General features: G+C 72.4%; 100 protein-coding genes, 4 pseudogenes and 1 riboswitch (1 of these 105 cut by a window edge). Of the genes and pseudogenes, 46 read left to right on the top strand and 58 right to left on the bottom strand.

From position 1 onward, the window contains the following. Positions 1-90 precede the first annotated feature (90 nt). From ACZ7KF_RS16375 to ACZ7KF_RS16365, 3 genes are all read left to right on the top strand, one after another. Complete coding sequence (locus tag ACZ7KF_RS16375; protein ID WP_471074339.1) at positions 91-459, top strand: hypothetical protein; 369 nt, start codon at positions 91-93, stop codon at positions 457-459. 268 nt (positions 460-727) lie between these two features. Further along, positions 728-2,449 (top strand): aa3-type cytochrome oxidase subunit I, encoded by a 1,722-nt coding sequence (gene ctaD / locus ACZ7KF_RS16370; RefSeq protein ID WP_471074336.1) that lies wholly within the window; start codon positions 728-730, stop codon positions 2,447-2,449. Beyond that, positions 2,446-2,796 carry a cytochrome C oxidase subunit I gene (locus ACZ7KF_RS16365; RefSeq protein WP_471074333.1) on the top strand — a complete coding sequence of 117 codons (351 nt, stop codon included), beginning with the start codon at positions 2,446-2,448 and terminating at the stop codon, positions 2,794-2,796. The genes ctaD and ACZ7KF_RS16365 overlap by 4 nt, the downstream gene beginning before the upstream one ends. A gap of 10 nt (positions 2,797-2,806) precedes the next feature. Here the strand turns inward: ACZ7KF_RS16365 and ACZ7KF_RS16360 are convergent, their stop codons facing one another. The 3 genes from ACZ7KF_RS16360 to ACZ7KF_RS16350 form a co-directional block, all read right to left on the bottom strand. Next, a complete protein-coding gene (locus ACZ7KF_RS16360) occupies positions 2,807-4,129 on the bottom strand; it encodes a M64 family metallopeptidase (protein ID WP_471074330.1) in 1,323 nt (440 codons plus the stop codon). Between the two features lie 80 nt (positions 4,130-4,209). Further along, on the bottom strand, positions 4,210-5,322 hold the full coding sequence (locus ACZ7KF_RS16355) for a hypothetical protein (protein WP_471074327.1): 1,113 nt from the start codon (positions 5,320-5,322) through the stop codon (positions 4,210-4,212). Positions 5,323-5,370: 48 nt separating this feature from the next. After that, positions 5,371-6,441: a L,D-transpeptidase gene (locus ACZ7KF_RS16350; protein ID WP_471074323.1), complete on the bottom strand. Its 1,071-nt coding sequence runs from the start codon at positions 6,439-6,441 to the stop codon at positions 5,371-5,373. A gap of 166 nt (positions 6,442-6,607) precedes the next feature. Between ACZ7KF_RS16350 and ACZ7KF_RS16345 the strand changes: the two genes are divergently transcribed. Together ACZ7KF_RS16345 and ACZ7KF_RS16340 are read left to right on the top strand one after the other, a co-directional pair. Beyond that, on the top strand, positions 6,608-7,126 hold the full coding sequence (locus ACZ7KF_RS16345; protein ID WP_471074320.1) for a SigE family RNA polymerase sigma factor: 519 nt from the start codon (positions 6,608-6,610) through the stop codon (positions 7,124-7,126). Then, positions 7,116-7,796, top strand: a complete 681-nt coding sequence (locus ACZ7KF_RS16340; RefSeq protein ID WP_471074317.1) for a L,D-transpeptidase — start codon at positions 7,116-7,118, stop codon at positions 7,794-7,796. Before ACZ7KF_RS16345 ends, ACZ7KF_RS16340 begins: the two co-directional genes overlap by 11 nt. A gap of 28 nt (positions 7,797-7,824) precedes the next feature. On the opposite strand, the gene ACZ7KF_RS16335 is transcribed toward ACZ7KF_RS16340, so the two are convergent. The 8 genes from ACZ7KF_RS16335 to ACZ7KF_RS16300 form a co-directional block, all read right to left on the bottom strand. Then, entirely contained in the window at positions 7,825-9,819 is a 1,995-nt protein-coding gene (locus ACZ7KF_RS16335; RefSeq protein ID WP_471074314.1) for an Ig-like domain repeat protein, read from the bottom strand. Positions 9,820-9,953: 134 nt separating this feature from the next. Next, positions 9,954-10,637 (bottom strand): hypothetical protein, encoded by a 684-nt coding sequence (locus ACZ7KF_RS16330; RefSeq protein WP_471074310.1) that lies wholly within the window; start codon positions 10,635-10,637, stop codon positions 9,954-9,956. Then, positions 10,634-10,960, bottom strand: a complete 327-nt coding sequence (locus ACZ7KF_RS16325; RefSeq protein ID WP_471074307.1) for a hypothetical protein — start codon at positions 10,958-10,960, stop codon at positions 10,634-10,636. Before ACZ7KF_RS16325 ends, ACZ7KF_RS16330 begins: the two co-directional genes overlap by 4 nt. Before the next feature lies 1 nt (position 10,961). Beyond that, on the bottom strand, positions 10,962-16,145 hold the full coding sequence (locus ACZ7KF_RS16320) for a wHTH domain-containing protein (RefSeq protein ID WP_471074304.1): 5,184 nt from the start codon (positions 16,143-16,145) through the stop codon (positions 10,962-10,964). A gap of 254 nt (positions 16,146-16,399) precedes the next feature. Continuing rightward, positions 16,400-17,347 carry an MIP/aquaporin family protein gene (locus ACZ7KF_RS16315; RefSeq protein ID WP_471074301.1) on the bottom strand — a complete coding sequence of 316 codons (948 nt, stop codon included), beginning with the start codon at positions 17,345-17,347 and terminating at the stop codon, positions 16,400-16,402. 139 nt (positions 17,348-17,486) lie between these two features. Next, positions 17,487-18,152 carry an SDR family NAD(P)-dependent oxidoreductase gene (locus ACZ7KF_RS16310; RefSeq protein WP_471074299.1) on the bottom strand — a complete coding sequence of 222 codons (666 nt, stop codon included), beginning with the start codon at positions 18,150-18,152 and terminating at the stop codon, positions 17,487-17,489. A gap of 46 nt (positions 18,153-18,198) precedes the next feature. Continuing rightward, positions 18,199-18,888: a DUF4328 domain-containing protein gene (locus ACZ7KF_RS16305; protein WP_471074297.1), complete on the bottom strand. Its 690-nt coding sequence runs from the start codon at positions 18,886-18,888 to the stop codon at positions 18,199-18,201. 85 nt (positions 18,889-18,973) lie between these two features. Then, positions 18,974-19,660: a DUF6445 family protein gene (locus ACZ7KF_RS16300; protein WP_471074295.1), complete on the bottom strand. Its 687-nt coding sequence runs from the start codon at positions 19,658-19,660 to the stop codon at positions 18,974-18,976. Positions 19,661-20,000: 340 nt separating this feature from the next. On the opposite strand from ACZ7KF_RS16300, the gene ACZ7KF_RS16295 reads away from it, so the two are divergent. After that, complete coding sequence (locus ACZ7KF_RS16295) at positions 20,001-20,732, top strand: DUF4142 domain-containing protein (RefSeq protein ID WP_471074292.1); 732 nt, start codon at positions 20,001-20,003, stop codon at positions 20,730-20,732. Positions 20,733-20,879: 147 nt separating this feature from the next. Here ACZ7KF_RS16295 and ACZ7KF_RS16290 read toward each other — a convergent pair whose 3' ends face one another. After that, entirely contained in the window at positions 20,880-22,526 is a 1,647-nt protein-coding gene (locus tag ACZ7KF_RS16290; RefSeq protein ID WP_471074289.1) for a glycoside hydrolase family 13 protein, read from the bottom strand. Positions 22,527-22,592: 66 nt separating this feature from the next. Further along, complete coding sequence (locus ACZ7KF_RS16285; RefSeq protein ID WP_471074286.1) at positions 22,593-22,943, bottom strand: ArsR/SmtB family transcription factor; 351 nt, start codon at positions 22,941-22,943, stop codon at positions 22,593-22,595. A gap of 80 nt (positions 22,944-23,023) precedes the next feature. Next, positions 23,024-23,206: riboswitch (cobalamin riboswitch) on the top strand. A gap of 27 nt (positions 23,207-23,233) precedes the next feature. Here ACZ7KF_RS16285 and nicT point away from each other — a divergent pair. Next, on the top strand, positions 23,234-24,343 hold the full coding sequence (nicT, locus tag ACZ7KF_RS16280) for a Nickel transporter NicT (protein WP_471074284.1): 1,110 nt from the start codon (positions 23,234-23,236) through the stop codon (positions 24,341-24,343). A gap of 58 nt (positions 24,344-24,401) precedes the next feature. On the opposite strand, the gene ACZ7KF_RS16275 is transcribed toward nicT, so the two are convergent. Continuing rightward, complete coding sequence (locus ACZ7KF_RS16275; RefSeq protein WP_471074281.1) at positions 24,402-25,367, bottom strand: nucleoside hydrolase; 966 nt, start codon at positions 25,365-25,367, stop codon at positions 24,402-24,404. An 85-nt stretch (positions 25,368-25,452) separates the two neighbouring features. After that, positions 25,453-26,673 (bottom strand): threonine--tRNA ligase, encoded by a 1,221-nt coding sequence (gene thrS / locus ACZ7KF_RS16270; protein WP_471074278.1) that lies wholly within the window; start codon positions 26,671-26,673, stop codon positions 25,453-25,455. A 369-nt stretch (positions 26,674-27,042) separates the two neighbouring features. On the opposite strand from thrS, the gene ACZ7KF_RS16265 reads away from it, so the two are divergent. After that, positions 27,043-27,843, top strand: a complete 801-nt coding sequence (locus ACZ7KF_RS16265; RefSeq protein ID WP_471074275.1) for a hypothetical protein — start codon at positions 27,043-27,045, stop codon at positions 27,841-27,843. Between the two features lie 3 nt (positions 27,844-27,846). Here the strand turns inward: ACZ7KF_RS16265 and ACZ7KF_RS16260 are convergent, their stop codons facing one another. The 3 genes from ACZ7KF_RS16260 to ACZ7KF_RS16250 all read right to left on the bottom strand — a co-directional run bounded on the left by ACZ7KF_RS16260 (position 27,847) and on the right by ACZ7KF_RS16250 (position 30,581). Continuing rightward, complete coding sequence (locus ACZ7KF_RS16260) at positions 27,847-29,190, bottom strand: helix-turn-helix domain-containing protein (protein WP_471074528.1); 1,344 nt, start codon at positions 29,188-29,190, stop codon at positions 27,847-27,849. Between the two features lie 319 nt (positions 29,191-29,509). After that, complete coding sequence (locus tag ACZ7KF_RS16255; protein ID WP_471074272.1) at positions 29,510-29,773, bottom strand: DUF397 domain-containing protein; 264 nt, start codon at positions 29,771-29,773, stop codon at positions 29,510-29,512. Further along, positions 29,733-30,581 carry a helix-turn-helix domain-containing protein gene (locus tag ACZ7KF_RS16250; RefSeq protein ID WP_471074270.1) on the bottom strand — a complete coding sequence of 283 codons (849 nt, stop codon included), beginning with the start codon at positions 30,579-30,581 and terminating at the stop codon, positions 29,733-29,735. The genes ACZ7KF_RS16255 and ACZ7KF_RS16250 overlap by 41 nt, the downstream gene beginning before the upstream one ends. A gap of 165 nt (positions 30,582-30,746) precedes the next feature. On the opposite strand from ACZ7KF_RS16250, the pseudogene ACZ7KF_RS16245 reads away from it, so the two are divergent. Further along, positions 30,747-30,890, top strand: a pseudogene (locus tag ACZ7KF_RS16245) (amidohydrolase); the annotation flags it as partial. 121 nt (positions 30,891-31,011) lie between these two features. Further along, on the top strand, positions 31,012-32,973 hold the full coding sequence (locus tag ACZ7KF_RS16240) for an Ig-like domain repeat protein (protein ID WP_471074267.1): 1,962 nt from the start codon (positions 31,012-31,014) through the stop codon (positions 32,971-32,973). A gap of 3 nt (positions 32,974-32,976) precedes the next feature. Here the strand turns inward: ACZ7KF_RS16240 and ACZ7KF_RS16235 are convergent, their stop codons facing one another. After that, positions 32,977-34,266, bottom strand: coding sequence for a hypothetical protein (locus tag ACZ7KF_RS16235; protein ID WP_471074264.1), 1,290 nt, complete (start codon positions 34,264-34,266; stop codon positions 32,977-32,979). Positions 34,267-34,374: 108 nt separating this feature from the next. Then, the gene (locus ACZ7KF_RS16230; protein WP_471074525.1) at positions 34,375-35,538 is read right to left on the bottom strand and encodes a PP2C family protein-serine/threonine phosphatase; all 1,164 of its coding nucleotides are present in this window, start codon (positions 35,536-35,538) and stop codon (positions 34,375-34,377) included. A gap of 246 nt (positions 35,539-35,784) precedes the next feature. Between ACZ7KF_RS16230 and ACZ7KF_RS16225 the strand changes: the two genes are divergently transcribed. Both ACZ7KF_RS16225 and ACZ7KF_RS16220 read left to right on the top strand, forming a co-directional pair. Continuing rightward, complete coding sequence (locus tag ACZ7KF_RS16225; protein ID WP_471074262.1) at positions 35,785-36,306, top strand: hypothetical protein; 522 nt, start codon at positions 35,785-35,787, stop codon at positions 36,304-36,306. Positions 36,307-36,524: 218 nt separating this feature from the next. After that, complete coding sequence (locus ACZ7KF_RS16220; protein ID WP_471074259.1) at positions 36,525-37,448, top strand: hypothetical protein; 924 nt, start codon at positions 36,525-36,527, stop codon at positions 37,446-37,448. Here ACZ7KF_RS16220 and ACZ7KF_RS16215 read toward each other — a convergent pair. Beyond that, a complete protein-coding gene (locus ACZ7KF_RS16215; RefSeq protein WP_471074256.1) occupies positions 37,348-38,694 on the bottom strand; it encodes an aminotransferase-like domain-containing protein in 1,347 nt (448 codons plus the stop codon). The two genes, ACZ7KF_RS16220 and ACZ7KF_RS16215, sit on opposite strands and share 101 nt — an antisense overlap. A gap of 86 nt (positions 38,695-38,780) precedes the next feature. Here ACZ7KF_RS16215 and ACZ7KF_RS16210 point away from each other — a divergent pair, with 86 nt between their 5' ends. The 5 genes from ACZ7KF_RS16210 (at position 38,781) to metG (ending at position 46,654) form a co-directional block, all read left to right on the top strand. Next, positions 38,781-39,569: an alpha/beta fold hydrolase gene (locus ACZ7KF_RS16210; protein WP_471074253.1), complete on the top strand. Its 789-nt coding sequence runs from the start codon at positions 38,781-38,783 to the stop codon at positions 39,567-39,569. A gap of 10 nt (positions 39,570-39,579) precedes the next feature. Further along, the gene (locus ACZ7KF_RS16205; protein WP_471074250.1) at positions 39,580-40,536 is read left to right on the top strand and encodes an endonuclease/exonuclease/phosphatase family protein; all 957 of its coding nucleotides are present in this window, start codon (positions 39,580-39,582) and stop codon (positions 40,534-40,536) included. A gap of 90 nt (positions 40,537-40,626) precedes the next feature. Continuing rightward, positions 40,627-42,570, top strand: coding sequence for an FUSC family protein (locus ACZ7KF_RS16200; RefSeq protein WP_471074247.1), 1,944 nt, complete (start codon positions 40,627-40,629; stop codon positions 42,568-42,570). A gap of 86 nt (positions 42,571-42,656) precedes the next feature. Further along, the gene (locus ACZ7KF_RS16195) at positions 42,657-44,798 is read left to right on the top strand and encodes a VWA domain-containing protein (protein WP_471074244.1); all 2,142 of its coding nucleotides are present in this window, start codon (positions 42,657-42,659) and stop codon (positions 44,796-44,798) included. 140 nt (positions 44,799-44,938) lie between these two features. Continuing rightward, on the top strand, positions 44,939-46,654 hold the full coding sequence (gene metG, locus ACZ7KF_RS16190; protein WP_471074241.1) for a methionine--tRNA ligase: 1,716 nt from the start codon (positions 44,939-44,941) through the stop codon (positions 46,652-46,654). Between the two features lie 84 nt (positions 46,655-46,738). On the opposite strand, the gene ACZ7KF_RS16185 is transcribed toward metG, so the two are convergent. Together ACZ7KF_RS16185 and ACZ7KF_RS16180 are read right to left on the bottom strand one after the other, a co-directional pair. Continuing rightward, on the bottom strand, positions 46,739-48,082 hold the full coding sequence (locus ACZ7KF_RS16185) for a pectate lyase family protein (RefSeq protein WP_471074239.1): 1,344 nt from the start codon (positions 48,080-48,082) through the stop codon (positions 46,739-46,741). 103 nt (positions 48,083-48,185) lie between these two features. Next, positions 48,186-48,533 (bottom strand): DoxX family protein, encoded by a 348-nt coding sequence (locus tag ACZ7KF_RS16180; RefSeq protein ID WP_471074236.1) that lies wholly within the window; start codon positions 48,531-48,533, stop codon positions 48,186-48,188. A gap of 101 nt (positions 48,534-48,634) precedes the next feature. Between ACZ7KF_RS16180 and ACZ7KF_RS16175 the strand changes: the two genes are divergently transcribed. Further along, positions 48,635-49,351, top strand: coding sequence for a hypothetical protein (locus tag ACZ7KF_RS16175; RefSeq protein WP_471074522.1), 717 nt, complete (start codon positions 48,635-48,637; stop codon positions 49,349-49,351). A gap of 15 nt (positions 49,352-49,366) precedes the next feature. On the opposite strand, the pseudogene ACZ7KF_RS16170 reads toward ACZ7KF_RS16175, so the two are convergent. Both ACZ7KF_RS16170 and aspS read right to left on the bottom strand, forming a co-directional pair. Next, positions 49,367-49,639 (bottom strand): annotated as a pseudogene (locus ACZ7KF_RS16170) (peptidase associated/transthyretin-like domain-containing protein); the annotation flags it as partial. 185 nt (positions 49,640-49,824) lie between these two features. Next, positions 49,825-51,588, bottom strand: a complete 1,764-nt coding sequence (gene aspS / locus ACZ7KF_RS16165; RefSeq protein ID WP_471074234.1) for an aspartate--tRNA ligase — start codon at positions 51,586-51,588, stop codon at positions 49,825-49,827. 233 nt (positions 51,589-51,821) lie between these two features. Here aspS and ACZ7KF_RS16160 point away from each other — a divergent pair, with 233 nt between their 5' ends. After that, complete coding sequence (locus tag ACZ7KF_RS16160; protein ID WP_471074231.1) at positions 51,822-53,987, top strand: SpoIIE family protein phosphatase; 2,166 nt, start codon at positions 51,822-51,824, stop codon at positions 53,985-53,987. Here ACZ7KF_RS16160 and ACZ7KF_RS16155 read toward each other — a convergent pair. The 4 genes from ACZ7KF_RS16155 to ACZ7KF_RS16140 form a co-directional block, all read right to left on the bottom strand. Further along, positions 53,939-55,003: an AI-2E family transporter gene (locus ACZ7KF_RS16155; RefSeq protein ID WP_471074229.1), complete on the bottom strand. Its 1,065-nt coding sequence runs from the start codon at positions 55,001-55,003 to the stop codon at positions 53,939-53,941. The two genes, ACZ7KF_RS16160 and ACZ7KF_RS16155, sit on opposite strands and share 49 nt — an antisense overlap. 125 nt (positions 55,004-55,128) lie before the next feature. Further along, complete coding sequence (locus ACZ7KF_RS16150) at positions 55,129-55,506, bottom strand: hypothetical protein (RefSeq protein ID WP_471074227.1); 378 nt, start codon at positions 55,504-55,506, stop codon at positions 55,129-55,131. Next, positions 55,503-56,177: an Asp23/Gls24 family envelope stress response protein gene (locus ACZ7KF_RS16145; RefSeq protein WP_471074224.1), complete on the bottom strand. Its 675-nt coding sequence runs from the start codon at positions 56,175-56,177 to the stop codon at positions 55,503-55,505. Before ACZ7KF_RS16145 ends, ACZ7KF_RS16150 begins: the two co-directional genes overlap by 4 nt. Beyond that, positions 56,168-56,758 carry an RNA polymerase sigma factor gene (locus ACZ7KF_RS16140; protein WP_471074221.1) on the bottom strand — a complete coding sequence of 197 codons (591 nt, stop codon included), beginning with the start codon at positions 56,756-56,758 and terminating at the stop codon, positions 56,168-56,170. Before ACZ7KF_RS16140 ends, ACZ7KF_RS16145 begins: the two co-directional genes overlap by 10 nt. Before the next feature lie 155 nt (positions 56,759-56,913). On the opposite strand from ACZ7KF_RS16140, the gene ACZ7KF_RS16135 reads away from it, so the two are divergent. The 7 genes from ACZ7KF_RS16135 to ACZ7KF_RS16105 all read left to right on the top strand — a co-directional run bounded on the left by ACZ7KF_RS16135 (position 56,914) and on the right by ACZ7KF_RS16105 (position 61,120). Continuing rightward, on the top strand, positions 56,914-57,399 hold the full coding sequence (locus ACZ7KF_RS16135; protein ID WP_471074218.1) for an Asp23/Gls24 family envelope stress response protein: 486 nt from the start codon (positions 56,914-56,916) through the stop codon (positions 57,397-57,399). Positions 57,400-57,474: 75 nt separating this feature from the next. Next, positions 57,475-57,642, top strand: a complete 168-nt coding sequence (locus ACZ7KF_RS16130; RefSeq protein ID WP_471074215.1) for a hypothetical protein — start codon at positions 57,475-57,477, stop codon at positions 57,640-57,642. After that, positions 57,639-58,046, top strand: coding sequence for an Asp23/Gls24 family envelope stress response protein (locus ACZ7KF_RS16125; protein ID WP_471074211.1), 408 nt, complete (start codon positions 57,639-57,641; stop codon positions 58,044-58,046). The genes ACZ7KF_RS16130 and ACZ7KF_RS16125 overlap by 4 nt, the downstream gene beginning before the upstream one ends. A 52-nt stretch (positions 58,047-58,098) precedes the next feature. After that, the gene (locus ACZ7KF_RS16120; RefSeq protein WP_471074208.1) at positions 58,099-58,761 is read left to right on the top strand and encodes a DUF6286 domain-containing protein; all 663 of its coding nucleotides are present in this window, start codon (positions 58,099-58,101) and stop codon (positions 58,759-58,761) included. A gap of 30 nt (positions 58,762-58,791) precedes the next feature. After that, positions 58,792-59,400, top strand: coding sequence for an alkaline shock response membrane anchor protein AmaP (locus tag ACZ7KF_RS16115; protein ID WP_471074205.1), 609 nt, complete (start codon positions 58,792-58,794; stop codon positions 59,398-59,400). Positions 59,401-59,485: 85 nt separating this feature from the next. Then, positions 59,486-59,641 (top strand): DUF6131 family protein, encoded by a 156-nt coding sequence (locus tag ACZ7KF_RS16110; protein ID WP_471074202.1) that lies wholly within the window; start codon positions 59,486-59,488, stop codon positions 59,639-59,641. A 210-nt stretch (positions 59,642-59,851) separates the two neighbouring features. Beyond that, positions 59,852-61,120 (top strand): ATP-binding protein, encoded by a 1,269-nt coding sequence (locus ACZ7KF_RS16105; protein ID WP_471074199.1) that lies wholly within the window; start codon positions 59,852-59,854, stop codon positions 61,118-61,120. Positions 61,121-61,159: 39 nt separating this feature from the next. Here ACZ7KF_RS16105 and ACZ7KF_RS16100 read toward each other — a convergent pair whose 3' ends face one another. The 6 genes from ACZ7KF_RS16100 to ACZ7KF_RS16075 all read right to left on the bottom strand — a co-directional run bounded on the left by ACZ7KF_RS16100 (position 61,160) and on the right by ACZ7KF_RS16075 (position 65,918). After that, entirely contained in the window at positions 61,160-61,645 is a 486-nt protein-coding gene (locus ACZ7KF_RS16100; RefSeq protein WP_471074196.1) for a DUF5994 family protein, read from the bottom strand. 212 nt (positions 61,646-61,857) lie between these two features. Continuing rightward, positions 61,858-62,130 (bottom strand): hypothetical protein, encoded by a 273-nt coding sequence (locus ACZ7KF_RS16095; protein WP_471074520.1) that lies wholly within the window; start codon positions 62,128-62,130, stop codon positions 61,858-61,860. A gap of 262 nt (positions 62,131-62,392) precedes the next feature. Further along, positions 62,393-62,926, bottom strand: coding sequence for a DUF5994 family protein (locus ACZ7KF_RS16090; RefSeq protein WP_471074192.1), 534 nt, complete (start codon positions 62,924-62,926; stop codon positions 62,393-62,395). A 192-nt stretch (positions 62,927-63,118) separates the two neighbouring features. After that, on the bottom strand, positions 63,119-64,096 hold the full coding sequence (locus ACZ7KF_RS16085) for a magnesium transporter CorA family protein (RefSeq protein ID WP_471074189.1): 978 nt from the start codon (positions 64,094-64,096) through the stop codon (positions 63,119-63,121). 244 nt (positions 64,097-64,340) lie between these two features. After that, positions 64,341-65,312, bottom strand: a complete 972-nt coding sequence (locus tag ACZ7KF_RS16080) for a pirin family protein (protein WP_471074186.1) — start codon at positions 65,310-65,312, stop codon at positions 64,341-64,343. Between the two features lie 123 nt (positions 65,313-65,435). Next, a complete protein-coding gene (locus ACZ7KF_RS16075; protein ID WP_225824335.1) occupies positions 65,436-65,918 on the bottom strand; it encodes an SseB family protein in 483 nt (160 codons plus the stop codon). Positions 65,919-66,185: 267 nt separating this feature from the next. On the opposite strand from ACZ7KF_RS16075, the gene ACZ7KF_RS16070 reads away from it, so the two are divergent. The 3 genes from ACZ7KF_RS16070 (at position 66,186) to ACZ7KF_RS16060 (ending at position 69,732) form a co-directional block, all read left to right on the top strand. Next, a complete protein-coding gene (locus ACZ7KF_RS16070) occupies positions 66,186-68,012 on the top strand; it encodes an acyl-CoA dehydrogenase (protein ID WP_471074517.1) in 1,827 nt (608 codons plus the stop codon). A gap of 100 nt (positions 68,013-68,112) precedes the next feature. After that, a complete protein-coding gene (locus tag ACZ7KF_RS16065; RefSeq protein WP_471074182.1) occupies positions 68,113-69,411 on the top strand; it encodes a M18 family aminopeptidase in 1,299 nt (432 codons plus the stop codon). A gap of 66 nt (positions 69,412-69,477) precedes the next feature. Further along, a complete protein-coding gene (locus tag ACZ7KF_RS16060) occupies positions 69,478-69,732 on the top strand; it encodes a DUF6458 family protein (protein WP_471074179.1) in 255 nt (84 codons plus the stop codon). Here the strand turns inward: ACZ7KF_RS16060 and ACZ7KF_RS16055 are convergent. The 3 genes from ACZ7KF_RS16055 to ACZ7KF_RS16045 all read right to left on the bottom strand — a co-directional run bounded on the left by ACZ7KF_RS16055 (position 69,720) and on the right by ACZ7KF_RS16045 (position 73,034). Continuing rightward, a complete protein-coding gene (locus ACZ7KF_RS16055) occupies positions 69,720-71,585 on the bottom strand; it encodes an NHL domain-containing thioredoxin family protein (RefSeq protein ID WP_471074176.1) in 1,866 nt (621 codons plus the stop codon). The genes ACZ7KF_RS16060 and ACZ7KF_RS16055 overlap by 13 nt on opposite strands. A gap of 59 nt (positions 71,586-71,644) precedes the next feature. After that, complete coding sequence (locus tag ACZ7KF_RS16050; protein ID WP_471074173.1) at positions 71,645-72,499, bottom strand: calcium-binding protein; 855 nt, start codon at positions 72,497-72,499, stop codon at positions 71,645-71,647. A gap of 148 nt (positions 72,500-72,647) precedes the next feature. Next, positions 72,648-73,034, bottom strand: a complete 387-nt coding sequence (locus tag ACZ7KF_RS16045) for a cupin domain-containing protein (RefSeq protein ID WP_471074170.1) — start codon at positions 73,032-73,034, stop codon at positions 72,648-72,650. Positions 73,035-73,085: 51 nt separating this feature from the next. Here ACZ7KF_RS16045 and ACZ7KF_RS16040 point away from each other — a divergent pair, with 51 nt between their 5' ends. Beyond that, positions 73,086-74,108 (top strand): GlxA family transcriptional regulator, encoded by a 1,023-nt coding sequence (locus ACZ7KF_RS16040; protein WP_471074167.1) that lies wholly within the window; start codon positions 73,086-73,088, stop codon positions 74,106-74,108. Between the two features lie 32 nt (positions 74,109-74,140). Further along, on the top strand, positions 74,141-74,635 hold the full coding sequence (locus ACZ7KF_RS16035; protein ID WP_471074164.1) for an LURP-one-related/scramblase family protein: 495 nt from the start codon (positions 74,141-74,143) through the stop codon (positions 74,633-74,635). A 118-nt stretch (positions 74,636-74,753) separates the two neighbouring features. On the opposite strand, the gene ACZ7KF_RS16030 is transcribed toward ACZ7KF_RS16035, so the two are convergent. Then, positions 74,754-75,578 (bottom strand): carbon-nitrogen family hydrolase, encoded by an 825-nt coding sequence (locus ACZ7KF_RS16030; protein WP_471074162.1) that lies wholly within the window; start codon positions 75,576-75,578, stop codon positions 74,754-74,756. Positions 75,579-75,761: 183 nt separating this feature from the next. Between ACZ7KF_RS16030 and ACZ7KF_RS16025 the strand changes: the two genes are divergently transcribed. The 3 genes and pseudogenes from ACZ7KF_RS16025 to ACZ7KF_RS16015 all read left to right on the top strand — a co-directional run bounded on the left by ACZ7KF_RS16025 (position 75,762) and on the right by ACZ7KF_RS16015 (position 78,488). Continuing rightward, positions 75,762-76,586 (top strand): maleylpyruvate isomerase family mycothiol-dependent enzyme, encoded by an 825-nt coding sequence (locus ACZ7KF_RS16025; protein ID WP_471074159.1) that lies wholly within the window; start codon positions 75,762-75,764, stop codon positions 76,584-76,586. A 169-nt stretch (positions 76,587-76,755) separates the two neighbouring features. Beyond that, positions 76,756-77,463 (top strand): alpha/beta fold hydrolase, encoded by a 708-nt coding sequence (locus ACZ7KF_RS16020; protein ID WP_471074156.1) that lies wholly within the window; start codon positions 76,756-76,758, stop codon positions 77,461-77,463. A gap of 49 nt (positions 77,464-77,512) precedes the next feature. After that, positions 77,513-78,488 (top strand): annotated as a pseudogene (locus tag ACZ7KF_RS16015) (transposase). A gap of 281 nt (positions 78,489-78,769) precedes the next feature. Here ACZ7KF_RS16015 and ACZ7KF_RS16010 read toward each other — a convergent pair. Both ACZ7KF_RS16010 and ACZ7KF_RS16005 read right to left on the bottom strand, forming a co-directional pair. After that, positions 78,770-80,080, bottom strand: coding sequence for an MFS transporter (locus ACZ7KF_RS16010; RefSeq protein ID WP_471074153.1), 1,311 nt, complete (start codon positions 80,078-80,080; stop codon positions 78,770-78,772). Next, a complete protein-coding gene (locus tag ACZ7KF_RS16005; protein WP_471074150.1) occupies positions 80,077-80,751 on the bottom strand; it encodes a GntR family transcriptional regulator in 675 nt (224 codons plus the stop codon). The genes ACZ7KF_RS16010 and ACZ7KF_RS16005 overlap by 4 nt, the downstream gene beginning before the upstream one ends. Positions 80,752-80,941: 190 nt before the next feature. Between ACZ7KF_RS16005 and ACZ7KF_RS16000 the strand changes: the two genes are divergently transcribed. The 3 genes from ACZ7KF_RS16000 (at position 80,942) to ACZ7KF_RS15990 (ending at position 83,394) form a co-directional block, all read left to right on the top strand. Next, complete coding sequence (locus ACZ7KF_RS16000; protein ID WP_471074147.1) at positions 80,942-81,844, top strand: D-alanyl-D-alanine carboxypeptidase family protein; 903 nt, start codon at positions 80,942-80,944, stop codon at positions 81,842-81,844. Between the two features lie 102 nt (positions 81,845-81,946). Further along, complete coding sequence (locus ACZ7KF_RS15995; RefSeq protein ID WP_471074144.1) at positions 81,947-82,294, top strand: GntR family transcriptional regulator; 348 nt, start codon at positions 81,947-81,949, stop codon at positions 82,292-82,294. Positions 82,295-82,479: 185 nt separating this feature from the next. Further along, the gene (locus tag ACZ7KF_RS15990) at positions 82,480-83,394 is read left to right on the top strand and encodes a DUF1648 domain-containing protein (protein ID WP_471074514.1); all 915 of its coding nucleotides are present in this window, start codon (positions 82,480-82,482) and stop codon (positions 83,392-83,394) included. A 114-nt stretch (positions 83,395-83,508) separates the two neighbouring features. Here ACZ7KF_RS15990 and ACZ7KF_RS15985 read toward each other — a convergent pair whose 3' ends face one another. Then, entirely contained in the window at positions 83,509-83,931 is a 423-nt protein-coding gene (locus tag ACZ7KF_RS15985; RefSeq protein WP_471074140.1) for a winged helix-turn-helix transcriptional regulator, read from the bottom strand. A 90-nt stretch (positions 83,932-84,021) separates the two neighbouring features. Between ACZ7KF_RS15985 and ACZ7KF_RS15980 the strand changes: the two genes are divergently transcribed. Beyond that, the gene (locus ACZ7KF_RS15980; RefSeq protein ID WP_471074136.1) at positions 84,022-84,849 is read left to right on the top strand and encodes a Rossmann-fold NAD(P)-binding domain-containing protein; all 828 of its coding nucleotides are present in this window, start codon (positions 84,022-84,024) and stop codon (positions 84,847-84,849) included. 103 nt (positions 84,850-84,952) lie between these two features. Then, a pseudogene (locus tag ACZ7KF_RS15975) lies at positions 84,953-85,663 on the top strand (BRO-N domain-containing protein); the annotation flags it as partial. Positions 85,664-85,783: 120 nt separating this feature from the next. Here the strand turns inward: ACZ7KF_RS15975 and ACZ7KF_RS15970 are convergent. From ACZ7KF_RS15970 to pdhA (ACZ7KF_RS15960), 3 genes are read right to left on the bottom strand one after another with little or no spacing between them, the layout of a single operon-like run. Then, complete coding sequence (locus ACZ7KF_RS15970; RefSeq protein WP_471074133.1) at positions 85,784-87,220, bottom strand: dihydrolipoamide acetyltransferase family protein; 1,437 nt, start codon at positions 87,218-87,220, stop codon at positions 85,784-85,786. A gap of 10 nt (positions 87,221-87,230) precedes the next feature. Continuing rightward, positions 87,231-88,208, bottom strand: a complete 978-nt coding sequence (locus tag ACZ7KF_RS15965) for an alpha-ketoacid dehydrogenase subunit beta (protein WP_471074130.1) — start codon at positions 88,206-88,208, stop codon at positions 87,231-87,233. A gap of 1 nt (position 88,209) precedes the next feature. Continuing rightward, positions 88,210-89,448, bottom strand: a complete 1,239-nt coding sequence (gene pdhA, locus ACZ7KF_RS15960) for a pyruvate dehydrogenase (acetyl-transferring) E1 component subunit alpha (protein ID WP_471074127.1) — start codon at positions 89,446-89,448, stop codon at positions 88,210-88,212. A 321-nt stretch (positions 89,449-89,769) separates the two neighbouring features. Here pdhA (ACZ7KF_RS15960) and ACZ7KF_RS15955 point away from each other — a divergent pair, with 321 nt between their 5' ends. Together ACZ7KF_RS15955 and ACZ7KF_RS15950 are read left to right on the top strand one after the other, a co-directional pair. Next, positions 89,770-90,435, top strand: coding sequence for a response regulator (locus ACZ7KF_RS15955; protein ID WP_471074124.1), 666 nt, complete (start codon positions 89,770-89,772; stop codon positions 90,433-90,435). Positions 90,436-90,537: 102 nt separating this feature from the next. After that, a complete protein-coding gene (locus ACZ7KF_RS15950; RefSeq protein WP_471074121.1) occupies positions 90,538-91,578 on the top strand; it encodes a phosphotransferase in 1,041 nt (346 codons plus the stop codon). Between the two features lie 27 nt (positions 91,579-91,605). Here ACZ7KF_RS15950 and ACZ7KF_RS15945 read toward each other — a convergent pair whose 3' ends face one another. Beyond that, a complete protein-coding gene (locus ACZ7KF_RS15945; protein ID WP_471074118.1) occupies positions 91,606-93,243 on the bottom strand; it encodes a protein kinase domain-containing protein in 1,638 nt (545 codons plus the stop codon). Positions 93,244-93,586: 343 nt separating this feature from the next. On the opposite strand from ACZ7KF_RS15945, the gene ACZ7KF_RS15940 reads away from it, so the two are divergent. After that, entirely contained in the window at positions 93,587-95,242 is a 1,656-nt protein-coding gene (locus tag ACZ7KF_RS15940) for a protein kinase domain-containing protein (protein WP_471074115.1), read from the top strand. Positions 95,243-95,373: 131 nt separating this feature from the next. On the opposite strand, the gene ACZ7KF_RS15935 is transcribed toward ACZ7KF_RS15940, so the two are convergent. Next, complete coding sequence (locus tag ACZ7KF_RS15935) at positions 95,374-95,916, bottom strand: bacterial proteasome activator family protein (protein WP_471074112.1); 543 nt, start codon at positions 95,914-95,916, stop codon at positions 95,374-95,376. A 174-nt stretch (positions 95,917-96,090) separates the two neighbouring features. On the opposite strand from ACZ7KF_RS15935, the gene ACZ7KF_RS15930 reads away from it, so the two are divergent. Next, the gene (locus ACZ7KF_RS15930; protein ID WP_471074110.1) at positions 96,091-96,798 is read left to right on the top strand and encodes a hypothetical protein; all 708 of its coding nucleotides are present in this window, start codon (positions 96,091-96,093) and stop codon (positions 96,796-96,798) included. A gap of 51 nt (positions 96,799-96,849) precedes the next feature. Here ACZ7KF_RS15930 and ACZ7KF_RS15925 read toward each other — a convergent pair whose 3' ends face one another. The 7 genes from ACZ7KF_RS15925 to pdhA (ACZ7KF_RS15895) all read right to left on the bottom strand — a co-directional run bounded on the left by ACZ7KF_RS15925 (position 96,850) and on the right by pdhA (ACZ7KF_RS15895) (position 104,905). Next, positions 96,850-97,830, bottom strand: coding sequence for an NAD(P)H-quinone oxidoreductase (locus ACZ7KF_RS15925; RefSeq protein WP_471074107.1), 981 nt, complete (start codon positions 97,828-97,830; stop codon positions 96,850-96,852). A gap of 29 nt (positions 97,831-97,859) precedes the next feature. After that, positions 97,860-98,957: a potassium channel family protein gene (locus ACZ7KF_RS15920; protein ID WP_471074104.1), complete on the bottom strand. Its 1,098-nt coding sequence runs from the start codon at positions 98,955-98,957 to the stop codon at positions 97,860-97,862. Then, entirely contained in the window at positions 98,954-100,375 is a 1,422-nt protein-coding gene (locus ACZ7KF_RS15915) for a molybdopterin molybdotransferase MoeA (protein ID WP_471074101.1), read from the bottom strand. The genes ACZ7KF_RS15920 and ACZ7KF_RS15915 overlap by 4 nt, the downstream gene beginning before the upstream one ends. Further along, a complete protein-coding gene (locus ACZ7KF_RS15910; protein ID WP_471074098.1) occupies positions 100,372-101,271 on the bottom strand; it encodes an NTP transferase domain-containing protein in 900 nt (299 codons plus the stop codon). The genes ACZ7KF_RS15915 and ACZ7KF_RS15910 overlap by 4 nt, the downstream gene beginning before the upstream one ends. A gap of 96 nt (positions 101,272-101,367) precedes the next feature. Beyond that, positions 101,368-102,729, bottom strand: a complete 1,362-nt coding sequence (locus ACZ7KF_RS15905; RefSeq protein WP_471074094.1) for a dihydrolipoamide acetyltransferase family protein — start codon at positions 102,727-102,729, stop codon at positions 101,368-101,370. Beyond that, a complete protein-coding gene (locus tag ACZ7KF_RS15900; protein WP_471074092.1) occupies positions 102,729-103,733 on the bottom strand; it encodes an alpha-ketoacid dehydrogenase subunit beta in 1,005 nt (334 codons plus the stop codon). Before ACZ7KF_RS15900 ends, ACZ7KF_RS15905 begins: the two co-directional genes overlap by 1 nt. Further along, positions 103,730-104,905 (bottom strand): pyruvate dehydrogenase (acetyl-transferring) E1 component subunit alpha, encoded by a 1,176-nt coding sequence (pdhA, locus tag ACZ7KF_RS15895; protein ID WP_471074089.1) that lies wholly within the window; start codon positions 104,903-104,905, stop codon positions 103,730-103,732. The genes ACZ7KF_RS15900 and pdhA (ACZ7KF_RS15895) overlap by 4 nt, the downstream gene beginning before the upstream one ends. A gap of 175 nt (positions 104,906-105,080) precedes the next feature. Between pdhA (ACZ7KF_RS15895) and ACZ7KF_RS15890 the strand changes: the two genes are divergently transcribed. After that, a complete protein-coding gene (locus tag ACZ7KF_RS15890; RefSeq protein ID WP_471074087.1) occupies positions 105,081-105,578 on the top strand; it encodes an Lrp/AsnC family transcriptional regulator in 498 nt (165 codons plus the stop codon). A gap of 2 nt (positions 105,579-105,580) precedes the next feature. On the opposite strand, the gene ACZ7KF_RS15885 is transcribed toward ACZ7KF_RS15890, so the two are convergent. Both ACZ7KF_RS15885 and ACZ7KF_RS15880 read right to left on the bottom strand, forming a co-directional pair. After that, on the bottom strand, positions 105,581-106,165 hold the full coding sequence (locus ACZ7KF_RS15885) for a TetR/AcrR family transcriptional regulator (protein ID WP_471074084.1): 585 nt from the start codon (positions 106,163-106,165) through the stop codon (positions 105,581-105,583). Next, the gene (locus tag ACZ7KF_RS15880) at positions 106,162-107,676 is read right to left on the bottom strand and encodes a 3-hydroxyacyl-CoA dehydrogenase (protein ID WP_471074081.1); all 1,515 of its coding nucleotides are present in this window, start codon (positions 107,674-107,676) and stop codon (positions 106,162-106,164) included. The genes ACZ7KF_RS15885 and ACZ7KF_RS15880 overlap by 4 nt, the downstream gene beginning before the upstream one ends. Before the next feature lie 159 nt (positions 107,677-107,835). Between ACZ7KF_RS15880 and paaN the strand changes: the two genes are divergently transcribed. Continuing rightward, on the top strand, positions 107,836-109,527 hold the full coding sequence (gene paaN / locus ACZ7KF_RS15875; protein WP_471074078.1) for a phenylacetic acid degradation protein PaaN: 1,692 nt from the start codon (positions 107,836-107,838) through the stop codon (positions 109,525-109,527). Positions 109,528-109,671: 144 nt separating this feature from the next. Beyond that, positions 109,672-111,255 carry a hypothetical protein gene (locus ACZ7KF_RS15870; RefSeq protein ID WP_471074075.1) on the top strand — a complete coding sequence of 528 codons (1,584 nt, stop codon included), beginning with the start codon at positions 109,672-109,674 and terminating at the stop codon, positions 111,253-111,255. A 96-nt stretch (positions 111,256-111,351) separates the two neighbouring features. On the opposite strand, the gene ACZ7KF_RS15865 is transcribed toward ACZ7KF_RS15870, so the two are convergent. After that, on the bottom strand, positions 111,352-112,107 hold the full coding sequence (locus tag ACZ7KF_RS15865) for a TrmH family RNA methyltransferase (RefSeq protein WP_471074072.1): 756 nt from the start codon (positions 112,105-112,107) through the stop codon (positions 111,352-111,354). After that, positions 112,104-112,448, bottom strand: the 3' portion of a protein-coding gene (locus ACZ7KF_RS15860; protein WP_471074069.1) for an HTTM domain-containing protein. Its footprint extends 867 nt past the window's final position; the window shows 345 of its 1,212 coding nt (coding positions 868-1,212); its start codon lies beyond the right edge, outside the window — the gene reads right to left on this strand; the stop codon is at positions 112,104-112,106. Before ACZ7KF_RS15860 ends, ACZ7KF_RS15865 begins: the two co-directional genes overlap by 4 nt.

Genomic DNA, 112,448 nt, shown 5'->3' with positions numbered 1-112,448 from the left:
GTGTGAACATCGCTCCTGAACGACCTGGTGACTCTCCCCGTCACCATGACCTGGTGACTCTCCTCGTCACCACGGCGGACAGGAGGACCGATGACGAACCTCGCGCTGAAGCGCCTGGCGGGTGTCACCGCGGCGGTGGCCGCGGGTGCGGCGGCCCTGATAGGCCCGGGTGCCGGCACCGCCGGGGCCGCCCAGGGGGCGCACTGCGACCGTGCCGAACGGGACATGTGGAGCGAGAGGCCCGGCACCGACGTGATCGGTCATGGGTGCAGCATCCCGGACGACGACCACCGCTGGTACCGGGTCAGGGTCGACACCCTGGTGAAGACCTACTACAAGACCGAGTATCTGGACGGAGGGGTGGCGCGGACCAGGACGGTGCACGACCGGACCGTCAAGTGCCTGGGCCACATCTCCGAGAAGAAGACGGTGCACTGGTTCGGCTGCGTGCCCTCCTGACCGTTCCGGCCACCGGCCTCCCCGCGGTCCCCCTCGTCCGCGGCACCGCCGGAGGACGGCCGCCGCCCTCGCTCTCCGGCAGCGGAGCGAGGGCGGCGGCGTACACGGGCCCGCCGCCCCCGTCCGTTGCTCCGTCCAGGTGTATCCGTCATCCGGACGGCCGCGCGTCGGCCGCTCAGGGGCCCGCTGCCGCCCCCGCCCGGCGAGGATGGCGGGTGACGGGCGTCATGCCGAGGGCGGACGGCGAGCATCGGGAGACGGACGACTTGTGAGCATCCTCAACGAACCCCAGGGCGGCGCCGAGGCGGCCGAGGACTCGTACGAGAACGAGTTGCCGGTCCGGCGCAAGCAGCCCGGCAACGTGGTGGTGAAGTGGCTGACGACCACCGACCACAAGACGATCGGCACGCTGTACCTGTCGACGTCGTTCGCGTTCTTCCTGTTCGGCGGTCTGATGGCGCTGGTCATGCGCGCCGAGCTGGCCCGCCCGGGCATCCAGATGATCTCGAACGAGCAGTACAACCAGCTGTTCACGATGCACGGCACCGTGATGCTGCTGATGTTCGCCACCCCGCTGTTCGCCGGGTTCACGAACTGGATCATGCCGCTGCAGATCGGCGCGCCCGACGTGGCGTTCCCGCGGCTGAACATGTTCGCCTACTGGCTGTACCTGTTCGGCTCGCTCATCGCGGTCGGCGGCTTCCTCACCCCGGACGGCGCGGCCGACTTCGGCTGGTTCGCCTACGCCCCGCTGTCGGACGTGATCCGCTCGCCGGGTATCGGCTCCGACATGTGGATCATGGGTCTGGCCTTCTCCGGCTTCGGCACCATCCTCGGCGCGGTCAACTTCATCACCACGATCATCTGCATGCGCGCCCCCGGCATGACCATGTTCCGCATGCCGATCTTCACCTGGAACGTGCTGCTGACCGGTGTCCTGGTCCTGCTGGCCTTCCCCTGTCTGGCCGCGGCGCTGTTCGCCCTGGAGGTGGACCGTCAGTTCGGCGCCCACGTGTACGACGCGGCCAACGGCGGACCCCTGCTGTGGCAGCACCTCTTCTGGTTCTTCGGCCATCCCGAGGTGTACATCATCGCGCTGCCGTTCTTCGGCATCGTCACGGAGATCATCCCGGTCTTCGCGCGCAAGCCGATCTTCGGGTACATGGGCCTGGTCGCCGCGACCATCGCGATCGCCGGTCTGTCGGTGACCGTGTGGGCGCACCACATGTACGTCACCGGCGGTGTGCTGCTGCCGTTCTTCTCCTTCATGACGTTCCTGATCGCCGTGCCGACCGGGGTGAAGTTCTTCAACTGGATCGGCACGATGTGGAAGGGAAGTCTCTCCTTCGAGACACCGATGCTGTGGGCGGCCGGCTTCCTCGTGACGTTCCTCTTCGGCGGTCTGACCGGTGTCATCCTGGCCTCGCCCCCGATGGACTTCCACGTCTCCGACTCGTACTTCGTGGTGGCCCACTTCCACTACGTGGTCTTCGGCACGGTCGTCTTCGCGATGTTCGCCGGGTTCCACTTCTGGTGGCCCAAGTTCACCGGCAAGCTGCTGGACGAACGGCTCGGGAAGATCACTTTCTGGACGCTGTTCGTCGGCTTCCACACCACCTTCCTGGTGCAGCACTGGCTGGGCGCCGAGGGCATGCCCCGCCGGTACGCCGACTATCTGGCGACCGACGGCTTCACGGCCCTGAACACGATCTCGACCATCGGTTCCTTCCTGCTCGGCCTGTCGATGCTGCCGTTCCTGTACAACGTGTGGAAGACGGCCCGGTACGGCAAGCCGGTCGGCGTGGACGACCCGTGGGGCTACGGCCGCTCCCTGGAGTGGGCGACCTCCTGCCCGCCGCCGCGGCACAACTTCGTCACCCTGCCCCGGATCCGCAGTGAGGGCCCGGCCTTCGACCTGCACCACCCGGACATCGCACTGCGCGAGCACGAGGGCGGGCTCACGGCGCCGATCGGCCGGGGCCAGGAGTGAACGCTCTGCCCCAGCGGGGGGCCGGAGCCTCCGGCGACCTCGGCAACGAGGTGGAGGGCTACCTGCTGTGGCAGGCCAGGGTCGCCGAGGCGGAGCGGCGCGCCCGGGAGTTCACCGGCTGCCTGGACTGGCTGACGACGGCGCAGCGCGAGGAGATCGAGCGCCGGTACGTCGCCGACAGCCTGTGCCGGGCCCGCGCGGACCTCGAACGGGTCGCGGCCCGCTGTGTGTCGTTGCGGGCCGAGTACGAGAACCGCTACGAGCTGTTGCGGCGGCGCCTGGTGGGCATGGTGCTCGCGGTGTGCGCCGGCTTCGCCACGCTGACCACGCTGCTGCTGGTCCTGTGAACCCGGTGGTTCACCGCACCTGCCAGGTGAGCGAGTTGCCGGTCCGGGCGCGCGCCGCCGGGTCCCGCAGGGCGGCCGTGCGGTCGGTCACGGTCGCGGTGATCCGGTGGCCGTGGCCGTGGACGCCCAGCGCGTGCGGGGTCACCGAACGGGCACCGGCCGCCCACGGGACCTCCCGGCCGTCGACGGACCAGGTGAGGCGGAGGTCGGCGAGGCCGGTCAGCGGGGCGAGGCGCACGGTGATCGGCCGGCCCGCGCGGACCGGGGCGGTGGTGGGCACGGGGGAGGTCAGCGCGTCCGCGTCGGCGTAGAAACCGGCGATCATCGCCTCGCGTCCGACGACGTTGAACTCGGTCGAGGCCAGGGTGCGCATGAGGGACGTGTCGGTGGGGCGGTGGACGCCGGTCTCGTAGTAGCCGCCGCCTTCGTAGGTGCCGACGGCCGATCCGGTCGGGTCCGGGAATCCGGCCCAGCGGTGCCACTTGGCCGCGGCCGGGTCGCGGTGGAGGGTGAGGTTGGCCGCGGCGGGCTCCTCGGCGAAGGGGTAGGCGCCGTAGCCGGGGTACTGGTACTCGTCGGCCAGCCCGCCTATGGAGTGGCCCAGTTCATGGGCCCCTATGAGGTACGACCGGTCATTGTCGGAGGACATCGTCGCCACGCCGTGGAAGGGCGTGCCCGGTGGCAGGTCGGCGGCCGAGTAGCCGGCGCCGCCGTACTTGGCGGAGTGGGCGACGACGAAGACGATGTCCGCGTCCGGGGCCCGGCCGGCGTACCGGGTGACGGCGCCGGTGTCGACGCACAGCAAGCGTTCGAGTCCGTCGCAGAAGAAGGAGGAGCCCAGCGCGGTGTCCTTCCTGTCGTCGGCGGTCGGGTCGCCGGAGACACCCGACTCGGGGGAGACGGTGCCGACCAGCCAGATGTTGAACAGACCCCGGTAGCTCCGGTACGGCTCGACGCCGAAGATCGCGTCCAGTTTCTCCTCGGCGTCCGCGGTGAACTCGTCCTGCTCACCGGCGGTGTAGCCGTCGCCCATCACCACCAGGTCGAGCCGCCCGGACACCGGTCCGGTGCGCTGGAGCGGCCGGACCGCGGGACCGGGACCGGACGCGGCGGGGGCGCGGACGGCGGGGCGGGGCGCCGGGGTGTCCGCGGGGAGGGTCACCCGGCGGGGCTCGGCCGCGGGGCCGGGGAAGTACTCGACGCGCTGGGTGCGCTCCGGCGGGACGGCCGCCGCGGCCTGCCCCGGCGCCCCGCCGGCCGTCGCCGCCACGGTGACGAGGACGGCCGCGGCAGCGGTGATCCAGCGGGTACGCGGTCTTGCGCGGTGCGGCACGGCAACCTCGCTCAAGTCTCTGGTTAAGTGGACTTAACAGAGCGCTTAACTTAGGAGCGGTGCCGCCAAACGGCAAGGGGTCAACGGAAGTTGGCCGCCGTCAGGCGCAGCCAGAGGTCCAGCTCGGGCGCCTCCGCCTTGTAGGTGCGCCGCCCGGGACGCGCCTCTTCGTACCGCGCGATCAGTTCGCCCGCCGCCCGCATCGTCCAGCCGGGCAGCTCGTGCTCGATCACCCTGTCCCAGGGGTACGACGACCTGGCGTCGTGCAGCGTCCGCAGCGGAAGCCCGCGGCACGCCTGCCAGCAGATCAGCTCCGGCGCGTACTCGATCAGATGACCGTGCGCCTGACGGGACTTCTTCGGCACCGCCGCCAGGGCCCGGCGCGCGGCGGTCCACGCCTCGACGGCGCGCATCACCCCGACCGGCGTCATCCGGCCGTGGAAGAGGCTCCGGTAGACCGGGGAGGTCACGTCCCCCCACAGCACCTCACGCCCGGCCGGGGTGGCGGCGAGATGGGCCGCGACCGGCCGCGGGTCGGCCGACAGGCAGGCCAGCGCGGCGGTCACCTCGGCCATCGGGGAACGCAGGGCGTGCGGCCCCGCCGTCATGCCCCGGCGGGGATCGAAGCCGCCCTTCTCCCAGTCCGCCCGCATCAGGCGGGTGATGTTCGGGCAGCGGATCAGCCGGTCCTGGGCCGTGGACAGGTTGAGACAGCGGTCCGCGACGTCGTACAGGCGGCGAGCGCGGTCCCGTTCGGCGCCGCAGTAGATCTCCAGCCGGATGACGGAACGCCGCAGATGCTCCTCCGGCAGCCGGTCCCGCATCTCGGCGATGATCCGCAGCCGCTGCAGTCCGTCGATGCACTCGGGTCCGATGACATGCAGCTCCTCGGCGAACAGCCGTCCCTCGGGGCGCACTTCGACCGCCTCCGCGCCCAGCACGAGGTGTCCCGCGGCACCGAAGTCCTCGGGCCGCTCCGCGAGCATCCGGGCCAGGACCCTGTTCGCCTCGGTCGGCCCGAGGTGGCCCCGGCCGGCCCAGAGCCGGCGCGCGGCGTCGGCGGGGGCGGCGAGCCGGGCGAGGTCCGCCGCCGTCACCTCCACCGCCCAGCCACGGGTGAGCTGGGCGAAGCGGAGCGGGCAGAGGCTGAGAACGGAGTCCGGCGAGAGCGTTCCCTCGGCGGACGAAGACATCAGTTTCACGCCTCTTCAACGTGTGGGACCAAGCGGCGTGACGGCCCGTCACGAACTCGCGGGCGGCTCGCTCGTCCCGTGCCGGGCCGCACTGCCCGCCAGCCACCGGGACCAGCTGAGGTTCCAGTCGCCGTAGCCGTTGCCCGCCTCGACGGTGTCCTTGGAACCCGTGACGCTGATGACGTCCCCGGGGATGACCCGCTGGTAGAAGCGTTCGGCGGTGCCGTCGGTGGCCAGGCCGACACAGCCGTGGGTGACGTTGGACCGGCCGGCGTAGGTGTTCGCGTTCGGGTTCTGGTGGACGTAGGTGCCGGACACGGTGATGTGCACGGCCCAGGCGTAGTAGCCGTGGTAGGCGTCGCCGAGACCGACGGTCCGGGAGTCCATGTAGACCTTGGGCTGCTTGTCCATCACCACCATGGTCCCGTTCCAGGTGTCCAGCCCGGGTCGGCCCGCGGTGACCGGGATGCGGGTGGTGGGCTTGCCGTCCTCGGTGACGGTCATCGTGTGGCCGCGCACGTCGACGGTCGCGGTCAGCGAACGGCCGATCGAGAAGTGCCGTACCGCGTGACTTCCCAGGCGCAGCGTGACGCGGGTGCCGGGCTTCCAGTACGTCGGGGGGCGGTAGTCGACGCGCTGCCCGTCGTTCAGGTTGCGGTCCTTCACCCAGCTCCAGGCGCCCGTGACGGCCGGCTCGGTGCCGACGCCGAGCCAGTGCTCGACCGCCGCCCGCTGCTCCTCGGGGACCGGGCGCGGGAAGGTGACGGATATCGGCATGCCGACGCCGACGGTGGCGCCCTCGCCGACATTGACCCTGGCCCCGGCGAGGGCGGCCGGCTCCGGGACGGCGGGCGCGGTCCGGCTGGGCGCGGGGCCGGGCCGGTGCGGGCCCGGGGCGGCCGGGCCGGTGGGCTTCGTCGCGGCCGACGAGGTGGTGGCCGCGCAGCCGGTGGCCGAGAGGACGAGCGCGCAGGCCGCCGCGAGGGCGCCGAGGCCGCCGAGGACACCGCTCCGGCGTGCGGGACGAGCGGGGCGAGGGGCCGGGCCGGTGGTCGTGCGACGGATCGCGCGGCGGGCCGGGCCGCCGGGCGCGCGCTCGGTGAAGTCGTGCGTGAACACGGAAGTTTCCCCCTGACATGTGGACGGACATCGTCTGTACGCACCGCGTCGGGGGCCGGTTGCATCCGGTTCCGGGGAATTCCGCTGCCCCGCGGCAGGAGGGCGGGGCAGTCCGCGGCGGGCCGTAGGATCGCTTCTCCGGGACGGGGACACGGGCGGGGGGCCGATGACCGAGGAGGAGTTCGACGCCTTCTACGCGACCGCCTTCCCCCGGCTGGTGGGGCAGCTGTACGCCTTCACGGGCGACCACGCCGAGGCCCAGGACGTGGTGCAGGAGGCGTTCGTGCGGGCCTGGGACCGGCGGGCGTCGTTCGACGCGGCCGAGGCGCCGGAGGCGTGGCTCCGCACGGTCGCCACCCGGCTCGCGGTCAGCCGTTTCCGGCGGGCCAGACGCTGGCTGGAACTCGTCCGCAAGGACACTCCGCCGGACCGGACCCCCGGCCCCGGACCCGAACACGTCGCCCTGGTCGCCGCCCTGCGCGAACTGCCCGCGGCCCAGCGGCTGGCCGTGGTCCTCCATCACGTCTGCGATCTGAGCGTGGACCAGATCGCCGCGGAGACGGGCGCGCCCGCCGGGACGGTCAAGGCACGACTGGCCCGGGGCCGCGCCGCGCTCGCCCGCCATCTGTCGCCCGAGGAGGCTGAGACCATGACCGGGACGAAGGAGGCCACGCATGCCTCATGACCCGTCGGGCCCGGCCGCGCCCGAGGAGCGGTCCGACCGGCTGACCGCGGCGTTGCGCCAGGTGGCCGCCGAGGGCCGGCGCTCCGCCCCGGTGCCGGGCGCCGCCGTACGGCGCCGGGCCGTGCTGCGCCGCCGTACCCGACGGGCCGGCCTGGCCGGCGCGGGGCTGGTGGTCGCGGCCACGGCCGTGCTCGCCGGTACGACCCTGCTGGCCCCCGACGGCCGGCCGGCGCGCCCGCCCGCGGCGACCGCCTCCACCACCGTGCCGGCACCGCCCCCGTCCCCCGACGACGGCGCCGTCGTGCACGACATCCGCGTCGACCTGACCGCACTGGAACTCCGCGCCGGCGGACGGACGTTCCCCGTCTCGGCGCCCGGCATGAACCAGCCGTTCCGCGGTGACGCGGTCGGCCGTGTCACCGAGCGCATGCGCCGCGTGCGGTTCAGTTCCTCGCCGACGGGTGTGGTGGAGCGGCACGACTGGGTGCTGGCCTTCGTCGGCCGGCGCGGCGAGCGGCACTTCGTCTACGGCGCCGGCAGCACGGCCGACGCGCCCGGCCGCCGCCCGTCCACCCTGGGCCTGATCGGCCTGCGCACCGCCGACGCCCGCTGGCTGTACGAGCACACCGTCGTCGGCGCCAAGATCGTGCTCACCGGCGACGGGACCTGACGCCGGTGAGCGAGGGCCGACCCGGAGGTCAGCTGGTGAAGAGGAAGTACTTCCAGCTGCCGTACGTCGTCGAGTTCACGTTGTCGCCCGACTTGGTGTCGATGTAGGCGGAGCGGATCCGGAAGCGGACGCCGGTCGGCGGGGTGCCGGTGAGTTCCAGGGTGTCCTTGCCGCCGGAGCCGAGGGCGAGGAACTCGGAGTCGGTGGCACGCCAGGCGCCCTGCGCGTAACGCTGCACCTCCACCCGGTACCTGCGGCCCTTGTACGCCGTCATCGTGGTGTCGTAGACCGGGTCCTTGGACTTGCGGAAGTAGCGGTACGTCTGGTTCCACGCCTTCTTGGACGTGTAGTAGCCGCTGAGCGCGGACGACACCTTCACGCGTGCGCCGACCGTGCTGGTGGCCGTGGCGGGCGCGTAGCGGGTGTCCCCGGCGAACTTCGCCGTGAGCTTGGTGTCGCGGGTCAGGGTGAGGGTGACGGACAGGTTGCCGGCGGAGTCGACCGTGCCGGATTTGACCAGTTTCTCCGGCTTGTCGCCGCCGTAGGGGTCGGCGTACAGGTCGACCTCGCGGTTCTTGTACGTCGTGCCCAGGTGCGCCGTGAACTTCACCGCGCTGTCGTACGCGTACACCTTGCCGCCGTTGTCCAGCGACAGCGCGGCCGTGCCGGGGGAGACCTTCACCGTGCTCGTGGCGGTGGCACCGGCGTGGTACGCGTCGCCCGCGTAGCCGACCGTGTACGTGACCTCGCCGCGTGCCTGCGGGGTGTCGGTGAAGGTGTACGAGCCGTCGGCGCCGACCGTGGCCGTGCCGAGCTTCCTGCCGGCCGGGGACTCGGCGTCGGTGCGGGTGACGGAGACCGTGGTGCCGGCCGGGAGCGCGGCGGACGACGTCAGCTTGCCGGTGACCGAGAGGGGCTTGGCGCGGGGCGCGGTGGCCGGGGCGGTCGCCGTGAGGGTGGTGTCCGCCTTGGCGGGGTCGGTGAGGACCCGCAGGGAGTACACGTCGGAGTCGTTGTACGACACCGCGAACAGCCTGCCGGCGTCCGGTGCCCAGGCCAGGCCCGAGGCCGCGAGGGTGTCGGAGCCGCTGCTGGTGCCGGTGTTCGGGAAGTCGTACTCCCGGACCGGGGTGGAGCCGCCGGGCGCGAAGACGTGGACGTCGGGGTCGTACCAGGAGAAGGTGCCCGCGGCGACCGTGCCGTCCGGGGCGATGTCGACCGCGTTGGGGTACGGGTTGGTGGGGTAGCTGCCGTCCTCGGACAGGTCCGCGAGCTTGAAGACCTCGTGCCGGTAGGGCGCGCCGCTGGCCGTGACGACGTCCTTGCCGTCCGGGGTGACGGCGAGGTCGGTCAGGTTGCTGCTGTCGCCCGGGTCGAAGACGTAGGCGGTGCGGTTCGCCGTGCCCGACGACACGTCGTAGACGGCGAGTTCGGCCGGGCTCTGTCCTGGCGCGCCCGCGACGAGCGTGCCCGGGGCACCGGCCGAGGAGCCGAGCACCGGGGCGCTGTACCAGGTGCGGGTGGTGTCCTGCCGGAGGGTCACCACCGGGTCGGTGCCGCTCAGGTCGAGCGAGCCGATGTTGCCGTCGCCGGAGGCGCCGTAACCGAACCAGAGCTTGCCGCCGGCGAGGGCCGGGTACTCGGGACCGGTGCCGTCGCCCGTCGGGTACCGGTGGGCCTCGGTGGCCGTCCCGGTGTCGATGGCGACGATCGCGTCGGCCTTCTCCACGGCCGCGTACAGCGTGCCGGAGTCGGCGGACAGTTCCAGGCCCCGGACGCCGGGGAGTGAGCCGACGGTGCCGACGACGGTGCCGCTGTAGTCGGTCACGACGACCTTGCCGCCGGCCGGATCGCTGATGAACACCCGTTGGTGGACGCCGTCCACGACGACGTCACCGGTGGACGTGATCGGAAGCACGGCGCTGGTGTCGGCCAGCGCGGGCGCGGCCGAGGTGACCGCGAGCGCGGCCGAGCTGAAGAGGACCGCGAGCGCCGTCGCGGCCGGAAGAGTGCGTATACGCACGGTGGTTTCGAACCCCCGCATACGGAAGGAGCCCCTACTGGATCAGGGGATGGCGGGAGCGTAGGCGAGGGGGGTGACGGTGGGGGCACAGGGCGGTCAACGGTGATCAAAAACTGGACCGGTTCCCGGGCCGGTCAGCACGTGTCGACGGGGGCCACGCTCACCGCGTCGCGCTGCCAGCCGAGATGCCGGACCGCCGCGCCCCCCTTCTCGCCCTTGTCACCCTTCTCGCCCTTGTCACCCTTCTCGCCCTTCTCGCCCGAGGGCTCGATCCTGAGTGTGACGCCGGTGCCGTCGGCCGCCAGGAGCTCCCCGCACAGCGTCTCCCGGGGGGTGTGCACCCGGACCGTCCGCGCCGGCTCGTCCGGCCCCGGCGCCACCCAGGTCAGCAGGATGCCCGCGGCGGTGGCCAGCACGCCGAGCACGGTCGCCCACCGGGTACCGCGGATCCGCGACGCGATCCGGTCCCGCTCGTCCTCCTCCCAGTCGAGCAGCTTCGCGGCGGTGGCGTTCTTCAGCACGTCACCGGGCTTGCCGTGGGCCGCCGACACCGCGAGGTAGGCGGCCAGGAGCAGCAGGACCAGGCCGGCCGCCATCAGCGCGAAGACCCACACCCGGTAGCGGTCGGGGAGTTCGGCGACGTTCTCGCGCCCCTTGAGGACCAGTACCGCGGCGAGCAGTCCGGTGGCGACGGTGAGGAAGTTCCGCCAGCCCTCCGCCTGCGCCCGGCCGATCTGGAGCTGCTCCTGCGCCATCAGGTCCAGCCGCTGCTGGGCGCGTTCGAGTTCCTCGGGCTCGTACCGTCCCGACGCGGTCACGAGCCGCCGCCCGCCGGACGCACGGCCGTCCACCTGGCACCGCAGCCGCCGGTCTCCTGGGCGTCCCCGGAGTGGGGTTGGCGGCACTTGCACCGCATGTAGACCTCGCCCGGCACCTCGTCGTCCCCGGTGCGCCTGCCCGGCCCCTTGACCACCGCGCCCGGCATGACGTTCGGCGGCGCGTGCCGGGTCTCGCCCTCGCACTCCGGGCAGGTGCCGGTGACGACGAGCCGGCCGCTGGAGAAGTCCCAGACGAACCCGGTCTGATCGGGCAGGTACTTGGGCTCGTAGGCCTTGGCTCTGTGCGGGGTGTGGGGCGGCATGTCAGGTCCTCTCGTGGGGCGGCAGCCGGAAGGCGAACAGGGGCGCGTAGTCCGCGAGCCGGGCCCGGACGTCGTCGACGGTCAGCTCCGTCTCCTCGGCGGCCAGCCGGAGATGGTCCGCGGAGACGTCTCCGGCCAGCACGGGCTCCCGCCCCGTGAGCCGGGCGGTGAGCAGGACGACGTCACGCCAGTCCGGGACGCGGTCGCAGACGGGCTCGGCGAACGGGATCTCCAGTCCGATCAGGGTGAACGGCCCCAGCCTCCGGTACGTCTCCCCCAGCCCGGCTCCGAGCCGCCCGGCCGCGACGACCAGGGCGAGCGGGGTGAGCGTCCAGGACTCCTCCAGGGATTCCTGGAGCAGCGCGTGCTCGGCGGCCAGGTCCCGCTCCTGGGGGGCCGCGGGCGGGACGAAGTCCGGGGGGACGGGGACGGTGGGGGCGCCGAGGGAGCGGTAGGCGTTCAGCTGGGCGGCGGCGGTGGGGAGGCTGACCTCGTTGTCATCGGCGAAGCCGACGAGCTCGTGCAGGGTTATCCGTTCCCGCCACCATCCGGCGGTGTACAGGACGCTCCGCAGCGAACGGTCCGGCGTCAGCCCGGCGACCTCGTCGGGGAGGTCCGGCATGTCGACACCGTAGGCGGCCATCTGGCTCCGCAACGTCTCCGCGGTGGTGGCGAGGCTCTGGCCCAGGTCCGCCGCGATCGCCACCAGCGAGGCGAGCTCCACCCGGTCGTCCTCCCCGACGTTCGCCGGCTCGGTGTACCCCTCGCGCAGCCCCGGCACCGGGAAGCCGTGCCGCCATATGCCCCAGGACCGGGAGGAGCGGGGCACGGCCAGCAGGACCCGGGCCGCACCGACCGCCCGCCTCTCGACCAGGCCCGCGTCCGCCAGCGCTTCGACGGCAGCGACGTGCCGGTGTGGCGAAGTGGGGTCCTTCACACCCTCGATCGTCGCCAGCACGTCCCAGGTGGAGAGCGGCTCCGGGTCGTGGACGTCCCCTTCCCCGATCGTGCCCGTGAGCGACATCTCCAACGGCAGCTCCTCACACCAGGCGGGCGGCCGGAACGAGGCGAGCGGGGCCGGGTCCGCGACCTCGACGCCCAGCGGGCCTCCCCATGCGGCGAGCCATGCCGCCGTGGCCCCGACGGCCTCCCCGCGCCGGGCCGCCAGCCGGACCAGGTGCGGCAGACCGATGGGTTCCGGGGTGAAGAAGGGCGGCTGCGCGTCCAGGTCACGGCTGAGGGCCGTGAGCTGCGTGTCGTCCAGGAGGTACGGCAGATCCGGTCCGGCGAGCCGGTAGCCGAGGGGTTCGAAGCGGCGTACGACCGCCTCGATCTCCGCGGGCGGGATCCCCGTCTGCTGCGCCCGGTAGGCGACGTCCACGGGCCGCACCAGCCCGGTGAACGGCGCGGAGGTGTGATGCAGGGAACGCTTCCCGTTCGGCTGGTCGTTCAGCAGGATGCGTCGTTCTCGCGCGTCCACGCGATGGGAGGCGAAGGCCCCGAGGTCCGGCGGCCGGGGAATCACCGGATCGAGCCCCGACAGTCGTTCGAGCAGCTCCGCCAGGCTGCCCAGGCTCACCTTCTCGGCGGCCGACAGATGCACCAGCATCCGCCGCACGGCGCTCTGCGCGGCATCGCCCGGCATCCTCGCCTTCAGGTTGAACCTGCTGTACAGCGCTTCGTACAGCGCCGTCGTCAGACGGCTCGGTACGACGTCGTCCAGGGCGCGGACGTCCGCCACCTCCGGGATCGACACACCCGTGACCGCGTACCGGCGCAGGCGGCGGGTCACCTCCCGCAGCGGACGCCCGGTGTCCGCGGCGGCGCGCATCAATGCCATGAGGGACTCGTCCGGCGCATCGCGGAACAGAACCGCGTCCAGGGGTTCCGGCTCGGGGAAGCCCGGGTGCGAGCCGATCGCCTCCCGGTGACGCTTCACGCCCAGGGCGCCGGCGCGCCAGGCCGCGAAGAAGCGCATGCCGATGGCGGTCCCCACGAGGTTCTCCTTGAGGACGGCGTCGTCGACGGGCAGGCAGCCGAGTGTGCGCAGCGACAGCTTCTCCCGTTCCCGTGCCCACTCGTCGGGCCGCAGCTCGACCGGGACCTTCACGGGCACGTCGTGCTCCATCATCTGGCCGAGGACCTCCAGCGCGAGCCTGGGCCAGGACTCGGTGAGACTCCACAGCCAGTCCAGCGGGAAGGGCCGCCACGCCTTGCGGACCAGAGCGGGCACGGCCTCCTTGAGGTCCTGCTCGACACCGCGCTGGTCGTACCCGAGGAAGCGGTTGCGGTCGACGCTCAGCTCCGGCCGGTGCCGGCGCCGCAGATTCACCACGTACCCGTCCGGCGGCTTGGCGTCCGAGACCAGCAGCCCGTCCGCCAGCAGCATGCCCGGACCCTGCACCCACCAGACGCCCTCGGTGGCCTCGATGCGCTCGCTGCGCAGCGAGGAGTCGCCGTACAGAGCGCCCGGTTGCCAGTAGGCCGGATCTCCGCCCAGTTCGGTCGCGGTCACCTCCACCGGGGTGCACCACAGGAACTCGCGCAACGCCTGGATCAGAGAGGGGCGCTGTTCGTCCGCCTTGTCGGGGTCGTCGTGCAGGTACAACCGGACCCTGGTGCCACCGCCCGCCAGCTCCAGCGGCTCCCTGCCCAGATGCATCAGCCCGGATCCGGCGGTGACACTGGCCCGGTGGCCGTCCAGGGGGCGTTGGCCGTGCACATCGACCGGCCGGGTGGTCACCTCGATCTCCTCGGCCAGCATGAAGTAGCTGAAGACGCCGATGCCGAACCGGCTGTTGAGTTCCGTGGTGACCCCGCGACGGCGCCATCGGCGCATCTCCCGCATCCGGGCCGAGGACTGTTCGGAGCGGCGGCCGGCCTGGGCGAACAGGTCCCGCAGTTCCTCGGCGCTCATCCCGACGCCGTTGTCCTCGCACTGGATGTACATCCGGCCGGTGGTCGGCTCGATGTCCTGGGTGAAGACGATGCTGCACCCGGCGAGCTGTTCCCGCTCGGTCCGGCCGTCGGGTCCGCCCGCGTGGTCCGCGTACCGGCGGCGGGCCTGGCGCACCCGGCAGGCGTCGAGGGCGTTCTGGTACAGCTCGCGCACCGCCAGCATCCGGTCCCCGTACAGCTGGGTGCCCATGATGAGCGGTTTCACCTCGTCCTCGGCGAGCCGGAACCGGGGCGGTGGCTTGTCGAAGCCGTGGTTGATGGGGATCAGGCCCTCGGTCTTGACCATCTGCGGCAGCCCGAAGAGCAGGTCACCGGAGCGCAGGGTGCTCTGGACACGCCGTATCGCCCCCGATTCCGCGGCGATACCGGAGGCGAGCCGGTCCAGTGCCGTGAACAGGGCCGCGCTGCCGCATTTGAACACCAGCCGCCAGTGGGTGCCCGAGGCAGGGCCGGGTCCGCCCGCCTCCGCCGGCCAGTGCGAGGTGATGGGGAGGAAGCCGTCGTTCCGGGCGATCTCGGCCTTGATCTGTTCCGGGCGGACCTGCATCGGCTCGCGCGGACCCAGATGGTCGATGATCACGCCGTCGAGCATGCGCGGGTCGATCGCGAGGCGCCCGGCGAGATGCAGCAGCGTGGCCATCTCACGGGGGCGCCAGCTCCACCGGTCCGCCTCCCCGCACAAGTAGGCGCACAGTCCCGCCTCGGTGTCCCAGAGCGTCCCGTCGGGTGCGACGGTGTCGGCCGGGGTACCCGTGCCCAGCTGGGAGACGACCTTGACGACGGCATGCCGCAGCACGTCTCGCTCGTGGGTGCCCAGCGTGAGGCCGGCGGCGCTCTCCGCCGCCCGGACCAGCAGGTCGACGGCAGCGCGCAGGCTGTCCAGCTCGGCGTCCCCGCGCTGCTCCCACAGCAGGTCCCAGTCGGCCAGGAAGCGGTGCCGCAGCCAGTACTCCGCGCTGCGGGCATCGTCCTTCTCCCGGCGGCGCGACAGCGTCCGGCGGGTGGCCTCGATCTGCCGGTGGGCGCGCCGTACGTCGCCCATGTCCCGGACGAGATGGGCGGCGAAACTGTCCTCGGGAAGCTCCCGGTCGTCCGTGGCATCGGCCGAACCGTCACCGTCGACGGTGCGCAGCGCCGCGAGACCGCAGGACAGCGCGGCCTCGCGCAGGAACGGCGCGCCCAGCAGCACCACGGTCTCGACCAGGCTCAGCCGCGCGCCGGCCGCCTCGACGAGGTGGCCGAGCCGCTCGATCAACCGGGGCGGGACCCGGTCGTCGTCCCACGGGTCGGACTCGGGGTCCCGCTGCCTGCGGATGGCGACGGTCTTCTTCACGACCTCCGCCAGGTGCTCCTTGGCCTTGCCGCGCTGGGCGGGCGTGCCCTCGGTGTACTCCCACAGGCTCGACCGGATGACGGCGTCGGTCCAGGGGCCGGAGGACGCCGTCGCGTCGCACAGCGGCACGTCGGCGTGGCTGCCGCCCGTTCCGTCGATGCTCAGCCACCGGGGGAGGGCCCTGGGCGGTCTGCTGTACGTGTAGCTCGCCGCGATCTCCTCCGCGCGCAGCTCCACGCGCTGGATCACCTGGCCGAAGGTACGGGCCGAGGACTCGGGCGCCAGAGTCTCGTTCAGGGCCATGGCCAGCACGCTGCCGGCGTCGGCGTGCCCCAGAGCCTCCTCTCCGGGGGCGCAGGCGCTCACCAGGACGACGTTGTCCCAGGGGCGGCTGACCTTCATCGCCTCGAAGGTGGCCGGCGGGGTGTCCCCGCTGCTCCGGCAGGCGTCGAAGCAGAGCATCACCGTGGCGCTGGACCGCAGGGGCGCGAGCAGTTCGTCGGGCACGATCTCGATGAGCCCTTTCGGGCCCAGGGTGCGTTCCCCGTCGGCGCCCCACCGCGCGCGGACGTCGCTGGGCAGGAGGTAGTCGGTCTCGCCGAACCGGACTCCGTGGCCGGAGAAGTAGACGAGCCCTACGTCGCCGTCCTCGCAGGAGTTCAGGAACCGGCCCAGCTCGTCACGGATGTTGTGCTCACCGGTCGCGTCCTCGTCGTCGAGCACCCTCACGTGCTCCGCCGCATAGCCGCTGCGCAGCAGGGTGGTGCGCAGCGTCGCGACATCGTTCGCGGTGAAGGCCAGCCCCGGGAAGTCCCCGCTCAGCTCCGGTACCTGTTCCAGCTGCGGATACGCGGGCACCCCGATCAGCAGGGCCCGCCGTCGACCGGCGCTCATCGTCCCCGAACCCCCCTCGTGGTGCGCGAGTTGACACTCCGTCACGGCATGGAGGGCGATTATTTCAGAAGACCGTGCGGAACGCGGGCGGACCGGGCGCCCGGGAAGGACCTCCGGGCGTCCGGGCCGTCGTACGGGTGGGGGCCGTCGTACGGGTGGGGGCCGCGGTACGGGTGGGGGCCGCGTACGGGTGGGGGGGACGGGTGGGGGGCGGTACGGGTGGGGGGGCGCCGGTCCCGCGTTCCGCTCCGGGGCTACTCCTCGTCGGTGGTGCGTACCCGTGTCGCCCGGCCCGGTCCGGGGAGTTCGGCCAGCTCGCTGCGGACGAGCAGGACGTCGCCGATGACGAGGTCGTAGATCAGGATGCCGAGCGTGCCGCCGACCAGGGGGCCGACGATCGGGATCCACCAGTACGCGCTGAAGGAACCGGCGACGCTGCCCGGGAAGGCCAGGCTGTCCCAGCCCGCCGCGTAGGTGAACAGGCGTGGCCCGAAGTCGCGGGCGGGGTTGATGGCGTAGCCCGCGTTGGCGCCGTAGGACATGCCGATGGCGGCGACGACGAAGCCCACGATCAGTGGTCCGAGGTTGGCCTTCACGGCCTGGTTGCGCAGGTCGAGGACGGCGGCGATGAGCATGAGCAGGAAGGCCGTGCCGACGATCTGGTCGATCAGCGGGCCCCAGACGCCGCCGTGGAAGTACTGGGCGGGGAAGGTCGCGAAGATGGAGAAGGTGGCGTTGGTGTGTCCGTTCACCTTCGGCCCCGGCACCGTCCGGTCGTAGGCGTTGATCGCGTCGTGGTAGACGAGGTAGACCAGCGCCGCCCCGGTGAGCGCGCCGACGAACTGCGAGAACCAGTACGGCAGGACCTTGGCCCAGGAGAACCCGCGGCGCACGGCCATCGCCAGGGTCACCGCCGGGTTGAGGTGGGCACCGCTGACGCCGCCCGCGACGTAGACGCCGAGCATGACGGCCAGGCCCCAGCCCCAGGTGATGAGCAGCCAGTCTCCGGCCGCCAGGAAGATCGTCGTGGTGGTGGCCGCCCGGCCCGAGCCGGGCAGTGCGGCGACCGCCATCGCGACCACACCGCAGCCGAACGCGATGAGGACGAGGGTTCCGAGGAACTCCGCCAGGCACTCACCCAGCAGTCCGCCCCGGCTTCTGAGACGGGACGGCTTGATGAGCGGAGCGATGTCTACAGCCATGGAGGCCCCCTTTGAAGAGAGCAATGCGGCCAACATCACCATATTGGCCCACAAAGCCACTCCCCGCAGGGTGACCGTTCGCCGCCCCGCGCGGCCCCGCGGGGGGGGGCGGCCCGGGACGGGGGCCCGCGCCCGGCGGTCAGCTGTCCAGGTCGTCGGCGTAGTGCCGGAACCCATGGCGGTCCCGGTGCAGGGACCACAGGGTCTCCGCGAGCACGCCCGGGTCCTTGCGCGCGTGCCCGGCCGTGATGGCCCCCGGGATCACCAGCTGCGCGACGTGGATGCCCTCCGGCGCCAGACGGTCGTGCAGCAGATGGCCGTAGGCGCTCTCCGCGGCGAAGGCGATGGACGTCCCGGCCCGCTCGGGGTGCGGTACGGCGGCGGACCCGCCGTTGACGAACAGGATCGTGCCGCGCCCGAGCCGCCGCATGCCGGGCAGCACCTGCTGGACGGCGGCCACCGGACCGTAGACGGAGAACTCGATGGGTCCCACCAGGTCCCGGTGTCCGGTGTCCAGCACGGGCCGCATGAAGTCCCGGTGCGGCACCGGGCTGTACTGGAGCACCTCCACGGTCCCGAGGGTGTCGGCGATCTCGCGCAGCGCCACGGCCAGCTCCTCCGGCCGGCGCACATCGGCGGTGCAGGCGCGTGCGGTGATCCCCTCGTCCGCGAGGGTGTCGACGATGGCGTCCAGCCGGCCCCGGTCCCGGGCCACGAGCCCGACGCCGAACCCCTCGCGCCCGAACCGCCGCGCGACGGCGGTCCCGAGTCCCGGCCCGGCTCCCACGATGGCGACACTGCTCATGTCCACCATCCGTACCGCACCGGCCGGTGCCTCACACCGGCCGGGACTACTCCTCCGCCGGCGCCTGCCGTCCCTTCCGTATGCGCTCCACCTGCGCACCGGTGACGGCCCGTACCGCGTACGCCCCCGCGACGGCGGCCCCGACGACGGCCGCGTCACTGGCGAGCAGCGGCCACACCTCGGTGTAGGCGCGGGCGATGATCTCGTCGGTGGAGTCGCGGTACACGATCCCCACCCCGCTGAGCAGGCCGATCAGCCACAGCACCCACCACACCTCGACGGAGACGGGCACCTTCCGTTCCGGCGCCGTGCGCCGGAACGCGTCCACGACGATCCCGCGCGGGAACCAGAGGTTGACGACCGGGATGATCCAGCCGAGGTACACCCAGATCCCCGCGTACCGGGGCGGCTGCCCCGACAGCGCCTGCGCGTTGTCCCGCACCCGCCACAGCCAGGAGAGGAAGAGCAGCGCGCAGAGCACGCCGGCGCCGCCGCCCAGGGAGGTGACGAGGTGGTACGAGTCCTCCAGCGCGTTGAGCGGCCGGTGCACCCCCTCCCCCTGGTCCGGCGGCCCCGACGCCGGCTCTCCCGCCAGCGCCAGCCGCACTTCCCACGCCCCCCGGACGGCCCAGGCGAGCCCCGCGAGCAGCAGTCCCCCGGCGGCCAGTCGCCCCGCCACCTGCACGGGCCGGTACGCGAGCGCGTGCTCCCCGGCCTCGTCTCTCTTTTCGATCACCGGCACATCCTGACTCACCCGAACGGCCCACACCTCCTTCCGTGCGGCGTGTCGCCGCCGCGGGGGCCCCGGCCGGTCGTGCGGGTCAGGCCATCCAGAAGAAGACGGCCGTCATGCGCTTCTCCTCCAGCGTGCGCCCGGCGTAACCGGTCGCGCTGTGCACCAGGTTGGCGTGGTAGAGGAGCAGGCGGTTGTACTTGTGCGGGACGCGGACGTCCTCCTCGAAGTGGTCAGCCGGGACGTACCGCGTGCCGAGGGCCTCGACGAGGTTGTGGTGCGGGGCCTGGACGATGTTGCCGCCGAGCCGGCCGCCGGGCAGGGACTGGCGGTAGAAGGCGGTGCCGCAGTCCTTGGGGGCGGCGGGGTTGAGGTAGAGCACGGCCGCGTACCGGCACAGGGCGCGGGAGTCGGTGTGCGGGCGGGGCTCGCTCTCGCCCTCGCCGACGACCTGGACGCAGTTGTGGTTGAGGGTGCCGCCGCCGGGCGCCCGCTGCACCCAGAGGTCCTTCGCCCCGGTCGCCTTCTTCACCAGCCTCTCGACACGGGCGAGTTCGGCTGGTTCGAGGCCGGGCATGGTGCGCAGTCCGGGCCAGGTCTCGGAGGTGTGGGGGTATCCCCGGACCCAGTCGTCCTTGGCCAGGCACCGCTTCCGTACGGCGTCCACGTCGGGCAGGACGTCGTCCAGTACCCAGTAGTCGCGGCCCCTGGTGGGCTTGCGGTAGGGCAGGACGGGGAGCGCGGCCGGTGTGCGGGGCGGGGGCTGTGGGGCCATGCGGCGAATCTAGGACTCCGCGGGTCCGCCTTCTCCCGGCCGATGGTCAACGTTTCGGCAACCGTGTGTCATGTACACCAACACATGGCAATCACCGTCCGGTGGGCCGCCGTGCAGGGTGATCACCGCGTCCGGCGGGCCGCCGTGCAGGGCGATCACCGCGTCCGGCGGGCCGCCATGCACAGTTTTTACCTGCGGGACAGAGACGAATCGCGCTCCCGTCCGTACTGCTGTGCGTCCGATCCGCCCGCGCCGTCACCGCGGGCGGTCCCCCGACCGGGCAGGAGGCACGGTGCGCTTTTCGCGGAACGCGACGGGAACCCTTTTCGTGGGCGGTGCGATGGCCCTGACCCTCGGGGCCCTCGCCTACCCGGGCATGCTCGGACTGGACAAGGTCTCCACAGCCCAGGACCGCGTCATCGCCGACACCCAGTGGGGGCCCCTCACCGAGCAGGACCGGGACTTCGTGGTGAAGGTGCGGGCGGCCGGGCTGTGGGAGTACCCGGTGGGGCAGATCGGGGTGCAGAAGGGCCAGTCGAAGGCGGTGATCACGGCCGGCCAGCACCTGATCGACGGGCACGCGGCGCTGGACACCACCTGCCGCAAGATCGCCCCGATGCTGAACATCACGCTGCCCAACCTGGCCAGTCCCCAGCAGCAGGGCTTCGTCAACCAGCTCAAGGGTGAGAGCGGCAAGCAGTTCGACACCGACTTCGCCAACATCCTGCGGATGACGCACGGCTCGATCTTCAACACGGTCGCCAAGATCCGCTCCACCACGAAGAACTCGCTGGTGCGCGCCCTCGCCGACCAGGCCAACGACACCGTGCTGGACCACATCACCGTGATGGAGAAGACGGGCCTGGTCGACTTCGACCAGACCCTGTTCCAGCAGACCACCCCGCCGAAGCTGCCCAACTCCGACCTCACCCCGCCGCCGCCGGCCGCCGGCCAGCCGGAGGTGGTGCTCACCCCGCCCCCGACCGCCACGTCCACCCCCGTGGACATCAACGGCATCGCGGGCGGCGGCAACGCCGGGGCGGGCGCGAGCCCGGGCCCGACGGGCGGCTAGGGCCTCTCGTTTGGATCATGCCGGGCTCGCGGGCCCCGGCACCGCGCGTCGCCGCGTTGTCGTCGGTTGCCATGGCGCCCTCCTCCGCCTTGCGACGCACGGCACCAGACCCCGCTCCCTGATCCGGTCTGATCCAAACGAAAGACCCTAGGCCAGCCACACCGTGGTGTCCGGGGGCAGTACCCGGCCGTCCGGCAGCGGGGTGCTGGCCAGCAGCACCTCGCCGGGCGGGAGCGGCACCGGTTCGGTGCCCAGGTTGGTGACGTTCCGCCAGGTCTCGGTGCGGCTGAAGTCCAGCACACCGTCCGGGGTGCCCGGCGTCCAGGCCAGCGCCTCGCCGTCCAGCAGCTTGCGGCGCAGTCGCAGGGCCGTGCGGTACAGCTCCAGTGTGGAGCCCTCGGTCCCGGCCTGCGCCTCGACGGCGTACGACGCGAAGACCGGCGGCTGCGGCAGCCAGCCGGCTCCGGGCCCGAAGCCGTACGACGGTCCGGTGCGCGTCCACGGAAGCGGCACCCGGCAGCCGTCGCGGCCCTTGCGGACGTGCCCGCTCTGTTCCCAGATCGGGTCCTGGAGCACCTCGGTGGGCAGGTCGGCGACCTCGGGCAGGCCCAGTTCCTCGCCCTGGTAGAGGTAGGCCGAGCCGGGCAGCGCCAGCATCAGCAGGGTGGCCGCACGGGCCCGGCGCAGCCCGGCCGCCGGGTCGATCGCGGGCGCGGTGCCGCCCGACAGCAGCCAGGCGGCGGGGTCGGTGCCGGGCGGCAGCAGGAGCCGGGAGGCGTGCCGGACGACGTCGTGGTTGGACAGCACCCAGGTCGCGGAGGCCCCGGCGGACCGGGCCGTGTCCAGGGAACCGGTGATGACCTCACGCAGCTCCGTCGCGTCCCACCCCGCCTCCAGGTACTCGAAGTTGAAGGCCTGGCCGAGTTCGTCGGGGCGGGCGTACAGGGCGCGGCGGGCGCCCGGGACCCAGGCTTCGGCGACGGCGGTGCGCGGCGGGCTGTAGGCGTCGAAGATCTTGCGCCAGTCGCGGTAGATCTCGTGGACCTCGTCGCGGTCCCAGTACGGGTGGCTGCCCGGTGGGACCAGCGGCAGGGCGTCCTCGCCGGTCGCGCCGATGCCGCCGACGTCCCGCAGCGGCTCGGTGAGGTCCTTGGCCAGGCCGTGGGCGACGTCGACCCGGAAGCCGTCGACGCCCCGGTCGGCCCAGAACCGCAGGGTGGTGCGGAAGTCGGCCCGCACCTCCTCGTTGCCCCAGTTCAGGTCGGGCTGCTCGGGGGCGAAGAGGTGGAGGTACCACTCGCCGTCCGGGGTCCGCCGCCAGGCGCTGCCGCCGAACACCGACTGCCAGTCGGTGGGCGGGAGTTCGCCCCGCTCGCCGCGGCCCGGCCGGAAGACGTAGCGCTCCCGGGCGGCGGATCCGGGGCCGGCGCGCAGTGCCTCCTGGAACCAGGGGTGCAGATGGGAGGTGTGGTTGGGGACGATGTCCACGACGACCTTCAGGCCGAGCCGGTGCGCCTCGGCGACCAGGGCGTCGAAGTCGTCCAGGGTGCCGAGGCGCTCGTCGACTCCGCGGGGGTCGGCGACGTCGTAGCCGCCGTCGGCGAGTTCGGAGGGGTAGAAGGGGCTCAGCCACAGGGCGTCCACACCGAGCGCGGCGAGGTGGTTCAGCCGCTCGGTGACGCCCCTGAGGTCGCCGAGGCCGTCGCCGTCGGCGTCGGCGAAGCTGCGTGGATAGACCTGGTAGATGACGGCCTGGCGCCACCAGTCGGGATTCCTGGACGAAAGGTCTGCCATGGACAGACTCTGTCCACATCGCCGGGAATCGGAAACGTCCGGCCGGGCGACGCACGGCCGTGCGGGTCAGTCTCCGCAGTGCTCCAGCAGTCCCCGCATCTCCGCGTCCACCACGCGGTACCGCACCACGCGCCCCTCCTTCTCGCCCGCCACGACCCCCGCGGCCCGCAGCAGCCGCAGGGCCTGGGAGACGGCGGGGTCGTTCATTCCGGTGGCGATCGCCAGGTCGGAGACGGCGAGCGGGCCGGTGCGGTGCAGGGCGAGCAGCAGCGCGAGCCGGTTGGCGTCGGCCAGCAGGGAGAAGCGCTCGGCCCAGGTGCGCAGGCGGTCCGCGTCGCCGATGGCGGCGATCGCCTCGCACACCCGGTGACCGTCGATGGTCCGACGGTCGGCTCGGTCGGCAGGCACGAGATGCATGCCGCCATCCTCGCAGGCCCCGTTTTGTGATCTTGAATACCTGCGCAGGTGCGCAGCTATGCAGGAAACCGTGTGTCCCTCTACCGTGGGCGGGCCGTGGTGTTCGGGAAGTCGATGCAAGGTCGACGCGGCCCTCGCCACTGTGATCGGGGAGTTCCCGTCCCGTCCGGCACCGCCGGGCCACTGGTCGTACGACCGGGAAGGCAGGGACGGCGGACGCACGACCCGTAAGCCAGGAGACCGGCCACGGCAGCGCACGAAAAGATCCACGAGGTGCTGGAGCTGACCGCATGAACCTGCCCGGGACGTCCCTGCCCGAGTCCGAGCCCGCTTCCTTCCGCTGGCGACGAGAGGACACCGTCAAGACGGCGGGGCTGATGGTGGTGATCGTCGCTCTGCACGTCGTCGCCTTCGGGATCCTCTTCCTGCTGGTCGCGCCGGGGCACTACAAGGTCGGCGGTGACGTCTTCGGTGTGGGGCTCGGCATCACCGCCTACACCCTCGGCATGCGGCACGCGTTCGACGCCGATCACATCGCCGCGATCGACAACACCACCCGGAAGCTGATGGCCGACGGCAAGCGGCCGGTGTCGGTGGGGTTCTGGTTCGCGCTCGGGCACTCCAGCGTGGTGGTGCTGCTGGCGCTGCTGATCGCGGGCGGCACCTCCCTCGCCGGGAAGGTGATGAACGAGGGCTCCACCACCCACCAGGTGCTCGGCTTCGTCGGTACGACGATCTCCGGCACGTTCCTCTATCTCATCGCGGCCCTGAACCTCGTCGCCCTGGTGGGCATCCTGAAGGTGTTCCGCGCGATGCGCGCGGGGGCGTACGACGAGCGGGAACTCGAGGCGCACCTGGACTCGCGCGGGTTCATGAACCGCGTCCTCGGCCGGCTCACCAGGTCCGTGTCCCGGCCGGGCCAGATGTACCCGCTGGGCTTCCTCTTCGGCCTCGGCTTCGACACGGCCACCGAGGTGTCGCTGATGGTGATGGCCGGTTCGGGCGCGGCGGCCGGTCTGCCCTGGTACGCGATCCTCTGCCTGCCGCTCCTGTTCGCCGCCGGGATGAGCCTGTTCGACACCCTGGACGGCACGTTCATGAACTTCGCCTACCAGTGGGCGTTCGCGAACCCCGTGCGCAAGGTCTTCTACAACCTCGCCATCACCGGCCTGTCCATCGCGGTCGCCTTCTTCATCGGCACGATCGAGCTGGTCGGCGTCCTGCACGAGAAGCTGGACCTGCACGACGACGTCACCGGCTGGATCGCCGGCCTGGACCTGGACAACGTCGGCTATCTCATCGTCGGCCTGTTCGTGGCGGTGTGGGCGGTGGCGCTGTCGTACTGGCGCTTCGCCCGGGTGGAGGAGCGCTGGACGGCCTCCGCCTCCGCCGCGGACTAGGGTCTTTCGGTTGGATCAGACCCCGCGAGCCCGGCATGATCCAAACGAGAGGCCCTGGCTAGCGCGCCACCGTCTCCAGGTACAGCTTCACGTACCGGTCCACGTCCACCTGCAACGCGACGTCCACCAGCGTCCGTTCGCGGCCGCCCTCGTGGATCTCGGACTCGCCGGGGCGGGGGCGGCGGTCGACGACGGTCTGGCCGCGGGACGGGCCGGGGGCGAGGGAGACCTCGACCGGGAGGAGACGGGTGGTGAGGCCGGCCGGGTCGGCGACCGCGCACACCGCGCCCGCGTCGCCGAGGCCGCCCGCCTCCTCGGCCTCCGGTTCCTCGCCCTGGGTGGTCGGCCGGTGGGCGAGGAGTTCGCCGGCCAGGCGGGTGCCGGGCTCGCTGCTGGTGCGCAGCCGGTGCACCTCGGGGCTGGGGACGACGACCTGCATGAAGACGTCCAGGCCGTACATCGTGATCGGTACTCCGGCGGTGAGCAGGATCGCCGCCGCCTCCGGGTCGTGCCACACGTTGAACTCCGCGACCGGCGTCGCGTTGCCGGTGGCCACGGCCCCGCCCATGAACACGATCCGCTCGATGTTCCGGGTCACCTCGGGGTGGGTGCGCAGCAGCAGGGCGATGTTGGTCAGGGGGGCGGTGGGGATCAGGGTGACCGGGCGGGGGGAGGCGAGGATCTCGCGCCGCAGGAGGGTGACGGCGTCGACGGCGGCGGGGGCCCGGGTGGGGGCGGGCAGGCCGAGGTCGCCCATGCCGTCGGCGCCGTGCACGTGCCGGGCCGGGCGGGCCGGCTCCAGCAGCGGGCGCTCGGCCCCCCGGCCCACCGGGATGTCGGGGGCGCCCGCCCGCTCCAGCACGGCGAGGGTGTTGCGGACCACCCCGTCGACATCGGTGTTGCCGGCCACGCAGGTCACCGCCCGCAGGTCGAGTCCCGGGTGGCGTACGGCGAACAGCAGGGCCAGGGCGTCGTCGACGCCGGTGTCGCAGTCGATGATCACGGGGATGGGCTGACCGGTCACGGCGGACTCCTTCCGTCGTGCCGACCTTAGATCAGTTCCGGTGCCGTGCGGCCGGTTCCGTGCGGCCGGTTCCGGTGCCGTGCGGTCAGTCCCAGAGAGCCGGGCCGCGTGCCGCCACCCGGGCGGCGATCCGGCGCAGCAGTTCGGGCGCCGGGAGCGCGTCGGGGCGCCGCCCGTCCCGCAGGCGTACGGCGGCCAGTCCGGCGCCGGCCTCCCGCGCGCCGATCACCGCCTGGTACGGCACCAGGCGTGCCGCGCGGATCCGCGCGCCGAGGGTGCCCTCGCCGGGTCCGGCGAGTTCGGCGCGCAGGCCGAGCGCCACCGCGTCCCGGACCAGCTCCGCCGCCTGCTCCACCTGTTCCTCGGCGACCGGCAGCACGGCCAGCTGGACGGGGGCCAACCAGGCCGGGAAGGCGCCGCCGTGGGTCTCGATCAGGTGGGCGACGGCCCGTTCGACGCTGCCGATGATGCTCCGGTGCACCATCACCGGCCGGTGCTTCGCGCCGTCGGCGCCGATGTAGTGCAGGTCGAAGCGGGCGGGCTGGTGGAAGTCGATCTGGACGGTGGACAGGGTGGACTCGCGGCCGGCGGCGTCCGCGATCTGTACGTCGATCTTGGGGCCGTAGAACGCGGCCTCACCCTCGGCCTCCTCGTACGCCACCGGGGACTCGGCGAGGACCTCCCGCAGCAGTCCGGTCGCCCGCCGCCACAGCGCGGGGTCGGCGACGTACTTGCCGCCGGCGCCGGGCAGGGAGAGGCGGTGGCGTACGGCCTCGATGCCGAGGTCGGCGTAGGCGCGGGCGATCAGCTCCAGGGCGGCGCGGGCCTCGGCCACCGCCTGGTCCGGGGTGCAGAAGATGTGGGCGTCGTTGAGCTGGATGGCGCGGACCCGGGTGAGGCCGCCCAGCACGCCGGACCGTTCGGCCCGGTACATGGTGCCCAATTCGGCGATGCGCAGGGGCAGTTCGCGGTGGCTGTGGGAGCGGGAGCGGTAGATCAGGGCGTGGTGGGGGCAGAGGCTGGGGCGCAGTACGACCTCCTCGGCGCCGAGTCTCATGGGCGGGTACATGTCGTCGCTGTAGTGGTCCCCGTGCCCGGAGGTCTCGTACAGCTCGCGTTTGCCGAGGGCGGGCGAGTACACGTGCCGGTAGCCGGCCCGGCGTTCGGCGTCCCGGACGTACTCCTCCAGGGTGTGCCGGACGACGGCCCCGTCGGGCAGCCAGTACGGCAGTCCGGCGCCCATCAGGGGGTCGGTGTCGAAGAGGCCGAGTTCCCGGCCGAGGCGGCGGTGGTCGTGAGCGGACATGGGGGCTCTCCTCGCTGAAGGAGGCGGACGCCCCACGGCACGCGAAAGCCCCGGGGCGTTCGCCCCGGGGCTTCGATGCTGGTCAGGTGTCAGCGCGCCGGGACGGTCTCCGGCGTCGTCGTGCTCGACGGGCACTGCTGGGCGCGCTGCATGACCGGGACGGTACCGGGCCCGCACGGCCCGCGCCACGCGTTTTCGCCGCCCGCCCGTCCCCTCCCCCGGCCGTCCTCGGAGCCGTCCTCCGGCCACCGCCTCCCCGTTCCGTGGCCGCCCCTCACCCGTACGGCCCGGAGCGCTGGTGGGCGGGTCGGGCCGGTGGTGCCGTGAGATCAGGCACCCCGTCGGCCGCACGCAGCCCAGGAGGAACCGATGCTTCCCGAGATACGCGCCCGCATATCCCGCCTGCCCCGTGCCGTCCTCCTCCCCCTCCTCGCCACCGGTCTCCTCTCCGGCGGTGCCGTCGCGGCCCTCGGACTGCGGCACCCGGAGAGCGCGCCGCAGCCCCTGCCCACGATCGACCGGTCGGCGGTCACCTCCAAGAAGCCCTCGGGGCCCGGCGGTGCCTCGCTCAGTGACGAGCAGGCGGAGGCCGCGCTGATCACGCAGACCGACCTCGGCGCCCCCTGGACCGCCACGCGCGGCGCGGCGACCTGGCGGGACGGGCTGCTGAAGGCGCAGACCTCGGCCGGCGAGTGCCAGCGGCTGCTGGACGCCCTCTACAGCGACGAACTCCTCGGTGCGCCGGGCCGCGTGTCCATCGGCCTGGACGACGCCGACACCGACGCCCAGCTGCGCTACCAGATCGGCGCGCGCCGCCCGGCGGACGTGGACACCACGCTGAACTGGCTGCGCACCATGCCGGCGCAGTGCGCGCGGTTCACGGCGACCACGCAGCTGGGGCTCGTGCAGGACGTGCAGGTCGTGGAGGCCCCGCTGCCGGAGGTGGGGGACGCCCGGCAGGGCCTGCGCGTCTCCCTGGCCAGTACGGCGTCCGACGGGCAGGAGTACCTGCTCACCCTGGACGTGGCCGTCGTCCGGGTCGGCGAGGACGCGTTCACGCTCACCAACGGCGGTCTCGGCGACGTGCCGAACGACGCCACCCAGGCCGCCGTGCAGATCGGTGCCCTCCGCCTGGCGGACATCCGCAGGCAGGCCCGCGCGCAGGTCTGAGGGTCACAGCGGCGGCTGCGCCGGGGCCGGGCCCAGGGTGGTGGTGCCGGGCGCGGTGCGGTGGCCGAGGCCGGTGCGGTAGGCGTCCAGGGCGGCTTCGACGCGGCCGGTGCGGCGGAGCAGATCGCCGAGGAGCCGGCACAGGTCGGCGAGGTCGCCGGCGGCGCCCGCGCGTTCCAGGATGCTGAGGGCACGGACGTAGTGTTCCTCCGCCGCGTCGGTGTCCCGGGCGTCCTCGGCGATGATGCCGAGCAGGCGGTGCGCCCCGGCGGCGTGGACGGCGCCGCGTTCGGAGGAGAAGTCCCCGAGGACGCCCTCCAGCAGCCCGGCGGCCTCCTCGGACTTGCCCCGGCGGTGCAGGACGTCGGCGAGTTCGACGGCGGCCTGGCTGCGGTACAGGGCGGCCCGGTTCTCCGCGAGCATGGTGTGCGCCTGCCGCAGTTCGGCCTCGGCGCGGTCGAGTTCGCCGTTCTGGGCGCAGACGTAGCCGCGCATCCAGTGGCAGTTGGCCAGTTCGGTGCGCAGCCGCAGCTGGCGGTACAGCTCGGCCGCCTTGGCCAGGGAGGCGTCGGCCTCGGCGACCCGGCCCTCGGCGAGCAGGGTGCGGGCGACCGAGCGGTGCATACGGGCGATCAGCGCGGGATCCTCGGACTGCGGGGCGAGCGCGAGGGCGAACTCGGCGGCCTGGGCCGCGCGGGCGTGGGCGCCCATGTCCATGTAGGGCCCTATGACGCTGGCGTAGAGCAGCAGCAGCGCGTCGGGGTCGTGCAGTCCGCCGCGGTTCAGCTCGTCGAGGGCCGACTCCAGCAGGTACACCGCGTACCGGAGTTCACCGGCGAGGTAGTGGGCGACGGCCCGGCCGCGGATCGCGGGCACGCGCACCGGCAGCGTCTTCCCGGCCAGCCGCTCCTCCGCCTGCTCGAAGTACTCCCGCGCCTCGCTCAGCCCGCCCGTCTCCAGGGCGCACTCCCCGAGGCCGAGCAGGGCGGCGGCCTGTTCGCACCCCAGTCCGTGGGCCTCCGCCTCGGCCCGCAGCACCGCGTACTGGGCGGCGGCCTCCTCGGCCCGGCCGTCGGCGAGCACCCGCTGGGCCTCGGTGAGCCGCAGCCGCAGATCGGTGGCGAGGTGGGCGGGGCGGCCGACGGCCAGCTCCTCGAAGGCGACGCCGAGGCGGTCCGCGATGTGCCGCAGCGCCTCGTCGGAGGCCCGGACGCGGCCCGCCTCCACGGTGGAGATGTAGGCGGGCGTGTACGCGGGTTCGGCCAACTGCCTTTGGGTCAGCCCCTTCTGCGCGCGCAGCCGCTGCACCCGCCGTCCGATGACCTCCGGATCGTCCCGCTCGCGCATGGCCGCCACGCCCCCCAACTGCCTTGGCACCTCTTGCCGTTAGGCTCCGGAAGCCCCTAGGTTAAACGTCGAATTAAACCTGCTTAACAAGCCGCTGTCGTGTTGCGAGGTCGCCGTGTCCGGACGTACATCCGCACCCCACACACGCCCCACCGCGCGCAGGGCGGTGACGGCCGCCTTGGTCGCCGCGGCGGCCCTGGTCCTCGCGGCGAACGCCGGCCCGGCGCGGGCGGTACCCCCCGCCTCCACGGCACAGGTCATGACACCGGACCAGGCCCCCTCCCGCTGACGGAAGACACCCGGCCCGGCGCGGAAGCGGTTACTTGAGGGCGCCGACGAAGGCGGCCCAGGTCTGCGGCGCCACGGCGAGGTGGGCCACGTCGGGGCTCTTGGAGTCACGGACGGCGACGAGGGCGGGGAGACCGGCGACCTCTACGCAGTCCCCGCCGTTGGAGCCGCTGTAGCTGGACTTGCGCCATGCGGCGGGGCCGAGGGCGGCGCATTCGACACAGTCGCCACCGGTGTTGCCGCTGTACGAGGACTTACGCCACCGCGCGCTCGTCAGGGGCTGATGTATGCGCATAGCGTTCCTCCATCACGCGGGCGATCAGTGCCGCCGAATCCTCCACGGAGAGGGCGGAGGCCTGCAAGTGAGCGTAACGAAGGGCCGCTTCCCTCACGGTGTCCGAGCTGGCCGTCATGTGCCCCGAGATCAGATCCTCGGTGTACACGATCTCGGGGTGATCGACAAAGCGCAACGCATTGAACGAACCGATGAGACTGGCGTGTTCGCCTGCTTCGAACGGCAGCACCTGGATGCGTACCCACCTGTTGTCCCGGAAGCTCAACAGATGGGCGAGTTGGTCCCGCATGGTCTCACGGCTGCCGATAGGCCTGTGCAGAGCCGCCTCGTCCAGAACGACCCAAGTCAGCGGCGGCTGCTCACGTGCCAGGATGCGCTGGCGCTCAATCCGCGCCGCCACCAGTTCGTCGAGCTTGTCCGGCATGCCCGTCGCCAGCACCGCACGCGCGTACCTCTCGGTCTGGAGCAGCCCGTACACGACCTGCGCCTGAAACGTGGAGATGTAGGTCGCCTTCGCCTCCATCTCCGCATACGGCTGGAACCAGCCCGGCAACTGGCTCCGCAGAACCAACCCCACCAGCCGTGAGAAGAAGCCGTCCGTCATCAGCGCCGCGTCCGCCCGTTCGGCGAACTCCCGCGTCGGTACCTTCAGCGTCGTCTCGATCTGGCCGACCAGGGAGCCCGTGCAGAAGATGACCGCGCCCAGCTCCTTCTGCGTCAGCCCCGCCGCCTCCCGTTTTCTGCGCAGCTCGGAACCGAAGTAGTCCAGCGGTGAGGCACTGGGGTCGAGTTCGCGGATGTTGACCATGACGTGAGGCACCCCCTGCGATCGTTCTGTAGCTGAGCGTAATCGAAGGGCGGCGCACGGGTGCCGGGAATCAGGAAACCGACCTACGCCGCGACGGTGACCGCAGCCACCGCCCGTACCGCCCCGGACCTCACCTCCGCTCCCGTGCCCGCGCCGCACACCGAACAGGCGCCCGGCGAGACGCTTGCCGAGAAATTCTCGGCCGTCCCGAGCAACCACAGCCCCCACTTCGCGCCCGACCTGTCCACGGTTGCCCCGGGTGTCCGCACTCTGGTATCGGGGGCCCTGGCGTTGTTGTCGGTGGCATGACCTAGTCTTTGCGCACACTCGTCGCACGAGGCACACACGGCTCGTGCACAGGGGGCTCACACTTCGCCGTGCCCACTCGGGCACGCGCTTCTTTCATTCGTTCCGGGGGGTTCGAATCAGCGTGCGCAAGCGCTCTCTCCTTGCTGCCACCGCCCTGGCGGCCCTCATCGGCTCGACGGCGCTCGCCGTGCCGTCGTTCGCCGACACCGACCGGCCCATCCCGCTCTCGGACGCCGGCGACACCGTGGTGGACGGTGTCCACCAGCACATCTTCCTCGCCGACCGGTACAACAACCGGATCGTCGTCACCGACGCCACCGGCTACTACACCGGCACCATCACCGGCCTGCCCCAGGTCCGCGACCTCGAACTGAGCCCGGACGGCAACACGCTGTACGCGGCTCTCTACGGCGCCGACAAGATCGTCGCGATCGACACCGCGACGCTCAAGCAGACCGCCGAGTACCCGACCGGGCCGGGCACCATCCCGTCCAGCGTCTCCTTCGCCGACGGCAAGCTCTGGTTCGGCTACGGCGACCAGTGGGACTCGGGTCTCGGCGTGGTCGACCTGACCGCCGAGACACCGACGGTCACCCTCGACCTGGCCGCCGGGCACGACTTCGCCAGCCCGCCGAAGCTGTACGCCGACCCCGACAACCCGGGCACGCTGCTCGCCCTGGACGCGGGCATCAGCTCCGGCCCGATCATCGTGTACGACATCTCCTCGGGCACACCGGTCATCCGCGTCACCGAGGACAAGGGCGGCTTCTACAAGGACGCGGCGCTCACGCCGGACGGCCAGAACGTCGTGGTCGCCGGTCCCGGCACCCGCGCCCTCACCGAGTACCGGCTCTCGGACCTGGCCCAGGTGCGCACGTACCCGGTCAAGGACCAGCCGGAGACGGTGAGCATCGCCCCGGACGGCACCGTCGCGGCCACCGTCCTGGACACCGACGACGCCGGTGACACCTACGTGTTCACCGGTGGCCCCGACAAGCCCAGCGTCCGCAACGTCTCCCACAACTGGATGCCGTGGGGCGCGCACGCGATCAGCTGGTCGGCGGACGGCTCGAAGCTCTTCGTGCAGACGGACCCGGGCGGGTCCATGAAACTGCACCGGATCAACGAGCCCCGCAAGTACGAGGCGACCCTGACGGTGAACGCGCCGACGTCCGCGGCCCGTGCCAAGTCCCTCAAGGTCACCGGCAAGCTCACCTCCGGGCTGGCGCTGCCGGCGGGCACCCCGCTGAAGGTGACCCGCACGGACATGGAGTCGCCGAACGGCAAGTCCCTCGGCACCAAGCCGCTCGGCACCGGCGGCGCGTTCAGCTTCACCGACACGCCTCCGTCCGGCGGCCGGGTCACGTACACGGTGGCGTTCGACGGCGACGCCGCGCACACGGCCGCCAAGGCAGCCGACTCGGTCGACGTCTCCCGCGCCAAGCCGACGCTGACCGTCAACAACAACGGCAAGGTGTACTCGTACGGCAAGGACGTCAAGTTCACCGCGCACCTAGGCAAGACGTACAAGAACCGCACGGTGGAGATCTGGGCCGACCCGTTCGGCTCCGACAAGCCGAACAAGAAGGTGAAGACCGGCAAGGTCAACTCCCACGGCGACCTGTCGGTCACGCTGGACCTGAAGCGGGACACCAAGGTCACCGCGAAGTTCGCGGGCGACTCCCGTTACAAGTCGGCGTCCGCCTCCAGCACGGTCGGGGCCATGGTGAGCGTGTCCACGTCCGTGGGCAACCACTACAAGTCGAAGTCGGCGTGGGGCCACACGTACTACTTCTTCCACAAGTCCAAGGACCCGATGATCACGACGAAGATGTCGTACTTCCCGGGCCGGGCGCAGAAGTTCGAGTTCGAGGTGTACTACCAGGGCCGCTGGTACCCGGGCGACCCCTCGTACTTCAAGCTGGGCTCCGACGGCGTGTCCAAGGTCCGCATCACCGGCGACCACGGACAGGACGTCGGCTGGCGCTTCCGGGTCCGCTCGTCGTACATCAACAGCTCCTCCGGTGACACGGTGAACTCCACGACGCACGGCGCCTGGAAGTACTTCACCTTCACCCAGTAGGCGCTACCGGGCCGCCTGGAGCTGCCGGAGCTGCCGCTGGACGTTCTCCAGCGCGCCGCGCCGGCGGCCGGGCACCCTCAGCCGCAACTCCGCGAGCGCGGGTCCGAGTTCACGGGCCCGCGCCGTGTCCTTGATACGGGTCCACTGATGGTGGGCGCGGTCCACGGCCGCCTCCACGGCGGGCGCGTCCACCGCCTGCCCCGCGGCCAGCCGCGCCTCGGCCACCGCCAGCCAGGCCCGGCAACTGCGCACCGGGTCCCCCGCGAACATCGCCAGATCGGCCCGCACCTCGGTCCAGTGCAGCGCCTGCTCCGAACCGGCGCCGTGCGCCCGCACCGCGTCCTGCTCCAGCCGGGCGGCGATCCCGTCGGCCTCCCCGTGCCGTCCGCCCCGCACGGCGGCACTGATGTCCGCGTGCGGATCGGCCGGACGAGCGTCCGGCGCCGGAGCCGCTGCCGATACCGATCCAGCTCCCGGTACCGGTGCCGGTCCCGCTGCCGGTGCCGGTGCGGGTGCCGGTGCCGGTGCGGGTGCCGGTGCCGGTGCGGGTGTCTGCGCCTGCGCCTGTGCCGGGGCGGTGGCCTGCACGGCCGGGTGGAAGGCTTCCGTCCCCGCCGCCGCGGCCGGGCCGAAGCCCGCCGCCGGCGCGGATCCCGGGAGCCGGCCGCCGACGCCGGCCAGCAGCAGGTTGCCCGCCGTCTCCTGGGCGATCCGGGACAGCGTCTGCTGGTGCAGGACGTCCAGGGGCGGGCGGTGGCCGCTCCTCAGCAGCGTGGCCACCGTCTTCATGTACGCCGGCTCGGCCAGGCCCCGGCGGCCGGCGGGCGGGGCGACACGGCCGTACACGGCGGTGTGCCGGCCGCAGTCCAGGCCGCGCTCGGCGAGGTGCCGCCAGGTCTCGGCGTCCGTGTGGAGGTCGAGGACGAGAGCGGTGTCCGCGGCCGAGCGCAGCCGCAGCTCCTCCCGGATCCAGTGCCAGGGCAGTGCCGTGTAGCGGATGGTGGAGGGCGTCGTGCGGGCCAGGGCCAGATGGACCTGGTGCTGGCGGCGGTCCAGATGGAGCTGGCCGGTGAGATACACGGTGAGCGGGCCGGGCGCCGCCGCGGCGGCCCGCAGCCGGGTCAGGACGGCCTGCGGCTCCAGCGGGTCGGCGAGTTCGACGACGTTCGCGGTGTCGGTGCCGGACAGCACGGCGGGGGCGACGGCCGCCAGCACCGGCAGCACCCCGGCCGCGTCCACCAGGCGCCCCCGGCCCAGCGGCGAGGCCGCGAGCAACAGCACGGTTCCGGGCATCGTGCCTCCCCCTGTCACCCTGCGAACCCCGTGAACCCTCCGGCCCGAGAACCCCGTGGATCCGCTCTCCAGCCAGCACCGTAGCCGCTGCCGCCGCGAACCGGCGCCTCAGGACCGCAAACGTCCCCGTTCGTGGTCTTCGCCCGGCGCGCCTCCGGCACGCGCCGCCCGGCGCACCGCGAAGATCGTGAGATCGTCCTCCAGCCGCCCCCCGCTGTGCCGCAGCACGCCGTCGCGGACCCGCCGGACCAGCCGCCGGGGCTCGACGCGGCGCGGGTCGGCGCGGACCGCGCGGTCGACCTCGCGGACCAGCTGATAGAACTCGCCGGGCGTGTCACGGGCCTCGGTCACCCCGTCGGTGACCAGCAGCAGCGTCTCGTCGGCGGCCAGCGGCACCCGGTGCACGGGCGGCAGGCCGCCGCCCAGGTCAGCGAGGCCGAGCGGCATCCCGTCACCGCTCGGCAGCTCCCGGACTCCCCGCGGGCCGACGGCGAGCGGGGGCTCGTGCCCGAAGTTCGTGACCTCGATCGTCTCCGGGGCGTCGTCGGGGAAGGCGATGAGCACGGCGGTGGCGAAGCGGTCGCCGTCGTCCCGGCCGATCGCGGCACGGTGGCTGCGGTGCCGCAGCATCCGGACCTCCAGGCGTTCGGCGACGGTCCCGAGGTCCTTCTCGTGGTAGCCCGCCTCGCGAAAGGTGCCGAGCAGCGCGGCGGCGGTCTCGACCGCGCCGAGACCCTTGCCCTGCACGTCGCCGACGAGGACCCGGGCGCCGTCCGGGCCGGGCTGGATGTCGTAGAAGTCGCCGCCGACCCGGGCCTCGACGTCGGCGGCCAGATACACCCCGGCGTGTTCGAGTCCGGCCCAGCGGGGCGGCAGCGGGCGCAGCACCGTACGCCGGGTGGTCTCGGCGATGTCGCGGATGCGCAGGATCTGCCGTTCCTGGCGCACGCGCACGACGGCGGCCAGGGTGGCCAGGGTGCCGCCGAGCGCGACCAGGAGGAAGTCGCCGAGTCCGGCCTGGTACTGGTCGGGCCAGGCGCTGTCGACGACGAAGTACGTCACCACCGACAGGACGCCGTAGGCGGCCGTCGTCCACACCCCGCAGATCGCGGCGGCGATGCCCGGGACCAGGACGATCCAGGTGATGATCCGGAAGGTCTCGCCGGTGTTGAAGTCCAGCAGGATGATGCCGAGGAGCAGCAGCAGGGGCGGCAGCCACGCGACGCTCCGCCCGTGGACCCGCAGGAGCGGGCGCCCCCGTCCGTACTCCATCTCCGTCACGGCCGGCAGCCCTCCATGTCTTTCAGCCAATCACGGGAGAGAACCGCACGCATCCGGGCCCTCGCCCCCTCCTGGATCTTCCCGGTCCGTCCGGACACGGCCCGGCCGACTTGCCAGGCCGTGTCCCCCGGTGTGCCCTGAGAGCGGGGGCCAATCGGGGGCGAGGAGTGAATCGGGGGGCGAGGAGTGGTTCGGGGGCGAGGAGTGAATCGGGGGCTAGGAGTAAGGAGTGCTCTCATGGCTCAAGCGGCACCCGCGCCCGGCGGAATGTCCCGGCCCGGCCGCACGCCCGAGGTGGAGCGCGGTCCGGCCGGCGCGCACCCCCGTCCGCCCGACGTCTTCGACAACCGCACCCACGCGATGGCACGGATCGGCGTGCCGGTCGTGCTGGGCCTGATCTACGGCTACTGGGTCGCGGCCAACAGCCGGGACGGCGGTGCGATCACCGGCTGGAACCTGCTGCTCGGCTGGGTCAGCGCGCTGGTGTTCGCCGTGCTGTGCATGGCGCTGATGGTGCTGACCCCGCGGATGCGGCGGGAGACGCACGCGCTGGCGTGGACGGCGTTCGTCGGCTGCGCGTTCGGCTTCCTCTACAGCCAGAGCGGCAGCTTCATCTCCTCCCAGGGCGCCGGGCTGGGTCCCCACGACGACACGGTGCGGTCGATCCTGATGTCCCTGCTGGTGTCGGCGGTCACCTTCGCCGTGTTCTTCTACCGCTACTACACGCGGGAGGACGCCTCCGGACACCGGGTCCGCTGAGCGCCGCGAAGCGGCGTCGCACGCGTGGGCCCCGGCCGGACGGCCGGGGCCCACGCGTTCCCCTGTGTCCCCACTGTCACCCCAGCACCAGGAAACACCCGATCGGGTGAACCCTCCACCGGAGAGCGGAAGCTTGGATTCCGCCAAGCGGGGTCACCCGCCGCCCGAATGCAGTCCTCCCGCTCGCGCGCCCGGCCCCGCGGGCCTTGCCTGGAACCGTGTCCCCACGCCTCAGGAGCGCCCTGTCGGCCGTACTGCTCACCCTCTCCTGCCTCCTGCTGCCCTTCGGCGCACTGGCGGCCTGGGCGGCGTACGGGCTCGCCGACACGGGCCGCTACGTCACCACCATGGCGCCGCTCGCCGCCGACCCGGCCGTGCGCGAAGCCGTGGTGGACACGGTCGGCGACGGCCTCCTGCGCGCCGTGGACCAGCACCTCGACGTCCGCCGGTTCCGCGGCTCGGTCCGCCCATTCGTGCAGGACGCGGTGCGCTCCTTCACCCATACGCAGGCCTTCCGGCTCGCCTGGGACACCGGCAACCGGGTCACCCACGACGCCGTCCTGCGCGCCCTGCGCGAGGAGGACGACCGCGCGGTCACCATCGACCTCGCACCCGTCACCGCCCAGGTCAAACGCCAGCTCACACGCGATCACGTGCCGCTCGCCGCGCGCATCCCGGTGGAACACACCGCGGTCGCCGTGCTCCCGGCGGGCCGGCTGACCGCGCTCCGAAAGGGGTTCCACGTGCTCGAAGTCGCCGGTTTCTGGCTGCCGGTGGCGGCCGTCGCCTTCGCCGTCACCGGCATCGCCCTCGCCGTACGCCGGCGCCGGGCCGTCGCCGCCACCGCCCTGGGCACGGCCGTGGGCGGCGCCGTGCTCTTCCTCGCCCTCTCCGTGGGCCGCAGCCTCACCCTGGCCGACCTGCCCGCCGGGGTCTCCCACCCGGCCGCGGCCGCGGTCTACGACGCCCTCACCGCCACCCTGCGCACGGCCGCCTGGCTGCTGCTCTGCCTCGGCCTCGCGGTCGCCCTCCTGACCTGGCTCACCCCCCGGCTGCGCCTTCCCCGTCCCGCGCGACCGCGGCGAGGGTCGCCAGCGCCCGCGCCAGCTGCGGCTCCGGCACCGACGCGAGCCCGAGCCTGACCGCGTCCGGGGTCCGGCCCGGGTCGACGGAGAACGCGGTGCCCGGGGTGACGGCGATCCCGCGTGCCCGCGCGGCGGCCGTGAAGGTGTCCGCCCGCCACGGCCGCGGCAGCTCCCACCAGGCGAAGTAGGCGGCCGGATCGGACCGTACGGCGAACCCGGCGAGCTTCTCGGCGACCAGCCGCTGCCGCCGCCGCGCGTCCTGCCGCTTGGCGGCCACCAGCCGGTCCACGGTGCCGTCGCCGAGCCAGCGCACCGCCGCCTCCAGCGCGAACCCGCCCGCGCTCCACCCGCCCGACCGCACGGCCCGCGCCACCGCCTCGACCCGGTCCTCCGGCACGACGGCGAAACCGACGGTGAGACCGGGCGCGACCCGCTTGGACAGACCGTCGACGAGATGCACCAGCTCCGGCGCGAGCGCGGCCAGCGGAGGCGTCCCGCCGAGGTGCAGGAAGGACCAGATCCGGTCCTCCACCACCGGTATCCCCAGGCTGTGGACACAGTCGGCGAGCTGCCGCAGCCGCCCGGCGCTCGTCGTGTGCGAGGTCGGGTTGTGCAGGGCGGGCTGGAGGTAGAGGGCGGACAGCGGCGCGCCGCGGTGGGCGGTGGCCACGGCCTGCGGCACGAGCCCCTCCGCGTCCGTGGCGAGCGGGACCAGGATCAGGCCGAGGCGCGCCGCGATCTCCTTGACCAGCGGATACGTCAGCGGTTCCACCCCGACCCGGCCGCCGGGACGGACCAGGGCGGCGAGGGTGGCGGCGATGGCCTGGCGGGCGTTGCCGGTGAACAGGACGCGGTCCGGCCCGGCCCGCAGCCCGCTCCGCGCCAGCAGCGCGGCGACGGCCGCGCGGGCCGCCGGGGTGCCCGCGGCGGCGGCCGGCCGCAGCGCCTGGCCGAGCGCGTCCGGCCGCAGCAGCGGCGCCAGGGCCGGGGCCAGCAGCTCCGACTGGCCCGGCGCGACCGGGTAGTTCAGCTCCAGGTTCACCGGCGGTGCGCCGGCCGACTCCGCCAGGGTGTGCCCCGGCTGCCCGTCCGGCGCGGTGGCCCGCACGAAGGTCCCGCGCCCGACCTCGCCCACCACCAGCCCCCGGCGCACGAGTTCGGTGTACACGCGCCCGGCCGTCGACGGCGCTATGCCGTGCCGGCGCGCGAACGCCCGCTGGGGCGGCAGCCGTTGGCCGGGCAGCAGCCGCCCGCCGGTGATGTCGGCCGCGATCCGGTCGGCGATGCGCCGGTAGTCCTCCACAAGTCCCCCTGTCGTCCCACCCGTTGATTGCACCGAGGGCAAAGATTTTATTGCACCGAGTGGCGGGCCGACCTAGGGTCGTTGCCATGCCCCCCTTCCTCGCATTCGAGGACAAAGACCCCGGAACCACTTCCCGGGTTCCCCTCGTCCTCGTCCACGGCCACCCCTTCGACCGCACGATGTGGCACCCGCAGCTCACCGAGTTCGCCGCCACCCGCCGGGTGATCGCCCCCGACCTCCGCGGCTACGGCGCCTCCCCCGTCACCCCCGGCACGGTCCCGCTCTCCCGCCACGCCCAGGACATCGCCGACCTCCTGGACCACCTGGACGTGGACACCTTCGTCCTCGCCGGCCTCTCCATGGGCGGCCAGATCGTCATGGAGTGCGCCGCCCGCCTCGGCGACCGCGTCCGCGGCCTCGTCCTCGCCGACACCTTCCCCGCCGCCGAGACCCCCGAGGGCCGACGGAGCCGCAACGCCATGGCCGACCGGCTGCTCGCCGAGGGCATGCGGGGCTACGCCGACGACGTGCTGGAGAAAATGGTCGCCCCGTACGCCGGCCCCGAGGTCAAGGCCCATGTGCACCGCATGATGACGGCCACCTCCCCCGAGGGCGCCGCGGCGGCGCTGCGCGGCCGGGCCGAACGCCCCGACTACCGCGCGCTGCTGGCCCGGCTGCCCGTCCCCGCCCTCGTCCTGGTCGGCGCCGACGACACCTACACCCCCGTCGCCGACGCCGAGGCGATGCACGCCGCCCTCCCCGACTCCGCCCTGCACGTCGTCCCGGGCGCCGCCCACCTGCCCAACCTGGAACGGCCCGAGGAGTTCAACCGGGCCCTCGGTGCATTCCTGGCGCGGCTGGACGGGCGACCGTAGGCTCACTGCCGTGACCCAGCACCCCGGACGCAGGCTCGGCGCCTGGTGTGCCGGGCTGCCGCTCGCCGGGGTGAGCGCGGTCGTCGGCTGCCGGATGGCCGACACCGACGGCATCACCCCCGTCCCCCAGCTCCTCGCCTTCCTGCCCTGGCTGCTCGCACCGGCCGGCTTCGCCCTGCTGTGCGCGCTGCTCGCCCGCTGGTGGACGGGGCTGGTGTGGGCGGTCGCCGTGCTCGGCGCGCTCGCCTGGTACCTGGAGCCGTACGGCAGGACCGGCGAGCCCGACGGCCCGGCCCTCGCCACGTTCCGCGTGCTCACCTCGAACGTGGAGTTCGGCCGCGGCACCCCGGCCCTGACCCGGGTCGTGCGCGAACGGCGTCCGGACGTGGTCTTCGTCCAGGAATGCGAGTCCGGCTGCCGGGCCACCCTGGAGAGCGACTTCGCGACCGACTACCCCTACCGCCGGGCCGTCGAGGCGAACGGCTCCCACGGCTCCCTCATCCTCAGCCGCTTCCCGCTCCGGCCCGCCCCGGGCGTCCGCGGCACCATGGGCATGCCCGGCGCCGTCGCCGACGTGCACGGCCACGCCGTACGCCTCCAGCTCGCCCACCCCATGCCCCCGCTGCCCGACCAGGTCGGCCTCTGGCGCCGCGAACTCGGCCGGCTCCGCGCCTTCGCCGCCGCGGCCGACGGCACCCCCACGGTCCTCGCCGGCGACTTCAACGCCTCCCAGGACCACGCGGCCTTCCGGCACATCCTCGACACCGGCCTCACCGACGCGGCCCGCCTCGACGGCCACGACCGCACCCCGAGCTGGCCGTCCCGCACCGCCTCCGTCCTCGGCGCCCAGATCGACCACGTCCTCGTCTCCCCCGACTTCACCGCGACCGCCGCCCACTTCCCGCGCGTGCCCGGCACCGACCACCGCGCCCTGGTGGTCGACGTGACGCTGCATCGGCGCGAGTGACGCAGGAGAGACCGGCCGAAGCGGCGGAGGAGGGGCACCCACCACTCACCCACCACTCACCCACCACCAAGATCCAGCCATAATGGCCGTATGCCCCGAGAGTTCCCCATCGGCCTCACCCCTCCCGACTGGCTGGTCCGGAACCTCACACCCGCGCAGGCACCCCTCAACTGGGCCGCCATGGCCCGTGCCGCCCTCGCCATGTCCCTCCCCCTGGCGATCGGCCTGGCCGCCGGCCGCCCCGCCTACGGTGCCCTCGCCTCCATGGGCGCCCTCTCCGGCGTCATCGGCGACACCGCCGACGCCTACCGGATGCGCATCCTCAACATCGCCGTCCCCCAGCTCTTCGGCGCGATCGGCGTGACCCTGGGCACCCTGGTGTACGGCCACGGCTGGTACGCGGTGGCCGCCGTCACCGGCGTCGCGCTGATCTCCGGGATGATCTCGACGATCGGCGCGGTCGCCTCCGTCTCCGGCCTCCTGCTGCTCCTCAACTGCGTGGTGGGCGCGGGCCTCCCCCTCCCCTCCCCCTGGTGGCTGGCCCCCGCCCTCATGACCGGCGGCGGCCTGCTGGTCCTCCTCCTGGCCCTGCTGGCCTGGCCGCTGCGCGCCGGCGTCCCCGAACGAACGGCGGTCGCCGCCACCTACCGCACGGTCGCCGACCTCCTCACCTGCGCCGGCACGGACCGCACCGAGGAGTACGAGGCGGCCCGCCGCACGGTCACCCAGTCCCTGAACCAGTCGTACGACCTGATCCTGGCCCGGCGCGCCCTCCACCACGGCCGCAGCCGCGAACTCACCAGAATGGTCGCCCAGTTGAACGCGATCACCCCGGTGATCGAGGCGGCCCCCGCGGCCCACCTCGCGGCCCGCCCGCTCCCGCCGGAGATCCCCGAGGCACTCCGCCACCTGGCCCGGACCGTGGAGTCGGACGACACCCCCCTCCCGCCCCTGCGCCTCCCCGTGCCCACCACGGAGACCGGCCGGGCGGTCGACCACGCGCTGCGCCACACGGCCGAGGTCGTCACCGCGCCCGACGTGGACCCCCGGGGCATCGACGACCGACTCGGCCGGCCCGCCGCGCTCGGCATCCGTACGGCCCGCGCGGCACGCAACGTCGTGCTCTCCGCCAACTCCTGGCGCTACGGCGTACGCCTGGCGGTCTGCATCGGCATCGCGCAGGCCCTGGTCTCCCTCGTCCCCGTCCCCCGCTCCTACTGGGTCGCCCTGACCATCACCTTCGTCCTCAAGCCCGACTTCGGCTCGGTCTTCTCCCGAGCCCTGCTGCGCGCCCTCGGCACGGTCGCCGGCCTGGTGGTGGCGGCGGTGATCCTGGCCGAGGTACCCCTGGGCTGGTGGCACGTCCCCGTGCTCTTCCTCCTGGCGCCCCTCGTCCCGGCCCTCACCCCCCGGGGCTACGGCTTCCAGACGGCGGCCATCACCCCGGTGATCCTGCTCCTCTCCGACATCCTCAACCACCAGGGCACGGCCCTGCTGCTCCCCCGGCTCAACGACTCGCTGCTGGGCTGCGCGATCGCGCTGACCGCCGGTTACCTCCTGTGGCCCGAGAGCTGGCACACCCGCGTGGGCGACCGCCTGGCCGACGCGGTGGCGGACACCGCGGCCTACGTCGAGGCGGCCTTCGGCCCCGTCGCGGACCCGTCCGCCCGGGCCCGCATGCGCCGCCGCCTCTACCGGGACCTCTCCGTCATCCGCACGGAGTTCCAGCGGGCCCTGACCGAACCGCCGCCGACCGGCCGGCGCGCCGCCGCGTGGTGGCCGCTGGTCGTCGCCGTCGAACGCATCGTGGACGCCACGACGGCGGCCCGCGTCCGCGTCCGCCACGGGGCCGCGCCCCCGTCCACCGGCGAGATCGCCCAGGTGACCCTGCAACTGCGCGAGCTGTCGGAAGGCGTACGCAGCGCGGAAACCCTCATCGCGGTCCGCACCGACCTCACCGGCCCGGCCGGCAGCGTCCTGGAACCCCTCCGCCAGGAAGTGGCCGCGGCCCGCGCCATCACATCCCCGCACTGACACGGTCCCGAAAACCGGGGCCGCTAACCTTACGTGTCCGTCCTGGCCAGCGATTGACGGGCTACAACTCACGCGAAGGGTTGCACATGGGCATTCTCACTCTCCTGAGGAACGCATTCGGCCGCTCACGCAAAACACGAGCCACCGAGGTGGAGGGTGCGGACCGGACCCCCACGCAGCCGCAGACCCCCACCTCCATCCCCGAACCCCGCCAGTCCTCCCCCGAGCCCGAGGAACACGAACTGGTCTCGGCGGCCTTCGACAAGGTCAAGACCCCCGACCCGACGCCTCCGGCCGAGCCGAAGACAGAGACCGAAGCAAGCGCCGAGGCAGCGGAAAAGCCCCAGGCGAAGCCCGAAACCGAAGAGAACCCCGAGGCCGCGTCTCCGGCTGACGCCGAGGAGACCCCCGAGGCAGCGTCTCCGGCTGAGGCGGAGGAGACCCCCGAGGCTCCGGCATCGGTCCAGGCGGAGGCCGAGGAAGAGCCCAAGGCCGAGGAAGAGGCAGAGGAGAAGCCCGAGGCTCCGGCTCCGGCCGAGGTCGAGGTCGAGGTCAAGGAAGAGCCCAAGGCAGAGGCCGAGGCCGAGGCCGAGAAGAGCGCCCCGGCGCCGGTTCCGGCCGAGCCCGAGAACAAGGCCGACGAAGGACCCGAGGCGACGGCTGACGAGCTGGTCCCGGCCGAGGCCGAGGCGACGGGTGAGGCCGAGGAGCCCGAGGCAGTGGCCCCGGCTGTCGCCGAGCCGACGACCGAGGCCCCGACGCCGGCCGAAGCGGACGAGCAGTCCGGGGACGAGTCCGTGCCTGCGCAGGAGAAGGCGGCCGATCAGGAGCCGGCCGAGACTGTGCCGACGCCGGAGCCGGTCGGCGCGGAGGCAGCCAAGGCAGAGCCGGAAACGGAACCGCAGGCCGAACCTGAGCCCGCGCCTGAGGCACAAGCGAAGCCGGACACCGAGCGCGAGGCGGAAGCAGAAGCCGACACCGAGGCCGAAGCAGAGCCCGCCGTCGAGCCCCAGGCCGAAGCGAAGCCGGACACCGAGGCCGAGGCAGAGCCTGACACCGAGCCCGAGCCCGAGCCCGAAGCAGAACACGACACCGAACCTCAGGCCGAAGCGCAGCCCGACACCGAGCCCGAGGCCGCAGCAGAGCCCGGCACCAAGGCCGTAGCAGAAGCCGACAGCGAGGCAGAGGCCGAGGCAGAGCCCGGCGTCGGGTCTCGGGCCGAAGCGGCGTCGGGTGTCGAGGTTCGGGGCGAAGCGGAAGCGAGCGTGGACGAGGCCGTCGGCCCGCAGGCCGCCGACGGCGAGGACGACCCGCAGGGGCCACCCGCACTCGACGACGAAACCCGCACGGGTGGTGCGGGTGGGAACACGGACGCCGAAGGCGAAGCCGAGGCGACCGCGCCGACGGGGACCGGAACGACCACAGACAACGAACCCGAGCCGGAAGCAGAAGCGGAAGCGGAAGCAGAGCCGGAAGCGGAGCCGGAAGCGGAAGCAGAAGCGGAAGCGGGCGTGGACGGGCTCGGCGATCCGCAGGGCACCGTCGGCGAGGACCCCCGCGCCCCCGCCCTCCCCCTCGCCCAGCTCAAGTCCCTCACCCCGGCCCTCGCCACGGCGTACAACGCCGCCACAGACACCCTCCGCAAGACCGACCTCACCGGCACCCGAGCGAAGCTCTACCTCGTGCTGGACCGCTCCGCGAGCATGCGCCCGTACTACAAGGACGGCTCCGCCCAGGCCCTCGCCGACCAGACCCTCGCCCTCGCCGCCCACCTGGACCCCGAGGCCACGGTCCCCGTCGTCTTCTTCTCCACGGAGGTCGACGGCACCACCGACCTCACCCTCACCCCGGACCACGAGACGAAGATCGACGACGTGCACGCCGGCCTCGGCCGCATGGGCCGTACCAGCTACCACGCCGCCGTGGAGGCCGTACTCGCCCACCACGACAAGAACGTGGCCCCCGGCACCCCGGCCCTCGTCGTCTTCCAGACCGACGGCGCCCCGGACGCCAAGACCCCCGCCACCCAGGCCCTCACCGCCGCGGCGGCCTCGCACCCCGGCGTCTTCTTCTCCTTCGTCGCGTTCGGGGAGCACGACAACAAGGCCTTCGACTACCTCCGCAAACTGAAGACCGACAACGCGTCCTTCTTCCACGCGGGTCCCACCCCCCGCGAGCTGACGGACACGGAGCTGTACGAGGGCGTACTGGCGAACTGGCGCCCGTAACCACCCGCCGCGCCGCGCCCACCGCCCCGCCCCGCCCATGCCGTCCGCTTCTCAGCCCGCAAAACGGGAAGCGGGCGGCATACACACGTCGGCTACGATTTCAAGGTTCGTACCACACCCCGACCTGGGAGCAGCCCGCGATGGCTCGACACCTCATCACCAGCGCCCTTCCGTACATCAACGGGATCAAGCACCTGGGCAACATGGTGGGGTCCATGCTCCCGGCGGACGTGTACGCCCGGTACCTCCGCCAGCGCGGCCACGACGTCCTGTACATCTGCGCGACGGACGAGCACGGCACCCCCGCCGAGCTGGCCGCGAAGGAGGCCGGTCTCTCGGTCGCCGACTTCTGCGCCCAGGCGCACGACGCCCAGAAGGCGGTCTACGACGGCTTCGCACTCGCGTTCGACTACTTCGGCCGTAGCTCCTCGCCCGAGAACCGCGAGATCACCCAGCACTTCGCGCGCAAGCTGAACGAGAACGGCTTCATCGAGGAGCGCGCCATCCGGCAGGTGTACAGCCCCGCCGACGGCCGTTTCCTCCCCGACCGCTACGTCGAGGGCACCTGCCCCCACTGCGGCTACGACAAGGCCCGCGGCGACCAGTGCGAGAACTGCACCCGCGTCCTGGACCCCACCGACCTGATCAACCCGCGCTCGGCGATCTCCGGCTCCACCGACCTGGAGGTCCGCGAGACCAAGCACCTCTTCCTCCTCCAGTCCAAGCTGGAGAACGAGGTCCGCGAGTGGGTCGCCCGGCACGACAAGGACTGGCCGCAGCTGGCCTCCTCCATCGCCCACAAGTGGCTGACCGAGGGCCTGCACGACCGGGCGATCACCCGTGACCTGGACTGGGGCGTCCCGGTCCCGGCGGACACCTGGCCGGAGCTGGCGGCCGAGGGCAAGGTCTTCTACGTCTGGTTCGACGCCCCGATCGAGTACATCGGCGCGACGAAGGAGTGGGCCGACCAGGACCCGGACAACCGCGACTGGAAGGCGTGGTGGTACGACGCCGACGACGCCGTCCGCTACACCGAGTTCATGGCCAAGGACAACGTCCCCTTCCACACCGTGATGTTCCCGGCCACCGAGCTGGGCGTACGCGAGCCGTGGAAGAAGGTCGACTTCGTCAAGGCGTTCAACTGGCTGACGTACTACGGCGGCAAGTTCTCCACCTCGCAGAAGCGCGGCGTCTTCACCGACCAGGCCCTGGACATCCTGCCCGCCGACTACTGGCGGTACTTCCTGATCGCCAACGCCCCGGAGTCGGACGACTCGTCCTTCACCTGGGAGCACTTCACCGCCACGGTGAACAAGGACCTGGCCGACACCCTCGGCAACTTCGTCAACCGGGTGCTGTCCTTCAGCAAGAAGCGCTTCGGCGAGGAGGTCCCGGCCGGCGGCGAGCCCGGCGAGGCGGAGGCCCGGCTCGGCGAGGAGATCGCGGCGCTCCTCGCGGAGTACGAGTCGCAGATGGAGGCCCTGCAGTTCCGCAAGGCCGCCGCCGCCCTGCGCGCCCTGTGGTCGGCCGGCAACTCCTACCTGGAGGAGAAGGCCCCCTGGCTGGAGATCAAGACCGACAAGGAGGGCGCGGCCCTCACCCTGCGTACGGCGATGAACCTCATCCACCTGTACGCGGTGGTCTCCGAGCCGCTGATCCCGGCCTCCTCGGCGGCGATGCGCGGCGCCTTCGCGCTGGCGGACGACACCGCCGCCTGGGTCACCGCCGAGGAGGCGAAGGCCCTGGTGTCCGTCCCGGCCGGCACCCCGTTCACGGTGCCGCCGGTCCTGTTCGCCAAGCTGACGGACGAGGACCTGGCGGCGTACAAGGAGCGCTTCGGCGGCGAGGAAGGCTGACCGGGACCGCACGCGGGTGAAGGGGCGCCGAGCCGCTGGGCTCGGCGCCCCCTCGCGTACGCGCGGCCTACGCCGAGGGCGGGGTCACTTCAGGACGCCCGCGCCGGTCGTCGTCGCCAGTTCCGCCGGCAGGTCCTTCGCCGAGGTCTGAAGGCCCGCCGTGAGCGTCGGCGTCCAGTTGACCGTCGTCCCGATCTTCTTCGAGCTCGCGGCGTTGTACGCGGCGACCAGGTCGGTGGCCGTGCCGTTGACGAGGTTGCCGCTGCCCGCGACCGAGCCGGTGCCGTCGCCGCTGAGCAGCTTGGCGACCTTGCCGCCGGAGGGCACCTTCCAGTAGTTGGCCTGCGCGACGACCTGCGCCTTGGCGCGGGAGTTGATGCTGTACAGGGGCGCGTAGCCGTCGAGGGTCGTCGTGTCGTACAGGTTGTTGTAGATGTGCACCTGGCCGATGCGGGTCAGCGGGGCCCGCTGGACGATGCCCTTCCACACGTTGTGGTGAATCGAGACGCGCAGCTTGCCGGTGCTGTCCTTGTCGCTGCTGCCGATCAGCATCGTCTTGTCGTGGTCGGTGAACCGGTTCCGCTCGACGGTCACCAGGTCGGAGCCCTTGGTGATGTCCAGGGCGCCGTCGTGGATCTGGTACTCGCGGCCGAAGTACTTCGGGTTCGCCTTGTCGAAGTGGGGCGCGTCGGTGAACGTGTTGTGGTCCGCCCAGACGTGGGTCGCGCCGCGCAGGGTGACCGAGTCGTAGTTCGAGTTCCAGTTGCCGTCGTCGCCGTCGGTGGGGTCCCACTGCGGGAAGCAGTCCTCGGTGGCGGAGAAGGCCAGGTTGCGGACGATGACGTTGTCCACGTTCTGGATCTGGAGCATGCCGCCGGTGATCCCCGCGTTGGTGCCGGGCACGCCCACGATCGAGGTGTTGGCCGGCACCTTGAAGACGATGTTCTTCGCCTGCTTGTCCTGGGCGGCGGCGCGGGCCTTCTCCTGGGTGCCGGAGGGCAGCTTGGAGCGGCCGTAGGTGGCGGGGTCGTAGGCCTTGAGGTAGGCCGACAGCGAGTAGCCGGTGCCGGAGGCGTAGTCGGCGCAGGTCAGCTTCTTGCCGCTGTCGTCGGTGTTCGCGTCGATCGTGCCCCGGACCTTGATGATGCGGGGCGTGGTGTCGGAGGCCGAGCCCAGCGCCTTCACCAGCTGGGCCCGGGTGGAGACGGTGAAGGTGTGCGCGGAGTCGGCCTTCGCGCCGCCGGTGGTCCCCGTGCCGGAGGCGGCCCAGCCGTCCTTGGCGGCGAGGGTCTGGTGGTACAGGTCGACGACGTCGGCGTTCGCGTTCATCACGAACACCCCGGCGCCGACACCCGCGGCCACGACGGCGGCGGACACGGCGAGCGTGCGCCGCCTGCGGAGGGACCGGCGGTGGGAGGGAGCTGCCACGGAGGAGTCCTTACGGGTGTGTCGAACATGCCTTACGACTCCTCAGTGGCCGCCGCGCGCCGGGAAGTTGCCGTCCGCCGGAGGAAATCTCCGGCCGCTCCGCTCAGACCAGGGCCCCGAGGACGAGTGCCCCGGCCACCGGTGCCGCGTAGACGAGCGGGAAGGGGATGTGCCCGTACACCCGCGCCCGCGCCACGGTGAGCGCGGCACCCAGGAAGTACAGCACCAGTGCGGCCCCGGCCAGCACCCCGACCACCGGCACGAACAGGCCGACGACCAGGCCCACGGCCCCCGCGGCCTTGGCCAGGCCCAGCCAGGTCCACCACGAGCGCGGCACCCGGTACTCGACCAGCGCCTGCACGATCCACTGCGCCCGCAGCAGCAGCACGGCACCGGAGAATCCGGCCATGAGCGCGGCGAGCAGGGTGACGACGATCTGGGCGGTGCGCATGAGAGGCTCCCGAGGAGTGTTCGGAGGACTTCGGACACCTCTGTGAACCCCTAGGTCGCCCAGGTGTGACAGGAAGCCGGAAAAATCTTCCCGTGGACATCGTGGACATCCCCGAACCCCATCTCCGTCTCCTCGCGGACGTCGTCTCGGCGGGCGGCCCGCACGGTCTGGTCCTGGCGGGCGGCTATGCCCTCCAGGCGCACGGACTGCTCCGACGCCCGCACGCCGACCTCGACTTCGCCACCGAGAGTGCCGAGGCCGTCGAGCACATCGCCGCCGCCGTCGGCGCGGCCCTGGAAGCGCGGGGACGGCAGGTGCGGACCGGACCGGTCACCGCGCTCACCGCACAGCTGACGGTCACCGACCCGCCCACCGGCACGCCGTGCGGACTCGCCCTGCACAAGGAGGCGTTCTGGCAGCCGCCGGAACTCACCGGGTACGGCCCGGCGCTCTCGCTGGAGGACGCGGTCGGGACGAAGATCCGGGCGCTGTACGACCGGGGTGCGGCCGTCGACCTCGTCGACGCGCGGGCGGCCGCGGCCCGCTTCTCCCTGCCCGGCCTGGAGGAGTTGGGCCGCCGGCACGCCCACGATCCGTTCGACCTGCCCACCCTCCAGTCCCGGCTGACCGGCACCGACTACTACCCCGACACCGACTTCCGCCGCCTCGGGCTGGACGAGCCGGAGGTCGGCGCCCTGCGGGCCTGGGCGCAGCACTGGTCCGACGACATCGCCGAGCGGCTGCTGGAGGACGGCGCGTCCCCGGACGAGGAGCCCGATCCGGACGAGGAGCCCGGCCCGGACACCGGGGAGCGGTGACCGGGCCGGTCCGTGGTTGGTGGCATACGGCTCGACGGCCTCCGTGAGCAGCACCGACTTCTCGTCGAAGAACAGCTGCCCGGTGTGGCAGGTGTGGCCGCCCTCGTACCCGGCGTCCGTCCAGGCGCCGTCGACGTGCACCTTGACGTGGATGTGCACGCAGCGGCCCCGGTACCAGCCCGGGAGGACCGTCCGGAACGTCCCGTACCCGTGCCGGTCGGTGCGCCAGGTGCCGCGCAGATAGCGGGTGTCGTCGGTGGGCTCCTGGTGTCCGCCCCCACCGCCACCGCGGTGGTGCCACCGGCCACGATCAGCGCACGACGGGTCAGTTCGCGGTCTGCGCCGCCCTGTTCGGGGTTTCCAGCCGTGGGCCGGGACCGTAGGGGCGGAAGCTGTCACCGGGCCCGGAGACGGCTGTGCGCGCCGATCGTCGAGAGCGTGTCAGGACAGATCGGCGCGCACCGGCGAGTCGCCTACTTCGGCTGCGGCTTCCTGATGGTCAGGTGCAGCTCACGCAGCCGCGCCTCCTCCAGCTCCGTCGGCGCGCCCATCATCAGGTCCTGGGCGTTGCCGTTGAGCGGGAAGGAGATCGTCTCGCGGATGTTGGGCTCGTCCGCGAGGAGCATGACGATACGGTCCACGCCGGGGGCGATGCCGCCGTGCGGCGGGGCGCCGAAGCGGAAGGCGCGCAGCATGCCGGCGAACTTCTCCTCGACGGTCTCCCGGTCGTAGCCGGCGATCTCGAACGCCTTGAGCATGATCTCCGGCTCATGGTTCCGGATCGCGCCGGAGGACAGCTCGACGCCGTTGCAGACGATGTCGTACTGCCATCCCAGGATGTCCAGCGGGTCCTGGGTCTCCAGGGCCTCCAGGCCGCCCTGCGGCATGGAGAAGGGGTTGTGCGAGAAGTCGATCGCGCCGGTCTCCTCGTCCTTCTCGTACATCGGGAAGTCGACGATCCAGCAGAAGCGGAAGACGTTCTCCTCGAACTGGCCGGCTCGCTTGGCGGCCTCGACACGGACCGCGCCCATGATCTTCGAGACCTCGTCGAACTCGCCCGCGCCGAAGAACACGGCGTGGCCGGGGGCCAGCGAGAGCCGCTTGGTCAGCTCGGCGACGTTCTCCTCGGTGAGGAACTTCGCGATCGGGCCGGACAGCGCGCCGTCCTCGCCGACGCGGACCCAGGCCAGGCCCTTCGCGCCCAGCGTGATCGCGAACTCGCCCAGCTGGTCGAAGAACTTGCGCGGCTGGTCCTGGACGGCCGGGACGGGCAGGGCGCGCACGTGCTTGCCGGCGAACGCCTTGAACTCGGAGCCCTCGAAGACATCGGTGATGTCCACCAGCTCCAGCTTGGCGCGCAGGTCCGGCTTGTCGGAGCCGTACTTGAGCATCGCCTCGCGGAACGGGATCCGCGGGAACGGGGAGGTGACGTGCCGCCCGTTGCCGAACTCCTCGAACAGCTCGGTCATCAGCTGCTCGATCGGCTGGAAGACGTCCTCCTGCTCGACGAAGCTCATCTCGACGTCGAGCTGGTAGAACTCGCCCGGCGAGCGGTCGGCGCGGGCGTCCTCGTCGCGGAAGCAGGGCGCGATCTGGAAGTAGCGGTCGAAGCCGGAGATCATCAGCAGCTGCTTGAACTGCTGCGGCGCCTGGGGCAGGGCGTAGAACTTGCCCGGGTTCAGGCGGGAGGGGACCACGAAGTCGCGGGCGCCCTCGGGGGAGGTGGCGGACAGGATCGGCGTCGCCATCTCGTTGAAGCCCAGCGCCGTCATCTTGTGGCGGATCGCCGAGATGACCGCCGTGCGCAGCATGATGTTGCGGTGCATGCGCTCGCGGCGCAGGTCCAGGAAGCGGTACTCCAGGCGCCGCTCCTCGTTGACCCCGTCCTCGGCGTTGATCGTGAAGGGCAGCGGGGCCGCCGCGCCGAGCAGCTCGACCTCGGCGACCTCGACCTCGATCTCGCCGGTGGGCAGGTCGGGGTTCACGTTCTCGGTTCCACGTGAAACAACCCGGCCGTCGATGCGGACCGTGGACTCCTTGGAGATCTTGTCCAGGGCCTCGTACGCGGGGGTGCCGGGGCGGGCGACGAGCTGCGTGATGCCGTAGTGGTCGCGCAGATCGATGAAGAGGATGCCGCCCAGGTCGCGCCGATTGTGCAGCCAGCCACTCAGCCGGACGTCGGTGCCGACGTCAGAGGCGCGGAGCTGGCCGCAGGTGTGGGACCTGTACCGATGCATCGTCGTTCATCGTCCTTCGTGGTGGGGTTCTCTCCCGCCGGCTCTGCGGACCGGCGGGAACGGGCACGGGGCCCGGACCCATCAAGGGTACCGGGCACGCCAAGATCGGCTCCCCACCATTACCGCGGGGCGACACGGGCACCGCGCCTCGGAGATACCCACAAACGGGATATCGGCCCCATCGGAACTACCTACAGTGGCACTTATCAATAGGATCTTCATAAAGTGGGGCAATGCGCACAGGCGAGCCTTTGCCGTCCGTCGGGGACGTCCTCGCCGCCCTCGCGACCGGGCTGTGGCACTGGGACACGGCCGCCGGGCTGGTCACCGTGGACGCGGAGGCGGCGCGACTGCTCGGGCTTCCCGCGGAGCCGGTCACCCTCACCGAGGCCCAGACCCGGGCCCGGCTGCACCCGGTCGACTGGAACGAGATCACCGGCGTGGTGCGGCTGGCCGTCGCCGAGGGCACCCTCGCCGAGGTGCGCGTCCGGATCATGGACGGCGACGGCAGCATCCTGCGGGTCGTCCGCAGCCGTTCGAAACCCTCCTACGACCCCGAGCGACGAGGGTACGAGCTGATCGGCACCCTCCAGGAGGTGACCGAGCCGGCCCCCGGCACGCCCGCCGCCCGCAGCGCGGTCACCGGGGACTGGCGGCGCTCCCGTGAGGCGTTCCTGCTGGACGCGGGCCGGGCGCTGGCGGAGGCGCGGTCCACGGCCGAGGTGCTGCGGGTGGCGGGCGGCCTGTCGATGCCGGGGTTCTCCCCGGACGGGCTCGTGGTGTTCGGGGCCGAGGGCGACCGGCTGACCATCACCGGCCAGCACGGGCACCAGCCCGGCGACATGAACCCCTTCTCGCACATGCCGCTGGACACCGACTACCCGGCCGCCGAGGTGGTCCGCACCGGACAGGCCGTCTACCTGTCCTCCCCGGAGGAGTACAAGGAGCGCTATCCGGTCACCTGGCCGCTCGCCCAGGTCTTCGGCCGCCGCTCGTGGGCGTTCCTGCCGCTGACGGTCGCCGGGCGCACGATGGGCGCCTGGATGGCCGCCTTCACCTACCCGGTGGCGTTCACCCCGGACGAGCGCGCCGTCCTCACCACGGTCGCCCGGATGCTCGCCCAGGCACTGTCCCGGGCCGGTGCCGCCGAGACCGAGCGGGAACTGACGGACGGCCTGCAACGCTCCATGCTGCCGTCGCTGGGCCCCGAGATCCCGGGGATGCGGGTGGCCGCCCGCTACATCCCGACCGGTGGCGGACTCCAGGTCGGCGGCGACTGGTACGACCTGATCCCGCTGCCCTCCGGCCGGTTCGCGCTGGTCATCGGGGACGTCCAGGGCCACGACGTGCGCGCCGCCGGCCTCATGGGCCAGCTGCGGATCGCACTGCGCGCCTACGCCGCCGAGGGACACCGCCCCGACGCCGTCCTCTCCCGCGCCTCCCGTTTCCTGCACGGCATCACCCACGCCCGCGCGGACGACTCCCTCACCGACCCGCGCTTCGCGACCTGCCTGTACGTGGAGGCCGACCCGCCGACCGGCCGGCTGGAGATCGCCCGCGCCGGGCACCCCGACCCCGTGATCCGGATGGCGGACGGCACGGTGATGCTGCGGCCGACGGCGGGCGGGCTGCCGCTGGGCATCGACCCGGACGCCGACTATCCGACGACCCGGTTCACGCTCGAGGCCGACGAGACGCTGATGCTGTGCACCGACGGCCTGATCGAGACCGGCGGGCACGACATGGAGAGCGGCTGGCGCAGGCTGCGCGCGATCCTGGAGGACCACCCCGAGGACGGCGAGGCCGACCTGGAGTCGCTGGCCGACGCGCTGGTGCAGGCGGTGCACGGGCCGTCCTCGCACCACACCACCGGCCCGCTGGCCGACCGCCGCGAGGACGACATCGCACTGCTGCTGCTGTGCCGGCCGGGCGAGGGCTGCGGCTGCGGCGGCACCACCGTCACCGTGAAGCTCACGGCCCGGCGCACCCTGCTGTCGGTGGCGCAGGCCGAGCCGGACCGGATCGCCGAGGCCCGCCAGCACCTGCGCGCGCTGCTGCACGACTGGGTGTCGGCGGACCAGGTGGACTCGGCCGTGCTGCTGGTCTCCGAGATGGTCACCAACGTGCTGGTGCACACCGACGCCGACGCGCTGCTGCTCGCCGAGGTCATCGGCGAGGGGGCGGGGCGGCGGCTGCGGGTGGAGGTCTTCGACACCGGCGACGACCTGCCGCACCGGCGCCGCCCCGGCGAACTGGCCTCCTCCGGCCGCGGCCTGATGCTGATCGAACTCCTCGCGGACGCGTGGGGGGTGGACCCGCGGGGCGAGGGCAAGAGCATCTGGTTCGAGCTCTACGAGCCCGGCGACCCGGGCTCCGGCGCCTCGGAGGTGTCGGCGTAACGCTCCCTCAGCTCCCGTACGACACCGAAGGCCGCCGCCGTCACCGGGACCGCGAGGAGCATGCCGAGGATGCCCGCCACGGAGGCACCCGCGGTGATCGCCAGCAGCACCACGGCCGGATGCATCTGCACGGTCCGGCTCTGGATCACCGGCTGCAGCACGTGCCCCTCCAGCACCTGCACCGCGAGCACCACCCCGAGCGCCCACAGCGCGATCACGAAGCCCCGGTCGGCCAGGGCGACCAGCACGGCCACCGCGCCGGAGAGGAAGGCGCCGAGGTAGGGGACGTACGCGCCGACGAAGACGAGCGCGCCGAGCCCGACCGCGCCGGGCACCCGCAGGATCAGCAGGCCGACGGTGATGCACAGGGCGTCGATGAGGGCGATGAAGGTGGTCCCGCGCATGAACCCCTCCACGGCCGCGAAGGCGCGCCGGGCGATGGCCTCCAGGGTGGCGGCGGTGCCGCCGGGCGCGAGGGAGCACAGGGCCCTCATGGCGCGGTGGGAGTCGCGCAGGAAGAAGAAGACGAGCAGCAGCGCGAGCACGGCCATGGCGATGCTCTCGGCGACGACACCGACGCCGCTGATGACGTTGGACACGGCCGTCCCGCCGAACTTGCCCAGCAGCTCGCGCGCGTTGGCCGCGAGGTCGTCCAGGCCGGTCCCGGTGGCCCCGAAGTGCCGTGCCACGCCCTTGGCGGCATGCCGCAGCGAGTCGGCGATCTGCCCGCCGTTGTCGACGAGCGCGGCGACGACGATGTACACGGCGCCGCCGACGACGGCCACCACGGCGACACAGGTGAGCCCGGCCGCCACCGACGGCTGCACCCCCGCCCCCACCAGCCGCCGGTACAGCGGCCCCAGCAGCGCGGTGCCGAGCAGGGCGAGCAGCACCGGTGTGACGGCCGTCCGCAGTTCCGCGCACAGCCGCACCCCGACCCAGCCCACCCCGGCGATCAGCAGCAGCACCACGCACCAGGCGGCGAGGCGGCGAACGGAATCGGGCAGCAGACGCACGAGCCCAGCGGATCATGAACTCCGTCGGCTGTCCTGCGGCACGGGGCCGGGCGGGTGAGAGCCGGCCGCCGGCGCGGCTCGGCCGCCCGCCCCTGTGAGCCGTGGCTGGGAACGCGCTGCCGGACTCACGCCACGTCGGGCCGGGTGGCGACACGGGTCACGGTGACCTGGACGGTGACCCGCTCCACGGCATCGCGGGCGGCGAGGTGGGAGACGACGGCGGCCCCCACGCGGTCGTGGACGTTCTGGGCGACGTCCAGCGCCCGCCGGCCCCCGGACAGGACGCAGCGCACCTCGATGTGCCAGCCCGAACCGTCCGGCGACCGGCCGACGCGGACGCCCGCCTGGGGAGATGCGCGGTCCGGCGCGGCGTCCGTCCGGACGGGCGCGGCGGCTGCCGCCAGGCGGTGCGAGAGACGGGGTTGCAGGCCCGCCACGCCGGGAACCGCGAGGGCCGCCCCGGCCGCGGCGCCGAGGAGCGTGGGCGGGTGGACGACGGTCATCTCGTACCGCCGACGGGCGTGAGGCCGGGACGGAGGGGCGGTTCCGGCCGCAGGATGTCGACCACGGCGATGTCGACGGCCGTCACGGCGAGCCCCAGGTCCTGTCCGGCCGAGTGGAGGACCGACCGGCGCACCTGCTGCACCCGGTCGGGCAGGGGGAGGTCGAGAGCGGCGGCCAGTGTCATGGTCACCCGCACGCCGGTGCCTTCGCCCACGAGGACGATCCGGCAGGTCGCGACCCTGGCGCCGGGGACCGTGTCCGCGGCCTGCCGCAGGACCTTCGCCGCGGCGCTCTCGGCGATGCGCAGCTCACGGTCCGGGTCGGCCAGGGGCAGCAGCCGCCCGAGCCGCACCTCGGCCCGGACGATGTCCATCACGCGGTCGGCGAGTGCGGGGAGGCCGGGCGGGTCCTCGGCGCGCAGCGCTCGGGTGGCGGCGTCCACCGCGGCCAGTCCCTCGGCGGCCTCGCGGCAGTGAGGGCAGGAGAGGCGGTGCGGGTCCACGGCCGGCGCCGCGTCCCGGGCCTGTTCCCAGACCCGGGACAGCAGCCGGCCGCAGAGCAGGACCTCGTCGCCTGCGAACGGGGGGACGTCGGCGGCACCCGGCTCGGAGCCGGTCCCGTCGGCTCCGAGAGGTCCGGAAGGCCGCGCGTGCGGGTCGTCTAGCGCCATGGGCCCATCGCCTCCTGCAAGGATCGGCGTGCCCTGAACAGTCTGCCGCGCACCGTCTGTTCGCTGGTCCGCGTCACATGGGAGATCTCCTTGTAGGACAGGCCCTGCACCTCCCGCAGGATCCAGCAGAGTCGCTGCCCGGCGTCGAGATCGCCGAGTGCGCGGGACAGGGCGGCGGTGGCCGCCTCCTGCTCGGCGGACCGGGCGGGCTGGCTCCAGGTGTCTGCCGCCGCGGGCTCGGCGACGGCGTCCAGCGAGAGGGGCGGCGGCCGGCGCCGGCGCATCGTCTGGCAGCGGTTGACGGTGATCCGGTACATCCAGGTGCGGAACTCCGCGCTGTGGCGGTATTCCGGCAGCCGCCGCCAGGCGCTGACGAAGGCGTCCTGGACAGCGTCCTCGGCGTCCTGGGGGTTGCCGAGCATGCAGCGGGCCAGGGCGAGGAGGGGGCGGCCGTGCCGCTGGACGAGAACGGCGAAGGAGTCCTCGTCCCCCTCGGCCGCCCGCACGGCCAGCAGGCCGTCCGGCAGGTCGCGTCCCCTCGGGTCGCGGCCCGGCGATGAGGGAACAGCGCTTTCGATCATGGCGCCCTCGTACGAGGCTCGGGCCGTCCGTGTACCCGGCCGAGCACATGTGATGCACATCACACGCCACGCCCGTGAGGAACGCGGCGCCCGATATGTCCAACCTTTCGAAGGGCGCCGCACCGGTGCCAGAGCGACCGATCGAGGCGACCGCCATGACGGACAACATCACCAGCGTCGGCGGGGGAAGCCGGCCCGAGGCGGGCGTGAGCGCGCTCACGGGCCGCACCGGGGCCGGGGCTCCGGCCGAGACACGGGGGAAGACCACCATCGCCGACGGCGTGGTGGCCAAGATCGCGGGCATGGCGGCCCGCGAGGTACCGGGCATCTACAGCCTGGGCGCAGGAATGGCCCGCGCCTTCGGCGCCGTGCGGGAACGCGTCCCGGGCGGGGGCGGGGCGGCCGTCACACGAGGAGTGAAGGTCGAGGTCGGTGAGCGGCAGGCCGCCGTGGACCTGGACGTCGTCGTCGAGTACGGCGTCTCCATCGTCGACGTCGCCGGCGGCGTGCGCACCAATGTCATCAGCGCCGTGGAGCGGATGACGGGCCTGGAGGTCGTCGAGGTGAACATCGCCGTCGACGACGTCCACCTGCCCGACGAGGAGGAACAGACCGAACCGGACGAGGGCCGCGTGCGGTGATCCACCCCGTGCCCCGACCGGGCGCGGGTGATCGCGCGCACGGCGACGCACGTGCGCGAGACGGGTGAGTGCGAGATGAACACAGCGACGACGGGCCTCGCGGCCGGTATGGCCCTGGGCTTCGCCGGATACTTCGGCGGCTTCTGGGCCTTTCTGCTGGTCCTGGTCCTGGGCGCGGCGGGGCTGATCGTGGGCCTCGTCCTGCAAGGCGACCTCGACTTCCGGTCACGGAGGCAGCGGTGAGGACCCGGCCCGCTCCCCCGGGCGAGGGATCGAACCCGCCGGCACCGGCCGCCGGGCTGCCGCCCCCGGCCGAACGAGGCGCCACCGTCATCCCCGACAGGGTGGTCGCCCGGATCGCCGCCCAGGCCGCACGCACGGCCCAGGCCCGGTCCGCCGCCGTACCGCCCGACCGCGGCGGACCGGTGACGCCGAGTGCCTCCGCCGCGGTCCGTACCGGATCGGTGCGTCTGCATCTGACCATGGACCTGCCCTACCCCACCGACCTCCCCCGTGTCTGCGAGCGGATCCAGCGGGACGTCGCCGAACGGGTCGCCCAGCTGACCGGGCTGCGGGTGGGCGAGGTCGTCCTCACGATCCGGCGGCTGGTGACCGCCGCCGACGCGAGCCGGGGGCGGGTCCGGTGAGCGGCCACGCGGCCCGGGGCACCGGGCCCGCCGCGGCGGAAGGGCGAGCGCGATGACATCCGACCCCGGTGCTCCCGGCCGCGGCGCCGTGCCGCTGGCGAAGGAGCCCGACCCGCCCGAACGCGACGCGTCCGGCGCGCATCTCCCACCCGCCGAGGGCGACGGAGGGCACCGGACCCACCGCGAGTGGTCCGCGCGTCGCATCACGGCGGCACTGGTCGCCGCCGTGATCCTCGTGGCCGCGGTCGCGGCGCTGGTCGACGTCGTCGCCGTACGGGCGGGACGTCCCGCGGCGGCCTGGCGACGGCGGCTGGCCGACGAACTGGCCACCCGCCCGGTGGACGACGTGTGGATGCTGACGGGAGCCGCCGTGGCCGCCGCCGTCGGCGTCTGGCTGATCGTCCTGGCCCTCACCCCCGGTCAGCGCCGCCGGCTGCCCCTGCGCTCCCCCGCCGGCTGCCCCCGAGTGCGGGCCTTCCTGGACCGCGACGGCGCCGCCGGTCTGCTGCGTGACGCCGCGATGCGGGTCCCCGGAGTCGGCGCGGCGCACGTCCGGGTCGGCCGCCACCGCATCAGAGCCCGCGCGGACGTCCGCTTCCGCGACCCCCAGCGGGTGAAGGACGACCTCACCGCCGTCCTCGGCGAGGAACGCGACCGGCTGGCCCTCGCTCGCCCTCCCCGCATCGTCGTACGCGTGCGGCGACGCACCGACTGACCGACAACCGCACCCCCGGGAGCCCGCACCATGACGCCGCGATCCGCACTCAACCGCAGTCTGCTGGCCCTCGCCGGACTGGTTCTGCTCGGCGGCGGACTGCTGATCCTCTTCGCCGGGCTCGACCTCTACCGGCGGCGCGATCTCGTCCCGCCCGCCGGCTGGCCCCTGACCGGCCCGGCCGACGTCCTGCTCGGCTCCGCCGACCGGGCCCGCTGGAGCAGCCAGGGCTGGTGGTGGTGGCCCGCGGTCATCGCCGCCCTCGCCCTCACCATGCTGCTCGCCCTGTGGTGGCTGCTCGCCCAGCCGAGCCGACACCGCCCCGGCTCCCTGCCCGTCGGCGGCACACCCCCGCCGGAAGGCGTCCAGCTGCGCGACCGCGCACTGAGCGACGCGATCGCGGCCGAGGCCGGTGCCCTGCCAGGGGTCGACCACGCGGCCGTGCACATCACCGGCCGACCCGCCCACCACCGCACCCACGTCGGCCTCACCCTCACCCCCGAGGGCGCGCCCGGCGCGACGCTCGCCGCCCTCTGCGAAGGCCCGCTCGGCACCGCTCGCCGGTCCACCGGCCTCCCCGACCCGCCCACCGAGGTCCGCCTGCGGGTCACCCGCCACAGGCCGCACCGCGTGGAGTAAGGAGGAGACCGGCCGTTCCCGCACCAACACCCTTGCGGATCACTGCGGTTCGCGGGGGAACAGCACCACTCCCCGAGGAGAGATCATGATCATCCTGGGCGTCATCCTGCTCGTCATCGGCTTCCTGACCGGCATATCCATCCTGTGGACCATCGGGATCATCCTGCTGGTCGTCGGAGCCATCCTGTGGATCCTCGGCGCGATGGGACACGCCGTCGCCGGCCGACGCCACTACTGGTGACCGGGGCAGAGCACCGAAGGGCGACATCCCGGGCCGCGGGCGGGCCGCACCGACGAGTCCCTCGGCCCGGCCGGCACCGCGACCGGCACCCCGGCCCGATCCCACCACGGCCGATCCGTGCCCTCAGGGCGGACTCGTGGCCGATGTGCCGCGACCGCCCCGCGGGCATCGGCCGATGACGGGAGTACGGCCGCACACGCGGAGCGGATCATGACGGGCTGGCGGGTCCGGGACTACACCCGGGACGATCTCGAGGCGCTGATCCGGGTCGACCTGGAGAGCGGCACGACCGAGGAGCCGCCGCTCTTCCCGCTCTCGGACGCCGTGACGGCCCTCCAGGACCGCCACCCCGCTGTGGTGGCCACGGCCGACGACGTGCTGATCGGCGCCGCGGTGAGCAGGGTGGAGGGCGAACGGGCATGGATCCTGCGGATCTGCATGGCGCCCGGCTGGCGGCAGCGCGGGCTGGGCAGTGCCCTGATCACCGCCCTGGAGCAACGGCTCTTCGCCGTCGGCGTCCGGGCGGTGCACGCCGTCCTGCCCGAGGGCGAGACCGGTGCCACCGCCCTGCGCAACTGCGACTTCGGCGCCCGCCCCGGACTGGTCTTCTTCGAGAAGCGCGGGCCGGTGACCCCGCAGTCGGCCGGCACGCTGTCCTCGCTCGGAGCGGAGCTGCCGCCGGGGGGACTGTGGCAGCGGGTCGCGGGCATGCAACGGGAGAAGCAGCTCATCGAACGGCGCCTGGTCCTGCCGCTGGCCCATCCCGAACTGGCCGCCCTGCACGGAGTGGAACTGCCACGGGCGGTGATGCTGTTCGGCCCGCCCGGGACCGGCAAGAGCACGTTCGCGCACGCCATCGCCAGCCGCCTGGGATGGCCCTTCCTCGAACTGTTCCCCGCCCGTCTGGCCGCCGAGTACGGCCTGGCGTCCGGGCTGAACCGGCGCTTCGACGAGATCGCCCGGCTCGACCACGTCCTCGTCTTCATCGACGAGGTCGAGGAGATCGCCGGCGAACGCGGCGGCGCGGACGCGACCGCTGTCGGTGTCGTCAACGAACTGCTCAAGGCGATCGTCCGGTTCCGCGGCCAGGACGGACGGCTGCTCGTCTGCGCCACGAACAACGTGACCACGCTCGACTCCGCGTTCCTGCGACACGGCCGCTTCGACTACGTGCTGCCGATCGGCCCTCCCGACCACACCGCCAGGACCGCGCTGTGGGAGAGCTACCTGGCCCGCTCGGGCGCGCAGGCCGACAGCGCGGTTCTCGCGTCCGCCAGCGAGGGGTTCACCCCCGCGGACATCGCCCATGCGGCGCGTACCGTCTCCCAGGCCCAGTTCGAGCGGACCTTCGACACCGGGACCCGGACCACCCCCACCACCGGCGACTACCTGGACACGATCCGCGGCACCAAGCCCACGGTCAGCGCCGCCATGGCCCGGGAGTTCGCCCAGCAGACGGAGACGTTCGCCCGCATCTAGCGTCCGGGCCGACGGGGGAGTCGATCCGCGACGGACGGGTCAGGCCGGCGCGGGGGGCGTGTCGCCGCCCGTGTCGACGAGGATCTGTCGGGCCTCGGTGACGTTGTCGGCCCGTACGGCCCTGGCCATCGCGGCGCGTGCCGCGTCGGGCGGCGTGTCCGGGGGGACCAGCATCAGGGAGAAATGGTCCCGGTCGCCTCGGGTGACGAGGACGGTGTCGTCGCCGACCGGGAAGGAGTCGATGTGCACGACGCGACCCTCGACCATCACCCGGGTCGGCAGTTCGTCCCAGGCACTGCCGTCCAGACCGACCCGGGTGACAGGCCCGAGATGCTCGGTCAGCGCGGTGATCAGCGAGGGGAGTTCGGCGGCGATGTCCCGGGACCGCGGCCACCACGCGCCGTCCAGGATTCCCTCGCGCGCGTGTGTCGTCTCCAGCCTCAGCAGGGCCGTCCCGGGTTTCACCGACCGGTGGACGGCATCCGGCAGGAGCCTGGGGAGGTCGGGGGTGTCGGAGTCGGCCATGGTGTCCGCCCGTCCGCTGGGAGCAGGGCGACCGCAGAGCGTGCGACCGCGATACGGCCAACGGCTCCGGCGTATACCCGCCGGAGCCGCCCTTCCGAGTCATCGCACGTGAGCGTGCGCCGACCCGCTTTCCACATTACGCCAAAGGGATCAATCCGGCACGAGCAATCCTCGCGAAGGTTCGCTCCGGTCCGGGAGACCGACGCGGCGGCTCAGCCACGCCCCTCCTCCTCCGTCTCCATCTGCCGGATCCCCTGGTGCGTCAGCGTGATCATCGCGGGCGTGTTGCCCCTTCCCCAGTCCACGACGACCCAGCCCTCACCTGCCAGGTACATACAGGCAGCGGCCATGTCCTGCTCGGGGATACCGAGGTCGGTGCGGAGCTTCGCCCCGTCGACGCCCAGGAGGCGATTGCCTTCGGCGGCCTCGTACAGAGCCCGCATGATCCTCTCGCGGTACGTCTTCCGGTCTCGCAATATCGCCATGACGCGCCTTCCTCTGCTGCCCACGGCCGAGCCGCGGTCGATGTCCTCCGCGGTCGCCGTCGCGGTGGGACGCGTCGGCCCGGTGGCGTCCACCGCCGGCCAACGGTGCCGACGGGGCCGACGCCCGATCCCCGGCAGGACATCGCTGTAGCGGAAGGCGGCGATCCGTTCGGCGTGCTGACCGTTGAGCCGGTGGATCAGAACGACTCCGACGGCGATCAGAACGAGCAGCACGGCCACGGCGACGGCGGTCATGGCTCCCTCACCTCCGCCGACCGGCGAGACGGCCCTGTCGAGCCGATGGCCGGGGCAGGGACGACGGCCGACCCGCTCCGCCGTCGGTCTCCCACCCTTCTTCGCTGATCCGGGCATCGGCGCTGTCCGCCGCCTCCTCCCGGGCCGGGGCGTCCCTGCCGTCGCCCGCCATCAGCCGCGCGGCGGCATCCGCGCCGGTCTCCGGCGGTATCACCAGCACGTCCCGGCGGCCGTCGGTGGAGTCCAGGGTCAGCCTGTGCGGATCCTGGGCCTCGGTGGACCAGCCCACCCGCACGGTACGCCCGGCGACGGACACCCAGTGCGGGATGACGGGCCAGTACGCCGGGTGCACGGTGACACCCGTGACGCGGCCCCACCGTCCGGCCAGTGCGGCCGTCAGGGTGGGCAGCTCACGGGTGAGGGCACGGGAGCGAGGCCACCACATGCCGTCCAGCCCGCCCGGTGCGGGCGCCAGGGACAGCCGAGCCGGCTGGGGCGGCGCGCGCCTGCTCGATGTCGTACGGTCAATGGTCACGGGCATGGCGCGGACCTGTCCCCGGGCCCGTGGGTGCGGCCCGGCATCATCGATCACCGGAAACGGCACCCGCGGCGGAGCGGTACGCGAAGAACTCCCGGTCTCTTCACCCTACTCCGCCCACCGGCCCGAAAAGCCGGGGTTGACCAGGTATTTTCCTGCCTCCGGAGCCTGGTCGCCGGCACCGGCGCCGCCGGGTCAGAGCCAGTCCCTGCGCTTGAACGTGGCGTACAGCAGCACGGACAGGGTCACGATGACGGCGGCGGAGGTGATGAATCCGGACTGGCGGCCGAAACCGGGATAGGGCAGATTCTGGCCGTAGTAGCCGGTGATCGCGGTGGGCACGGCGATGATCGCGGCCCAGCTCGTCACCTTCTTCATGATCAGGTTCATGCTGTTGGCCTGGACCGAGAGGTTCGTCTCCATGACCGAGGCCACCAGGTCCCGCAGCGATTCGGTCCATTCGGTGGCGCGCAGCACGTGGTCGTAGACGTCCTGGTAGTACGGGACGAGAGGTTCGGTGATCACGTGCAGGCCGGGCCGCATGAGCGCGTTGACCACCTCGCGCATCGGGAGCACGACGCGGCGCAGCCGGACGAGCGATTTACGCAGTGCGAAAGCCCGGCGTTGCACGGCTTCGATCTCACGGCGCCCGGCCACGAAGAGCAGACCCTCCAGCTCCTCGATGCCGTCGTCCAGCTGCTGGACCGCGGCGAAGTGACCGTCCACGAGATGGTCGAGCAGACCGTGCAGCAGGAATCCGACACCATGGCCGGCCAGATCCGGGCTCTCGTCCCAGCGGGCGACGACGTCCTCGATGTCGAGACCGTCGTCCTTGCGGACGGTGATCACGGCCTGGCCGGTGAGGAACACGGCGATCTCGCTGTACGCCAGTTCCGCACTGTCCGGGCTGACGGTCACGGCATAGGCACTGAGGAACTCGTGGGTGCGATAGCGGTCGAGTTTCGGCCGCTGCCCACGCTGTGCGGCGTCCTCCAGGGCCAGTTCGTGGATGCCGAACTCCTGGCCGAGCATGCTCAATTCGGCAGGCCCGGGCCGGTACAGGTCCAGCCACAGGACCGACGCCGGGTCGGCGAGATGCGCGGAGACGTCACGGGCGGGAAAGTCCTCCAGGACGAGAGTGCCGTCGTGATACAGCCGGGTACGCGTCACCATGGCCCGAGGCTAGTCTCTCGCGCCTCGGTCATCCCGTTTCGTCCCGATTACCAGCGCGGCAGGCTCTGGCAGATCACCGGCGGGCGGCACATCCCGCATGCGCGCCGACTCCGGCCCGCAGGGAAGATCCCCGCGGCTCACCGACCCCGACCGTCAGCAGGAGACCGAGGGGACGAGTCCGGTCCGGAGCCCTCGCGCGCGAGGGCTCCGGACCGGACTCGTCCGCACGCGGTCCCGGCGGGTCCTACAGGCCGCCCTCGGACATCCCGTGCACGGCCGGAACGGTTCCCAGGCGGCCCTTCTTGAAGTCCTCGAAGGCCTGCATCAGCTCGTCCTTGGTGTTCATCACGAACGGGCCGTAGTGGGCCATCGGCTCCCGGATCGGCTGTCCGCCGAGGAGGACGACCTCCAGGTCCGGGGTGTGCGCGTCCTGCTTCTCGTCCGCGCGGACGGTCAGCGAGGAACCGGCGCCGAACACGGCCGTCTGCCCCAGGTGGATCGGACGGCGCTCCGTACCGACGCTGCCGCGGCCCGCCATGACGTACGCCAGGCCGTTGAAGTCCTCGCGCCAGGGCAGGGTGATCTCGGCACCCGGCGCCAGGGTCGCGTGGATCATCGTGATCGGCGTGTGCGTGATGCCGGGACCCTGGTGGCCGTCCAGCTCGCCGGCGATGACACGCAGCAGCGCGCCGCCGTCGGGGGTGGTGAGCAGCTGGACGTTGCCGCCGCGGATGTCCTGGTAGCGCGGGGCCATCATCTTGTCCTTGGCCGGGAGGTTCACCCACAGCTGGAGGCCGTGGAAGAGCCCGCCGGACATGACCAGGGACTCCGGCGGGGCCTCGATGTGCAGCAGGCCCGAGCCGGCCGTCATCCACTGCGTGTCGCCGTTGGTGATGGTGCCGCCACCGCCCTGCGAGTCCTGGTGGTCGAAGGTGCCGTCGATGATGTAGGTGACGGTCTCGAAGCCGCGGTGCGGGTGCCAGGGGGTGCCCTTGGGCTCGCCCGGCGCGTACTCCACCTCACCCATCTGGTCCATCATGATGAACGGGTCGAGGTGGCGGTAGTTGATGCCCGCGAACGCCCGGCGCACCGGGAAGCCCTCACCCTCGAAACCGCTCGGAGCGGTCGTGACGGCGAGCACGGGGCGTGCCACGGCGTCGACGGGGGCGGTCACACGGGGCAGCGTCAACGGATTCTCGACGGTCACTGCAGGCATGGTGGGTACCTCCTTGGTACGCCCACTTTAGTTGAGCGTTGAACTTTCTGCCACCCAGAACGACGAAGACCCGGAGGACATTCCCTCCGGGTCACCCGAACAGCCCCACGACGAAAGGGGGGATCAGCCGCCGCCGTACATCCGGCGCATCGCGAAGTCCACCATCTGCTCGACCGCCTTGGCGTCGAACACCATCCGGTGCTCGCCCTCCATGTCCAGGACGAAGCCGTAGCCGGTCGGCAGCAGGTCGATCACCTCGGCGCCGGTGATGACGAAGTACTTGGACTCCTTGCCCGCGTACCGGCGCAGCTCCTTCAGCGAGGTGAACATCGGGATCACCGGCTGCTGGGTGTTGTGCAGGGCGAGGAAGCCGGGGGTGTCGCCGCGCGGGCAGTACACCTTCGAGGTGGCGAAGATCTGCTGGAAGTCCTCGGCGGCCATCTGACCGGTGGTGAACGCACGCACCGCGTCGGCGAGCGAGGGCGGGGACGGCTCCGGGTAGAGCGGCGGCTGCTGGCCGTACCCGCCGACACCGCCCGGCTGCTGCGGCTGGGCGTACTGCTGCTGAGCCGCGCCGCCGTCCATGGGCTGGCCGTATCCGTACATGCGCGCAAGCGTACCGAGCGCGGGGATCGAGGGGCCCGGCCGGTGGAGATACCGGGTGGTCACCTTCCCTTCGCCCGGCAGCCGGAACGGTCGGCGACCCTGCTCACGGGCGGCGTCCGGGGCCCGGAGGAGTAGACCCTTCTCACACTTGGTCCGGCAGGGGTTGCTTCTTATTACCGACGGGTAGCATCATCGTAGCTACTTGTTGGTACGTGAACTAGGTGCGAGGAGACAGTGCCTCGCCGATCTCTCTACGGAGCCGTCGCCATGGGGCACTACAAGTCGAATCTCCGCGACATCGAGTTCAACCTCTTCGAAGTACTGGGGCGCGACAAGGTGTACGGCACCGGCCCGTTCGAGGAGATGGACGTCGAGACCGCCAAGAGCGTCCTGGAGGAGCTGACCCGCCTCTCCGAGAACGAGCTGGCCGAGTCCTTCGCCGACGCCGACCGCAACCCGCCGGTCTTCGACCCGGAGACCAACACCGCGCCGATCCCCGAGTCCTTCAAGAAGAGCTACCAGGCCTTCATGGACTCCGAGTACTGGCGGCTCGGCCTGCCCGAGGAGATCGGCGGCACCACCTCGCCGCGCTCCCTCATCTGGGCCTACGCCGAGCTGATCCTGGGCGCCAACCCGGCCGTGTGGATGTACTCCTCGGGCCCGGCGTTCGCCGGCATCCTCTTCGAGGAGGGCAACGAGGTCCAGAAGCACATCGCCACGATCGCCACCGAGAAGCAGTGGGGCTCCACCATGGTGCTCACCGAGCCGGACGCCGGCTCGGACGTGGGCGCCGGCCGCACCAAGGCGGTCCAGCAGGAGGACGGCTCCTGGCACATCGAGGGCGTGAAGCGCTTCATCACCTCGGGTGAGCACGACATGTCGGAGAACATCCTCCACTACGTGCTCGCGCGTCCCGAGGGCGCCGGCCCCGGCACCAAGGGCCTGTCCCTCTTCCTCGTCCCGAAGTACCTCTTCGACTTCGAGACCGGCGAGCTGGGCGAGCGCAACGGCGTCTACGCCACCAACGTCGAGCACAAGATGGGCCTCAAGGCCTCCAACACGTGCGAGATGACCTTCGGCGACCGGCACCCGGCCAAGGGCTGGCTGATCGGCGACAAGCACGACGGCATCCGCCAGATGTTCCGCATCATCGAGTTCGCCCGCATGATGGTCGGCACGAAGGCGATCTCCACGCTGTCCACCGGCTACCTCAACGCGCTGGAGTACGCCAAGGAGCGCGTCCAGGGCCCGGACCTGGCCAACTTCATGGACAAGACCGCGCCCAAGGTCACCATCACCCACCACCCCGACGTGCGCCGCTCGCTGATGACGCAGAAGGCGTACGCGGAGGGCATGCGCGCCCTGGTGCTGTACACCGCCTCGATCCAGGACGCGATCCAGATCAAGGAGGCGAACGGTGAGGACGCCTCCGCCGAGGAAGCGCTGAACGACCTGCTGCTGCCCATCGTCAAGGGCTACGGCTCGGAGAAGGGCTACGAGCAGCTCGCCCAGTCGCTGCAGACCTTCGGCGGCTCCGGCTTCCTGCAGGAGTACCCGATCGAGCAGTACATCCGGGACTCCAAGATCGACACCCTGTACGAGGGCACCACCGCGATCCAGGGCCAGGACTTCTTCTTCCGGAAGATCGTCCGCAACCAGGGCGCCGCGCTGAACTCCCTCGCCGAGGACATCAAGAAGTTCCTGGCCCTCGGCACCGGCGGCGAGGACCTGGCCGGCGCCCGCGAGCACCTCGCCAAGGCCGCCGTGGAGCTGGAGGCGATCGTCGGCCTGATGCTGACCGACCTCGCCGCCACCGAGCAGGACACCAAGAACATCTACAAGGTCGGCCTGAACACCAGCCGCCTGCTGCTGGCCTCCGGCGACGTCGTCGTCGGCTACCTGCTCCTCAAGGGCGCCGCCATCGCCGCCGAGAAGCTGGCCACCGCCTCGGCCAAGGACAAGGCGTTCTACACCGGCAAGATCGCCGCGGCGAAGTTCTTCGCGGCGAACGTCCTGCCCGGCGTCACGCTGGCCCGCAAGATCGCCGGCAACGTCGAGCTGGACCTGATGGAGCTGGACGAGGCCGCGTTCTAGGCGACGCCGTCCTGGACGTTCCGGACGTCCCCGTCGATTCCTCGCACGGGCCCGCTCTCTTTCCGGGAGCGGGCCCGTGCACGTCGTTAAGGTGAATCCCATGAGCGCAGCTTCCCGCTTCGACCGCGGCCACACCGACGACCTGATGACCTTCCTGGCGGCGAGCCCGTCGCCGTACCACGCCGTGGCGAACACCGCCGAGCGGCTGGAGAAGGCAGGCTTCCGGCAGGTCGCCGAGACGGACGCCTGGGACGGCACCAGCGGCGGCAAGTACGTGCTGCGCGGCGGGGCGATCGTGGCCTGGTACGTGCCCGAGGGCGCCGAACCGCACACCCCGTTCCACATCATCGGCGCGCACACCGACTCCCCGAACCTCCGGGTCAAGCCGCGGCCGGACCACGGGGCGCACGGCTGGCGCCAGGTCGCCGTGGAGATCTACGGCGGCCCGCTGCTCAACTCCTGGCTCGACCGCGACCTGGGCCTGGCCGGCCGGCTGACCCTGCGCGACGGCTCCTCCGTCCTCGTCGACGTGGACCGGCCACTGCTGCGCGTGCCGCAGCTCGCCATCCACCTGGACCGGTCCGTCAGCGCCGAAGGGCTCAAGCTCGACAAGCAGCGCCATCTCCAGCCCGTGTGGGGCCTCGGCGACGACGTGCTGGAGGGCGACCTCATCTCCTTCCTGGAGCAGGAGGCCGGGCTGACCCCGGGCTCGGTGACCGGCTGGGACCTGATGGTGCACCCGGTGGAGGCGCCGGCCTACCTCGGCCGCGACCGGGAGCTGGTCGCCGGCCCCCGCATGGACAACCTGCTCTCCGTGCACGCCGGCACCGCCGCCCTCGTCGCCGCCGCGACCTCCGGCACCCCCCTCACCCGCATCCCGGTGCTCGCCGCCTTCGACCACGAGGAGAACGGCTCCCAGTCGGACACCGGAGCGGACGGCCCGCTCCTCGGGTCCGTCCTGGAGCGCTCGGTGTTCGTGCGCGGCGGATCGGTCGAGGACCGGGCGCGTGCCTTCGCGGGCACGGTCTGTCTGTCCTCCGACACGGGCCACGCCGTGCACCCCAACTACGCCGAGCGGCACGACCCCACGCACCACCCGCGGGTCAACGGCGGTCCGATCCTCAAGGTGAACGTCAACAACCGCTACGCCACGGACGGTTCCGGCCGCGCGGTGTTCGCCGCGGCCTGCGAGAAGGCGAACGTCCCCTTCCAGACCTTCGTCTCCAACAACTCCATGCCGTGCGGCACCACCATCGGCCCGATCACCGCGGCCCGGCACGGCATCCGCACGGTCGACATCGGCGTGGCGATCCTCTCCATGCACAGCGTCCGCGAACTGTGCGGTGCCGACGACCCGTTCCTGCTGGCGAACGCTCTGACAGCCTTCCTGGAGGGCTAGTCGGGCCCTCGCCGGGTACCCGCACGGCACCGGAGATTCCGGAACCGGAAGGGGAGGCGAGGTCTCATGGGGCTCGGCGGGTGCATCATTCTCATCGCCGTGGGAGCCATCCTGACGTTCGCGACCGACTGGCACATGCAGGGCGTCAACCTCACGGTCGTCGGCCTGATCCTGATGGCCGTGGGTCTGATCGGAGTGGCGACGTTCAGCGGCATCGCCCGCCGCCGCCGGGTGGTGGTACCGCCGACGACCCCGGTCGTCGACGAGGAACCGCACCACCACCACCGCGGCGACGGCTACACCGACGGCTACGGCGTCTGAGGCGGGCTGTCCCGCTCGTCCGTCCCCGCCAGCACCAGCGGCAGCCGGTCCGCCCCGCCCTCCGTGAGGCGGACCGGGACGCCCCAGTCCCGCTGGTGGACGTGGCAGGCGGGGTACGCTTCCCCGTCCTCCGGCCGGGAGGTGTCCCGAGCGGGGTCGTCGCAGCTGGCCGCCCTCGCCGAGACGTGCAGGACACCCTCGGTGACGGCCGGGTTCAGCTCCAGCTCGCGGGACAGCTCCGTGTCCGCTCCCTCGCCCTTGAGCAGCAGCTCGGGCGGGGTGGAGGAGACTCGCAGGCGGGTGGCGGGGCCGTGGCGGGTGTCCAGCTTCCGACCGGCCGGGGCCTGGAAGACCACGTCGAGGCGGAGGCCGCCGGGAGCGACCTCGGTCGCCGTGCGCCCGGTGCGGTGGGCGGCCGATTCCGCGCGGACCGCCTCCTCGGGCAGCCGCAGCCGGGTCAGGCGGTGCCGCGCCGACTCCACGACCACGATGTCCTCGCCGACGAGGACGGCGTCGCTGGGCTCGCGCAGATCGGTGGCGAGCGTGGTGACCTCGCCGGTGGCGGGGTCGTAGCGGCGCAGGGCGTGGTTGTAGGTGTCGGCGACGGCGACCGACCCGTCCGGCAGGGCGGTGACGCCCAGCGGATGCTGGAGGAGGGCCTGGCCGGCGGCGCCGTCCCGGTGGCCGAAGTCGAACAGGCCGGTGCCGACGGCGGTGTGGACGTGTCCGTCCCGGTCCACCCAGCGCAGGGCGGAGGTCTCGGAGTCGGCGAGCCAGAGCCGGTCCGCGGTGGCGGCGAGACCGGAGGGCTGCGCGAACCACGCCTCGGCGCCGGGACCGTCCACCAGACCCTCGTCGGCGGTACCCGCCGCCACGCCGACGGCCCCGGCCACCGGGTCGTACGTCCACAGCTGGTGGACGCCGGCCATGGCGATCCACACCCTCCCGCCGAAGACCGCCACGTCCCAGGGCGAGGAGAGGTCCACCTCACGGGCCGGACCGGAGGTCGCCGAACCCCGCCACCACTGCCTGCCGGTGCCGGCCAGGGTGGTCACCTCGCCGGTCGCCGGGTCCAGGCGGCGCACGGCGTGATTGACGGTGTCGGCGACCACCACCGAGCCGTCGTCGAGCAGCGCGAGGCCCTGCGGCTCGTTGAAGGACGCCTCCCGCGGGCCGCCGTCGGCGAACCCGCGGCCTCCGGAGCCGATGCGCCGCACGACCGTCTCCCCGTCCTCCTCCAGTTCCACCAGCTGATGCCGGGTGGTGTCGCTGACCAGCAAGTTCCCCGACGGCAGAAGCAGCGCCTTGCCGGGGAAGCGCAGGATCGTCGGCTCCGGCTCCGGCGGCACGTAGGGGCCGTCACCGCGGCGCAGGGTGCCCTTCGCCTCGTGCTCGGCCGCCAGCTCCGACACCAGCCGCTCGATGGCGTGCACATGGCCCTCGCCCGCGTACTGGGCGACGACGTATCCCTCGGGGTCGACCACCGCCAGCGTCGGCCAGGCACGCACCGCGTACTGCTTCCAGGTGGCCAGCTCCGGATCGTCCAGCACGGGGTGCGCCACGCCGTACCGCTCCACGGCATCCACGACCGCCCGGTGCTCGGCCTCGTGCACGAACTTCGGCGAGTGCACCCCGACCACCACGAGCGTGTCCCGGTGCTTCTCCTCCAACGCGCGCAGCTCGTCCAGGACGTGCAGGCAGTTGATGCAGCAGAAGGTCCAGAAATCCAGGATCAGCACGCGGCCTCGGAAGTCGGCCAGCTTCAGCTCCTTGCCACCGGTGTTGATCCATCCGCCCCCGCCGGTCAGTTCGGGGGCACGGACACGGGCGCGGCGGCGTGCGGAGTCGGTCATGGATCCCAGGGTGCCACCAGGTGCCGGCGGCCGGTTCGGGACCGTGCGCGGCTCCGCCGTCAGTCCTGGTGGACCACGTTGCGGCCGGGGCCGCCGGATAGGGTGTCGTGGCCGGGGCCGCCGTACAGCTTGTCGTTGCCGCTGTTGCCGTAGAGCTTGTCGTTGCCGCTGTTGCCGTACAGGACGTCGTCGCCCTTGCCGCCGTACAGGGTGTCGGCGCCGGTTCCGCCGGTGAGCGTGTCCTTGCCGTCGTCGCCGGACAGGTACTGCGCTCCGGCGCCGCCGTGCAGCGTGTCGTCGCCCTTGCCGCCCTGCACGATGTTGTCGCCGCCGCTCGCGTTGATCGTGTCGTTGCCGTCGCCGCCCCAGGCCAGGCCCAGCTCGCCCACGGTGATGGTGTCGCCGCCCGCGTCGCCCGAGACGTACGCGCCGTCGAGGCGGCCGGAGTCCGTCGCCCTGTCGTTGCCGGCGCCCAGCGATATCTCGGCGTAGGAGTACACCTGGTCGGTGGCGTTCCTGTACGCGACCGTGTCGTCGCGGTCGCCGAGGTCCATGATCAGGGCGGCGTAGGGGTCCTGGCTGTCCACGCTGGTGACCGTGCAGGAGACCTTGGTGGGATCCGTGGCGACGGGATGGCCGCAGTCGTGGCCCGCCTCGACCGGGACGACGTCGTCGATCACGTACGTGATGCCCGTGCGGTCCGCGGTGAGCGTCGCGGTGACGGTGGCCTTGTTGGTCTGGCCGGCGGCGGCCCGGTAGGTGAGCTGCCAGTCGTACGGGTTGACCTCGGCGGTGGCCGGTGTGGTGGCCGCGGAGGCGCTGCCGGCCAGGGCGAAGGGCGCGGCCAGGGCGGCCGCGCCGACGGCCAGGGCGAGCGAGCGCACGGGCCGGCGGCGGTCGGGGCGCAGGGACATGGTGGACCTCCGAGAGGAACGGGCGGATTCTTCCGCCGACTTCGCACCGTTCGACTCGGAGCCGGGACCGTTGGTTGGTCACCTCGCCTGCCGACCACGTAAGTTCACTCGGCGCACACCTGGTGTCCGGACGGATTCCGGCGCCCGGTCAGGTGAGCGCGTGGCCCGTGGTCGCGTCCACGTGGCCGGGGACGTCCTCGTGCCGGTCGCCGACGCTCAGGGTCCCGGTGGGTTCGAAGACCAGGATCTCGGTCGGCACGGGCGCGTACGGCTTGTGCTCGATCCCGCGCGGGACGGTGAACACCGACCCCTTGGGCAGGACCACCGTGCGCTCGCCGGCCGGTTCACGCAGGCCGATGCGCAGTTCGCCGGCGAGAACCAGGAAGAACTCGTCGGTGTGCTCGTGCGCGTGCCAGAGGTGCTCGCCCTCCACCTTGGCCACGCGCACGTCGTAGTCGTTGACGGCGGTGACGATGCGGGGGCTCCAGCGCTCGGTGAAGGAGGCCAGGGCGTCGTCCAGGGAGATCGGTTCCATGGACTCATCGTGCGCGTGGCCGGGCCGCCGGACGAGTGCTAGAAATCGCATATGCCGCAACGATCCTCTCACCGTGTCGTCCTGGTGGTCGACGACAACTCCAATCCCTTCGAGATGAGCTGTGCCATCGAGATCTTCGGGCTCGCGCGGCCCGAGCTGGGGCGGGAGCTGTACGACTTCCGGCTGTGCGCGGCCGGGTCCCGGACGCGGATGCGGGACGGTTTCTTCACGCTCACCGGGGTGGCCGGGCTGGAGGCCGCCGAGTCGGCCGACACACTGATCGTGCCGAACCGGCCCGACACCGAGGTACCCCGCTCGGAACGCGTCCTGGACGTGATCCGGCGGGCGCACGCGCGGGGCGCCCGGCTCGTCGGCTTCTGCTCGGGCGCGTTCACCCTCGCGGAGGCCGGGCTGCTGGACGGGCGCCGGGCGGCCTGCCACTGGATGTGGGCGGAGGCGTTCCGGGCCCGTTTCCCCCGGGTGCGCCTGGAGGCGGACGTGCTCTTCGTGGACGACGGCGACATCCTCACCGCCTCCGGCAGCGCCTCCGCGCTCGACCTGGGGCTGCATCTCGTCCGCCGGGACCACGGCGTGGAGATCGCCAACCACGTCTCCCGGCGGCTGGTCTTCGCCGCGCACCGGGACGGCGGTCAGCGGCAGTTCGTGGAGCGGCCGGTGCCCGCGGTGCCCGACGAGTCCCTCGGGCCGTTGCTGGCCTGGGCGCAGGAACGGCTGGGCGAGCCGCTGACCGTCGCGGACCTCGCCGCCCGCGCGGCCGTCTCCCCCGCCACCCTGCACCGCCGTTTCCGCGGCCAGCTGGGCACGACCCCGCTGGCCTGGCTCACCGGGGAGCGTGTGGCACTGGCGTGCCGGCTGATCGAGCGGGGCGAGGAGCGGCTGGACGTCGTGGCGGCGCGCAGCGGGCTGGGCACGGCGGCCAATCTGCGGGCCCGGCTGCGGCGGGAGACGGGGCTGAGCCCGTCGGCGTACCGCAGGCGGTTCGGAGCGCGGCCCGCGGACGGGGCGGCGGGACGGGCGGCCGGGGGACCCACCCGTCCGACCGCGGTTCTGTGACGTTCGGCCGGGGCCGGGGAAGCCTGATCGGTATGAGATTCCTCGTACGCGACCGGATCCTCGGCATCGGTGACGACTGGTGGATCGAGGACGAGCACGGACGGAAGGTGTTCCTCGTCGACGGCAAGGCGATGCGTCTGCGGGACACCTTCGAGCTGAAGGACGCCCAGGGACGGGTCCTGATCGACATTCACCAGAAGATGCTCGCCCTGCGCGACACGATGGTGATCGAGCGGGACGGCGAGGCCCTGGCCCGGATCAGGCGCAAGCGGCTCTCCCTGCTGCGCAACCACTACCGGGTCTCCCTGGTGGACGGTACCGAACTGGACGTGAGCGGCAAGATCCTCGACCGGGAGTTCGCCGTGGAGTTCGACGGCGAACTCCTCGCGGTGATCTCCCGCCGCTGGCTGACCGTCCGCGACACGTACGGCGTGGACGTCGTACGGGAGGACGCCGATCCGGCGCTGCTGATCGCGGTGGCGGTGTGTGTGATCCACCTCGCCGAGAAGGAGGACGAGGAGGACTGACGGGGCGCGGCGGGCCGGCGAGGCGCGGCGGGCCGGCGAGGGCTGGCCCGGGGCCGTGGGCCGGGCCCGGGGGCCGAGGGCTCGCCGGGGGGCCGGGGGCTCGCCGGGGGGCCGGGGGCTAGCTCGGACGCCGGGGCGGTTCGAGACCCAGGACGCGGTCCTTCAGCGCCGGGAACTGCTCGCGGGTCGCGGCCACCTTCGCCGGGTCGAGGTCGACCGTGAGGACCTCCTCGCCGGGGCCTGCCTCCGCGAGCACCTCGCCCCACGGATCCACCACGATCGAGTGACCGGCCTGGGGAACTCCGGCGTGGGTCCCGGCCGTTCCACAGGCGAGCACGAACGCCTGGTTCTCCACCGCCCGCGCCTTGGCCAGCAGCGTCCAGTGCGCGCGTCGCCGCTCGGGCCAGCCCGCCGGGATGACCAGCGTCTCGGCGCCGGCGTCGACCAGCCCACGGAAGAGTTCGGGGAAACGGAGGTCGTAGCAGGTGGCCACGCCCAGCGTGGTTCCGGGCAGCCGGACGGTCACCAGGTCACGGCCCGCGCCCATCAGCACGGCCTCGCCCTTGTCGAAGCCGAAGCGGTGGATCTTGCGGTAGGCCGCGGCCAGTTCTCCGGAGGGGGAGAAGACGAGAGACGTGTTGTAGAGGGCGCCGTCCCCCGCGGCGGAGCCGCTGTCCGACGGCGTCCTTTCGGGAATCGAGCCGGCGTGCAGCCACACGCCCGCGTCGCTGGCCGCCTTGGCCATCGCCTCGTACGTCGGCCCTTCGAGCGGCTCGGCCTCGCGGCCGAACTCCTCGTAGGCGAAGGCGCCGGTGGTCCACAGTTCGGGCAGTACGACGAGGTCGGCCCCGCTCTGCTCCCGCACCAGCGCGGCCACGCGCCGCCGTCGGGAGTCGACCGGTTCGTCCTCGTCCACGGCGATCTGGATCAGCGAGGCGCGCACACTACCACCGTCCTGGCATTCGAGTCGTCCACACGGGCCTACGATCGTCACACGAAAGCACTGCCGGGGTGCCTTTCAGCAGCGTAACTTAGCCTCTCAAGACGCCCGCCGAAGTGCAGCCGCCGCCCGCTGGCAATGCCGCCACCACCTGCCCGTGTACCGACCGCCGAGGGGTCCCGTTCCGTGAGTCTGCATCCCACCCTCCAGCCCTACGCCGACGCCTGGACGCACTCCATCGAAGCGATATCCGAGATGGTGCAGCCGCTCGTCGAGGGCGAGTGGAACCGGCGGACCCCCTGCCCCGGCTGGTCGGTGCGGGACATCGTGTCCCATGTCATCGGCCTGGACTGCGAGATGCTCGGGGACCCGCGCCCCATCCACTCCCTGCCGCGCGACCTCTTCCACGTCACCACCGAGCACCAGCGTTACATGGAGATGCAGGTCGACGTCCGCCGCCACCACACGTCGCCGGAGATGACGGCCGAGCTGGAGTACACCGTCATCCGCCGCAACCGCCAGCTGCGCAACGAGTCCCGTGACCCCGGCACCCTGATGCGCGGCCCGCTGGGCACGGAGGTCACCCTGGAGCAGGCCTACCGCGCCCGCGCGTTCGACGTGTGGGTGCACGAACAGGACCTGCGTACGGCCCTCGGCCGCCCCGGCAACCTGGACTCGCCGGGCGCGTACATCACCCGGGACGTCCTGCTGGAGGCCCTGCCCAAGGTGGTCGCGGAGGACGCGAACGCCCCGCGCAGCTCGGCGATCGTCTTCGACGTGCACGGGCCGGTCGAGTTCCTGCGCACCGTCCGCGTCGACATCCAGGGCCGCGGCACGGTGGAGACCGCTCCCGCCCTCGGCCCCGCCGCCACCCTCACCCTCGACTGGGAGACCTACGTCCGTCTGGCCTGCGGCCGGGTCAGCCCCGAGGCGGTGGCGGACCGGGTGAAGACGGAGGGCGACCAGGATCTGGCGACGGCGATCCTCCGGAATTTCACGGTGACGCAGTAGGAACCGGTAGCGCGGTAGGGACCCCGGTGCCCCGGCAACGGCGTTGTCGGCAATTGAAGATCGGGGCCAGAACCGTGTGGCTGAGAACCCGAGCCGCTGACCGGGGATGGTGGTTCGGCTGCTGGTGAACGCCCATCTCCGGCAGGACCCGTCCGCATATCCTCCGGACATGGTTGATCAACGCTCGGTCGACGTTGGCGAGGTCCGGCTGGCTTATCAGATGTCGGGTCCTCCGGATGCTCCGCCGCTCGTCCTGTTGCACGCGCTGGGCGAGGATGCCACCGACTGGAAGGCGGTTGTGCCCGCCCTCGCCCGGAGTCGAAGGGCGTATGCCCTCGATCTTCGCGGTCACGGCCGAAGCGACTGGCCGGGGGACTACTCACTCGAACTTATGCAGGCCGATGTGCTCCGGTTCCTGGACGCGCTGGGACTTGGACCAGTGGATCTGATCGGGCACTCCATGGGCGGGATCGTGGCCTACCTGCTCGCGGAGGACCATCCGCAGCGGGTGAACCGGCTCGTTCTGGAGGATGTGCCGGTCCCCCGTCCCCGCGAGCCGAGCACCCCGGCCAGGCCGGACGGCGCCCTGACCTTTGACTGGGAGATGGTGCTGGCCGTCAGGCGGCAGATCGACCAGCCCGATCCCAGGTGGCTGGAGCGACTCGGCCAGATCACCGCCGAAACCCTCGTGCTCGCCGGCGGCCCACACAGTCATGTTCCCCAGGACGGTGTCGCCGAGCTCGCCCGCCGAATCCCTGGCGGGCGAGTGGTCACCATCCCGGTTGGACACCTGATCCACCACGCAGCTCCGGAGGCGTTCACCGAGGCGGTTTCGGCGTTCCTGGAGGAAAACTTCCGGCCTGCCCGCCAAGGATGAGCGCGGTCACAGGCCGTGACGTGGGGACGGCCGCACGGGTTCTTCGAGTGTGACCAAGAAGTGGGCCCGTGCGGCTTTGTCCCATCCTGCCTTCACCGGCGTCTCGCGTGCACATCTCGGCGGTTTGATCGAGGAGTTGGCCGAGCCATGGCAGGCCCGGCGGGAATCGGCATTGCATCAACGGCGGGGAGAGAAGCGTCACCGTGGCGCCGGGGCCGGCCGCAAGCACGAGGTGGTGTTCACCGACCGAGTGCTGGTCGTGCTGGTCCACCTGCGCACTCAGCTCCCGCACGCCGCGCTCGCCGAGTTGTACGGGGTCGGCCGCTCCACCGTCACCGAGGCCATCGGCGAGATCCGCCCGCTGCTCGCCGACCGCGGCTTCGCTGTCCCCGGCCAGTCTGGACTGCGCCTGCGAACATTGGCCGACGTGTTCGCCTACGCCGATGCGGAGGGGGTGACCTTGCGGATCGATGGGACCGAGACCCAGGTCCGCCGCCCGAAGGCCCACCGGTCGGGCCGCTGCGCGTTCGTCTCCGGCAAGAAGAAGCAGAACACCATGAAGACCACCACGATCAGCGATGGTCAGGGCCGCACCCTGTGGCCCGGGGCCGACCGGCCCGGAAGAATGCACGATCAGACCGCGATGCGCACCGAAGGCATCGCCGAGCAATTCCGTCCACCCGGACGTGAGAGCCGAGGTGGATGAGGGTTACCGGGGTCTGGCGAACGAGTTCCCCGAACAGATCAGTGCGCCGCCGAAGAAGCCGAAGGAAGACGCCCCGCTCGGTGACCAGTACGCCTGGCGTGAGCAACGGCGCCGCCAGTCCTCAGCGCGGATCTGCGTCGAACACGCCAACGCGGAGTACAAGCAGTGGCGCCCCCTGCAGCGCTTCCTCGGCCGCCGTGAGCACTACCCGGCCACGCACCGGGCCATCGCCGGCCTGGTCCCCGACCGAGCCGCCCAGCGGCCCACCCGCCGCAAACCGAGCACCGAACTCGTGCCCGTCAGCCCGATGACCTGCTAAATCACCCACCAGCCGAACTCTCAGGTCATCACGCCTCAACATCAATAGCCGACGACGTCGTAAGAACACGGACACCGGCGACAGCCACCCGACGCCAGGCACCCGACGGGGGACACCGACGTCCGGAACCGGCGGCGGACACCCGAGGCAGGCGTCGCCGCCAAGTGCCCGGCGGCAGGCCCCCCGACGGGCAGCCGCCGGCGGCGGGCACCCCCGCGTGTCGGCCGGCCTCTCGGCCGGCCGGAAACGGGTGGCGCGTGGGTGGGCGAGGGGCACACGGCTCAAGCCGCAGGCACGTGCACCGTCTCCACCCGGCTGGCGACCAACCGCTCACGCTCCCGCCGCGCCGCCCGCCCCCGCAGCCGCAGGATCTGGCTGACACCGAGCGCCTGGAGGACGAACACCGCCGAGAACGCCACGGTGTAGTCGTCCCCGGTCGCGTCCAGCAGCACGCCGATCGCGAACAGCGTCGTCATGGAGGCGATGAATCCACCCATGTTGGTGATGCCGGACGCCGTTCCCTGTCGCTCGGGCGGGTTGGCCGGCCGGGCGAAGTCGAAGCCCAGCATCGACGCGGGCCCGCACGCGCCGAGCACCGCGCACAGCACCAGCAGGAGCCACATCGGCGCGTGCTCCCCCGGGTACGCGAGCGTCGCCGCCCACATCAGCGCCGTGGCGCCCACCGTGCCCAGCGCCAGCGGCAGCCGCGCCGCGTGGTGCCGGGCGACGATCTGGCCGTAGACCAGGCCGATCACCATGTTGGACAGGACGACGAGGGTGAGCAGTTCACCGGCCGTGGCGCGGCTGAGTCCCTGCGCCTCGACCAGGAACGGCAGGCCCCACAGCAGCAGGAACACCATCGCCGGGAACTGGGTGGTGAAGTGCACCCACAGCCCCAGGCGGGTGCCCGGCTCCCGCCAGGACGCCGCGATCTGCCGGCGGACGTAGGCCGCGCCCTGGTGCGGGAAGGGCTCCGGTTCCTGTCCCTCGGGGTGGTCCTTGAGGAACAGCAGCGTCAGGACCAGGACGACCGCGCCGGCCAGCGCGCTGCCGGCGAACGCCGGGGTCCAGCCGATGCCGTGCAGCAGCCGGGACAGGACCAGGGTGGAGACCAGGTTGCCCGCCATGCCGACGAGCCCCGCCAGCTGCGCGACCAGCGGCCCGCGCCGGGCGGGGAACCAGCGGGTGCCGAGCCGCAGCACGCTGATGAAGGTCATCGCGTCGCCGCAGCCCAGCAGTGCCCGGGAGGCGAGCGCGGTGCCGTAGGACGGGGAGAAGGCGAACCCCAGCTGTCCGGCCGTGAACAGGACCGCCCCGATGCTGAGCACCTTCTTGGTGCCGAGCCGGTCGACGAGCAGGCCGACGGGTATCTGCATGCCGGCGTAGACCAGCAGCTGGAGTATGGAGAACGTCGAGAGGGCGGAGGCGTTGACGTGGAAGCGGTCGGCCGCGTCGAGGCCGGCCACGCCCAGCGACGTACGGAAGATGACGGCGACGAAGTAGACGGCCACGCCGATGGACCACACGGCGACGGCCCGGCGGCCGCCCGGCGGGTCCCCCGGGAGAGTGGCGGTGCGCGCCGTGGCGCTCATCGGACCTCACCTCGCGCGAGGTGCGAGAACCAGCTCACATGCCGGTGCACGACCGCGACGGCCGCCTCCGCGTCCCCGGCGCGCAGGGCGCCCAGGATCTCCTCGTGCTCGGCGAGCGTCTTGGCGATCCGGTCGGGGTGCGAGTGCATGACGGCGACGCCCATCCGCAGCTGGCGGTCGCGCAGCTGGTCGTAGAGGCGGGCGAGGATCTCGTTGCCGCCGCTGCGCACGATCTCGGCGTGGAAGCAGCGGTCGGTGACCGCGGCGGCGGCGAGGTCACCGGCGGCGGCCTGGGCCTTCTGCTGCTCCAGCAGCTCGGACAGCCGCTCCAGCAGGCCCGGCGGGGCGGGTACGGCCTTGCGGGCCGCGTGCTCCTCCACCAGCAGCCGGGTCTCCACCACGTCCGCGATCTCCTGCGCGGAGACCGGCAGGACCAGGGCGCCCTTCTTCGGATAGAGCCGGATGAGGCCCTCGGCCTCCAGCCGTAGCAGCGCCTCCCGGACGGGTGTGCGCGAGACGCCGACGGCCTCGGCCAGTTCGCCCTCGGTCAGCAGCGTGCCGCCCTCGTAGCGGCGGTCGAGGACACCCTGCTTGACGTGGGTGTACACGCGGTCGGCGGCGGGTGGCGGCTTGAGGGACTGCGGAGCGGGCTGCTCGACGGCCGTTTTCATGCCCACAGGATAGATACAACACGTACGCATACGGCAGTGCCGTCCATCATGCGGACGTGACGAACGCCTCTCGCAGCGACTGCACAACCTTCTGTGCTACTTACGTGTCACACACATGCGGCCCCTCTCCCGTTGCCACCTCAACTCGGCCGCACTTCAGGGGCATTCAAGACATTCGAGGTATATCACTTTGATTACCGGCATCCAGGGCATCCGCCTCCGCAGAGTCGCAGCCGTCGCCGTCACCTCCGGCGCGCTGCTCGCCACCGGTGCCCTCACCGCGGCGCCCGCCCAGGCCGTCGCCACGCCCTCGATCGTGGCCAAGGGCGGATATCTGATGAACAACGCGAACAGCTCCACGCTGTTCGACAAGAAGAAGGACACCCGGCTCGCCACCGGTTCCACCACGAAGATCATGACCGCCAAGGTCGTGCTCGCGCAGTCGAACCTCAACCTCGACTCCACCGTGGTGATCCAGAAGGCGTACAGCGACTACGTCGTCAAGAACAACGCGTCCCAGGCCCACCTGATCGTCGGCGACAAGGTGACCGTCCGTCAGCTGCTGTACGGCCTGATGCTGCCGTCCGGCTGCGACGCCGCCTACGCCCTCGCCGACAAGTACGGTTCCGGCTCCACGCGGGCCGCGCGGGTGAAGAACTTCATCGGCAAGATGAACACCGCCGCCAAGAACCTGGGCCTGAAGAACACTCACTTCGACTCCTTCGACGGCATCGGCAACGGCAACAACTACTCGACGCCGCGCGACCTGACGAAGATCGCCAGCAGCGCGATGAAGAGCTCCACGTTCCGCACGGTCGTCAAGACCAAGTCGTACACCGCCAAGACGAAGACGAAGTCGGGCGGCACCCGCACGATGGCCGCGTGGAAGAACACCAACGGCCTGCTCAGCAGCTACAGCGGCACCATCGGCGTGAAGACCGGCTCCGGTCCGGAGGCCAAGTACTGCCTGGTCTTCGCGGCGACGCGGAACGGCAAGACGGTCATCGGCACCGTCCTCGCCTCCTCCTCCATCGCCCAGCGGGAGGCGGACGCGAAGAAGCTGCTCAACTACGGCTTCGCCAAGCTCGGCTGACGCCTGTTCGTTTCCGGAAAGGGCCCGTCGCGTGAAGCGGCGGGCCCTTTCCATTGCTCCGGAGCCCGCGATGACGCATATGGTGCTAGCGTCATTAGCACCATGCTGCTGCGACTGGACAAGACCGACACCCGGCCCCTGCACGAGCAGGTGGCGGCCGCGATCCGGCGTGCCATCGCCGAGGGCGAGTGCCGCGCGGGTGACCGGCTGCCCTCGGCGCGCGATCTCTCCACGGCCCTGGACATCAACGTCAACACCGTCCTGCGCGGCCTGCGCGAGCTGCGGGACGAGGGGCTGCTGGAGTTCCGCCGGGGGCGGGGGATCACCGTCGCCGAGGGAGCGGCCCGCCGCTCCGGGCTCCAGATCAGGGTGCGGGAGCTGGTCGCGGAGGCATCCCGGCTGGGCTACAGCCGCACCGACCTCATCGACATGATCCGGGGGATCTCATGACGCACGGGGACGACGGGAACCGCGGGGGCGAAGGAAACCACGGGGGCGACGGGGTCCACGGAGGCGCCGGGGGACGGGGGAAGGGCGGGGACTGCGGGAAGGACGGGAACGGCGGGAAGACCCGAGGTCAGGGGGGCGGCGGCGGCCTGGGGCCGGGCGGGCGCTGGGGAGTCGTCGGCTCGGTGGTGGCCGTCACCGCCGTGCTCGCCGGCCTGCCCTGGGCCGCGCACGACCGGCTCCCCGACCGGCTGGCGACCCATTGGAACGGCGGTGACGTGCCCGACGGCTCGATGCCGCTGTGGGCGGCCTCCCTGTTCCCGGCGGGCGTCTGGCTGGCGATCGCCCTGGCGGTGACCGTGCGCCGACCCCGCTCCCGGCCGGCCGCGCGCCCCTGGCGGGCGATGACGCTGGCACCCACCGGCGTGGTGCTCGTCGGCGCGCAGATCTGCGTCGTCCGGGCGAACCTGGACCACGCGGACTGGCACGCGGCCCGGCAACCGGTGCTCGGCGTGGTGGCGCTGCTGGCCGCGACGGGGGCCGCCGGTGTGGTGGCCTGGCGGCTGACCCCCCGGCGCCCCGCCGCGCCGGCCGCCGCCGTCCCCGCGCCGGCCCTGCCCGAGGGCGAGCGCCTGGTGTGGTTCTCCCGCACGGCCAACCCCTGGCTGCAACTGCTGGCGGCGGTGACCGGACTGCTCGCCGCCCTCGCGCTGGTGGCCCTGGCCGTCGGCCTGGCGGACCCGGCCGCGCTGTGGCCCGTGTGCGCGGCCTGCGCCGTGACCTCGCTGGCCGGAGCCGTCTGTTCCTCGGTCCGCGCGACGGTGTCGGAGGCGGGCCTGAAGGTGTCGTTCGGTCCGCTCGGCCGGCCCGTCCGCCGCTGGCCCCTGGCCGCCATCGAGTCCGCCCGGGCCGAGCGGCGGCTGCCCTCCCAGGTCGGCGGCTGGGGCTACCGCCTCAGCGGCCTGGGCACGACGGTGATGCTCCGCGCCGGCGACTGTCTGGTCGTACGCCCCCGGGGCCGGCGCACCGACTTCGCGGTGAGCGTGGACGACGCCGAGCGGGGCGCGGCCCTGCTGAACGCGCTCAGGGGCGAGCAGGCGTGAGCGGCCCGCCGGGAGGACGCGTTGCCGTCACCGGCGCCGCCGGCCGCCGGCGCGCCGTGCCGGTCCGGGCCTGCGAGGACGGAACCGCGAGGGCGCACGGCGCCGAGGGCGTCGTCAGCGGATGTCGTGCCCGGGGTGGTCCCGGTCGTACGCGTGCCGCGCCTCGGCGATGGCGGTGCGGTGGCTCAGGGACCAGTCGGCGAGCGCCTTGACCAGGTGGGTCAGTCCGGCCCCGGTCTCGGTCAGGCGGTAGTCGACCTGGGCCGGGACGGTCGGATACACGGTGCGCAGCACCAGGCCGTCGCGCTCCAGCCTGCGCACCGTCAGGGTGAGCATGCGCTGGGAGATGCCGTCGACGGCCCGCTGGAGCTCCCGGAACCGGCGCGGTCCGCCGGCGAGTTCGACGATCACGAGGACCGACCACTTGTCCCCGATCCGGTCCAGGACGTCGCGGATCCCGCAGTCGGGGTGGTCCACATGCCCGCAGGGTTCGAGGTCGGCGGGGGCGGTGGTTACTCCGGTGTGCGTGGGTGACATGGAACTGCCTCCTTGTGGGCGGCGCCGGGGTGATCAAGGATCGAGCGTAGTTACCGAAGAGAACCACGACGCAGCACGGGGGAACCGCACATGATTTTGGTGACCGGAGCGAACGGAAACCTCGGCGCGGCCACGCTCGCCGCGCTGCACGCCCGCGGCGCCGCCGCCACCGGCGGCAGCCGTACCCCGGGCGAGGGCATGCGGCGGCTGGACTTCGACGACCCCGCGAGCCTCGACCTCACCGGGGTGTCGACCCTGGTGCTGGTCTCCGCCGGCTACGCCGAGGACGACCAGGTCGTCCGGCGGCACACGGCCGTCCTGGAAGCCGCCGCCCGGGACGGCGTCGGCCATGTCGTCTACACGAGCCTGACGGGGGCCGGCGACCATCTCGGTTTCGCGCTCGCACACCGCGCGACCGAACGGCTCGTGCGCGCCGGCGCGGTGCCGTGGACCATCCTGCGCAACGGCCTCTACGCCGAACTCTTCGGCGGGCTGCTGAGGTGGACGGCCGACGGCGTGGAGTCCGCGTTCGGCGAGGGCGCCCTGGCCGCCGTCACCCGGGCCGACCTCGCCGAGGCCGCGGCGATCGTCGCGGCGGACCCGGTACGGCACGGCGGGCGCACCTACGAACTCGTCGGTACGCCCCTCACGGCGGCGCAGGTCGCCGAGGGCCTGGGGGTACGGCACCGGACCCTCGGCCTCGGCGCGTACCGACGCCGGCTGCTGGAGGAGACGCCGGGACTGCTGCCGTTCCAGCCGCCCATGCTCGTCTCGATCGCCACCGGCATCCGGCACGGCTTCCTGGACGGCACGCATCCCGACCTCACGGACCTCCTGGGCCGCCCGGCCGAGCACCCGCTGCCCGCGGCCGTCGCCGCGGCGTCCGCCGGGCGCCATAACCACACAACGGCCGGGTGACACAGAGAAATAGGGATACTTCCCCCGCAATCGTGAACATCCAGCTTTTCCGGTGGCATATTCCTTTTCCTCCGCTCTACGTTCCGCAGCGGAGGTGGTTCACATGAACGAACCCGGTAGGCGGCAGTCCGGCCCGCGCCATGCGGCGATCGACATCAACGACCTGGTCTACGCGGTCACGGGGGCCCGGGTCCGCCGATTGACCATGCCGGACGGGGTCCACTGGTTTCCGGCGGTGGACGTCTGCAGGGAGTTGGGCCACAGCAACACCAGCAAGGCCCTCGCCGATCACGTGCCGGACGGACATCGCGACACGCTGGGGAACGTCAGCAGCGCCTACGGCCTCACGATCCCGCCGGGCCGGAGATGGCGCCGGGACCTGCAACTGATCGACCTCCAGGGCTTGGTCCTCCTCGTCGGGGCCTGCACCAAGCGCACCGCCGCCCCCTTCAAGCAGTGGGCCGCAGAGGTGATCGAGACCGTCCACCGAGAGGGCTTCTACTCCCTCGAAGAGGCCGAGGTGCAGTCGCCCGAACCGGGCGCCCCGATCGCGTACGCCATGCCCGAGCAGGTGGCGGAAGCCGTCGTACGGCTGGAGGCGCACAATCTCCAGGTGGACGAGGAACGGGCGAACGGGCAGCGCACGTCGATCGAGCTGCAGCGGGAGATGCTGGCCGTCCAGCGGGAGACCCTGACCCTCCACCGGGAGACGCTGGCGACGCAGAAGGCCGCACTCGCCGTGCAACAGTCCATGGTCCGGGCGATGGAGCGCATCGCGGACCGGCTCGACGCGCTCGCCCTCGGACGTACCGCGGCCGGCGGCCGGCGGGAGGGGACGACGGCCGCGGCGGACCGGGAGAGGTAGGAGAGGGGGCGGTCGCAGACCGACGTCGCGACCGCCCCCTTCAGACCTCGGGTCACCTGCCGGGGTCCCTCACGCCCAGGTGATGAGCCGCTTCGGCTGTTCCAGGACCGCCGCGACGTCCGCGAGCACCTTGGAGCCCAGTTCGCCGTCGACCAGGCGGTGGTCGAAGCTGAGGGCGAGGGTGGTGACCTGGCGCGGCTTCACCTTGCCCTTGTGGACCCACGGCTGGAGCTTGATCGCGCCGACCGCGAGGATCGCCGACTCGCCCGGGTTCAGGATCGGGGTGCCCGTGTCGACGCCGAAGACGCCGACGTTGGTGATGGTCACCGTGCCGCCCTGCATCGCCGCGGGGGAGGTCTTGCCCTCGCGGGCCGTCGACACCAGTTCGCCCAGCGCCTCCGCGAGCTGCGGGAGGGTCTTGTCGTGGGCGTCCTTGATGTTCGGGACGATCAGGCCGCGCGGGGTGGCCGCCGCGATGCCCAGGTTGACGTAGTGCTTGAGCACGATCTCCTGGTTGGCCTCGTCCCAGGCGGCGTTGATGTCCGGGTTGCGCTTGATGGCGACCAGCAGGGCCTTGGCGATCAGCAGGAGCGGGTTGACCCGCAGACCCTGCATGTCCTTGTCCTGCTTCAGCTCCTCGACCAGCTTCATCGTGCGGGTCACGTCCACCGTCACGAACTCGGTGACGTGCGGCGCCGTGAAGGCCGAGCCGATCATCGCCTGTGCGGTGGCCTTGCGCACGCCCTTGACGGGGATGCGGGTCTCGCGCGCGTTGTCGTACGACGCCACGGGCGCCGGGGTCGCGGAAGCGGTGACCGCGGCGGGGGCGGCCGGGGCGGGGGCGGCCGGCGCGGTGGCCTGGGGCGTGGCCGCCGCGTGGACGTCCTCGCGGGTGATGACGCCGTCCGGGCCGGACGGGATGATCGCGCGCAGGTCGACGCCCAGGTCCTTGGCCAGCTTGCGCACCGGGGGCTTGGCCAGCGGGCGGGCCTTGTCGGCGACCGCGCCGGCGTGGCCGTTCAGCTCCGCCTGGATCGCCTGCGCGGGCGCCGGGACGGTGACCTGGGGGCCCTTGCGGGGGCGGCGCTTGGTGGAGGACGTCGCCACGCCGTAGCCGACGAGGACCGGCTGGCGGCCCTGCGGCTTCGGCTCCTCCACGGGCTGCGCGGACTCCGCCTCCGGCTGCTCCACGGGCTGCGCGGGCTCCGCCTCCGGCTGCTCGGCGGGCGCCTCCGGTGCGGCGGCGCCGGCCAGGGCCACCGCGATGATGGGCGTGCCCACGTCCACCGTGGTGCCCTCGGGGAAGTGCAGTGCGCGGACCACGCCGTCGTAGGGGATGGGGAGTTCCACCGCCGCCTTGGCGGTCTCCACCTCGCAGACCACTTGGCCGTCGGTGACCGTGTCACCCGGCTGGACGTACCACTTGAGGATCTCGGCCTCGGTGAGTCCCTCGCCCACGTCGGGCATCTTGAACTCGCGTACGGACGCTTCCGTCATCGTCGTCACGAACCTCTCCTCAGTACGCCAGCGAGCGGTCGACGGCGTCGAGCACGCGGTCCAGGTCCGGCAGGTACTCCTCCTCCAGACGCGCCGGCGGGTACGGGGCGTGATAGCCGCCGACCCGGAGCACCGGTGCCTCCAGGTGGTAGAAGCAGCGCTCGGTGATCCGCGCGGCGATCTCCGCGCCGGAGCCGAAGAACACCGGCGCCTCGTGGACCACGACCAGGCGGCGGGTCTTCTCCACCGAGGCCTGGACGGCGTCGAAGTCGAGGGGGCTGACCGAGCGCAGGTCGAGGACCTCCAGGGACTTGCCCTCCTCGGCCGCGGCGGCGGCGACCTCCTGGCAGAGCTTCACCATCGGGCCGTAGGCGGCCAGGGTGAGGTCGGTGCCCTCGCGGACGACCTGGGCCTTGTGCAGCGGGGCGGGGATGGCCTCGAAGTCGACCTCGGCCTTGTCCCAGTAGCGCCGCTTGGGCTCGAAGTAGATCACCGGATCGTCGCTCTGGATGGCCTGCTGCATCATCCAGTACGCGTCGGAGGCGTTGGACGGGCTGACGATCTTCAGGCCGGCCACGTGCGCGAACAGCGCCTCGGGGGACTCGGAGTGGTGCTCGACCGCGCCGATGCCGCCGCCGTAGGGGATGCGGACCACGACCGGCATCTTCACCTTGCCCAGCGAGCGGGCGTGCATCTTGGCGAGCTGGGTGACGATCTGGTCGTACGCCGGGAAGACGAAGCCGTCGAACTGGATCTCCACCACCGGGCGGTAGCCGCGCAGGGCCAGGCCGATCGCGGTGCCGACGATGCCGGACTCGGCGAGCGGGGTGTCGATGACCCGGCTCTCGCCGAAGTCCTTCTGCAGGCCGTCCGTCACCCGGAAGACACCGCCGAGCTTGCCGACGTCCTCGCCCATGACGAGGACCTTGGGGTCGGTGTCCAGGGCACGGCGCAGCGACTCGTTGATGGCTTTGGCCATCGCCATCTTCTCGGCCATCTCAGTGACCCCCTTCATCGGCGAACGACGCCTGGTAGGCGGCGAACTGGGCGCGCTCCTCGTCGACGAGCGCGTGCCCGTCCGCGTACACGTTCTCGAAGATGGCGAAGTGGTCCGGGTCGGGCATGGCGCGGACCGCTTCGCGCACTCGCTTGCCCAACGCCTCGGACTCGGCCTCGAGTTCCGAGAAGAATCCGTCGTCCGTGTGGTGTGAGGCCTCCAGGTACCGGCGCAGGCGCAGGATCGGGTCCTTCGCCTCCCAGGCCAGCCGCTCCTCGTCGCCCCGGTAGCGGGTGGGGTCGTCGGAGGTGGTGTGGGCGCCCATGCGGTAGGTGAAGGCCTCCACCAGGGTCGGTCCCTCGCCGTTGCGGGCCCGCTCCAGGGCCCACTTGGTGACCGCGAGGCAGGCCAGCACGTCGTTGCCGTCGACGCGGACGCCCGGGAAGCCGTAGCCCTGGGCGCGCTGGTAGAGCGGCACGCGGGTCTGCTTCTCGGTCGGCTCGGAGATCGCCCACTGGTTGTTCTGGCAGAAGAACACCACCGGGGCGTTGTAGACCGCGCCGAAGGTGAACGACTCGGCGACGTCACCCTGGCTGGAGGCGCCGTCGCCGAAGTAGGCGATGACCGCCGAGTCGGCGCCGTCCTTGGCCACGCCCATCGCGTAGCCGGTGGCGTGCAGCGTCTGGGAGCCGATGACGATCGTGTACAGGTGGAAGTTGTTGCTGTTCGGGTCCCAGCCGCCGTTGTTCACGCCGCGGAACATGCCGAGCAGGTTGGTCGGGTCGACGCCGCGGCACCAGGCGACGCCGTGCTCGCGGTAGGTCGGGAAGACGTAGTCGTCCTCGCGGGTGGCCCGGCCGGAGCCGATCTGGGCGGCCTCCTGACCCAGCAGCGAGGCCCACAGGCCCAGTTCGCCCTGTCGCTGGAGGGCGGTGGCCTCGGCGTCGAAGCGGCGGGTGAGCACCATGTCGCGGTACAGGCCGCGCAGCTCTTCGGGGGTGATGCCGGCGACGTAGGCGTCGTACTCGGCGTTCTTGACCCGCTTGCCCTCCGGCGTGAGGAGCTGCACGAGCTGGGTGTCGGCGCTCTTCCTCGCGGTGCTGCGGGCGGTGCGGGTGGTGCGCTTGGTGCCGGTGGCTCCGGTCGTGTCACCGGTGGTGCCGGTCTTGCTGCCGGTGGTGCCGGCTTTGCCTGCGGCGCTGCGTCGCGGCTTGCGCGCGGCACTGCTCTCCACGGTCACGTGTGCTCCTCCGTCGTTCCGGCCCCCGGGGTTGCCGGTAGGCCAGTGCGGCTCACCTGTTTCGACCACCGGGCACGGGGTGGGTGCCACTCGGCCGGGAACAGGCGTGACAGGTGCCCCGGCGAGCGCCCTGCAACCATCACGTTACCCAGTGCCCCACATTTCTGTGAAACCCCGTTTGACCTGCGATTTTGCTTGGATTTCCAAGTAAATCGAAGGGATGAGAAAGCGTGCTGGTCACAGCCTTGCGGCTGTCCGGAGCAACCGCACGTTATCCCGCGCACCCAGGTCACGGGAAGAGTTCCATGTGAGACTGACCTCGTGCGCGAAGACGGAAAAATCAGGGTTTTTCTGCTCGATGACCACGAGATCGTCCGGCGTGGCGTCCACGAGATGCTCTCCGTCGAGCCGGACATCGAGGTGGTCGGCGAGGCCGGCACGGCGGCGGAGGCCCTGGCACGCATTCCGGCCACCCGGCCCGACGTGGCGGTGCTGGACGTCCGTCTGCCGGACGGCAGCGGCGTCGAGGTGTGCCGGGAGATCCGCTCCGGCGACCGGTCCGTGCGGTGCCTGGTGCTGACCTCGTACGCGGACGACGGGGCCCTGTTCGACGCGATCATGGCGGGCGCCTCCGGGTACGTCCTGAAGGCGATCCGCGGCAATGAGCTGCTCCAGGCGGTGCGGGACGTCGCGGCCGGGAAGTCCCTGCTGGATCCGGTCGCCACCGCGCGCGTGCTGGAGCGGCTGCACGACGGCGGCGGGGCGCGCGCCGACGAGAAACTCGCGCGGCTCACCGAACAAGAACGCAGAATTCTCGAACTGATCGGCGAAGGACTGACCAATCGCCAGATCGGTGAACGACTGCATCTGGCCGAAAAGACGATCAAGAATTACGTTTCCGGCCTGCTCGCCAAACTCGGCATGCAGCGGCGTTCCCAGGCGGCGGCATATGTCGCCCGCATGCAGGCGGAAAAACCCGGGCAATGACCGAAAGCGACCGTCGGCGACTGCCTGTGACAAGCCCCAGCTCACGGGCGCGGCGCTTGCCCTAACATCTGCCGCGTGCCGCGCTCATGTGTACCACCCCCCGTGCCCCACGCGCCCCCTCTGGGAGCCCTGTTACGCCTGTACTCCGCGGGTACCGCCCTCACCTGTGAGCCGGTCGATCAGGGCCTGCTCAACCGCGGCTACCGGCTGTGCACCACACGCGGCCGCTATTTCCTCAAACACCATTTCGATCCGGACACCGCCGACCCGGCCGCCATCGAGCGCCGGCACCGGGCCACCCAGCGCCTCGCCGGCCTCGGCGTCCCGGTCGCCCTGCCGTTCGCGCACCGCGGGGGCCGCACGGTCGCCGTCGTCGGCGGCCACGCCTACGCCCTGCATCCCTGGATCGACGGCGGACACCGCCACGGCGGCCAGCTCACCCGTGCGCAGAGCGCCCGCCTCGGGGCGCTCCTGGGCGCCGTACACGCCTGTCTGGAACGCGTGATGCCCCCCAAGGGGCGCACCCGCCCGGCGACCGGCCCCCACCCCGTGGAGAGCGCCGACCCGGCCGACACCTTCGCCCTCATCGACGACCTGCTCGCCCATGTCCGCCGGCACCGCCCCGCCGACGCCTTCGACGAACTCGCCCGGCACCGTCTGCTGGAACGCCGCGCGCTCCTGGAGCAGCACACGGACCGGCGCCCGCCGCGCGGCGGCTCGGTCGGCTGGGTGCACGGCGACTTCCATCCGTTCAACCTGCTCTACAAGGACGACGCCCCGGCCGCCATCGTCGACTGGGACCGGCTGGGCGTGCAGCCGCGCGCGGAGGAGGCCGTACGCGCCGCCGTCATCTTCTTCGTACGGCCCGCGGGGACGCTGGACCTGCCCAAGGTGCGCGCCTACGCGCGCGCGTACCGGCGCGCGGCCGGCGCCTCGCCCTCGGAGCTGGCGGCGGCCGTGCACCGGGTGTGGTGGGAGCGGCTGAACGACTTCTGGATGCTGCGCTGGCACTACGAGCGCGGCGACACGCGCGCGGACCGCCAGTTCCCGGCCGCGTCGGCGCTCGCGGTGTGGTGGACGCGCGCGTACGACGCGGTGTGCGACGCGTTCGTGCGGGAAGCGCCCGACGTCACCTCAGGGTGACGCCGTCCCGGGCGCCGTGGGTGTCCTTCAACCGGTGGTCTCGCCCGTGCTGCCGTCGGTCGTGGTCCCGCCCTCGGTGGTGGTGCCGTCGGTGGTCCCGCCCTCCGTGGTGCCGTCGGTGGTCCCGCCGTCCGTGGTCCCGTCGGTGGTGCCGCCGTCGTCCGTGCCGCCGCTCGTCGGGTCCGTGGGCTGCGACTGCGAGGGCTCCGGGTCCGACGGCTCGCCGCTCGGGGTGGAACTGGCCGACTGCGACTGGCTGTAGGACGGCGTGGTCGCCGGCGGCCAGCCCGAGCCGGTGCCGGTGTCCGACCCGGTGTCCGAACCGGGGTCCGTGGCGGGCTCGTCGTTGTTGTCGTCGGACGGGGTCGCGGAGGGCGACTTGTGCTTCGTGTCCTTGGAGTGCGTGGCCGTCGGCTTGGTGTCGGTGCCGTTGCCGCCGCCACCGCCGCCGGTGCCCTTCACCGCCAGTGCGACACCGGCCGCGATCGCGATGACCGCGAGAACGGCGAGGATCCAGAGCTTGCCGCGTCCGCTGCCCCTGTTGCCGTGTCCCTCGAAGCCGCCGTCGTCGCCGTTGCCGTAGCCCGCGGGCAGGATGGGCTGCGGGATCTGCGTGGTGCCGCCCCCCTCCATGGGGTGCGGCATGACGGTCGTCCCGGCGAAGCCGCCGGCCGGGGTGTGCCGGCCGTCGTGCGTCGCCACCGGGCCGGTGTTCCAGGTGCCGGTGTGGCCGCCCTGGTCGTAGAGCATCTGCAGGCCGTACTGGACCAGGCCGCGCATCTCCTCGGCCGTCTGGAACCGGTCGTCGGGCTCCTTGGCGAGGGAGCGCATGACCAGGCCGTCCAGCTCCGGCGGGCAGCCCTCGGAAACCTCCGAGGGCGGGGTCGGGATGTCCTGGACGTGCTGGTAGACCACCGACAGCGGGGTCTCGCCGGTGAACGGGGGCCGCAGCGAGAGGAGTTCGTAGAGCAGGCAGCCGGTCGCGTACAGGTCGGAGCGGTGATCGACGGCCTTGCCGAGCGCCTGCTCCGGGGAGAGGTACTGCGGGGTGCCCATGACCATGCCGGTCTGCGTCATCGTCGTGGACGCGCCGTGCAGGGCGCGCGCGATGCCGAAGTCCATCACCTTCACCGCACCGCTGTGGGTGATGATGACATTCGCCGGCTTGATGTCACGGTGCACGATGCCATGCTGGTGCGAGTAGGCGAGGGCCTCCAGCACACCGGAGACGATGATCAGGGCCTGCTCGGGGCCCGGCGCCTCCGCGTTCATCAGCAGATCGCGAATGGTGCGGCCCTCGACCAGCTCCATCACGATGTACGGCACGGACTGGCCGCCCACCGTGTCCTCGCCGGAGTCGTACACGGCGACGATCGCGTGGTGGTTGAGGCCGGCGACCGACTGCGCCTCACGCGTGAAGCGGGCCTTGGAGGTGGGGTCCTCGGCCAGGTCGGCGCGGAGCAGCTTGACCGCGACCGTGCGGCCCAGGCGGACGTCCTCGGCCGCGAACACCTCGGCCATGCCGCCCCGGCCCAGCCGGTGCGTGAGCCGGTACCGGCCGTCGCCGACGAGCCCGCCGTTGCCCCACATCTCCGGCCCGTCTGACATGCCGCCGCCAGTCGCCTCGGGGTCGGACGGGCCCTGAGAGCGCTGCGTCTGTGCCATCAGTCCTCGCCGTCGTTTCTGCCCGCGGTGCGCGCGGTGTTGTCACGGTCTCCGTCGGCCACGCTACAGCCTCCGTGGGGGCCACCGGTTCGGAACGAGCACCCGGACCGGCCCACGACGGACCGGTCATGAAACCTCTAGCACGCGCTGTCGTGCAAATTCTGTGCGCTGGTCGTACACCCCCTGTAACGCTTGCGCGACGCTTCTTGCGCGTACGGTCACGGAACGGGCACCGAGCTTGACGTGTCAGTGCCCTCGGGCAGACTTGGCCGGGAATGACACATTCGATCAAGGCCTGTTCGCTGGATGACGGCGCCGGACGGCCAGTGGGGGACGCGGAGAGATGAGCCAGGACGGCGCACACGGCCGGTACGCGGGGCAGGCGCTGGCCCAGGGCCGCTACCAGCTGCGCGACTTGCTGGGCGAGGGCGGCATGGCCTCGGTGCACCTGGCGTACGACGCGGTGCTCGACCGCCAGGTCGCGATCAAGACGCTCCACACCGAACTCGGCCGCGAACAGGCCTTCCGCGAGCGCTTCCGCCGCGAGGCGCAGGCCGTGGCCAAGCTCACGCACACCAACATCGTCTCCGTCTTCGACACGGGCGAGGACGAGTTGAACGGCATGGCGACGCCGTACATCGTCATGGAGTACGTCGAGGGCCGGCCGCTGGGCTCGGTCCTGGAGGAGGACATCCGCCAGTACGGCGCGATGCCCGCCGACAAAGCGCTGAAGGTCACCGCCGACGTGCTCGCCGCGCTGGAGATCAGCCACGAGATGGGGCTGGTCCACCGCGACATCAAGCCCGGCAACGTGATGACGACCAAGCGTGGCGTGGTCAAGGTCATGGACTTCGGCATCGCCCGCGCCATGCAGTCGGGCGTCACCTCCATGACGCAGACCGGCATGGTCGTCGGCACCCCCCAGTACCTCTCGCCCGAGCAGGCCCTCGGCCGTGGCGTGGACGCCCGCTCCGACCTGTACTCGGTCGGCATCATGCTGTTCCAGCTGGTCACCGGGCGGCTGCCGTTCGACGCGGACTCGCCGCTGGCGATCGCGTACGCGCATGTGCAGGAGGAGCCGGTGGCGCCCTCCTCGATCAACCGCTCGCTGCCGCCCGCGGTGGACGCGATCGTCGCCCGCGCGCTGAAGAAGAACCCGAACGAGCGCTTCCCGACCGCCGAGTCCATGCGCGCCGAGTGCCTGCGCATCGCGGCCTCCTTCCAGGCGGCCGCCCCGAACATCGTGCCGGGCGCCGGGCCGGTGCAGAGCGGCTCGGGCGTCGGCTCCGCGGTGTTCCCGCCGGTCGACCGGACGGCTCCGGCACCGCAGGGGCAGGTGCAGATGCCGTACCAGCAGGCCCCGGCCGCCACCCCGGCGCCGACCCCGAACCCGTACGGCCCGCCGACGCCGTCCCCGGCCTACGGCTACCCGCAGCAGAGCGGCTACCAGACGCCGCCCGTGGGCTACGGCCCGCAGGGCACCCGGACCCCGCCGCCGTACACGATCTCTCCGCAGCCCGCCGGACGGCCGGGCGGGCGGCCCGGCGGCGGCACGAAGCGGCCGCTGGTCATCGGCTCGGTCGCGGTGGCGGCCATCGTGGTCGTCGGGGTGATCGTCGCACTGACCCTGAAGAACGCCGGCGACGACCTCAAGGACGGCGACGGCGGCTCCAGCGCCTCGGCGTCCGCCTCCCACCGGGCGGGCTACCGCGCGGCGGACACCACCCGGGTCATCGACAAGTCCAAGTGCACCGACCCGCAGGAGTCGTACACCGACCCGGACAAGGCCGAGATGCCCGACCTGCGCTACAAGAACATCGACTCCGTGAAGGCGTGTCTGAGGGCCGCGGGCTGGAAGTGGAACATCGAGCGCGAGGACGACAACACCTGGGGTGAGGGGACGGTCCTGAACCAGTTCCCCACCGCCGGCACCGACGTCGACCCGAAGAACGTGGGCGACATCGAGCTGCGCGTGTCGACGGGCAATCCTCCGGAGTGACCCGGATCAGGGCTCAGGCCCACCCCTGCCCTCGGCGGTCCGGGACATAGATCGGGCCCGGCGGTCGTCCGCCGGGCCCTTCGTGTGTGATGACCCGACCGGGACGGGCGGGCCCGTCCGTACGGTCCGCCCTACAGGTACGGCCCGCCGGAGCGACCGCCGAGGTGGGACTCGTCGCCGGCCTCGGGACCGGACGCGCCCGGCGGGAGGGCGCGGCGCATCTGCTCCAGCTGGGCCCGCGCGGCCATCTGCTGGGCGAACAGCGTCGTCTGGATCCCGTGGAAGAGGCCCTCCAGCCAGCCCACCAACTGCGCCTGCGCGATCCGCAGTTCCGCGTCGCTGGGGGTGGCTTCGTCGGTGAACGGCAGGGAGAGCCGCTCCAGTTCCTCGACCAGCTCGGGGGCCAGGCCGTCCTCCAGCTCCTTCACCGAGCTGGCGTGGATCTCTTTCAGCCGCACCCTGCTCGCCTCGTCGAGGGGGGCCGCGCGCACCTCCTCCAGAAGCTGCTTGATCATGCTGCCGATCCGCATGACCTTGGCCGGCTGCTCCACCTGCTCCGTCACCGGGGTCTCGCGGGAGTCCTCGTGCCCGCCGCCGCCGAGTGCCATCCCGTCCTGACCCACGACGAGGATCTGGGGATTCTCCGGCGACCGTTCGTTCCTCGGCATCTCCATGCCGCCATTCTCTCGCACGCCCTCACCTCACCACCGTGGTGCCCCCTCCGGAGACTGATCCACCGTGTAGACCCGACGGCCCAATATGAAATGCCCTCTTCAGCGTTGAATGTGAGGCTTGTGTCCGTTGGTTATTCATCGGTCACGACACCTGGGCTCCGGGAGGTCACCGACGTGACTCCACGCCTGCGACTCACACAGCGCTGCCTCCGGCTGCTGGTGGTCCTCACCGCGGCGGCACTGCCGGCGTACGGTGCCGCCCTCGCGTACGGCAGCACGCCCGCGTACACCGCCGAGCCGGACCCCGGGCACCGGCCCGGTCACGCGGAGGACCGGCAGGGATCCTCGCCGGACGCGGTCCCACGGCCCACGGCCCCGGCCCGCGGACACCCGGAGCATCCGCATCCGGGCCGCGACCGCCCGGGCCAGGGGCACGCCGACGCCGGTTTCCTCCACCCGGACGCACCGGACGCCGTCCCCATACCGTCCGACTCCGCCTCGGCATCGGTCCACCCCTACCGCCCCATCGTCTCCACCGAGCCGTCCCGGGCAGGCAGCCGGGCCGGTGAGGGGCGGATGCGGCCGGGCCGGCCGGACGGTCCCGCGGCCGAGGTGCAGGGCGACGACGACCCGCCGCCCGCCACCCCCGCCGCGCAGCCCGCGGAGCCGGAGACCATGCTCATACCCGGTGCCTCCGAGCCCCCCGAGAAGCCCGGCGACCCCGCCACGCCCCCGCCGGAGCCCACCGCCGGGCAGGCGGCCCAGCAGGACGAGACGTCGGCGGAGCCGGTCCTGCAGATCCTCCCGCTGGGCAGCGGCCTGGTCCTCATAGGTCTGGGCCTCGGCCTGGCCCTCCTGGGCCTGCGACTGCGCAGGAGCTGACCGGCCCGGCAGCGGCCCCGCCGCTACGGCGGCCCGGCAGCGGCCCCGCCGCTACGGCGCCACCAGCAGCACCTTGCCGACGTGTCCGCTCGACTCCACCACCCGGTGCGCCTCGGCCGCCTCCGGCATCGGCAGCTCGCGGTCCACGACCGGGCGCACGTGCCCGCCAGTGAGCAGGGGCCACACATGCTCGCGCACGGCGGCGACGATGGCCGCCTTCTCGTCCAGCGGACGGGCACGCAGCGAGGTCGCGCTGATCGCGGCCCGCTTGCTCAGCAGCGTGCCGATGTTCAGCTCGCCCTTCACCCCGCCCTGCATGCCGATGATCGCGAGACGTCCGTTCACGGCGAGGGCCTGGACGTTGCGGTCCAGATACTTGGCGCCCATGTTGTCGAGGATGACGTCGGCGCCCGCGCCGCCGGTGGCCTGCTTGATCTCCGCGACGAAGTCCTGCTCGCGGTAGTTGACGAGCACGTCCGCGCCCAGCTCGGCGCACTGGTCCAGCTTCTCCTTCGTGCCGGCCGTCACCGCGACCTCGGCGCCCACGGCCTTGGCCAGCTGGATCGCCATGGTGCCGATGCCGCTGGAGCCGCCGTGCACCAGCAGCGTCTCCCCCGGGCGCAGATGGGCGACCATGAACACGTTGGACCAGACCGTGCAGACGACCTCGGGCAGCGCCGCCGCCCGCGTCAGGTCGACACCCTCGGGCACGGGCAGCAGCTGCCCGGCCGGGACGGCCACCTTCTCGGCGTAGCCGCCGCCCGCGAGCAGTGCGCACACCTGGTCGCCGACGGCCCAGCCCGAGACGCCGGGGCCGAGCGCGGCGATCCTGCCGGAGCACTCCAGGCCGGGATAGGGGGAGGCACCGGGCGGCGGGTTGTAGAAGCCCTGCCGCTGCAGGATGTCGGCACGGTTGACGGCGCTGGCCACCACCTCGACCAGCACCTCGCCCTCGCCGGGTACCGGATCGGGGACCTCGTCCCACACCAGCGCCTCGGGACCACCAGGTTCGGGAATCGTGATCGCATGCATGCCGGTGACGCTACTCCTCACCGGTGCCGTCATCCTCGTGGCAGGGGGCGGGTGTCCGAGGTGACCCGGGCACCAGGGGTGACGCGGACGATGGTGATGAGCCGGTCCGTCAGCTGGAGCGTGCCGACGGACGGATCGTCGTAGCCGAGCACCCGGTGGCCGCGGACCACGCTCACCACGAGGTCGTCCGTCTCGCGCGGCTTCTTGCCGACCTCGGCGCGGACCACCGGCCGCTCGACGAGGTCCAGCCCGGTGCCCTGCTGGATCAGGTCCTCCATCACCATGCCGGCGGCAGGGCTGAGCACGGAGAGGCCGAGCAGCCGGCCGGCCGCGCTGGCGCTGGTGATGACGGCGTCGGCCCCGGACTGCTTCAGGAGCGGGGCGTTCTCCTCCTCGCGTACCGCGGCCACGATCTTGGCACCGCGGTTGAGCTGGCGGGCCGTGAGGGTGACGAGGACGGCGGTGTCGTCGCGCTGGGGGGCGATGATGATCTGCCGCGCCTTGTGCACCTCGGCCCGTCTGAGCACGTCGCTGCGGGTGGCGTCACCTATGACGCCGGCGTAGCCGTCGGCGGTCGCCGCGTCGATCACCTTGGAGCTGGGGTCGACCACGACCACCTGCTCCTTCTTCAGCCCGGTCGCGCAGACGGTCTGGATGGCCGACCGCCCCTTCGTGCCGAAGCCGATGACGACGGTGTGGTCGCGCAAGGTGGACCTCCAGCGGTTCAGGCGCCATTCCTCACGGGTGCGCTCGGTGAGGACCTCCAGCGTGGTGCCGACCAGGATGATCAGGAACAGCACGCGCAGGGGCGTGATGACGAGGATGTTGGTCAGCCGCGCGCTGTCGCTGACCGGAGTGATGTCGCCGTATCCCGTCGTGGAGAGGGTCACGGTCGCGTAGTAGAACGCGTCGAGCAGGTCGACGGGGCCGTCGGCGTTGTCGTGATAACCCTCGCGGTCGGCGTAGACGACGAACGCGGTGGCGACCAGCACCAGCAGGGCCATGACCAGCCGCTTGACGGCCTGGCGGATCGGGCGCTCCACCACTTTCCTCGGGAGTTTCACCCGATGGGTCACCAGATGCTCGTCCGCGTGGCGGGCGATGGCGTCATGGCCCGGAAGTTTCACGTGAAACACACCCCGATTCCGGCGGTCGCCCAGGGCAGGTCCAGCAGCTCCGTCTCCTCGCCCTGCCGGGCCCCGCCCGGGGGTACGACGGCCAGGGCGTCGGCGGCGGCGACACCGCGGAGCATGGCCGGACCGTTGTAGTGCAGCGGCAGGGCATGGTCACCGCGCAGCACCACGGGGATGAGCCGGGTGTCGTACGGGTGGCCCTGCACCGCCTCCCTCAGCGGCAGCGTGTACGGCTCGGGGGCGGGGTGGGCGGCGAGGGTCCGCAGCAGCGGTTCGGCGAGCGTGAGCAGTCCGGAGACGGCCGCGAGAGGGTTGCCGGGCAGGCCGACGAGGTGCTGGTGGTCCCTGGTGCGGGCCAGCAGCATGGGGTGGCCGGGGCGCACCTGGACGCCGTCGACGAGCAGTTCGGCGCCGACGCGTTCCAGGGTCGGGTGGACGTGGTCGACGGGGCCGGCCGCGGTGCCGCCGGTGGTGACGATCAGGTCGGCGTCGGAAGCGGTGACCGCCCGTCGCAGGGCCTTGGCGTCGTCACCGATCCGGCGGACGGCGACGACGTCGGCGCCGAGGGCACGCAGCCAGGGCGGCAGCATGGGACCGAGCGCGTCCCGGATCAGCCCGTCGTGCGGCAGGCCCTCGGTCAGCAGCTCGTCACCGAGGACGAGGACCTCCGCACGGGGGCGGGGGACGACGGTGACCGTGTCGTATCCGGCCGCCGCGGCGAGGCCCAGGACGGCGGGGGTGACCAGGGTGCCGACGGGCAGCAACTGGTCGCCGCTGCGGCACTCCTGGCCCCGGGGGCGGATGTCCTGGCCGTGGTGCAGCGTGGGGGTCCCCCCGCTCGAGCGGAGCCGGGAGTGGGGGAGGGTGGTGTGCAGCCTGCCCTGGGCGTCGGTCCGGCCGTGCTCGGTGCGCAGGACGGCGGTGGTGTCGGCGGGGATGCGGGCGCCGGTGGCGATGCGGACCGCCTCGCCGTCGGTGAGCGGCTCGGGCTGCGCGTGCCCCGCGAGCACTCCCTCCTCCCGTACCTGCCAGGGGCCGGGCCCGGCGACCGCCCAGCCGTCCATCGCGGAGGTGTCGAAGGAGGGAAGGTCGGTGAGCGCGTCGAGGGGGGTCGCCAGGGCCAGTCCGAGAGCGTCGGTGAGCGGCACCGAGACCGGGGCGCGGCGCTTCACCGAGCGTGCGGCGCGGGCGGCGATCTCGCGGGCCCGGGGCCAGGGGGTGGCCTTGTGCCGCTCGGCGGGCCGCTCGCCGGGCGTCTGGGGAGCCGGTCCGGGCGACTGGCCCGTGCCGTCGTCCGAGCCGTCGTTCCGGGTCTCCCGGTGGGCATCCCTCACCAGCGCCAGGGCCTCCTCGACGTCGAGGTCGTCGGTGTCCCCGGCGGGCGCCTCGGCCCGGGTGCCGGGGGCGGTCATCCGGCGTCCGGGGCGCTCGGGCCCCCGCTCTCGTCCTTGCCACCGCTGTTCTCCTCTTCCCATCGGAGAGCCAGCGCGGCGGCCTTGCGGGCGGCCTCGGCGACGGCCTCGGGGCCGCCCTTGCCCTGCGCCGCGGCGTAGCCGACGAGGAAGGTGGTCAGCGGGGCGGCGGGACGGGCCACGCCGTGCGCGGCGTCCCGGGCCAGGTCGAGCAGCACGCCGGTGTCGACGTCCAGGTCGATGCCCAGTTCGTCCTTGACTGCGGAGATCCATTCATCCAACACGTGCCCATGCTCCCTGATCCGTGCCCTGGCGTCGGCGATGTCGTCCCAGGTGTCGCAGTCGAAGGACGCGAGCGGATCCGGGACGCGGGTGAGGCGGAGGGCGCCGGTCAGCCGGCGCAGAGGCAGCCCGTCGAGGCCGTCGTGGGCGGCGGCGAGCGCGGTCAGCTCACGGCGCAGGGCGCCGGCGCGGTAGGCGGCCACCAGCGGCTGGTCGCGGCCGTCGGCGTCGGTGAGCAGCGCGCCGTCCGCGCCGGATTCCCGAAGCTCGGTCACCAGGCGCTGGAGCGTGATCGCTTCGAGGAAGGGCAGGTCGGCGGAGAGGACGACGACGAGCCCGGCGGTGGTGAGGCGCAGGCCGGCCTCCAGCGCGGCGACCGGGCCGCCGCCGGACGGCTCCTCGCGGGCCCAGCGCACCGGGCGGGCGGTGGGCCGGGGCCCGGACACGACGACGGTCGTCCGGGCGCCCGCGCAGGCCGCGAGCACTCGGTCGAGCAGCGCCCGGCCCCCGACCCGCACCGCGGGCTTGTCGGCCCCGCCGAGCCGCCGCGCGGCGCCGCCGGCCAGCACGACGGCGTCGTACGGCGCGGGCGTCCCGGGGGCGGTGTCGGTCACTCCCCGAGTATGTCCTGCCGGGCTCTCCCTTCGGACCTGTCGTATGTCACACGCCCGCGGGCCGGCGCCGCGTCGCGCGGGGCGCGCATCGCTTGCTCACAGGGTGCGCAGCAGCACCGCCGGCTGTTCCACGCAGTCGGCCACATAGCGCAGGAAGCCGCCCGCGGTGCCGCCGTCGCACACCCGGTGGTCGAAGGTGAGCGAGAGCTGGACGACCTGACGCACCGCCAGCTCGCCCTCGTGCACCCACGGCTTGGGGATGATGCGGCCGACGCCGAGCATGGCCGCCTCGGGGTGGTTGACGATCGGCGTGGAGCCGTCGACTCCGAAGACGCCGTAGTTGTTCAATGTGAAGGTTCCGCCGGTGAGTTCCCCGGGGGTGAGCGTCCCCGTGCGAGCGGACTCGGTGAGCCGGGCGAACTCCGCGGTCAGGGACTCGGCGTCGCGCGCGTGGGCGTCCCGGACGACCGGCACGACCAGGCCGCGTTCGGTCTGGGCGGCGAAACCGAGGTGCACGTGGTCGAGCTGGACGACCTCGCGGGCCTCGGTGTCGACGTAGGAGTTCAGCTCGGGGAACCGGGCCAGGGCTGCCGTGCAGACCCGGGCGAGCAGCGCGAGCAGGGAGATCTTCGGTCCTCCGGCCGCGTTCATCGCCGCCCGCGCGCGCAGGAGTTCGGTCGCGTCGGCATCGACCCAGCAGGTCGCGTCCGGGATCTCCCGGCGACTGCGGGACAGCTTGTCGGCGACGGCTCCACGCACGCCCTTGAGCGGGATCCGGATCCCGCCCTCGGCCCGGGGCGCCACGGAGGCGCGTACGGCCTGTTCCTCGGCCGTACGGTCCGGCGCGGTCCTGGTCCGCAGGACGTCCTCGACGTCCGCGCGCAGGATGAGCCCGTCCGGTCCCGAGCCGGCCAGCTGCCGCAGGTCGACGCCGTTGTCCCGGGCGAGCTTGCGCACGAGGGGGGAGATCACGGGGACCGGTCCCCCGGCGGGTCCGGGCGGGGGCGCGAGGGCGGGCCCGGCCGCGGGGATCGGTACCGCCGCCGGTGCGGCCACGCGCGCGGGGGACGCCACCGGTACGCCGTCGCGCCGCCGGGCCGTTCCGTTGGCGGAGGCCGTGCCGGTCCGCACCCGGCGTCGGCGGGCGGCGGGGGCCTCCTGGGTGCCGTAGCCCACCAGGACGTTGCCGGAGCCCTCCGGCTCCGCCGCCGGTTCGCCCACGGCGACCGTCAGGAGCGGGGATCCCACGGGCAGTTCGGTGCCCTCCTCGCCGAAGCGGGCGGTGACCACGCCGCCGTACGGGCAGGGCACCTCGACCATCGCCTTGGCCGTCTCCACCTCGACCACCGGCTGGTCGACGGCGACCACGTCGCCGACCTGGACCAGCCAGCGGACGATCTCCGCCTCGGTGAGTCCCTCACCGAGGTCGGGCAGCTTGAACTCCAGCACCTGAGCCATCAGCCCTCGGCCTCCCACTGCAGCCGGGCCACGGCGTCCAGGATGCGGTCCACGCCGGGCAGGTGGTGCCGCTCCAGCATGGGCGGCGGGTACGGGATGTCGAATCCGGCCACGCGCAGCACCGGCGCCTCCAGGTGGTGGAAGCAGCGCTCGGTGATGCGGGCCGCGATCTCGCCGCCCGGCCCGCCGAACCCGGTGGACTCGTGGACGACGACCGCGCGGCCGGTGCGCCGGACGGCCGCGCAGACCGTCTCGTCGTCGAAGGGCACCAGGGAGCGCAGGTCGACGACCTCCAGGTCCCAGCCCTCGGCCCGGGCGGCCTCGGCGGCCTCCAGGCAGACCGGCACCGAGGGGCCGTAGGTGACGAGCGTGGCGCTGCGGCCGGGCCGGCGGACCACGGCCCGGCCGATGGGCTCGACCTCCGTGGGCTGCTCGGGGTTCCAGGTGTCCTTCGACCAGTACAGCCGCTTGGGCTCCAGGAAGACCACCGGGTCGTCGGAGGCGATGGACCGGCGCAGCAGTCCGTAGGCGTCGGCGACGGTGGCGGGGGTGACGACATGGAGGCCCGGAGTCGCCATGTAGTAGGCCTCGGAGGAGTCGCTGTGGTGCTCGACACCGCCGATGCCGCCGCCGTAGGGGACGCGGACGGTGATCGGCAGGGGCATCCTGCCGCGCGTGCGGTTGCGCATCCGGGAGACGTGGCTGATCAGCTGCTCGAACGCGGGGTAGGCGAAGGCGTCGAACTGCATCTCCACGACGGGCCGCAGGCCGTACATCGCCATGCCGACGGCGGTGCCGAGGATGCCGGCCTCGGCGAGCGGGGTGTCGGTGCAGCGGTCCTCGCCGAACTCCTTGGCGAGCCCGTCGGTGACCCGGAAGACGCCGCCGAGGGTGCCGACGTCCTCGCCCATGACGTGCACGGTCGGGTCGGCGGCCATGGCGTCGCGCATCGCGCGCGTGAGGGCCTGCGCCATGGTGGCGGGCTTGACGGCGACGGTGGTCATCGGTCGCCGCCTTCCCGGGCGCCGGGCTCCTCGCCGTGCTCGCCGTGGCCCGTCTCCTCGGCTTCCAGCTCGGCCCGCAGCAGGGCCCGCTGCTCGCGCAGCTGCGCGGTGGACTCGGCGTAGACGTGGTCGAAGAGGTCCATGGGGTCCGGTTCGGGGTCCCGGTTCATGCGTTCCCGCAAGGCGGCCGCCATCGTCTCGGCGTCCTGCCGGGCGGCCTCGATGCCGGCCTCGTCCAGCAGTCCGCGCGCGGTCAGTTCGCGTTCCAGCAGCTCGATCGGGTCGTGGGCGCGCCAGGCCGCCACCTCGGCGTCGGCCCGGTAACGGGTGGCGTCGTCGGCGTTGGTGTGGGCGTCGACGCGGTACGTCACCGCCTCCACGAGGGTGGGGCCGCCGCCGGCGCGGGCGTGCCGTACGGCGTCGCCGAGGACCTCGTGCACGGCCGCCGCGTCGTTGCCGTCGACGAGCCGGCCCGGCATGCCGTACCCGACGGCCTTGTGGGCCAGGGAGGGCGCGGCGGTCTGCTTGGCGAGCGGGACGGAGATGGCGAAGCCGTTGTTCTGCACCAGGAAGACGACCGGTGCCTGCCAGACGGCGGCGAAGTTCAGCGCCTCGTGGAAGTCGCCCTCGCTGGTGCCGCCGTCGCCGACCATGGCGAGCGCGACCACGTCGTCGCCCTTGAGGCGGGCCGCGTGGGCGAGGCCGACGGCGTGCGGCAGCTGGGTGGCCAGCGGGGTGCTCAGGGGGGCCACGCGGTGGGCGTAGGGGTCGTAGCCGCTGTGCCAGTCGCCGCGCAGCAGGGTGAGCGCCTCGACGGGGTCCACGCCGCGGGCGACGACGGCGAGCGTGTCGCGGTAGCTGGGGAAGAGCCAGTCGCGCTCCTCCAGGGCCAGCGCGGCGGCGACCTCGCAGGCCTCCTGGCCGGTGCTGGACGGGTAGACGGCGAGCCGGCCCTGCTTGGTCAGGGCGGTGGCCTGGGCGTTGTAACGGCGCCCGCGCACCAGCTGGGCGTACAGCCGGCGCAGCAGGTCCGGGTCGGCCTTGGCGGCCGTCTCGGTGCCGAGGACGCGGTAGGGCTCGGCGTCGGGCAGCAGCGGCGCGGGGTCCATACGGGGCTGCCAGGCGGGCGGCGGCGATGGCCGGTACGCGCCCCGCTGCTCCAGAACCGTCATGACGGCACCTCCTCGTGGGAGCGGCTACGGGAGGCGTGTCGGCTGTGACCCGCCTCACCTACCGATTGTTCGGTCGTCGGCACATTTTGGCTACAGGCACCACGAGGCTGTGGACAAACGGTTCTCCACAGCCTGGAATGAACGCAGGACGTCCACGGCGAGGGAGCGGGGGGACATGGCACCTGAACAAATGGCCGACGGGACACCGGAAGGCACCGCTCTGCCGCCGCGCCCACTGGACGCCATCGATCAGGACATCCTGAAGATCCTCCAGGCGGACGGCCGCGCCTCGATACGGTCCGTCGCCGAGCGCGTCCACGTCTCGCGCGCGAACGCCTACGCGCGCATCAACCGGCTGGTGGAGGACGGCGTGATCCGGGGCTTCAGCGCCCGCGTGGACCACGAGCGGGCGGGCCACGGCACCTCCGCCTACATCACGCTGAAAATCGTCCAGAACTCCTGGCGCACGGTCCGCGAGCAGCTCAGACAGCTGCCCGGCGCCTCCCACATCGCGCTGGTGGGCGGCGACTTCGACGTGCTGCTGCTGGTGCACACGCCCGACAACAGGGCGCTGCGCGAACTGGTGCTGACCCGGCTCCAGGCGATCCCCGAGGTGCTCAGCACCCGCACGCTGCTGGTGTTCGAGGAGGAGGACCTGGAGCCGGACGGCTGAGATCAGGCCCGCAGCCCCGAGAAGACCAGCCGGACGACGGCGTCGGCCACCTCCCGGTCGTCCGCGCCCCGCGCGTCCGGCCGGTACCACTCCACGATGGAATTGATCATTCCGAAGACCAGCCGGGTGGCCAGCCGGACCTCCACGTCACCGCGCACGTCCCCGTCGGCGGCCGCCGCCTTCAGCAGCTCGGCGACCTGGTGGTCGAAGTCGCGGCGGCGCTCCAGCGCCCACCGCTCGGTCTCGGTGTTGCCCCGCACGCGCAGCAGCAGCGTCACATAGGGCAGCTCGGCTATGAGCACCTCGACCATGCGGCGCACGACGTGCTCCAGCCGGTCGGCGGACCGCCCCTCGCGCGCGTGCTCCTCGCCCAGGATGGCGAACAGGCCCTCCAGGGCGCGGCTGACGGCCCGGCGCAGCAGCTCCTCCTTGCCGCTGACGTGGTGGTAGATCGACGACTTGGAGATGCCGGCCGCCTTGGACAGGTGCTCCATGGAGGTGCCGTCGTAGCCGCGCTCGTTGAAGACCCGCACGGCGACGGAGAGCAGCGTCTCGGGGGTGTAGGTGTCGCGCTTGGCCGTGGTCACTGGGTGCCCTCCCGCTTGTCGATGGCATAGGCGTGGCGGTAGAGCGCGAGGGAGGGCGCGTAGCGTCCGGAGGGGTCGCGCTCGTGCATCTCGTCCAGGACGTCGAAGGCGAAGTCGCGGCCCAGCCTGCGGTCCCATTCGAAGGGGCCGAGCGGGTAGTTCACGCCGAGGCGCATCGCGGTGTCGATGTCCTCCTCGGTGGCCACGCCCTTGGCGACGGCGTCGTGGGCGAGGTCGATGATCCGGGCGACCGTGCGGGCGACGATCATGCCGGGGACGTCGCCGATGACGCTGACCTCCTTGCCGAGCGCCTGGAACAGGCCGGTGGCCTCGGCGAGGGTCTGCGGCGAGGTGTCCTGGGAGGCGGACAGGGCGATGCGGGTGGCCGCGCGGTAGTCCAGGGCGAGGTCGAAGTAGACGACGTCCCGGAACTCCGCCGAGGTCTGGCCGTCGGCGAGGACCAGCTGGCCGCCGCTGGGCAGCACCAGGCGGGTGCCGTGGTCCTCGTCCTCCTCGCGGACCGCGATGCCCGCCTCGCGGACCAGCGTGAGCAGCTCGGCCGCGGGGCCCAGGCGGCCCTCGGCGACCACGTGGGCGGGCGGCCGCTCCTTGTCGGCGGTGTGCGGCTCGGGCCGCTCGGCGCCGTCGGCGTAGTCGTACCAGCCGTGCCCGCTCTTGCGGCCGAGCCGGCCGGACTCCACCAGCCGGCGCTGGGCCAGGGACGGGGTGAACCGCAGGTCCTGGAAGAAGGACTGCCACACGGAGTGGGTGACGGACTCGTTGACGTCCTGGCCGATCAGGTCGGTCAGTTCGAAGGCGCCCATCCGGAAGCCGCCGCACTCGCGCAGCACCGCGTCGATCGTCGCGGCGTCGGCCGCCTGCGCCTCGTAGACGGCGAACGCCTCGGCGTAGAAGGGGCGGGCGATGCGGTTGACGATGAAGCCCGGGGTGTCCGCGCAGGCCACCGGGGTCTTGCCCCAGGCCCGGGCGGTCTCGTACGCGCGCGTGGCCGAGGTGACGTCGGTGGCGAACCCGGAGACCACCTCGACCAGCGGCAGCAGCGGCGCCGGGTTGAAGAAGTGCAGGCCGACGAAGCGGCCCGGGTGGCGCAGCGCGCCGCCGACGGCCGTCACCGACAGCGAGGAGGTGTTGGTGGCGAGCAGGCAGTCCTCGGCGACGATCTCCTCCAGCTCGCCGAAGAGCTGCTGTTTGACGTCCAGCCGCTCCAGAACGGCCTCCACGACCAGGGCGCAGTCCGCCAGCTCCGCGAGGCTGTCCGCGGGCTTCAGGCGGGCGCGGGCCGCGTCCCGGTCGGCGCCGGCGAGCCGGCCCTTCTCCACGAGCCGGTCGAGCCGGGCGCCGATCGCTTCGGCCGCTTCCCGGGCCCGCCCGGGGACGGCGTCGTACAGCCGTACGAGATGGCCGGCGACCAGCGCGACCTGGGCGATTCCCTGGCCCATGGTGCCGGTGCCGACGACGGCCACGGGGCTGCTGAGGTCCAGTGCTGTCATGTGCGCGATCCTCCCGCACGGGGTTTTCCACAGATGCGGCGGACCCCCTTGTACCGACCGATCGTTCGGTTACTCTAGCTCTGACCGTCCCATTCCGCTGCTCTTTCTGCCAGGTCCAGAGCTCGACGAAGAGTTCTCCAGACGAGGAGTTGGTCCCGCATGGCCGCCGAACTGACCGCGCACGAGCTGATCGAGAAGCACCGGCCGACGCTCGACCAGGCCCTGGAAGCGATCCGCACCCGCGCGTACTGGTCCCCGCACCCCGAACACCCGAAGGCCTACGGCGAGAACGGCAGCCTGGACGCGGCGGCGGGCAAGGCCGCCTTCGACGCGCTGCTGGGCACGCGTCTCGACCTCGGCCAGCCCGGTACGGACGGCTGGGTGGGCGGCGAGGTCTCGCCGTACGGCGTCGAGCTGGGCGTGACATACCCGCACGCGGACGTCGACGTGCTGCTCGCGGCCATGCGAGCCGGGCAGCGGGCGTGGCGGGACGCCGGCCCGGAGGTCCGTGCGGTGGTCTGTCTGGAGATCCTGAAGCGGATCAGCGACCGGACGCACGAGTTCGCGCACGCGGTCATGCACACCAGCGGGCAGGCGTTCATGATGGCGTTCCAGGCGGGCGGCCCGCACGCCCAGGACCGCGGCCTGGAGGCGGTGGCGTACGCGTACGCGGAGCAGGTCCGCACGCCCGAGGCGGCGGAGTGGACCAAGCCGCAGGGCAAGCGCGACCCGCTCGCGCTCACCAAGCGGTTCACCGCGGTCCCCCGGGGCATCGCCCTCGTCATCGGCTGCAACACCTTCCCGACCTGGAACGGCTACCCGGGCCTGTTCGCCTCCCTGGCCACCGGCAACGCGGTCCTGGTCAAGCCGCACCCGCGCGCGGTGCTGCCGCTCGCCCTGACCGTCCAGGTCGCCCGGGACGTGCTGGCCGCGGCCGGCTTCGACCCGAACCTGGTGGCGCTGGCCGCCGAGGGCACCGGCGAGGGCGTCGCCAAGACCCTCGCCACCCGCCCCGAGATCAGGATCATCGACTACACCGGGTCGACGTCCTTCGGCGACTGGCTGGAGGCCAACGCCCGCCAGGCGCAGGTCTACACGGAGAAGGCCGGCGTCAACACGGTGATCGTGCACTCCACCGACGACTACAAGGGCATGCTGTCCAACCTGGCGTTCTCGCTGTCCCTGTACAGCGGCCAGATGTGCACCACCCCGCAGAACCTGCTCATCCCCCGCGACGGCATCGCCACCGACCAGGGCCCCAAGACGTTCGACGAGGTCACCGCCGACCTCGCCCGCGCGGTCGACGGCCTCCTCGGCGACGACGCGCGCGCGAACGCCCTGCTGGGCGCGATCGTCAACCCGGACGTCAAGGCCCGTCTGGAGGCCGCGGCCGGCCTCGGCGAAGTCGCCCTCGCGTCCCGCGAGATCACCAACCCCGAGTTCCCGGGCGCGGTCGTCCGCACCCCCGTCGTCGTCAAGCTGGACGGGGCCAAGCCGGACGACGAGGCCGCCTACATGAGCGAGTGCTTCGGCCCGGTCTCCTTCGCGGTCGCCGTCGACTCGGTGACGGACGCGGTGGAGCTGCTGCGCCGTACGGTCCGGGAGAAGGGCGCGATGACGGTCGGCGCGTACACCACGGACGCCGAGACCGAGCGGGCGGTCGAGGAGGTCTGCCTGGAGGAGGCGGCCCAGCTCTCCCTCAACCTGACGGGCGGGGTCTACGTCAACCAGACGGCCGCGTTCTCCGACTTCCACGGTTCGGGCGGCAACCCGGCGGCCAACGCGGCCCTCACCGACGGCGCGTTCGTCGCCAACCGCTTCCGGACGGTGGAGGTCCGGCGGGAGGCGTAGCGGTTCCCGCTCACCGCCAAGACACCGCGGGCCGACCCAACCGGCCCGCGGCCCCCGGCACTTGCCGCGGCGAGCCGACGTGGCGCGGCCGGTTGCTCCCCCATAATCGCAACAGGCTCTGATGCCTCACGGAGGGGTGGGGGAATGCGGCTGGCCATCGATGTACGCGAGGGCGACCGGCTGATCATCACGCACAGCGCCTATGGAGCCACCTTCTCCTGGCAGCTGGACGAGATGATCAGGAAGGGCGGATTCGACCGGTCCGACGGTACCGGCCGGTGGGGCGAACTCGACCGAAAGGTGAGCGCCCGGTTCTTCGAGGTCGACGTTCCCGACACCGCTCTGCCCCGCATGACGGTCGGGGAACTGAAGACGCTCTGCCTCACCGAGGCCCGCCGGGTCGGCGCGGCCCGCCCGGAGCCGTTGCCCCCCAGCGAGAGCGTGTCCTGGTACGGCGACATCGTCCGTGACGTCTGGCTCGCCGACTCCGTGCTGGACCAGCGCCTGGACGACCGGAGCCTGCTGTCCGAGCTGGATCCGGCCGACGGCGACCTGCTGGTGCTGTACATCGAGCGCTCCGCCATGGCCGGCTACCTGATGGGAGCGCCGCGCAACCCCGCCGAGCTGCTGCGCTGGCTCCAGGTGACGGAGAACGCCACCGCGCCGGCGGCGGGCCCCCGGCTGTGGGGCGTACTGCTCTACACGGAGGCCGACGTCGAACTCGCGACGTACGTCCGCACCCACTTCGACGACCTGAACGTCCTGTCGGGCCCGGCCACCCGGGTCTTCGTCGTGGAGCGGCGCCAGGACTGGTCGAGGGCGAAGAAGTACTGGCGCCGCCACCTGGAACCCGAGCTGTACCGAGTGATGGCGGCCATGCGCTGGCTGCGGTGGACGCCGTACGACCCGCAGGGCGCCTACGAGATCGCCTCCCTGCTCGGCCTCGGCCCCGAGCAGCTGCCCTCCCTGGTCTTCTTCCGCTCCCCGCAGGGACCGCTCCACGAGGGCGACAAGCTCGTCCTCCGGATCGAGCACACCTCGACGGCGTACTTCCGTGCCCTCTTCGGCGGGATCGCGGCGGCCCTGCGCGCCCTGCCCGCCTCCGTGCCGGAGCCCGACAGCGGCTCACCCCGGCGGGACAGCAGGACGCCCGAGCACTTCGGGTACCACGCCCCGGGCCGGGAGAACCGGCGGTACGTCCCCGCCGACGAGGCCGTACGCACCCTGCTGTCGTCGGCCCGCGCGACCGACACGGCCGCCTTCGAAGCGCTCCGCGCGGCGCAGGACACCATCAGGTCGGCCATGCGGGCGGCCGTACCGCCGCCGACCGGGATCACGGTCAGCAACAGCCAGGTCACCCTCGAGACGGCGGGAGCCGCGTTGTCGGAGAACTTCTACTTCCAGGGCGAGAACACCACGTTCGTCAACCGCCCCCAGGACACCGTGATCCGGGACTTCCAGAACACGCACGGCACGGCGGTCGGGGCCGACGACCTCACACGGTTGCTGCGCCTGGTCCTGTCGAGCGGGGACATGACCGCCGCCGACCGGGAGGAGGCCGCCACCACGATCCACGACCTCGCCAGGATCGGCTCCGACCCGGAACCGGACCCGGCAGCGGCCGGCACCCGGCTGCAACGGCTGCGGTCACTGCTGAACACCGGCGCCGACATCGCCCAGCCCGCGCTCGCGATCCTCGCCTCCCTGACCGCGTTCTTCGCCGGTTAGAGCCGACAGCATTCGGCCGCCCGGCCGGGACCGGCCGCATCCAGCTGAGTTCCGGCTGCCCGCGGCCGGGTTCCGGCTGCCCGCGGTCGGAGCCCGCTAGAGCGCGTCCGGGCGGGCGCCGGTCGCACTCCAGTGGTACAGCGTCATCGCCACGCTGGTGGCGAGGTTGTAACTGGAGACCTGGGGGCGCATCGGGAGCCGCAGGAGGTGGTCGGCGCGGGTGCGGAGTTCCGGTGACAGGCCGGTGCGTTCCGAGCCGAAGGCCAGCACGGCGTCGTCGGGCAGTTCGGTCCCGCGGATGTCCTCGCCCTCCGGATCGAGCGCGAACAGCGGTCCGGGCGGCAGGTCGGCGATGCCGAGGCGTTCCACGGCGGTCGCGAAGTGCAGGCCCGCGCCGCCGCGGACCACGGTGGGATGCCAGGGGTCGAGCGTGCCCGTGGTGACCACCCCGGTCGCCCCGAAACCGGCGGCCAGCCGGATCACGGCGCCGGCGTTGCCCAGATTGCGGGGGTTGTCCAGGACCACGACGGGCGCGGTGCGCGGCCTGTGGGCGAGCGCGCGCAGGTTGGCCGCGCGGGACGGCCGTACCGCGAGGGCGGCCACGCCGGTCGGATGGGGGCGCGGGACGAGAGAGGCGTACGCCTGCTCGGACACCTCCGCCAGGAGGGCGTCCAGCGTGTCGCGGACGTCCCCGGCCAGCTCCTCCGCGAGGCCGAGCGCGGCTCCCCGGTCGGTGGTGACCGCGACCGGCACCTCGGCGCCGAAGCGCAACGCGTGCTTCAGGGCGTGGAAGCCGTCGAGCAGCACGGCGTCCTCCGCGTGCGCGCGCCAGCGGCTCAGCGGATCCGTCATGCCGTGAACCCTATGCGGTCCGCGGTGCTCTCCTCCGAGGAGCGCGGCGGCGGCACCGTACGGGTGCCGCGCCGCACGAGCCGTCCCCGCGCGCGTGCCGCCAGGGCACCGAGCCGGCGCAGGAAGGACGTCGGCAGGAAGACCGCGTCCGCGGTGATCATCGCCAGCGAGAAGAACGGCAGGCCGAGGACGACCGCGATCACCGCGTGCTCCACCATCATCAGCACCAGCAGCACGTTCTTGACCCGCCGGTTGAACAGGGTGAACGGGAAGGCGACCTGCACCATGACCGTGCCGTAGGCGACGACCATCATGATCGTGCCGCTGGAGGACATCAGCTC

It is taken from the genome of Streptomyces sp. NPDC038200, assembly GCF_055600785.1.
This window is presented reverse-complemented; position numbering and strand designations above follow the sequence as displayed.

What these genes read in the sequence shown, in the direction of transcription:
- ACZ7KF_RS15940 (WP_471074115.1), top strand. Translation starts at nt 93,587, where the DNA reads ATGAGCCAGGACGGCGCACACGGCCGGTACGCGGGGCAGGCGCTGGCC.
- nicT (WP_471074284.1), top strand. Translation starts at nt 23,234, where the DNA reads ATGAACCTGCCCGGGACGTCCCTGCCCGAGTCCGAGCCCGCTTCCTTC.
- ACZ7KF_RS16225 (WP_471074262.1), top strand. Translation starts at nt 35,785, where the DNA reads ATGGCTCAAGCGGCACCCGCGCCCGGCGGAATGTCCCGGCCCGGCCGC.
- ACZ7KF_RS16110 (WP_471074202.1), top strand. Translation starts at nt 59,486, where the DNA reads ATGATCATCCTGGGCGTCATCCTGCTCGTCATCGGCTTCCTGACCGGC.
- ACZ7KF_RS16375 (WP_471074339.1), top strand. Translation starts at nt 91, where the DNA reads ATGACGAACCTCGCGCTGAAGCGCCTGGCGGGTGTCACCGCGGCGGTG.
- ACZ7KF_RS15965 (WP_471074130.1), bottom strand. Translation starts at nt 88,208, where the DNA reads ATGGCCGAGAAGATGGCGATGGCCAAAGCCATCAACGAGTCGCTGCGC.
- ACZ7KF_RS15870 (WP_471074075.1), top strand. Translation starts at nt 109,672, where the DNA reads ATGCGGCTGGCCATCGATGTACGCGAGGGCGACCGGCTGATCATCACG.
- ACZ7KF_RS16250 (WP_471074270.1), bottom strand. Translation starts at nt 30,581, where the DNA reads ATGGTCAACATCCGCGAACTCGACCCCAGTGCCTCACCGCTGGACTAC.
- ACZ7KF_RS16230 (WP_471074525.1), bottom strand. Translation starts at nt 35,538, where the DNA reads ATGGAGTACGGACGGGGGCGCCCGCTCCTGCGGGTCCACGGGCGGAGC.
- ACZ7KF_RS16150 (WP_471074227.1), bottom strand. Translation starts at nt 55,506, where the DNA reads ATGACCGTCGTCCACCCGCCCACGCTCCTCGGCGCCGCGGCCGGGGCG.
- ACZ7KF_RS16145 (WP_471074224.1), bottom strand. Translation starts at nt 56,177, where the DNA reads ATGGCGCTAGACGACCCGCACGCGCGGCCTTCCGGACCTCTCGGAGCC.
- thrS (WP_471074278.1), bottom strand. Translation starts at nt 26,673, where the DNA reads ATGTCCGCTCACGACCACCGCCGCCTCGGCCGGGAACTCGGCCTCTTC.
- ACZ7KF_RS16045 (WP_471074170.1), bottom strand. Translation starts at nt 73,034, where the DNA reads ATGGAACCGATCTCCCTGGACGACGCCCTGGCCTCCTTCACCGAGCGC.
- ACZ7KF_RS16100 (WP_471074196.1), bottom strand. Translation starts at nt 61,645, where the DNA reads ATGGCCGACTCCGACACCCCCGACCTCCCCAGGCTCCTGCCGGATGCC.
- ACZ7KF_RS16310 (WP_471074299.1), bottom strand. Translation starts at nt 18,152, where the DNA reads ATGAGCAGTGTCGCCATCGTGGGAGCCGGGCCGGGACTCGGGACCGCC.
- ACZ7KF_RS16345 (WP_471074320.1), top strand. Translation starts at nt 6,608, where the DNA reads ATGACCGAGGAGGAGTTCGACGCCTTCTACGCGACCGCCTTCCCCCGG.
- ACZ7KF_RS16055 (WP_471074176.1), bottom strand. Translation starts at nt 71,585, where the DNA reads ATGACCGACTCCGCACGCCGCCGCGCCCGTGTCCGTGCCCCCGAACTG.
- ACZ7KF_RS16355 (WP_471074327.1), bottom strand. Translation starts at nt 5,322, where the DNA reads ATGTCTTCGTCCGCCGAGGGAACGCTCTCGCCGGACTCCGTTCTCAGC.
- ACZ7KF_RS16285 (WP_471074286.1), bottom strand. Translation starts at nt 22,943, where the DNA reads ATGCATCTCGTGCCTGCCGACCGAGCCGACCGTCGGACCATCGACGGT.
- metG (WP_471074241.1), top strand. Translation starts at nt 44,939, where the DNA reads ATGGCTCGACACCTCATCACCAGCGCCCTTCCGTACATCAACGGGATC.
- ACZ7KF_RS16295 (WP_471074292.1), top strand. Translation starts at nt 20,001, where the DNA reads ATGGCCCTGACCCTCGGGGCCCTCGCCTACCCGGGCATGCTCGGACTG.
- ACZ7KF_RS16315 (WP_471074301.1), bottom strand. Translation starts at nt 17,347, where the DNA reads ATGGCTGTAGACATCGCTCCGCTCATCAAGCCGTCCCGTCTCAGAAGC.
- ACZ7KF_RS16080 (WP_471074186.1), bottom strand. Translation starts at nt 65,312, where the DNA reads ATGCCTGCAGTGACCGTCGAGAATCCGTTGACGCTGCCCCGTGTGACC.
- ACZ7KF_RS15980 (WP_471074136.1), top strand. Translation starts at nt 84,022, where the DNA reads ATGATTTTGGTGACCGGAGCGAACGGAAACCTCGGCGCGGCCACGCTC.
- ACZ7KF_RS16320 (WP_471074304.1), bottom strand. Translation starts at nt 16,145, where the DNA reads ATGAGCGCCGGTCGACGGCGGGCCCTGCTGATCGGGGTGCCCGCGTAT.
- ACZ7KF_RS15925 (WP_471074107.1), bottom strand. Translation starts at nt 97,830, where the DNA reads ATGCATGCGATCACGATTCCCGAACCTGGTGGTCCCGAGGCGCTGGTG.
- ACZ7KF_RS16090 (WP_471074192.1), bottom strand. Translation starts at nt 62,926, where the DNA reads ATGCCCGTGACCATTGACCGTACGACATCGAGCAGGCGCGCGCCGCCC.
- ACZ7KF_RS16060 (WP_471074179.1), top strand. Translation starts at nt 69,478, where the DNA reads ATGGGGCTCGGCGGGTGCATCATTCTCATCGCCGTGGGAGCCATCCTG.
- ACZ7KF_RS16115 (WP_471074205.1), top strand. Translation starts at nt 58,792, where the DNA reads ATGACGCCGCGATCCGCACTCAACCGCAGTCTGCTGGCCCTCGCCGGA.
- ACZ7KF_RS16065 (WP_471074182.1), top strand. Translation starts at nt 68,113, where the DNA reads ATGAGCGCAGCTTCCCGCTTCGACCGCGGCCACACCGACGACCTGATG.
- ACZ7KF_RS16010 (WP_471074153.1), bottom strand. Translation starts at nt 80,080, where the DNA reads ATGAGCGCCACGGCGCGCACCGCCACTCTCCCGGGGGACCCGCCGGGC.
- ACZ7KF_RS16325 (WP_471074307.1), bottom strand. Translation starts at nt 10,960, where the DNA reads ATGCCGCCCCACACCCCGCACAGAGCCAAGGCCTACGAGCCCAAGTAC.
- ACZ7KF_RS16235 (WP_471074264.1), bottom strand. Translation starts at nt 34,266, where the DNA reads ATGCCCGGAACCGTGCTGTTGCTCGCGGCCTCGCCGCTGGGCCGGGGG.
- ACZ7KF_RS16195 (WP_471074244.1), top strand. Translation starts at nt 42,657, where the DNA reads ATGGGCATTCTCACTCTCCTGAGGAACGCATTCGGCCGCTCACGCAAA.
- ACZ7KF_RS16160 (WP_471074231.1), top strand. Translation starts at nt 51,822, where the DNA reads ATGCGCACAGGCGAGCCTTTGCCGTCCGTCGGGGACGTCCTCGCCGCC.
- ACZ7KF_RS16300 (WP_471074295.1), bottom strand. Translation starts at nt 19,660, where the DNA reads ATGGCCCCACAGCCCCCGCCCCGCACACCGGCCGCGCTCCCCGTCCTG.
- aspS (WP_471074234.1), bottom strand. Translation starts at nt 51,588, where the DNA reads ATGCATCGGTACAGGTCCCACACCTGCGGCCAGCTCCGCGCCTCTGAC.
- ACZ7KF_RS15995 (WP_471074144.1), top strand. Translation starts at nt 81,947, where the DNA reads ATGCTGCTGCGACTGGACAAGACCGACACCCGGCCCCTGCACGAGCAG.
- ACZ7KF_RS16260 (WP_471074528.1), bottom strand. Translation starts at nt 29,190, where the DNA reads ATGCGCGAGCGGGACGATCCGGAGGTCATCGGACGGCGGGTGCAGCGG.
- ACZ7KF_RS16290 (WP_471074289.1), bottom strand. Translation starts at nt 22,526, where the DNA reads ATGGCAGACCTTTCGTCCAGGAATCCCGACTGGTGGCGCCAGGCCGTC.
- ACZ7KF_RS16085 (WP_471074189.1), bottom strand. Translation starts at nt 64,096, where the DNA reads ATGGTGACGCGTACCCGGCTGTATCACGACGGCACTCTCGTCCTGGAG.
- ACZ7KF_RS15935 (WP_471074112.1), bottom strand. Translation starts at nt 95,916, where the DNA reads ATGGAGATGCCGAGGAACGAACGGTCGCCGGAGAATCCCCAGATCCTC.
- ACZ7KF_RS15865 (WP_471074072.1), bottom strand. Translation starts at nt 112,107, where the DNA reads ATGACGGATCCGCTGAGCCGCTGGCGCGCGCACGCGGAGGACGCCGTG.
- ACZ7KF_RS15900 (WP_471074092.1), bottom strand. Translation starts at nt 103,733, where the DNA reads ATGACCACCGTCGCCGTCAAGCCCGCCACCATGGCGCAGGCCCTCACG.
- ACZ7KF_RS16035 (WP_471074164.1), top strand. Translation starts at nt 74,141, where the DNA reads ATGAGATTCCTCGTACGCGACCGGATCCTCGGCATCGGTGACGACTGG.
- ACZ7KF_RS16255 (WP_471074272.1), bottom strand. Translation starts at nt 29,773, where the DNA reads ATGCGCATACATCAGCCCCTGACGAGCGCGCGGTGGCGTAAGTCCTCG.
- ACZ7KF_RS15880 (WP_471074081.1), bottom strand. Translation starts at nt 107,676, where the DNA reads ATGACAGCACTGGACCTCAGCAGCCCCGTGGCCGTCGTCGGCACCGGC.
- ACZ7KF_RS16050 (WP_471074173.1), bottom strand. Translation starts at nt 72,499, where the DNA reads ATGTCCCTGCGCCCCGACCGCCGCCGGCCCGTGCGCTCGCTCGCCCTG.
- ACZ7KF_RS16095 (WP_471074520.1), bottom strand. Translation starts at nt 62,130, where the DNA reads ATGGCGATATTGCGAGACCGGAAGACGTACCGCGAGAGGATCATGCGG.
- ACZ7KF_RS16040 (WP_471074167.1), top strand. Translation starts at nt 73,086, where the DNA reads ATGCCGCAACGATCCTCTCACCGTGTCGTCCTGGTGGTCGACGACAAC.
- ACZ7KF_RS16140 (WP_471074221.1), bottom strand. Translation starts at nt 56,758, where the DNA reads ATGATCGAAAGCGCTGTTCCCTCATCGCCGGGCCGCGACCCGAGGGGA.
- ACZ7KF_RS15915 (WP_471074101.1), bottom strand. Translation starts at nt 100,375, where the DNA reads ATGACCGCCCCCGGCACCCGGGCCGAGGCGCCCGCCGGGGACACCGAC.
- ACZ7KF_RS16135 (WP_471074218.1), top strand. Translation starts at nt 56,914, where the DNA reads ATGACGGACAACATCACCAGCGTCGGCGGGGGAAGCCGGCCCGAGGCG.
- ACZ7KF_RS15985 (WP_471074140.1), bottom strand. Translation starts at nt 83,931, where the DNA reads ATGTCACCCACGCACACCGGAGTAACCACCGCCCCCGCCGACCTCGAA.
- ACZ7KF_RS16120 (WP_471074208.1), top strand. Translation starts at nt 58,099, where the DNA reads ATGACATCCGACCCCGGTGCTCCCGGCCGCGGCGCCGTGCCGCTGGCG.
- ACZ7KF_RS16075 (WP_225824335.1), bottom strand. Translation starts at nt 65,918, where the DNA reads ATGTACGGATACGGCCAGCCCATGGACGGCGGCGCGGCTCAGCAGCAG.
- ACZ7KF_RS15945 (WP_471074118.1), bottom strand. Translation starts at nt 93,243, where the DNA reads ATGGCACAGACGCAGCGCTCTCAGGGCCCGTCCGACCCCGAGGCGACT.
- ACZ7KF_RS16105 (WP_471074199.1), top strand. Translation starts at nt 59,852, where the DNA reads ATGACGGGCTGGCGGGTCCGGGACTACACCCGGGACGATCTCGAGGCG.
- ACZ7KF_RS16070 (WP_471074517.1), top strand. Translation starts at nt 66,186, where the DNA reads ATGGGGCACTACAAGTCGAATCTCCGCGACATCGAGTTCAACCTCTTC.
- ACZ7KF_RS16200 (WP_471074247.1), top strand. Translation starts at nt 40,627, where the DNA reads ATGCCCCGAGAGTTCCCCATCGGCCTCACCCCTCCCGACTGGCTGGTC.
- ACZ7KF_RS15905 (WP_471074094.1), bottom strand. Translation starts at nt 102,729, where the DNA reads ATGGCTCAGGTGCTGGAGTTCAAGCTGCCCGACCTCGGTGAGGGACTC.
- ACZ7KF_RS16210 (WP_471074253.1), top strand. Translation starts at nt 38,781, where the DNA reads ATGCCCCCCTTCCTCGCATTCGAGGACAAAGACCCCGGAACCACTTCC.
- ACZ7KF_RS16340 (WP_471074317.1), top strand. Translation starts at nt 7,116, where the DNA reads ATGCCTCATGACCCGTCGGGCCCGGCCGCGCCCGAGGAGCGGTCCGAC.
- ACZ7KF_RS16005 (WP_471074150.1), bottom strand. Translation starts at nt 80,751, where the DNA reads ATGAAAACGGCCGTCGAGCAGCCCGCTCCGCAGTCCCTCAAGCCGCCA.
- ACZ7KF_RS16020 (WP_471074156.1), top strand. Translation starts at nt 76,756, where the DNA reads ATGGTTGATCAACGCTCGGTCGACGTTGGCGAGGTCCGGCTGGCTTAT.
- paaN (WP_471074078.1), top strand. Translation starts at nt 107,836, where the DNA reads ATGGCCGCCGAACTGACCGCGCACGAGCTGATCGAGAAGCACCGGCCG.
- ACZ7KF_RS16180 (WP_471074236.1), bottom strand. Translation starts at nt 48,533, where the DNA reads ATGCGCACCGCCCAGATCGTCGTCACCCTGCTCGCCGCGCTCATGGCC.
- pdhA (WP_471074089.1), bottom strand. Translation starts at nt 104,905, where the DNA reads ATGACGGTTCTGGAGCAGCGGGGCGCGTACCGGCCATCGCCGCCGCCC.
- ACZ7KF_RS15890 (WP_471074087.1), top strand. Translation starts at nt 105,081, where the DNA reads ATGGCACCTGAACAAATGGCCGACGGGACACCGGAAGGCACCGCTCTG.
- ACZ7KF_RS16265 (WP_471074275.1), top strand. Translation starts at nt 27,043, where the DNA reads ATGCTTCCCGAGATACGCGCCCGCATATCCCGCCTGCCCCGTGCCGTC.
- ACZ7KF_RS16130 (WP_471074215.1), top strand. Translation starts at nt 57,475, where the DNA reads ATGAACACAGCGACGACGGGCCTCGCGGCCGGTATGGCCCTGGGCTTC.